The 115343-nt window shown below is 70.4% G+C and carries 103 protein-coding genes, 1 tRNA gene and 3 pseudogenes (2 of these 107 cut by a window edge); 49 read left to right on the forward strand and 58 right to left on the reverse strand.

The genetic code is table 11. The features are described 5' to 3' along the window. From ACWG52_RS17165 to bldG, 8 genes are all read right to left on the reverse strand, one after another. Window positions 1-1052, reverse strand: the 5' portion of a protein-coding gene (locus ACWG52_RS17165; RefSeq protein WP_389803609.1) for a DNA polymerase III subunit delta'. 160 nt of this gene lie to the left of the window's left edge; 1052 of the gene's 1212 nt are visible here — the first part of the coding sequence; its start codon is at window positions 1050-1052; the stop codon falls past the left edge of the window. A gap of 72 nt (window positions 1053-1124) precedes the next feature. Then, window positions 1125-4346: a dTMP kinase gene (gene tmk, locus ACWG52_RS17170; RefSeq protein WP_453128948.1), complete on the reverse strand. Its 3222-nt coding sequence runs from the start codon at window positions 4344-4346 to the stop codon at window positions 1125-1127. A gap of 172 nt (window positions 4347-4518) precedes the next feature. Then, complete coding sequence (gene topA / locus ACWG52_RS17175) at window positions 4519-7338, reverse strand: type I DNA topoisomerase (RefSeq protein WP_389803615.1); 2820 nt, start codon at window positions 7336-7338, stop codon at window positions 4519-4521. A 621-nt stretch (window positions 7339-7959) separates the two neighbouring features. Further along, window positions 7960-9474, reverse strand: coding sequence for a DUF7059 domain-containing protein (locus ACWG52_RS17180; RefSeq protein ID WP_390139476.1), 1515 nt, complete (start codon window positions 9472-9474; stop codon window positions 7960-7962). A 153-nt stretch (window positions 9475-9627) separates the two neighbouring features. After that, window positions 9628-10191: a small secreted protein gene (locus ACWG52_RS17185; protein ID WP_386023207.1), complete on the reverse strand. Its 564-nt coding sequence runs from the start codon at window positions 10189-10191 to the stop codon at window positions 9628-9630. Window positions 10192-10394: 203 nt separating this feature from the next. Further along, entirely contained in the window at window positions 10395-12797 is a 2403-nt protein-coding gene (locus ACWG52_RS17190; protein ID WP_453128949.1) for a sodium-translocating pyrophosphatase, read from the reverse strand. 277 nt (window positions 12798-13074) lie between these two features. Then, entirely contained in the window at window positions 13075-13515 is a 441-nt protein-coding gene (locus tag ACWG52_RS17195) for an ATP-binding protein (protein WP_389803624.1), read from the reverse strand. 121 nt (window positions 13516-13636) lie between these two features. Then, window positions 13637-13978, reverse strand: coding sequence for an anti-sigma factor antagonist BldG (bldG, locus tag ACWG52_RS17200; protein ID WP_008743037.1), 342 nt, complete (start codon window positions 13976-13978; stop codon window positions 13637-13639). Between the two features lie 70 nt (window positions 13979-14048). Here bldG and ACWG52_RS17205 point away from each other — a divergent pair, with 70 nt between their 5' ends. Beyond that, a complete protein-coding gene (locus tag ACWG52_RS17205) occupies window positions 14049-16520 on the forward strand; it encodes a DEAD/DEAH box helicase (RefSeq protein ID WP_389803627.1) in 2472 nt (823 codons plus the stop codon). Between the two features lie 152 nt (window positions 16521-16672). Here the strand turns inward: ACWG52_RS17205 and ACWG52_RS17210 are convergent. From ACWG52_RS17210 to ssd, 7 genes and pseudogenes are all read right to left on the reverse strand, one after another. Further along, window positions 16673-16933, reverse strand: a pseudogene (locus tag ACWG52_RS17210) (Rv3654c family TadE-like protein); the annotation flags it as partial. After that, on the reverse strand, window positions 16930-17316 hold the full coding sequence (locus tag ACWG52_RS17215) for a TadE family type IV pilus minor pilin (protein WP_389803630.1): 387 nt from the start codon (window positions 17314-17316) through the stop codon (window positions 16930-16932). The pseudogene ACWG52_RS17210 and the gene ACWG52_RS17215, both read right to left, overlap by 4 nt. Further along, window positions 17303-17500, reverse strand: a complete 198-nt coding sequence (locus tag ACWG52_RS17220; RefSeq protein ID WP_033219341.1) for a DUF4244 domain-containing protein — start codon at window positions 17498-17500, stop codon at window positions 17303-17305. The genes ACWG52_RS17215 and ACWG52_RS17220 overlap by 14 nt, the downstream gene beginning before the upstream one ends. Before the next feature lie 49 nt (window positions 17501-17549). Next, window positions 17550-18329 carry a type II secretion system F family protein gene (locus ACWG52_RS17225; RefSeq protein WP_389803635.1) on the reverse strand — a complete coding sequence of 260 codons (780 nt, stop codon included), beginning with the start codon at window positions 18327-18329 and terminating at the stop codon, window positions 17550-17552. Beyond that, window positions 18326-19168, reverse strand: coding sequence for a type II secretion system F family protein (locus ACWG52_RS17230; protein WP_390139544.1), 843 nt, complete (start codon window positions 19166-19168; stop codon window positions 18326-18328). Before ACWG52_RS17230 ends, ACWG52_RS17225 begins: the two co-directional genes overlap by 4 nt. Before the next feature lie 38 nt (window positions 19169-19206). Then, a complete protein-coding gene (locus ACWG52_RS17235; protein WP_078909226.1) occupies window positions 19207-20355 on the reverse strand; it encodes a TadA family conjugal transfer-associated ATPase in 1149 nt (382 codons plus the stop codon). After that, window positions 20352-21485 (reverse strand): septum site-determining protein Ssd, encoded by a 1134-nt coding sequence (gene ssd / locus ACWG52_RS17240; RefSeq protein ID WP_390139485.1) that lies wholly within the window; start codon window positions 21483-21485, stop codon window positions 20352-20354. The genes ACWG52_RS17235 and ssd overlap by 4 nt, the downstream gene beginning before the upstream one ends. A gap of 539 nt (window positions 21486-22024) precedes the next feature. Here ssd and ACWG52_RS17245 point away from each other — a divergent pair. Beyond that, window positions 22025-22900, forward strand: coding sequence for an HAD family hydrolase (locus ACWG52_RS17245; protein WP_051763154.1), 876 nt, complete (start codon window positions 22025-22027; stop codon window positions 22898-22900). A 399-nt stretch (window positions 22901-23299) separates the two neighbouring features. On the opposite strand, the gene ACWG52_RS17250 is transcribed toward ACWG52_RS17245, so the two are convergent. Next, entirely contained in the window at window positions 23300-24121 is an 822-nt protein-coding gene (locus ACWG52_RS17250) for a Fic family protein (RefSeq protein WP_161296571.1), read from the reverse strand. Between the two features lie 109 nt (window positions 24122-24230). On the opposite strand from ACWG52_RS17250, the gene ACWG52_RS17255 reads away from it, so the two are divergent. Next, window positions 24231-25253 (forward strand): ATP-binding protein, encoded by a 1023-nt coding sequence (locus tag ACWG52_RS17255; protein ID WP_453128950.1) that lies wholly within the window; start codon window positions 24231-24233, stop codon window positions 25251-25253. On the opposite strand, the gene ACWG52_RS17260 is transcribed toward ACWG52_RS17255, so the two are convergent. After that, a complete protein-coding gene (locus ACWG52_RS17260; RefSeq protein ID WP_389803646.1) occupies window positions 25207-26514 on the reverse strand; it encodes a polysaccharide deacetylase family protein in 1308 nt (435 codons plus the stop codon). The genes ACWG52_RS17255 and ACWG52_RS17260 overlap by 47 nt on opposite strands. 235 nt (window positions 26515-26749) lie before the next feature. Here ACWG52_RS17260 and ACWG52_RS17265 point away from each other — a divergent pair, with 235 nt between their 5' ends. From ACWG52_RS17265 to ACWG52_RS17290, 6 genes are all read left to right on the forward strand, one after another. Then, on the forward strand, window positions 26750-29200 hold the full coding sequence (locus tag ACWG52_RS17265; protein WP_389803649.1) for a SulP family inorganic anion transporter: 2451 nt from the start codon (window positions 26750-26752) through the stop codon (window positions 29198-29200). Window positions 29201-29360: 160 nt separating this feature from the next. Beyond that, entirely contained in the window at window positions 29361-31358 is a 1998-nt protein-coding gene (gene acs, locus ACWG52_RS17270) for an acetate--CoA ligase (RefSeq protein WP_389803651.1), read from the forward strand. Window positions 31359-31563: 205 nt separating this feature from the next. Next, the gene (gene nhaA, locus ACWG52_RS17275; RefSeq protein WP_389803654.1) at window positions 31564-32997 is read left to right on the forward strand and encodes a Na+/H+ antiporter NhaA; all 1434 of its coding nucleotides are present in this window, start codon (window positions 31564-31566) and stop codon (window positions 32995-32997) included. A 60-nt stretch (window positions 32998-33057) separates the two neighbouring features. Continuing rightward, window positions 33058-33516, forward strand: coding sequence for a phage holin family protein (locus tag ACWG52_RS17280; RefSeq protein WP_030755886.1), 459 nt, complete (start codon window positions 33058-33060; stop codon window positions 33514-33516). Beyond that, window positions 33513-34472: an alpha/beta fold hydrolase gene (locus ACWG52_RS17285; RefSeq protein ID WP_389803657.1), complete on the forward strand. Its 960-nt coding sequence runs from the start codon at window positions 33513-33515 to the stop codon at window positions 34470-34472. The genes ACWG52_RS17280 and ACWG52_RS17285 overlap by 4 nt, the downstream gene beginning before the upstream one ends. A 209-nt stretch (window positions 34473-34681) precedes the next feature. Further along, entirely contained in the window at window positions 34682-34855 is a 174-nt protein-coding gene (locus tag ACWG52_RS17290; RefSeq protein ID WP_167745540.1) for a hypothetical protein, read from the forward strand. A gap of 21 nt (window positions 34856-34876) precedes the next feature. On the opposite strand, the gene ACWG52_RS17295 is transcribed toward ACWG52_RS17290, so the two are convergent. The 3 genes from ACWG52_RS17295 to nth all read right to left on the reverse strand — a co-directional run bounded on the left by ACWG52_RS17295 (window position 34877) and on the right by nth (window position 37845). Next, a complete protein-coding gene (locus ACWG52_RS17295) occupies window positions 34877-36079 on the reverse strand; it encodes a MarP family serine protease (protein ID WP_161296560.1) in 1203 nt (400 codons plus the stop codon). A gap of 13 nt (window positions 36080-36092) precedes the next feature. Further along, on the reverse strand, window positions 36093-36815 hold the full coding sequence (locus tag ACWG52_RS17300; RefSeq protein WP_033219362.1) for an NUDIX hydrolase: 723 nt from the start codon (window positions 36813-36815) through the stop codon (window positions 36093-36095). Between the two features lie 181 nt (window positions 36816-36996). Next, window positions 36997-37845, reverse strand: a complete 849-nt coding sequence (nth, locus tag ACWG52_RS17305) for an endonuclease III (RefSeq protein WP_266352768.1) — start codon at window positions 37843-37845, stop codon at window positions 36997-36999. A gap of 269 nt (window positions 37846-38114) precedes the next feature. Here nth and ACWG52_RS17310 point away from each other — a divergent pair, with 269 nt between their 5' ends. Continuing rightward, window positions 38115-38789, forward strand: a complete 675-nt coding sequence (locus ACWG52_RS17310) for a Crp/Fnr family transcriptional regulator (protein ID WP_003981529.1) — start codon at window positions 38115-38117, stop codon at window positions 38787-38789. A gap of 147 nt (window positions 38790-38936) precedes the next feature. Then, window positions 38937-39743 carry a nucleotidyltransferase domain-containing protein gene (locus ACWG52_RS17315; RefSeq protein WP_389803667.1) on the forward strand — a complete coding sequence of 269 codons (807 nt, stop codon included), beginning with the start codon at window positions 38937-38939 and terminating at the stop codon, window positions 39741-39743. A gap of 28 nt (window positions 39744-39771) precedes the next feature. On the opposite strand, the gene ACWG52_RS17320 is transcribed toward ACWG52_RS17315, so the two are convergent. The 5 genes from ACWG52_RS17320 to ACWG52_RS17340 form a co-directional block, all read right to left on the reverse strand. Then, window positions 39772-40071 carry a hypothetical protein gene (locus ACWG52_RS17320; protein ID WP_030726713.1) on the reverse strand — a complete coding sequence of 100 codons (300 nt, stop codon included), beginning with the start codon at window positions 40069-40071 and terminating at the stop codon, window positions 39772-39774. Beyond that, window positions 40068-40913 carry an MBL fold metallo-hydrolase gene (locus tag ACWG52_RS17325; protein WP_030726710.1) on the reverse strand — a complete coding sequence of 282 codons (846 nt, stop codon included), beginning with the start codon at window positions 40911-40913 and terminating at the stop codon, window positions 40068-40070. Before ACWG52_RS17325 ends, ACWG52_RS17320 begins: the two co-directional genes overlap by 4 nt. Beyond that, the gene (locus tag ACWG52_RS17330; protein WP_453128951.1) at window positions 40910-41836 is read right to left on the reverse strand and encodes an NUDIX hydrolase; all 927 of its coding nucleotides are present in this window, start codon (window positions 41834-41836) and stop codon (window positions 40910-40912) included. Before ACWG52_RS17330 ends, ACWG52_RS17325 begins: the two co-directional genes overlap by 4 nt. 192 nt (window positions 41837-42028) lie before the next feature. Then, window positions 42029-42499 carry a RidA family protein gene (locus ACWG52_RS17335; RefSeq protein ID WP_030755866.1) on the reverse strand — a complete coding sequence of 157 codons (471 nt, stop codon included), beginning with the start codon at window positions 42497-42499 and terminating at the stop codon, window positions 42029-42031. After that, window positions 42496-42657: a DUF4177 domain-containing protein gene (locus ACWG52_RS17340; RefSeq protein ID WP_007264966.1), complete on the reverse strand. Its 162-nt coding sequence runs from the start codon at window positions 42655-42657 to the stop codon at window positions 42496-42498. Before ACWG52_RS17340 ends, ACWG52_RS17335 begins: the two co-directional genes overlap by 4 nt. Window positions 42658-42876: 219 nt before the next feature. Between ACWG52_RS17340 and ACWG52_RS17345 the strand changes: the two genes are divergently transcribed. Together ACWG52_RS17345 and ACWG52_RS17350 are read left to right on the forward strand one after the other, a co-directional pair. Then, complete coding sequence (locus ACWG52_RS17345; protein ID WP_375931087.1) at window positions 42877-43860, forward strand: ArsA family ATPase; 984 nt, start codon at window positions 42877-42879, stop codon at window positions 43858-43860. Further along, window positions 43857-45170 (forward strand): ArsA family ATPase, encoded by a 1314-nt coding sequence (locus ACWG52_RS17350; protein ID WP_453128952.1) that lies wholly within the window; start codon window positions 43857-43859, stop codon window positions 45168-45170. The genes ACWG52_RS17345 and ACWG52_RS17350 overlap by 4 nt, the downstream gene beginning before the upstream one ends. Before the next feature lie 29 nt (window positions 45171-45199). Here ACWG52_RS17350 and ACWG52_RS17355 read toward each other — a convergent pair whose 3' ends face one another. Then, window positions 45200-45550: a WhiB family transcriptional regulator gene (locus ACWG52_RS17355; RefSeq protein WP_030009547.1), complete on the reverse strand. Its 351-nt coding sequence runs from the start codon at window positions 45548-45550 to the stop codon at window positions 45200-45202. A gap of 385 nt (window positions 45551-45935) precedes the next feature. Here ACWG52_RS17355 and ACWG52_RS17360 point away from each other — a divergent pair, with 385 nt between their 5' ends. After that, window positions 45936-48251 carry a transglycosylase domain-containing protein gene (locus ACWG52_RS17360; RefSeq protein ID WP_389803680.1) on the forward strand — a complete coding sequence of 772 codons (2316 nt, stop codon included), beginning with the start codon at window positions 45936-45938 and terminating at the stop codon, window positions 48249-48251. Between the two features lie 93 nt (window positions 48252-48344). On the opposite strand, the gene ACWG52_RS17365 is transcribed toward ACWG52_RS17360, so the two are convergent. Next, complete coding sequence (locus ACWG52_RS17365; protein ID WP_030726692.1) at window positions 48345-48806, reverse strand: GatB/YqeY domain-containing protein; 462 nt, start codon at window positions 48804-48806, stop codon at window positions 48345-48347. A gap of 68 nt (window positions 48807-48874) precedes the next feature. Here ACWG52_RS17365 and ACWG52_RS17370 point away from each other — a divergent pair, with 68 nt between their 5' ends. The 4 genes from ACWG52_RS17370 (at window position 48875) to ACWG52_RS17385 (ending at window position 52480) form a co-directional block, all read left to right on the forward strand. After that, complete coding sequence (locus tag ACWG52_RS17370; RefSeq protein WP_033219380.1) at window positions 48875-49813, forward strand: metallophosphoesterase; 939 nt, start codon at window positions 48875-48877, stop codon at window positions 49811-49813. Between the two features lie 12 nt (window positions 49814-49825). Next, a complete protein-coding gene (locus ACWG52_RS17375) occupies window positions 49826-50533 on the forward strand; it encodes a Pr6Pr family membrane protein (protein WP_453128953.1) in 708 nt (235 codons plus the stop codon). A gap of 39 nt (window positions 50534-50572) precedes the next feature. Then, a tRNA-Pro gene (locus tag ACWG52_RS17380) sits at window positions 50573-50646 on the forward strand. A 196-nt stretch (window positions 50647-50842) separates the two neighbouring features. Continuing rightward, window positions 50843-52480, forward strand: a complete 1638-nt coding sequence (locus tag ACWG52_RS17385) for a PE-PGRS family protein (RefSeq protein WP_453128954.1) — start codon at window positions 50843-50845, stop codon at window positions 52478-52480. Here the strand turns inward: ACWG52_RS17385 and ACWG52_RS17390 are convergent. Next, on the reverse strand, window positions 52410-53249 hold the full coding sequence (locus ACWG52_RS17390) for a PE-PGRS family protein (RefSeq protein ID WP_453128955.1): 840 nt from the start codon (window positions 53247-53249) through the stop codon (window positions 52410-52412). The genes ACWG52_RS17385 and ACWG52_RS17390 overlap by 71 nt on opposite strands. 194 nt (window positions 53250-53443) lie before the next feature. Here ACWG52_RS17390 and ACWG52_RS17395 point away from each other — a divergent pair, with 194 nt between their 5' ends. After that, window positions 53444-54844: a DNA-binding protein gene (locus tag ACWG52_RS17395; protein ID WP_453128956.1), complete on the forward strand. Its 1401-nt coding sequence runs from the start codon at window positions 53444-53446 to the stop codon at window positions 54842-54844. A gap of 33 nt (window positions 54845-54877) precedes the next feature. On the opposite strand, the gene ACWG52_RS17400 is transcribed toward ACWG52_RS17395, so the two are convergent. The 3 genes from ACWG52_RS17400 to ACWG52_RS17410 form a co-directional block, all read right to left on the reverse strand. Beyond that, window positions 54878-56392 carry a LacI family DNA-binding transcriptional regulator gene (locus tag ACWG52_RS17400; RefSeq protein WP_453128957.1) on the reverse strand — a complete coding sequence of 505 codons (1515 nt, stop codon included), beginning with the start codon at window positions 56390-56392 and terminating at the stop codon, window positions 54878-54880. A gap of 29 nt (window positions 56393-56421) precedes the next feature. Then, window positions 56422-56751 (reverse strand): helix-turn-helix domain-containing protein, encoded by a 330-nt coding sequence (locus tag ACWG52_RS17405; RefSeq protein WP_453128958.1) that lies wholly within the window; start codon window positions 56749-56751, stop codon window positions 56422-56424. 138 nt (window positions 56752-56889) lie between these two features. Further along, window positions 56890-57141: a helix-turn-helix domain-containing protein gene (locus ACWG52_RS17410; protein ID WP_030845685.1), complete on the reverse strand. Its 252-nt coding sequence runs from the start codon at window positions 57139-57141 to the stop codon at window positions 56890-56892. 587 nt (window positions 57142-57728) lie between these two features. On the opposite strand from ACWG52_RS17410, the gene ACWG52_RS17415 reads away from it, so the two are divergent. The 7 genes and pseudogenes from ACWG52_RS17415 to ACWG52_RS17445 all read left to right on the forward strand — a co-directional run bounded on the left by ACWG52_RS17415 (window position 57729) and on the right by ACWG52_RS17445 (window position 64900). Beyond that, window positions 57729-58568 carry a winged helix-turn-helix domain-containing protein gene (locus tag ACWG52_RS17415; RefSeq protein WP_453128959.1) on the forward strand — a complete coding sequence of 280 codons (840 nt, stop codon included), beginning with the start codon at window positions 57729-57731 and terminating at the stop codon, window positions 58566-58568. 5 nt (window positions 58569-58573) lie between these two features. Further along, a pseudogene (locus tag ACWG52_RS17420) lies at window positions 58574-59074 on the forward strand (zinc finger domain-containing protein); the annotation flags it as partial. Window positions 59075-59345: 271 nt separating this feature from the next. Then, on the forward strand, window positions 59346-60638 hold the full coding sequence (locus ACWG52_RS17425; RefSeq protein ID WP_453128960.1) for a hypothetical protein: 1293 nt from the start codon (window positions 59346-59348) through the stop codon (window positions 60636-60638). 332 nt (window positions 60639-60970) lie between these two features. Next, a complete protein-coding gene (locus ACWG52_RS17430; protein WP_453128961.1) occupies window positions 60971-61531 on the forward strand; it encodes a MobC family plasmid mobilization relaxosome protein in 561 nt (186 codons plus the stop codon). Beyond that, on the forward strand, window positions 61528-63219 hold the full coding sequence (locus tag ACWG52_RS17435; RefSeq protein ID WP_453128962.1) for a relaxase/mobilization nuclease domain-containing protein: 1692 nt from the start codon (window positions 61528-61530) through the stop codon (window positions 63217-63219). The genes ACWG52_RS17430 and ACWG52_RS17435 overlap by 4 nt, the downstream gene beginning before the upstream one ends. 268 nt (window positions 63220-63487) lie before the next feature. After that, window positions 63488-63820, forward strand: coding sequence for a hypothetical protein (locus tag ACWG52_RS17440; protein ID WP_453128963.1), 333 nt, complete (start codon window positions 63488-63490; stop codon window positions 63818-63820). A 567-nt stretch (window positions 63821-64387) separates the two neighbouring features. Continuing rightward, complete coding sequence (locus tag ACWG52_RS17445) at window positions 64388-64900, forward strand: hypothetical protein (RefSeq protein WP_453128964.1); 513 nt, start codon at window positions 64388-64390, stop codon at window positions 64898-64900. 11 nt (window positions 64901-64911) lie between these two features. Here the strand turns inward: ACWG52_RS17445 and ACWG52_RS17450 are convergent, their stop codons facing one another. From ACWG52_RS17450 to ACWG52_RS17460, 3 genes are read right to left on the reverse strand one after another with little or no spacing between them, the layout of a single operon-like run. Beyond that, window positions 64912-65340 carry an NUDIX hydrolase gene (locus ACWG52_RS17450; protein WP_453128965.1) on the reverse strand — a complete coding sequence of 143 codons (429 nt, stop codon included), beginning with the start codon at window positions 65338-65340 and terminating at the stop codon, window positions 64912-64914. Next, a complete protein-coding gene (locus ACWG52_RS17455) occupies window positions 65333-66172 on the reverse strand; it encodes a DUF1932 domain-containing protein (RefSeq protein WP_453128966.1) in 840 nt (279 codons plus the stop codon). The genes ACWG52_RS17450 and ACWG52_RS17455 overlap by 8 nt, the downstream gene beginning before the upstream one ends. Then, a complete protein-coding gene (locus tag ACWG52_RS17460; protein WP_453128967.1) occupies window positions 66169-67536 on the reverse strand; it encodes a hypothetical protein in 1368 nt (455 codons plus the stop codon). Before ACWG52_RS17460 ends, ACWG52_RS17455 begins: the two co-directional genes overlap by 4 nt. Window positions 67537-67801: 265 nt before the next feature. Between ACWG52_RS17460 and ACWG52_RS17465 the strand changes: the two genes are divergently transcribed. The 10 genes from ACWG52_RS17465 (at window position 67802) to ACWG52_RS17510 (ending at window position 76357) form a co-directional block, all read left to right on the forward strand. Next, window positions 67802-68398, forward strand: coding sequence for an ATP-binding protein (locus ACWG52_RS17465; protein WP_453128968.1), 597 nt, complete (start codon window positions 67802-67804; stop codon window positions 68396-68398). A gap of 151 nt (window positions 68399-68549) precedes the next feature. After that, a complete protein-coding gene (locus tag ACWG52_RS17470; protein ID WP_266594496.1) occupies window positions 68550-68984 on the forward strand; it encodes an NUDIX hydrolase in 435 nt (144 codons plus the stop codon). 39 nt (window positions 68985-69023) lie between these two features. After that, window positions 69024-70910, forward strand: a complete 1887-nt coding sequence (locus tag ACWG52_RS17475; protein ID WP_453128969.1) for a radical SAM protein — start codon at window positions 69024-69026, stop codon at window positions 70908-70910. Further along, window positions 70907-71539, forward strand: a complete 633-nt coding sequence (locus ACWG52_RS17480; RefSeq protein ID WP_453128970.1) for a hypothetical protein — start codon at window positions 70907-70909, stop codon at window positions 71537-71539. The genes ACWG52_RS17475 and ACWG52_RS17480 overlap by 4 nt, the downstream gene beginning before the upstream one ends. Then, entirely contained in the window at window positions 71536-72270 is a 735-nt protein-coding gene (locus ACWG52_RS17485) for a hypothetical protein (protein WP_387986848.1), read from the forward strand. Before ACWG52_RS17480 ends, ACWG52_RS17485 begins: the two co-directional genes overlap by 4 nt. Before the next feature lie 4 nt (window positions 72271-72274). Then, a complete protein-coding gene (locus tag ACWG52_RS17490) occupies window positions 72275-72922 on the forward strand; it encodes an AAA family ATPase (RefSeq protein ID WP_453128971.1) in 648 nt (215 codons plus the stop codon). Further along, window positions 72919-73785, forward strand: a complete 867-nt coding sequence (locus ACWG52_RS17495; protein ID WP_453128972.1) for a protein kinase domain-containing protein — start codon at window positions 72919-72921, stop codon at window positions 73783-73785. Before ACWG52_RS17490 ends, ACWG52_RS17495 begins: the two co-directional genes overlap by 4 nt. A 113-nt stretch (window positions 73786-73898) precedes the next feature. Continuing rightward, the gene (locus ACWG52_RS17500) at window positions 73899-74042 is read left to right on the forward strand and encodes a hypothetical protein (protein WP_167347301.1); all 144 of its coding nucleotides are present in this window, start codon (window positions 73899-73901) and stop codon (window positions 74040-74042) included. Window positions 74043-74153: 111 nt separating this feature from the next. Further along, window positions 74154-75065: an aKG-HExxH-type peptide beta-hydroxylase gene (locus ACWG52_RS17505; protein ID WP_453128973.1), complete on the forward strand. Its 912-nt coding sequence runs from the start codon at window positions 74154-74156 to the stop codon at window positions 75063-75065. Continuing rightward, window positions 75062-76357 carry a serine hydrolase domain-containing protein gene (locus ACWG52_RS17510; protein WP_453128974.1) on the forward strand — a complete coding sequence of 432 codons (1296 nt, stop codon included), beginning with the start codon at window positions 75062-75064 and terminating at the stop codon, window positions 76355-76357. Before ACWG52_RS17505 ends, ACWG52_RS17510 begins: the two co-directional genes overlap by 4 nt. 454 nt (window positions 76358-76811) lie before the next feature. On the opposite strand, the pseudogene ACWG52_RS17515 reads toward ACWG52_RS17510, so the two are convergent. From ACWG52_RS17515 to ACWG52_RS17555, 9 genes and pseudogenes are all read right to left on the reverse strand, one after another. Next, window positions 76812-77215, reverse strand: a pseudogene (locus ACWG52_RS17515) (HAD family phosphatase); the annotation flags it as partial. 114 nt (window positions 77216-77329) lie between these two features. Next, window positions 77330-78646: an aspartate--tRNA(Asn) ligase gene (gene aspS / locus ACWG52_RS17520; RefSeq protein ID WP_453128975.1), complete on the reverse strand. Its 1317-nt coding sequence runs from the start codon at window positions 78644-78646 to the stop codon at window positions 77330-77332. A gap of 372 nt (window positions 78647-79018) precedes the next feature. After that, window positions 79019-79726, reverse strand: coding sequence for a class I SAM-dependent methyltransferase (locus ACWG52_RS17525; RefSeq protein ID WP_453128976.1), 708 nt, complete (start codon window positions 79724-79726; stop codon window positions 79019-79021). A 379-nt stretch (window positions 79727-80105) separates the two neighbouring features. Continuing rightward, window positions 80106-81398, reverse strand: a complete 1293-nt coding sequence (locus ACWG52_RS17530; protein ID WP_453128977.1) for a DNA sulfur modification protein DndB — start codon at window positions 81396-81398, stop codon at window positions 80106-80108. 32 nt (window positions 81399-81430) lie between these two features. Next, window positions 81431-82033: a hypothetical protein gene (locus ACWG52_RS17535; protein WP_453128978.1), complete on the reverse strand. Its 603-nt coding sequence runs from the start codon at window positions 82031-82033 to the stop codon at window positions 81431-81433. Between the two features lie 141 nt (window positions 82034-82174). Next, window positions 82175-83008, reverse strand: a complete 834-nt coding sequence (locus ACWG52_RS17540) for a phosphoadenosine phosphosulfate reductase family protein (RefSeq protein WP_319192181.1) — start codon at window positions 83006-83008, stop codon at window positions 82175-82177. A 2-nt stretch (window positions 83009-83010) separates the two neighbouring features. Then, the gene (locus tag ACWG52_RS17545) at window positions 83011-86568 is read right to left on the reverse strand and encodes an ATP-binding protein (RefSeq protein WP_453128979.1); all 3558 of its coding nucleotides are present in this window, start codon (window positions 86566-86568) and stop codon (window positions 83011-83013) included. Then, complete coding sequence (locus tag ACWG52_RS17550; protein ID WP_319192185.1) at window positions 86565-87668, reverse strand: DUF4007 family protein; 1104 nt, start codon at window positions 87666-87668, stop codon at window positions 86565-86567. The genes ACWG52_RS17545 and ACWG52_RS17550 overlap by 4 nt, the downstream gene beginning before the upstream one ends. A 52-nt stretch (window positions 87669-87720) precedes the next feature. After that, window positions 87721-88890: a cysteine desulfurase family protein gene (locus ACWG52_RS17555; RefSeq protein WP_453128980.1), complete on the reverse strand. Its 1170-nt coding sequence runs from the start codon at window positions 88888-88890 to the stop codon at window positions 87721-87723. Window positions 88891-89325: 435 nt separating this feature from the next. Here ACWG52_RS17555 and ACWG52_RS17560 point away from each other — a divergent pair, with 435 nt between their 5' ends. The 5 genes from ACWG52_RS17560 (at window position 89326) to ACWG52_RS17580 (ending at window position 95529) form a co-directional block, all read left to right on the forward strand. Continuing rightward, entirely contained in the window at window positions 89326-90939 is a 1614-nt protein-coding gene (locus ACWG52_RS17560) for a DEAD/DEAH box helicase (protein WP_453128981.1), read from the forward strand. Further along, window positions 90936-92804 carry an ATP-binding protein gene (locus ACWG52_RS17565; RefSeq protein WP_453128982.1) on the forward strand — a complete coding sequence of 623 codons (1869 nt, stop codon included), beginning with the start codon at window positions 90936-90938 and terminating at the stop codon, window positions 92802-92804. Before ACWG52_RS17560 ends, ACWG52_RS17565 begins: the two co-directional genes overlap by 4 nt. Beyond that, entirely contained in the window at window positions 92801-93712 is a 912-nt protein-coding gene (locus ACWG52_RS17570) for a phospholipase D family protein (RefSeq protein WP_453128983.1), read from the forward strand. The genes ACWG52_RS17565 and ACWG52_RS17570 overlap by 4 nt, the downstream gene beginning before the upstream one ends. Before the next feature lie 112 nt (window positions 93713-93824). Continuing rightward, the gene (locus ACWG52_RS17575) at window positions 93825-94514 is read left to right on the forward strand and encodes a hypothetical protein (protein ID WP_453128984.1); all 690 of its coding nucleotides are present in this window, start codon (window positions 93825-93827) and stop codon (window positions 94512-94514) included. Between the two features lie 217 nt (window positions 94515-94731). Continuing rightward, entirely contained in the window at window positions 94732-95529 is a 798-nt protein-coding gene (locus ACWG52_RS17580) for a phosphoadenosine phosphosulfate reductase (protein ID WP_453128985.1), read from the forward strand. Between the two features lie 513 nt (window positions 95530-96042). Here ACWG52_RS17580 and ACWG52_RS17585 read toward each other — a convergent pair. The 5 genes from ACWG52_RS17585 to ACWG52_RS17605 all read right to left on the reverse strand — a co-directional run bounded on the left by ACWG52_RS17585 (window position 96043) and on the right by ACWG52_RS17605 (window position 99121). Further along, entirely contained in the window at window positions 96043-96321 is a 279-nt protein-coding gene (locus ACWG52_RS17585; protein ID WP_033219387.1) for a hypothetical protein, read from the reverse strand. 123 nt (window positions 96322-96444) lie between these two features. Beyond that, window positions 96445-96960 carry a DUF5956 family protein gene (locus ACWG52_RS17590; protein WP_390139501.1) on the reverse strand — a complete coding sequence of 172 codons (516 nt, stop codon included), beginning with the start codon at window positions 96958-96960 and terminating at the stop codon, window positions 96445-96447. Window positions 96961-97013: 53 nt separating this feature from the next. Then, a complete protein-coding gene (locus tag ACWG52_RS17595; protein ID WP_389803749.1) occupies window positions 97014-97610 on the reverse strand; it encodes an HD domain-containing protein in 597 nt (198 codons plus the stop codon). 6 nt (window positions 97611-97616) lie between these two features. Beyond that, window positions 97617-98918 (reverse strand): cytosine deaminase, encoded by a 1302-nt coding sequence (gene codA / locus ACWG52_RS17600; RefSeq protein ID WP_389803752.1) that lies wholly within the window; start codon window positions 98916-98918, stop codon window positions 97617-97619. 35 nt (window positions 98919-98953) lie between these two features. Next, on the reverse strand, window positions 98954-99121 hold the full coding sequence (locus ACWG52_RS17605; protein WP_161288250.1) for a hypothetical protein: 168 nt from the start codon (window positions 99119-99121) through the stop codon (window positions 98954-98956). 97 nt (window positions 99122-99218) lie between these two features. On the opposite strand from ACWG52_RS17605, the gene ACWG52_RS17610 reads away from it, so the two are divergent. Together ACWG52_RS17610 and ACWG52_RS17615 are read left to right on the forward strand one after the other, a co-directional pair. Beyond that, window positions 99219-101024, forward strand: a complete 1806-nt coding sequence (locus tag ACWG52_RS17610) for a S9 family peptidase (protein ID WP_390139505.1) — start codon at window positions 99219-99221, stop codon at window positions 101022-101024. Window positions 101025-101067: 43 nt separating this feature from the next. After that, window positions 101068-101832 carry an SURF1 family protein gene (locus tag ACWG52_RS17615; protein WP_389803760.1) on the forward strand — a complete coding sequence of 255 codons (765 nt, stop codon included), beginning with the start codon at window positions 101068-101070 and terminating at the stop codon, window positions 101830-101832. A 58-nt stretch (window positions 101833-101890) separates the two neighbouring features. On the opposite strand, the gene ACWG52_RS17620 is transcribed toward ACWG52_RS17615, so the two are convergent. The 7 genes from ACWG52_RS17620 to ACWG52_RS17650 form a co-directional block, all read right to left on the reverse strand. Beyond that, a complete protein-coding gene (locus ACWG52_RS17620) occupies window positions 101891-102976 on the reverse strand; it encodes a hypothetical protein (protein ID WP_453128986.1) in 1086 nt (361 codons plus the stop codon). Beyond that, window positions 102973-103716, reverse strand: a complete 744-nt coding sequence (locus ACWG52_RS17625; protein ID WP_389804900.1) for a SigE family RNA polymerase sigma factor — start codon at window positions 103714-103716, stop codon at window positions 102973-102975. The genes ACWG52_RS17620 and ACWG52_RS17625 overlap by 4 nt, the downstream gene beginning before the upstream one ends. A 222-nt stretch (window positions 103717-103938) precedes the next feature. Next, the gene (locus ACWG52_RS17630; RefSeq protein ID WP_389803766.1) at window positions 103939-105012 is read right to left on the reverse strand and encodes an aspartate-semialdehyde dehydrogenase; all 1074 of its coding nucleotides are present in this window, start codon (window positions 105010-105012) and stop codon (window positions 103939-103941) included. Beyond that, window positions 105009-106283, reverse strand: a complete 1275-nt coding sequence (locus ACWG52_RS17635; protein ID WP_030755832.1) for an aspartate kinase — start codon at window positions 106281-106283, stop codon at window positions 105009-105011. Before ACWG52_RS17635 ends, ACWG52_RS17630 begins: the two co-directional genes overlap by 4 nt. 146 nt (window positions 106284-106429) lie before the next feature. Continuing rightward, on the reverse strand, window positions 106430-107077 hold the full coding sequence (locus tag ACWG52_RS17640; protein ID WP_389803770.1) for a DUF5063 domain-containing protein: 648 nt from the start codon (window positions 107075-107077) through the stop codon (window positions 106430-106432). Continuing rightward, window positions 107070-107669 (reverse strand): recombination mediator RecR, encoded by a 600-nt coding sequence (gene recR, locus ACWG52_RS17645; protein WP_030010802.1) that lies wholly within the window; start codon window positions 107667-107669, stop codon window positions 107070-107072. The genes ACWG52_RS17640 and recR overlap by 8 nt, the downstream gene beginning before the upstream one ends. A 36-nt stretch (window positions 107670-107705) precedes the next feature. Beyond that, window positions 107706-108050 (reverse strand): YbaB/EbfC family nucleoid-associated protein, encoded by a 345-nt coding sequence (locus tag ACWG52_RS17650; RefSeq protein WP_389804902.1) that lies wholly within the window; start codon window positions 108048-108050, stop codon window positions 107706-107708. A gap of 269 nt (window positions 108051-108319) precedes the next feature. On the opposite strand from ACWG52_RS17650, the gene ACWG52_RS17655 reads away from it, so the two are divergent. After that, window positions 108320-109066 carry an SLATT domain-containing protein gene (locus ACWG52_RS17655; protein ID WP_390166524.1) on the forward strand — a complete coding sequence of 249 codons (747 nt, stop codon included), beginning with the start codon at window positions 108320-108322 and terminating at the stop codon, window positions 109064-109066. 112 nt (window positions 109067-109178) lie between these two features. On the opposite strand, the gene ACWG52_RS17660 is transcribed toward ACWG52_RS17655, so the two are convergent. The 3 genes from ACWG52_RS17660 to ACWG52_RS17670 form a co-directional block, all read right to left on the reverse strand. Further along, on the reverse strand, window positions 109179-109829 hold the full coding sequence (locus ACWG52_RS17660; RefSeq protein WP_109779058.1) for a hypothetical protein: 651 nt from the start codon (window positions 109827-109829) through the stop codon (window positions 109179-109181). Between the two features lie 86 nt (window positions 109830-109915). Continuing rightward, the gene (locus ACWG52_RS17665; RefSeq protein WP_375943222.1) at window positions 109916-110581 is read right to left on the reverse strand and encodes a GntR family transcriptional regulator; all 666 of its coding nucleotides are present in this window, start codon (window positions 110579-110581) and stop codon (window positions 109916-109918) included. A 169-nt stretch (window positions 110582-110750) separates the two neighbouring features. Continuing rightward, the gene (locus ACWG52_RS17670; RefSeq protein WP_389803777.1) at window positions 110751-112112 is read right to left on the reverse strand and encodes an aspartate aminotransferase family protein; all 1362 of its coding nucleotides are present in this window, start codon (window positions 112110-112112) and stop codon (window positions 110751-110753) included. A 179-nt stretch (window positions 112113-112291) separates the two neighbouring features. Between ACWG52_RS17670 and ACWG52_RS17675 the strand changes: the two genes are divergently transcribed. The 5 genes from ACWG52_RS17675 to ACWG52_RS17695 form a co-directional block, all read left to right on the forward strand. Further along, the gene (locus ACWG52_RS17675; RefSeq protein WP_453128987.1) at window positions 112292-112921 is read left to right on the forward strand and encodes a DJ-1/PfpI family protein; all 630 of its coding nucleotides are present in this window, start codon (window positions 112292-112294) and stop codon (window positions 112919-112921) included. Then, window positions 112914-113519 (forward strand): MarR family winged helix-turn-helix transcriptional regulator, encoded by a 606-nt coding sequence (locus ACWG52_RS17680; RefSeq protein ID WP_389803783.1) that lies wholly within the window; start codon window positions 112914-112916, stop codon window positions 113517-113519. The genes ACWG52_RS17675 and ACWG52_RS17680 overlap by 8 nt, the downstream gene beginning before the upstream one ends. Window positions 113520-113609: 90 nt before the next feature. Beyond that, the gene (locus ACWG52_RS17685) at window positions 113610-113999 is read left to right on the forward strand and encodes a nuclear transport factor 2 family protein (RefSeq protein ID WP_453128988.1); all 390 of its coding nucleotides are present in this window, start codon (window positions 113610-113612) and stop codon (window positions 113997-113999) included. Window positions 114000-114004: 5 nt separating this feature from the next. Beyond that, complete coding sequence (locus ACWG52_RS17690) at window positions 114005-114610, forward strand: LysE family translocator (RefSeq protein ID WP_389803789.1); 606 nt, start codon at window positions 114005-114007, stop codon at window positions 114608-114610. Between the two features lie 334 nt (window positions 114611-114944). Continuing rightward, window positions 114945-115343: the start of an alpha/beta hydrolase gene (locus tag ACWG52_RS17695; RefSeq protein ID WP_389803792.1), read on the forward strand. 549 nt of this gene lie beyond the right edge of the window; only the first 399 of its 948 coding nucleotides appear in the window; the start codon lies at window positions 114945-114947; the stop codon falls past the right edge of the window.

Consider the following 115343-nt stretch of genomic DNA (forward strand, 5'->3'; position numbering starts at 1 on the left):
TCGTTGGCGATGGCCACGGACGAGCCGAGCTGCAGGGCCAGGACGTCCCGGTAGAAACCGGTGAGGTCGGTCAGCGCCACTTCGAGGGTGTCGCGCTGGGTACGGGTGCGACGGCGCTTCTGCCGGTCCTCCAGCTCCTTCATCACACCCGCCGTACCACGCGGCATCCGGCTGCCTGCGCCCGCTCCGGCGCCGAGCGCGGCCCTCAGCTCCTCGGTCTCCTTGGTGTCGACCTCGTCCGCGACCTGCTTGGCGTCCTCCGCTGCGGCGTCGACCAGCTCCTGCGCGGCCTTGAGGCAGGCGCCGATGTCGTCCACCCGGAGCGGGAGCTTCAGGACCGTCGCCCTGCGCTCCCGGGCGCCCTCGTCCGTGGCCAGCCGGCGGGCGCGGTCGACGTGCCCCTGGGTGACCCTGGCGGCGGCCAGGGCGGCCGTCGGCTCGACGCCGTCCCGCCGCACCAGCAGGTCGGCGACGGCCGCGACCGAGGGGGTGCCGAGGCTGAGGAGGCGGCAGCGTGAGCGGATGGTGGGCAGCACGTCCTCCACGGAGGGCGAGCAGAGCAGCCAGACCGTCCGGGGCGCGGGCTCCTCCACGGCCTTGAGGACCGCGTTGGCGGACTTCTCGTTCAGCCGCTCGGCATCCTCGACCAGGATGATCTGCCAGCGGCCCGTCGCCGGGGACGTGTAGGACTTGCGGACGGTGTCCCGCATGTCGGCGACGAGGATCTGGCTGCCGACCGCGACCACCGTCGAGACGTCCGCGTGCGTACCGACCATCGTGGTGTGGCAGCCGTCGCAGAACCCGCAGCCGGGCTCACCGCCGAGGGCCCGGTCGGGGCTGGTGCACTGCAGCGCGGCGGCGAAGGCCCGGGCGGCCGTGGTCCGGCCGGATCCGGGCGGACCGGTGAACAGCCAGGCGTGCGTCATCTTGGAGGCCGCGGGCGGCGCGGTCCCGGCCGTGGCGGCCGTGACCAGCGCGTCCGCGTCACGGGCGGCGGCGGCCAGCTGCGCCCGGATCCGCTCCTGTCCCACCAGGTCGTCCCATACGGGCATCCCGCCCACCACCTTTCACTCTCCGTGCACCCATTGTGGCGGGCGCCACCGACAATCCCGTCCCCGCCGAGGTCAGCGGCGGCGGCGCGATCCGCGTTCGCCCTCGTCGCCGTCCTCGTCGTCCCGGTGGCGGCCCAGCAGTTCGTCCGCCAGCGTCGGCAGGTCGTCCAGCGGGGTCTCCTCGGCCCACTCCGGCCGCGGCCGGCGCGGCCGGCCCTCGTCGTCGACGACGGGAAGCTCGCGCGTCCGGTCGTTGCCGGAGTCCCGGAAGATGCCCGAGGGCACCCGGTCGGTCGGATTCTCCTCGGGTCGCTGGGCCGTCGGCCGCGTGGCGGACCGGGGGCCCCCGGTGCCGCTCCCCTGCGCGGACTGCGGGGACCGCGGCGCCTGCGGGGACTGCGGCGCGGTCGGCCGTACGGGCGGCAGCACCGCCGTCTCGTCCGTCGCGCGGACCGGCGGCAGCACCGAGGTCTCCGCGGCCGAGGCCGGGTCGACCTTCGGCACCGGGACGGTCTGGGTGACGTCGTCCGGCTGGACGACCCGCTTGACCGGCTTGGCCTCCGGAGCGGCCGGGGCCGCCGGGGCGACCTGCGCCACCGGGGTCTCCACCGTCACCGCGTCGTCCGGGTGCGGCTCCGGCTCCGGCTTCTTGGTCATGCCGACCTTGGGCGCGGCGGCGGGCGACGCGGGCGCAGCCGGTGCGGCCGCGGCCTTCGCCGCCGCCTCGGCCGCCACCAGTCGGCGGGCCTCCTCGGCCTTGAGCAGGGCCTCCTCGGCGCGCCGCTGCTTCTCCAGCCGCCGCTCCTCGGCCTCGGCCCGCAGCCGGGCCTCCTCCTCCGCCTGCCGACGCAGCCGCTCGGCCTCCGCCGCGCGCGCCTTCTCCTCGGCCTCCGCGCGCAGCCGCTCGGCCTCGGCCCGGGCGCGGGCCTCCTCCTCGGCGCGCAGCCGCTCCTCCTCCGCCTTGCGGGCGGCTTCCGCCTCGGCCTTGATCCGCGCGGCCTCTGCCTCGCGGGCCAGCCGCGCCTCCTCCTCGGCACGCAGCCGGGCTTCCTCCGCCTTGCGCGCCGCCTCTTCCTCGGCCTTGCGCCGGGCCTCTTCCTCGGCCTTGCGTCGCGCCTCCGCCTGGGCGGCCACCTCGGCCTCCGAGAGCGGCAGCATCCGGTCCAGGCGGTGCCGTACGACGGTGGTCACCGACCCCGGGTCCTGGCCCGCGTCGACCACGAGGTAGCGGCCGGGGTCGGACGCGGCGAGGGTCAGGAACCCGGACCGCACCCGCTGGTGGAACTCCGCCGGCTCCGACTCCAGCCGGTCCGGTGCCTCCGTGAACCGCTCGCGCGCCGCCTCCGGCGACACGTCGAGCAGCACGGTCAGGTTCGGGACGAGCCCGTCGGTGGCCCAGCGCGAGATCCTGGCGATCTCCGTCGGGGAGAGGTCACGGCCGGCGCCCTGGTAGGCCACCGAGGAGTCGATGTAGCGGTCCGAGATGACGACCGCGCCACGCTCCAGGGCCGGGCGCACCACCGTGTCCACGTGTTCCGCCCGGTCGGCGGCGTACAGCAGTGCCTCGGCGCGGTTCGACAGACCGGCCGAGGAGATGTCGAGCAGGATCGAGCGGAGCCGCTTGCCGACGGGGGTCGCCCCGGGCTCCCGGGTCACCACGACCTCGTGGCCCTTGCCCCGGATCCACTCGGCCAGCGCCTGGACCTGGGTGGACTTGCCGGCTCCGTCGCCGCCCTCCAGGGCGATGAAGAACCCGGTGGCGGACGCCGCCTGTACGGGCTCCCCGCCACGCAGCGCCTCGCGCAGGTCCCGCCGCAGGGGGACGCCCCGGCGGTCGTCGGCCTTGGTGAGCACCAGCACGGCGACCGGCAGCAGCAGGGCGCCGACGAGCATCAGGGTGAAGGCGGCACCGCCGTGCGCGAAGACGACCTCGGCACCGGTCAGCCGGTGCGGGCCGATCGCCGCGGCGAGCACGGGCGCGGCCACGGCGCCGAGCGCCACGGCCACCCGTACGACGGCCTGGAGGTGCTCGGTGATCCGGGCCCGCCGGAACTCCTCGGTCTCCTGGTCCAGCAGGGTGTGGCCGGTGTTGGCCGCGACGCCCGCGGCGATGCCGGCGATCAGCGAGAGGAACAGCACGGTCGCCATGTCCGGGACGAGCCCGGTCAGCAGCAGCGCGAGCCCGGTGACCGCGATGGCGAGGGCCAGCAGCCGGCGGCGGGACAGGGCGGGCAGCACCTTGCCGGCCTGGGTGGCGCGGATGCCCACGGCGGTGCCGCCGACCAGCGCGAGGACGAACAGCGCGAACGCCGCCGGGCCACCGCCCAGGTCGAAGGCGTGCAGGACGGACACGGACACGGCGCTGGAGACCGCTCCGGCGACGGCGGCGCAGCTGAGGACGAGCAGGGGGATGACGCCCGTACGGCCCTTGTCGGGCCGGTCGCCCGCCTTGGGGGTGCGCAGGCCCTCCAGCGGCGAACGCGGCCGCGGGGTCGCCCCGCCCGGCAGCACCAGCGGCAGGAGCAGCGACACCGAGGCGGCGAAGAGGCCGGAGGCCACGTACGAGCCGAGGGCGGCCTGGTTCGCGGCGAACCAGTCGACGCCGAGGCCGAGCGCCTTGCCGACCAGGGTCGCGGCGAGCAGCGCGGCCGCGGCGATCGGGAGCGCGGCGAAGGCCGTACGCAGGGTCAGCCGGCGCAGCGCGTCCAGGTGGTCAGGGAGCGGCCGTACGGTGGCCCCCTCCGGCGGCGGCGCGGGCAGCAGGGCGGGCGCCGCGCTCTCCTTCGCCAGGGTCCACAGCCGCTCGGCGGCACCGGAGACGAAGACGGTGGCCAGCAGCGCGGTCAGCGCGTGGGACGGGATCCAGTCGAGCCACAGCGGGGCGACGACGAAGAGCCCGAGGCGGACCCCGTCGGCCCCGATCATGGTCCAGCGGCGGTCCAGCTTGCCGCCGGCTCCCAACAGCCCGGCCAGCGGGCCCAGCAGGACCGCGCCGAAGAGCAGGGTGGCGAGGATGCGGACCCCGAAGACGGTGGCGACGGCGAGGGCCGCGCCGCGGGATCCGCCGCCGAAGGCCCCTTCCGAGGCGGCCGCCTGGACGGCCAGCAACACCAGCACCAACAGGGCCAGGGCATCGCCGATGCCGCTCACCAACTGGGCGCTCCACAGCCGGCGCAGCCTGGGAGTGCGCAGCAGTGCGCGCACCGCACGCTCGCGGGAATCCGCGGCTAGGGCTTCGTCGTAGGTGGGGTTCGCCGGGGCGGTCACGACCGCCGGCTGCTCGGCTCGCGTCATCCGCCCAGCCTATCCGCTGCGCCATGCGGGTGCGGAAGCCTGTGGACGAGGTCGGATGTGACCCCGGACCCACCTTTTCCGGGAGCGGCGCGGCGCTTCCCGGGCCTGTGCCCCGGACTCCGCGCCTCAAACGCCGGCGGGGCCTGGATCGGCCCCGCCGGCGCTTGATCGACTACTCGTCCCCGGCGGGAGCGGCGGCCGTCTTCTTGGCCGTCGCCTTCTTGGCGGTGGTCTTCTTGGCGGCCGCGGTGGTCTTCTTCGCGGCCGTCGTCTTCTTCGCGGCGGCCTTGGTGGCCGTCGCCTTCTTCGCCGGGGCCTTCTTGGCGGGGGCCTTCTTCGCCACCTTCTTGGCCGGGCCCTTCGCCCGCTTCTCCGCGAGCAGCTCGTAGCCGCGCTCCGGCGTGATCGTCTCGACGTCGTCGTCCCGCCGCAGCGTCGCGTTGGTTTCGCCGTCCGTCACGTACGGACCGAATCGGCCGTCCTTGACCACGACCGGCTTCTCGCTGACCGGGTCGGTGCCCAGCTCCTTCAGCGGCGGCTTGGCCGCGGCCCGCCCGCGCTGCTTGGGCTGCGCGTAGATGGCGAGGGCCTGGTCCAGGGTGATCGAGAAGAGCTGGTCCTCGGTCTCCAGCGACCGCGAGTCCGTGCCCTTCTTCAGGTACGGGCCGTAGCGGCCGTTCTGGGCCGTGATCTCCACGCCCTCCGCGTCCGCGCCGACCACGCGCGGCAGCGACATCAGTTTCAGCGCCTCGTCGAGGGTGACCGTGTCCAGGCTCATGGACTTGAAGAGCGAGGCGGTCCGCGGCTTGACCGCGTTCTTGCCCGTCTTCGGGGTGCCCTCGGGGAGGATCTCCGTCACGTACGGCCCGTAGCGGCCGTCCTTGGCGACGATCTCGTTGCCGCTGATCGGGTCCTTGCCGAGCTCGAACTCGCCGCTCGGCTTGGCGAACAGCTCCTCCGCGTACTCGACCGTCAGCTCGTCCGGAGCCATGTCGTCCGGGACGTCGGCGCGCTGGTGGCCCTCCGCGTCCTTCTCGCCGCGCTCGACGTACGGCCCGTAACGGCCGACGCGCAGCACGACGCCGTCGCCGACCGGGAAGGAGGAGATCTCCCGGGCGTCGATCGCGCCGAGGTCCGTGACGAGTTCCTTCAGGCCGCCGAGGTGGTCCCCGTCGGCCGGCACGACCTCGGTCGCGTCCTCCGAGCCGAAGTAGAACCGCTTCAGCCACGGCACGGACTGGGCCTCGCCCCGCGCGATGCGGTCGAGGTCGTCCTCCATCTTCGCGGTGAAGTCGTAGTCGACGAGGCGCCCGAAGTGCGTCTCCAGCAGGTTGACCACGGCGAACGACAGGAAGGACGGCACGAGCGCCGTGCCCTTCTTGAAGACGTAGCCGCGGTCGAGGATGGTGCCGATGATCGACGCGTACGTCGACGGACGGCCGATCTCGCGCTCTTCGAGCTCCTTGACCAGCGAGGCCTCGGTGTAGCGGGCCGGCGGCTTGGTCGAGTGCCCGTCCGCCGTGATCTCCTCGGCGGCGAGCGCATCGCCCTCCGCGACCTGCGGCAGGCGCTTCTCGCGGTCGTCGAGCTCGGCGTTCGGGTCGTCCGCGCCCTCGACGTAGGCCTTCATGAAGCCGTGGAAGGTGATCGTCTTGCCGGACGCGGTGAACTCGGCGTCGCGCCCGTCCGCGGCCCGGCCGCCGATCTTCACGGTGACGCTGTTGCCGACCGCGTCCTTCATCTGGGAGGCGACGGTCCGCTTCCAGATCAGCTCGTACAGGCGGAACTGGTCGCCGGTCAGACCCGTCTCGGCCGGGGTGCGGAAACGATCACCCGAAGGACGGATCGCCTCGTGCGCCTCCTGCGCGTTCTTGACCTTGCCGGCGTAGACGCGCGGCTTCTCCGGCAGGTAGTCGGCCCCGTAGAGCTGGGTGACCTGCGCCCGCGCCGCCGACACCGCGGTGTCGGACAGCGTGGTGGAGTCGGTACGCATATAGGTGATGAAGCCGTTCTCGTACAGCTTCTGCGCCACCTGCATCGTCGCCTTCGCACCGAAGCCCAGCTTGCGCGAGGCCTCCTGCTGGAGCGTCGTCGTACGGAACGGGGCGTACGGGGAGCGCCGGTACGGCTTGGACTCGACCGAGCGGACGGCGAACGAGGTGTCCGCCAGCGCGGCGGCCAGCGCCCGCGCGCCCGACTCGTCGAGGTGCAGCACCTCGCTCTTGAGCTGCCCGTTCGAGCCGAAGTCGCGGCCCTGCGCGATGCGCTTGCCGTCCACCGTGTTCAGACGGGCGACCAGCGTCGACGGGTCGGAGGCGTCACCGGCGCGTCCGGTGGAGAAGGTTCCGGTCAGGTCCCAGTACTCGGCGGTGCGGAAGGCGATGCGCTCGCGCTCCCGCTCGACGACGAGGCGGGTGGCCACCGACTGCACGCGGCCCGCCGACAGCTTCGGCATGACCTTCTTCCACAGGACCGGCGAGACCTCGTAGCCGTAGAGGCGGTCGAGGATGCGGCGGGTCTCCTGGGCGTCGACCATGCGCTGGTTCAGCTCGCGCGGGTTGGCGACGGCGTCGCGGATCGCGTCCTTGGTGATCTCGTGGAAGACCATCCGGTGGACGGGGACCTTGGGCTTGAGGACTTCCTGCAGGTGCCACGCGATGGCTTCGCCCTCGCGGTCCTCATCGGTGGCGAGGAAGAGTTCGTCGGACTCGGCCAGGAGCTCCTTGAGCTTCCTGACCTGGGCCTTCTTGTCCGCGTTGACCACGTAGATCGGCGCGAAGTCGTGCTCGACGTCCACACCGAGGCGGCGGACCTCGCCGGTGTACTTGTCGGGAACCTCGGCCGCGCCGCTGGGGAGGTCGCGGATGTGCCCGACGCTCGCCTCGACGACGTATCCGGGGCCGAGGTAGCCCTTGATCGTCTTCGCCTTGGCTGGGGACTCGACGATGACGAGTCGGCGGCCGCCCTTTGCGGTCTCGCTAGTCGGGGACAACTTGGCTCTTCTCTCCGGTCGGCACTCGGTCGCGGTACGGCGACGCTGCGGAGTGTGACGGTACAACCCGCCCCCGTGTCAAACGGCAGAAGCCCGCAACGGCCACTCGAACGGTAACCCGACAAGTGCCGTTTCTGCCGCCCGGATGCCGCGCCGGGGCGTTCCCGATCACCGGGCAGGGTGGCCGAAGGGCCGTCTGGCCGCGCCCCCGCACCCGGCTCCGCGCCTGCTCCGACCTCGGCTTTCGGGGCGGGATCCGGGGCCGGATCCCGGCCTTCCGCAGCGCCTCGATCTCGGTGTCGGAGCCGCGCGAGGCGCCGTGCTCGCAGGGCCGTAGACGCACCGCCCGCGCCCCACCGACGAGCGTGGCCGACGCCACGGCCGCGACGGGGCGCGTGACCTCCGCCACCGGCACAGGGTGGCGGGCACGCGCCCCCGTCAGGGCTGCGGAGCGGCCCCGAACAGCGGGAACACGGCCGTCACGAAGATCGCCGGACCGTTTTCCGCGCCGCTTCCCCTTACCCCCGGGCCGCTCTCGGGATCCCCCCGGATCCCTCTGCCCAGGAGACTGGCAGCCGTACGGATACAGCGGGCGAACCCCGGGTTACATCCAGGGGCGGACTACCGCGCGGAGCCCGTCACGGGGTCCAGGAAACCCTGCTCGACCAGCAGCCGGATGGCCTCCGGAGTGCGGTCCCGCAGCACGATCGGGTCCTCCTGCATCAGCTGCGCGATCGCGTCGAGGATCCGGCCCGCGCTCAGTGAGCCGTCACACACTCCGGCGAAGCCGGCGCCGACCGTGTCGACCTTGGTGGCACGCCGCATTCCGCGGTTCTGCCGGAGCACGACGTGTTCCGGATCCTCCGCGCCGGGCGCGCCGACCTGCTCCTGGACCACTTCCTCGGCCAGTGCGAAATGGGCCTCCAGCAGGGCCGCGTCGTCGTGCTGCCGCAGGTAGTCCTGGCGCGCGAAGTGCGCGCGGACGGCCTCGCCGAGCGGCTGCTCCACCGTGTGGGGCCACTCCTCGACCACGATCGAGGGCTCGGCCGCGTCCGTCCGGCGCAAGGTGATCCACCCGAAGCCGACGGACTTGGTCCCGCGGGCCTCGAACTCGTCCAGCCAGTCCTCGTACCGCCGCGCGTACTCGGCGGGGTCGGTCCGGTGGTCGCCCGCGTCGCGCAGCCAGAGCTCCGCGTACTGCGTCACGTCCTGCACGTCACGCTGCACGATCCAGGCGTCGCAGCCGCGCGGCACCCAGGAGCGCAGCCGGTCGCGCCAGTCCTCGCCCTCCACGTGCTGCCAGTTGCCGAGGAACTGCGCGTACCCGCCCTGGTTGAGCCGCGCCCCGGCCTCCTGGACCAGGGTCCGGCACAGGTCGTCGCCGCCCATGCCGCCGTCCCGGTACGTCAGCCGGGCGCCGGGGGAGATCACGAAGGGCGGGTTGGACACGATGAGGTCGTACGTCGCGTCGCCGACGGGCTCGAAGAGCGACCCGGCGAGCAGCTCGGCCTCGGGCGCCCCGGAGAGCGCCAGCGTCAAACGGGTGAATTCCAGGGCCCTGGGGTTGACGTCGGTGGCGGTGACCCGGGTGGCGTGCCGGGACGCGTGCAGCGCCTGGATGCCGGATCCGGTGCCGACGTCGAGGGCGGAGCCGACCGGGGTGCGGACGGTGATCCCCGCCAAGGTGGTGGAGGCACCGCCGACACCGAGGACCACGCCCTCCTCGCGGCTGCCGATCCCACCGGCCCCGCCGACGGAGCAGCCGAGGTCGGAGACGATGAACCAGTCCTCGCCGTCCGGACCGCCGTACGGGCGTACGTCGACGGTGGCGTGCACCTCGTCGCCCTCCAGCCGCAGCCAGCCGTCGGCCAGGGCCGTCTCGACGGGAAGTGCCGAGGCGGCGTGCACGTACGGCTCCGGCTGCTGGAGCAGGAACAGCCGGACCAGGCTCGCGAGCGCCCCGTCACCGGGGCCACGGGTGGCACGCAGGGCCGGGACGGTCTCGCTGCGGGCCAGCGCGGCGTAGGCGGGGGCGCCGAGCAGGTCGAGCAGCCCGTCGGCGGTGAAGCCGGCGTAGAGGAATGCTGCGCGGAGCTCGGCGGCGCGCTCGGGCGTGGGGAGGCTGGTGGTACTCACGCGTCCATTGTGTCCGCTGGGACCCGTCCTGCGGATCACACCGGGCCCGGAGCGCCGAAAGGGCGGCCGCAGCCCCTTCCGGGACCACGGCCGCCCTGAGCGACGTACCGCGCGAAACGCCGCGCGCGCGGGCCGTGCGGTGCTGCCGGGGTGCTACTGGGCCGCCGGTGCCGCCGCGACCTGGCAGCCCTTCTGGCCGTTGATGGCCTCGCCCAGGCCGCCCGCCTTGAGCTGGGCGAGCGCGTCCTGGCCGCCCTTGGTGACGTCCTTGAGCCCGCCCGCGACCTCCTTGAGGCCGTCGGCGAACTTCGCCTTGTCCTGTGGGTCGAGGGCGTCCGTCTTCGTCTTCAGGTCGGCGTAGCCCGTGGAGGTCGTCTCGAAGCCCTTGGCCGCCGCCTCCTGGGTCGCGGCGCCGTTCTTGACCGGCGGAACGCCCGCCGACCGCAGGGCGGCCGCCATCGCCTTGTACGACTCGGTCATGGTCCCGAACGCCGCCGAGTCGGTCTTCTGGACCTCGTCGGGCTTACTGCTCTCGGAGGCCACCCGCTTGATCTCGACGTTGGCGGCTTCGATCTTCGCGATCTGGGGCTGCCACTGGTCACAGACCTTCTTGGCCCAGGAGCCGGCCTTCTGGTCGGTCTCGTCCCCGCCGCATCCGGACAGGACGAGCATCAGTGCCGCACCGCCCGACAGCGCGGCCGCAAACTTCTTGTTCACCGGATTGGTCCCTTCGAAGGCTTCCGCCCGGAAGATACACGCCCACCCTCCGTGGACGCACAAAGGCGGACAGACGGCGCGTGAGTCCGCGCCGCCCGTCCGCCTTTCGGGCGTACCGGCCGGCCCTGCCCTGCCCGGCCCGGCCCGGCCCGGCCCGGCCCGGCCCGGCCCGGCCCGGCCCGTGCCTCTGACGGGACCTGGGATCAGGAGACCGTCGCGGGATCGGCCGACTGGGCCACCCGCTCGGCGGCTCCGCCCTCGGTCTCGTCGCCGACGGCGATGCCGCGGCGCTTGGAGATGTACACCGCGGCGATGATGATCCCGATCGACAGGACCGCGACGACGGCCCGGACGACCGGGCTGCTGTCCTCGCCGTAGCTGAACTGCACGACCGCGGGGGCGATCAGCAGCGCCACCAGGTTCATGACCTTGAGCAGCGGGTTGATCGCGGGGCCCGCGGTGTCCTTGAACGGGTCACCGACCGTGTCGCCGATGACGACCGCCGCGTGGGCCTCGCTGCCCTTGCCGCCGTGGTGACCGTCCTCGACGAGCTTCTTCGCGTTGTCCCACGCGCCGCCGGAGTTGGCGAGGAAGACCGCCATCAGGGTGCCCGTGCCGATGGCGCCCGCCAGGAAGGAGCCGAGGGCGCCCACACCGAGGGAGAAGCCCACGGCGATGGGGGTGAGCACGGCGAGCAGGCCGGGCGTGGCGAGCTCGCGCAGCGCGTCCTTGGTGCAGATGTCGACGACGCGCCCGTACTCGGGCTTCTCGCTGTAGTCCATGATCCCGGGGTGCTCGCGGAACTGGCGGCGCACCTCGTAGACGACGGCGCCCGCGGAGCGGGAGACGGCGTTGATGGCGAGGCCGGAGAACAGGAACACGACGGCCGCGCCCAGGATCAGCCCGACGAGGTTGTTGGGCTGCGCGATGTCCAGGCTGAGGTTCAGCTCCCCGGCCTTGGCGCCGACCTCCTTGACGGCGGCGGCGATCGCGTCGTTGTACGAACCGAAGAGCGCCGCGGCGGCGAGCACGGCCGTGGCGATGGCGATGCCCTTGGTGATGGCCTTCGTGGTGTTGCCCACGGCGTCCAGGTCGGTCAGGACCTGCGCACCGGCGCCCTCGACGTCGCCGGACATCTCGGCGATGCCCTGGGCGTTGTCGGAGACGGGCCCGAAGGTGTCCATGGCGACGATGACGCCGACGGTGGTGAGCAGGCCGGTGCCGGCCAGGGCCACCGCGAAGAGCGCGAGCAGGATGGACGTTCCGCCGAGCAGGAACGCGCCGTAGACGCCGAGACCGATGAGCAGGGCCGTGTAGACGGCGGACTCCAGACCGACCGAGATGCCGGCGAGGACGACGGTGGCCGCTCCCGTCAGGGAGGACTTGCCGATGTCCCGGACGGGGCGCCGGTTGGTCTCGGTGAAGTAGCCGGTCAGCTGCTGGATCAGGGCCGCGAGCACGATGCCGATGGCGACGGCGACGACGGCCAGGATCCGCGGGTCACCCGTGTGGTTGGAGATCGCCGGGTTCTCGACGCCGACGAGCTCCTTGTAGGTGGCCGGCAGGTAGGCGTAGACCGCGATCGCGACCAGCACCAGGGAGATCACGGCGGAGATGAAGAACCCGCGGTTGATGGCGGTCATGCCGCTGCGGTCGCTGCGGCGCGGGGAGACCGCGAAGATGCCGATCATCGCGGTGATGACGCCGATCGCGGGCACGATCAGCGGGAAGGCGAGGCCCAGGTCGCCGAAGGCGGCCTTGCCGAGGATGAGCGCGGCCACCAGGGTGACGGCGTAGGACTCGAAGAGGTCGGCCGCCATTCCGGCGCAGTCTCCGACGTTGTCGCCCACGTTGTCGGCGATGGTCGCGGCATTGCGCGGGTCGTCCTCCGGAATGCCCTGCTCGACCTTGCCGACCAGGTCGGCGCCGACGTCGGCGGCCTTGGTGAAGATTCCGCCGCCCACGCGCATGAACATCGCGATCAGGGCGGCGCCGAGACCGAAGCCCTCCAGGACCTTGGGGGCGTCGGCGGCGTAGACCAGGACGACGCAGGAGGCGCCGAGGAGGCCGAGGCCGACGGTGAACATGCCGACGACGCCGCCCGTGCGGAAGGCGATCTTCATCGCCTTGTGGGAGACCTCGGTCAGGTCCTTGGCGGGCTCCCCCTCGGCCGGTGTGGCCTCGCGTGCCGCGGCGGCGACACGGACGTTGGCGCGGACCGCCAGGCGCATGCCGAAGTAGCCGGTGGCCGCCGAGAAGATGGCGCCCACGAGGAAGAAGGCGGAACGCCCGCCCCGCTGCGTCCAGTCGTCGGCGGGGAGCAGGAAGAGCAGGAAGAAGACCACGACGGCGAAGATGCCGAGCGTGCGCAACTGCCGGCCGAGATAGGCGTTGGCGCCTTCCTGGACGGCTGCGGCGATCTTCTTCATGCTGTCGGTTCCCTCGTCGGCGGCGAGTACCTGGCGGACCAGGATCTGCGCGACGACGAGTGCGGCGAGTGCCACGGCCGCAATGACGATCACGATGAGCCGATTGTCATCGGTGAGTACTGCGGCTGCCAGATCTGTGGTGCGATCCGGCGCAATGGGGGTGAAGAGCCCCGTCATTCGTCCTCCTTGACGTGATGAGCTCAAGATGTGGACGGATTGTAGGGAGCGCGCCCCGATCAAAACAGTGCGCAGGAAACGTAATTGGCGTGCTCTCGCTCCTCAGCAATAGATCGCGTCACTCCATTACCCTCGAAAGTGGTAATGGGGCAAAGGCATTGACGCTTCATCATTGATCTAGGGAAATGAAAAAGGCCCTGCTCAGCAGGGCCTTGATAAAGATCTGAAGATACGAAGGTTTAAACGCGGGGCGGATCACGGTGGATCGCCGTGGATCTCAAGGGAGCTCGGAGACTCCGGCCACGGGCCAACTCATCCGGATGGTCCCGCCCGCTTCCCCACTGCTCACCTCGACGTCGTCGACGAGTCCGCTGATCACCGCGAGACCCATCTCGTCCTCGGTCTCGCCCTCGGACTCCAGGACGGCGGTGATGCCGGGAACCGCCTCGGACCCGCCGCCGGCGGGCGCGGGGACCTCGTCGCCGACCTCGATGGAGAACACCTTGTCCTCCTCGGTCAGCACCACCCGGACGGGCGCGGTCAGCCCGTTGCTCCGATGGAGTCCCACGGCACGCGAACAGGCTTCGCCCACGGCGAGGCGGACCTCGTCGAGGACGGCTTCCTCCACACCGACCCGGCGCGCCACGGCGGCCGCGACCAGGCGGGCCGTCCGGACGTGTTCGGGCTGGGCGCTGAAGCGCAGTTCAACGGTGGCCATGCGCATCCCCCTCGGACTACGGGCGTGCCTTGACAGGGGCCCGGGCCAACCATGGCCCGGTACCCCCGCTCTCCTCGTCGGCTCCCTGCCGCCCGGAGGCTGCAGGGGCCGCGCGGAGCCGTCAGTCGGTCGCGTTGACGGCGTCTTCCACAGTGGTGTGGATCGGAAACACCTTGGTCAGACCGGTGATGCGGAAGATCTTCAGGATGCGCTCCTGGTTGCACACCAGACGGAGCGAGCCCTCGTGCGCACGGACGCGCTTGAGACCTCCCACGAGCACACCAAGGCCGGTGGAGTCGAGGAAGTCCACCCGCTCCATGTCGACAACCAGGTGGTAGCTGCCGTCGTTCACCAACTCGACCAACTGCTCGCGCAGCTTGGGCGCGGTATACACATCAATCTCGCCACCGACCTCCACGACCGTACGGTCGCCGACAGTGCGAGTCGACAGGGACAGGTCCACGGATCCTCCAGCACCTTGCTATCGAGCGACGCCCCCTCACCCGAAGGTAGGCGAGGGATTGGCTGCCGCGATGGCATTCAATCACTTACCGGCAGGCGCGCACGACGCCTTCGGACCATTGTCCCGCACGCCGGTGACACACTCGGTTCCGATGGCCAACACATCTGGTCCCGGACGGCCCACGGCACCCGCGGACCCACGACCCACCCCCGACACGGTCCTGGACCGCCTGTCACGGGGGCCTTCCCGTGCTGCGCGCATCACCCATACGGAGCACTTGCCCCCTCGGGCGGGTCGTCATGCAGTCTGGCCCGACCGCATCCGAACAGACGTCGTAGCCGCGATCGGATCGGCCGGAATCGACCATCCGTGGGAACACCAGGCCGCCGCGGCCGAGCTCGCCCTCGACGGAACGTCCGTGGTCGTGGCCACGGGAACCGCCTCGGGCAAGTCCCTCGCCTACCTCGCACCCGTGCTCTCCGCCCTCGCGGACGGCGCCGAGGCGCCGAACGGCAGGGGCGCGACCGCCCTGTACCTGGCCCCCACCAAGGCCCTGGCGGCCGACCAGCGGCGCGCCGTGCGGGAACTGGCCGCCCCGTTGGGCAACGCCGTGCGCCCCGCGGTCTACGACGGGGACACGCCCGTCGAGGAACGCGAGTGGGTGCGCCAGTACGCGAACTACGTCCTCACCAACCCCGACATGCTGCACCGCGGGATCCTCCCGGCCCACCCGCGCTGGTCCTCCTTCCTGCGGGCCCTGCGCTACGTCGTGATCGATGAGTGCCACACCTACCGCGGGGTCTTCGGCTCCCACGTGGCACAGGTGCTGCGCCGGCTACGGCGGCTGTGCGCCCGCTACGGCGCGCAGCCCGTCTTCCTGCTGGCCTCCGCCACCGCGAGCGACCCGGCGACGGCCGCGTCCCGGCTGACCGGCGTACGGGTGATCGAGATCACCGACGACGCCTCGCCTCGGGGCGAGGTGGTCTTCGCCCTCTGGGAACCGCCGCTGCTCACCGAGCTGCGTGGCGAGAAGGGCGCGCCCGTACGCCGTACGGCCACCGCCGAGACCGCCGACCTGCTGACCGACCTGGTGGTCCAGGGGGTCCGTACGGTCGCTTTCGTCCGCTCCCGGCGCGGCGCCGAGCTGATCTCCGTGATCACCCAGGAACGGCTCGCGGCGGTCGACCGGTCGCTGCCCCGCCGGGTCGCCGCCTACCGCGGCGGCTACCTCCCCGAGGAGCGTCGGGCCCTGGAGCGGGCCCTGCACTCCGGAGAGCTGCTCGGACTGGCCGCCACGACGGCCCTGGAGCTGGGTGTGGACGTCTCCGGGCTGGACGCCGTCCTGATCACCGGCTACCCCGGCACGCGGGCCTCCCTGTGGCAGCAGGCGGGTCGCGCGGGCCGCTCCGGCCAGGGCGCCCTGGCCGTGCTGATCGCCCGGGACGACCCGCTGGACACCTACCTCGTCCATCACCCGGAGGCGCTGTTCCGGCAGCCGGTGGAGGCCACCGTCCTGGACCCCGACAACCCCTACGTCCTCGCCCCCCACCTGTGCGCGGCGGCGGCGGAGCTCCCGCTGACCGAGGCGGACCTGGAACTCTTCGGCCCGGCGACCGAGGACCTCCTTCCCCAGCTGGAGGCGGCGAAGCTGCTGCGCCGCCGGGCGACCGCCTGGCACTGGACCCGCCGGGAACGGGCCTCGGACCTGACCGACATCCGGGGCGGCGGCGGCCGCCCGGTGCAGATCGTCGAGGCGTCCACGGGCCGGCTGCTGGGCACGGTCGACGAGTCGGCGGCCCACACCGCCGTCCACGAGGGCGCCGTCCACCTCCACCAGGGCCGCACGTACCTGGTGAAACACCTGGACCTGGAGGATTCCGTGGCCCTCGTGGAGCAGGCGGACCCGCCCTTCTCCACCACGGCCCGTGACACCACCTCCATCTCCGTCCTGGAGACCGAGACCGAGATCCCGTGGGGCTCGGCCCGGCTCTGCTTCGGCTCCGTCGAGGTCACCAACCAGGTCGTCTCCTATCTGCGCCGCAAGCTGATCACCGGCGAGGTGCTGGGCGAGGCCAAGCTCGACCTGCCGCCCCGCACCCTGCGCACCCGGGCCGTGTGGTGGACGGTGACCGAGGACCAGCTCGACGAGGCCCGGATCAACCCGGAGATCCTCGGCGGCGCCCTGCACGCAGCCGAGCACGCCTCCATCGGCATGCTCCCGCTGTTCGCCACCTGCGACCGTTGGGACATCGGCGGCGTCTCGGTGCCGCTGCATCCGGACACCCTGCTCCCCACGGTCTTCGTCTACGACGGCCACCCCGGCGGCGCCGGCTTCGCGGAGCGGGCCTTCGACACCGCCCGCGCCTGGCTGACGGCGACCCGCGACGCGATCGCGGCCTGCGAGTGCGAGGCCGGCTGCCCCTCCTGCATCCAGTCCCCCAAGTGCGGCAACGGCAACGAGCCCCTGCACAAGCGCGGCGCCATCCGGCTCCTGACCCGCCTCCTCTCCGAATCCCCGGCCGCCGAGACCTCCGAGCCCTGACGGGCCCCGGCAGGGCCGGACGGGCGTCCGAGGGCCTGCCAGGCCCCGTGAACGGGCCCTCGGCCGGGCCGCGGCGCGGGCGGCTCCGCCGGCGGGCCTGCCCGGGCCCGGACCGTCGGGGTGAACGGGCCGGCCGCGACCTGGGCGGTGACCTCGGCGACCTCGCCCCGGAGCAGGCACCCGTCGAGCGCCGCGCCCTGCGCCCGGGCCACCCGCAGGGCCGTCACGCAGGCCGTCTCCGGCCCGTGGGCCCAGGTGGCCGCCGCCGCGAGCGCCGCCAGGTCGGCGGCCGCCGCCGCCCGGTGGCGGGCCACGACGGCCTGGCCGAGCAGCAGCACCCCGCCGAACACCGCCCCCAGCACCGTCGCGACCAGCGCCGCCCAGACCGTGGCCGAACCCCGGTCCCGGCTCACGGCGGCGGCCCCACGCTGTCCTCCGCCAGGGCCACCGCCTGCGCGCCGAGCCGCACCGGCAGCCCGCCCGGCCCGGGCGCCGGTGCCACCACCCGGACCCGCCAGAGGTCGCCCGCCCGTTCCAGTTCCACCCGCGCCCCAGGTGGGGCGGCCGCCCGGGCCGCCGCCCGCGCCACCTCCACCGGCTCCGACCTGGCCGCCGCCCGGGCACCGGCCCGGGCCGCGTCCACACACCGGATCTGCGCGGCCGCCGCCATCAGGGCCCACACCAGCAGCGCCGCGAACAGCACCAGGGCCGGGATCACCAAGGCGGCCTCCGCCGTCACATATCCCCGATCCGACTTTCCCCGGGCAGGCCGTGACACACCCTCAGAACGGCACATCGAGCGCCTTTCCGATGGTCGACTGAAGGGCTGTGGAGACGACTTCACTCGTCACCACCTTGTAGAGGACGGCCGCGAATGCGCAGGCGGCGATGGTGCCCATCGCGTATTCCGACGTGGACATCCCCTTGTCGCCCCCGCGCGCCCTCAGCGCCGTCCGTACACGAAACCAGATGATCCTCATGGCAACCTCCTGTGGATTTCAGCTGTTGATACCTGTGGTCAATGCGACTTCAGGTGTGGGAGAGAAGTCCCGAGGCCATACCGATCACCACCGGCGCGACCCCGATCGCGAGAAATGCGGGGAGAAAACACAGCCCGACCGGCGCGGTGACGAGGACCGCCGCCCGCTGGGCCCGTGCGCCCGCCGTGCGGGCCCGGTCCTCCCGCAGCCCGGACGCGAGCCGGGAGACCCCCTCCGCCGCGGGCGCCCCCGTCCGCGCGGCCCGCTCCAGACAGTCGGCGAGGGCCCGGGCACCCGGTATCTCCGCCAACCTCCCCCACCCGGCGCCCGGTTCACCACCGAGCCGTAGCTCCGCGCCGGCCCGCGCCAGCCCGTCACCGACCGGTCCGCCGAGCGACTCCCCCACCACCTCGGCGGCCTCCACCGGACCCGCCCCGGCCGCCAGGCAGGCGGCCAACAGATCCGCTGCGAACGGCAACTGACGCTCCGCCTCCCGCGGGTCCGTCCCGGCCGGCGGTCGCGCCCTGGCCCTCCACCGCCGCACACCGAACGCGGCCAGGCCGCCTACGACCACACCCGTCACCCCGCCCACGAGCACCCAGCCCGCCAGCAGCGCCCCCGCCGGACCGGCCCACGCGGTCACCGCGTCCTTGAGCGCGGAGCCGAGCACCGGCCCGCGAGGTCCGGGTCCGGCCCCCAGCAGCGCCGCAGTCCTGCGCGCGGCCGCCCGCGTCCGGACCCGCGCCGTCACCGCCGACACCAGCCACAGCGCGACCACGGCCAGGCAGACGGCGATCCCCAGCCTGTGGACGACGAAGCCGGCCGTCACCGCTCCGCCGCCTCGACGATCCGCCGGCACCACAGCAGCCCCAGCGCCTCCAGCACCCCGCCCGCCAGCAGGCAACCCCACCCCATCGGCGTGTGCAGCAGCACCCGCAGCGGATCCGCGCCCAGCCCGGTGCCGATCAGCAGGCCCACCAGCGGCAGCAGAGCGAGCACCAGCACCGTCGACCGCGCCCCCGCCAACTGGGCCCGCAGCGACTCCTGCCGGTCCCGCTCGGCCCGTAGGGCCCCCTCCAGCCGTTCCAGTCCGGCGGCCAGTCCCGCACCGCCGTCCACCGACACCCGCCAGCAGGCCGCCATCCCGGCCAGTCCTTCCGCCCCGGGCTCCCGCGCCGCCTGACGCAACGCTCCGGGCACGTCTCCGCCGAAGGCCGCCGCGGCCAGCACCCCCGCCTCCGCGGCGCCCGGCCCGCCGGGACCGACGGCCGTCCGGCGCATCGCCGCCGTCAGCGCCTGCCCGGGCTGGGCTCCCGCCCGCAGTTCCCCCACCACCGCCCCGCACAGGGCCACCACCTCGGCGGCCCGCGCCGTCCGGGCCCGCTCCCGCGCCCGTACCCGCAGCCACCGGCGGACCAGCGGCACCGCTGCCGCCCCCACCGCCGACGGGATCACCGACCCGCCGAGCACCGCGACCAGCAGCCCCGCCGCAAGGCAGGCCCACTCCCGCCATCGCGCAGCCCGCACCCGTACCGCGATCAGCAGCCGCTCCCGGTGGAGCGGACCGTCCGGGACCGCGGGGCCGCCCGTGGCGAGCACCATCCGGGCCCGGCGGGACACCCGGTCGCCGCCGGCGATCCCCCAGGCGGCCGCCCCGGCGCACAGCATCCCGGCGAACAGGGGCACCGGCAGCCCCGCCCCCGCGCTCACCGGACGCCCCTCAGCAGCGGGCGGAGCCGTTCCCAGCCGCGCTCCCGTACGAAGCCCCGCGCCGCCCAGCGCAACGCCGGCACGGTGACCACCAACCCGGCGGCGTCCCGCTCCAGCACGTGCACCTCGGCCAGCCGGCGCCGCCCCTCCCGGTCCCGGACCAGGTGGAGCACCAGGGTCAGCGCCGCGGCCAACTGGCTGTGCAGGGCCGCCCGGTCGAGCCCGGCGGCCGTCCCGAGCGCCTCCAGCCGCGCCGGGACATGCGCCGCGGCATTGGCGTGGACCGTCCCGCAGCCGCCCTCGTGACCGGTGTTCAGGGCGGCGAGCAGGTCCGCGACCTCGGCGCCGCGCACCTCGCCCACCACCAGCCGGTCGGGGCGCATCCGCAGTGCCTGGCGGACCAGGTCCGCCAGGGTGACCAGGCCGGCCCCCTCCTGGTTGGCCGGCCGGGTCTCCAGCCGCACCACGTGCGGATGGTCGGGGCGCAGCTCGGCCGAGTCCTCGGCCAGGACGATCCGCTCGCCTGGGCCTACCAGCCCCAACAGGGCACTGAGGAGGGTGGTCTTGCCCGTTCCGGTGCCGCCGGAGACGAGGAAGGACAGCCGGGCCTCGACCATGTCCCGGAGCAGTCGGTGCCCGCCCGGCGGCAAGGTCCCCGCGGCGACGAGCTCCTCCAGCGTGAACGCCCGCGGCCGCACCACCCGCAGCGAGAGGCAGGCCGTGCCCACCGAGACCGGGGGCAGCACGGCGTGCAGCCGGGTCCCGTCGGGCATCCGGGCATCCACCCAGGGCCGGGCGTCGTCCAGGCGCCGGCCCGCCACGGCGGCCAGCCGCTGGGCGAGCCTGCGCACCGCCTCGGCGTCGGCGAAGGTCACCCCGGTCAGCTCCAGGCCGCCGCCGCGGTCCACCCAGACCCGGTCGGGGGCCGCCACCAGGACGTCGGTGACCTCCGGATCGGCGAGCAGGGGCTCCAGCGGGCCCGCGCCGACCAGCTCGGACCGTAACTCGGCTGCCACACCGAGCACTTCGGCGTCCCCGAGCAGCCTGCCCTGGGCCCGTAGGGCCGCCGCCACCCGCGCCGGGGTCGGTTCCGCCCCGGTCTCCGCGAGCCGCCGGCGCACCGCGTCCAGGAGTACCGCGCTCATGCCGGCACCCCCTGGGCGGAGCCGAGGGCCCGCCGCCAGAAGCCGTCGCAGAAGCGGGCCAGAGCGCCCCGCCCCTGCGTCCCCGGCGGTTCACCCTCGGCCACCCGCCCCGGGAGCCCCACCTCGACCGGCACCTCACCGGCCAGCGGTGCCCCCAACAGCCCTGCCACGGACTCCGGATCGAGGCCGCCCGCGCAGCGTCCCCGTACGACGACCCGCACGTCCCGGGCCACCATCCGCACCCCGGCCGCGACCCGGCCCGCGGCGGCCACCGACCGCAACTCGCCCGGCACCACCATCAACACCAGGTCGAGCTGGGCCAACACCTCGGCCACGGCTTCGTCGACCCGCCGCGGGAGGTCGACCACCACCACGCCGCCACGACGGCGTGCGGCGGCCACCACGGAGCGGATCGCGGCGGGCGGCACCACCACCCGGTCCCCGCGGTCCCAGCTGAGCACGCGAAGGTCGTGCAGCTCGGGCAGGGATTCCTCCAGCGCTCCCGCGCCGACCCGGCCCCGCGAGGCCGCGAAGTCCGGCCAGCGCAGCCCTTCGACGCTCTCGCCCCCGAGCAGGACGTCCATGCCGCCGCCGAGCGGGTCGCCGTCGATGAGGATGGTCCGCTCTCCGGCGCGGGCGGCCCGCACGGCGAGCGCGCAGGCGAGGGTGGAGGCTCCGGCGCCGCCGCTGCCACCGATCACCCCCACGGCGAGGGCGGGCCGCCCGGCCCCCTCCACGACATCGGCGAGGCGGTCGACGAGCCGGCTCTCGGCGTCGGGGAGCCGCAGCACCTCCTCGGCACCGATCTCCACCGCCCGTTGCCACACATGGGGGTCGTCCAGGTCCCGGCCGACGAGGAACACCCCGGCCCTGCGCGGCGCCCCGCGCACCCGCCGGGCGGCGTCGTCGCCCACCAGCACGAGCGGCGCGGACTCCCATCCCGTGCTCCCGGCGCCCCCGCCCGGCTCGGCCGCCCCGCCCGCGTCGGCGGTCCCGCCCGGCTCGGGAAGCGCGTGGTGCACATGCGGATCGGCACCGGCCGCGGCACACAGCCGCAGCAGATCGTCGAGCAGCAGCGGGTCCTCGGTGATGATCAGCGGCCGTCCGCCGCCGGGTACGGATCCGGCCATGGATCCGGCTCCGAGGCCCGTCCCGACCCCTGTTCCCCTTCCGCCGACCACGGACTCCGGCGTTTCACACGACTTCGATCGCGCCACGATCTCCGCCCCCTTCTCACTGCAAATGCTTCCGCCACGGACTTCGCGGCTGGAATCACCGTGCAGCGATCAGGAAAAAGAAGTGGATCTTGTCGGATAACTGTGGACAAGCCATCGGTTGTGAATAACCCGCTCACCCTCTCAGGTGAGTTCCGGAGCGCGGCGGAACCACTACGCACCGTCACGAGTTCGAGAGGATGAGGGCCTTCGCCACGTCGGCCCCGCACAGGAGGAGGGGCCGGAGGATGGTCACTTGGGGCCGAAGGCAGGGACGCGAACCGCGTCCGGACATGCGACGACCCCCGCCGGGGGGGAGAGCGGGGGTCGTCCCCACGGTCCGACTCGGGGGGGGAGGAGCCAGACCGGGTTAGCACGGTCGCGAACGATCCGTGACTTCCATGGTGTACCCGAGAGCCTTCTCAGGCAAACCCACGCGCCACACCTTACGCCGAATGGTGGGCGCATATGCTCGGGGCGTGGAAAATCAGCCCTTGCCGCACTCCTCGCCTCGCACCGCAGCCTTCTTCGACCTGGACAAGACGGTCATTGCGAAGTCGAGCACCTTGACGTTCAGCAAGTCCTTCTACCAAGGCGGCCTGATCAACCGGCGAGCCGTGTTGCGCACCGCGTACACGCAGTTCATCTTCCTGGCCGGCGGCGCCGACCACGATCAGATGGAACGGATGCGGGAGTACCTGTCCGCCCTCTGCAAGGGGTGGAACGTGCAGCAGGTGCGCGAGATCGTCGCCGAGACCCTGCACGACCTCATCGACCCGATCATCTACGACGAGGCCGCGTCCCTCATCGAGGCCCACCACACCGCGGGCCGCGACGTGGTGATCGTCTCCACCTCCGGCGCGGAAGTCGTCGAGCCCATCGGGGAGATGCTCGGCGCGGACCGGGTCGTCGCCACCCGCATGGTCGTGGGTGAGGACGGCTGCTTCACCGGCGAGATCGAGTACTACGCCTACGGACCCACCAAGGCGGAGGCCGTACGCGAACTCGCGGAGTCCGAGGGGTACGACCTCTCCCGGTGCTACGCCTACAGCGACTCGGCCACCGACGTCCCGATGCTCGAAGCGGTCGGACATCCGCACGCCGTCAACCCCGACCGGGCGCTGCGGCGGGAAGCCGTGGCGCGTGAGTGGCCGGTCCTGGTCTTCAACCGGCCCGTGCGGCTGAAGCAGCGCCTTCCCGGGCTGTCCATGCCGACCCGGCCCGCCCTGGTCGCCGCGGCGGCCGTGGGCGCGGCAGCCGCCACGGCCGGGCTGGTCTGGTACGCGAGCCGCCGCCGCGCCCACGCCCTGGCCGCGACCCGCTCTGCCTGAATGTCCTGACCTGCGCGGATAAGATCCGTCCGGTTCGCCCTTGATCGCCCCGGAAAGTAAAAAGTGGAGCCAGGGGTTTCGCATGGCTCCGAAGCGGAGTACAAATAAAGCAACGGCCCGCGAGACCAAAGAACATCCGAGAGGATCATCTTTAAAACGCAGTAAGGCCCACGGACCGAAGCATGAGCGCCGAGCACCCACGCGACGTCGACCCGTCGATTACGGGCCAGCCGCACCAGGTGACGGGCAAAGACCCCGACCTGATGGGCACATATCGAGGACGCTTGGTAACTGGGCGTAAATGCCAGCGGCGACACCAAAGCAAGACGGTGTCGCCGCAACCCATGTCCGGAGCCCGAACACCCCGGACCCGGGGCCGAACGGATGAAAACGGGCGGCTCAGGCCGCGCCGCGCTGCAGGGCCTCGCAGACCGCCGTCGACTCACGGACACCCAGTTCGATCGCCCGACCACAGTGCGCGATCCAGGCGGACATGCCCTCCGCGGTCCCGGAGAGGTACCCCTCGAAGGCGGCCAGATAGGCCTCGCTCCCCTGCTCCGCGTGGCCGACCTCCGCCGGGCAGATGGCCTTGGGGTCCAGACCGCTGTTGATCAGGACGATCCGCTCGGCCGCCCGCGCGACCAGCCCGTTGTACGAGGCGAACGGACGCAGCGCCAGCAGCTCCCCGTGCACCACCGCGGCCGTGATCAGGGCCGGGGCGGAGCCGCCCGCGATGATCAGGCGGGACAGCCCGTCGAGACGACCCGCCACCTCCTGTGCGCTCGGCAGCGGAAGTTCGACCAGGGGCTCCGTCACCGGCTCGCCCGCCAGCCGGGGCCGGCCCACCACGTCGCCGTCCGCCGTCGACCCGCACGCCACCAGGTGCAGCCGCGCCAGGACCCGGAGCGGTGACTGCCGCCAGATGCTCAGCAGCTGGCCGGCCTCGGCCGTGAGTCGCAGCGCCGCACCCACCGTCAGCGCCTCCGGCTCCGACCCGAAGTCGGTCCGGCGGCGCACCTCCTCCAGCGCCCAGTCCGCACCGGAGAGCGCCGCGCTCCCGCGGGCGCCGCGCAGGGCGGCCTCCGAGGTGATCTCACCGCTGCGGCGGCGCATCACCCGGTGCCCGTAGACGCGGTCCACGGCCTTGCGTACGGAATCCACGGACTCGGCGACACCAGGCAGCCCGGCCAGGGGGGCCAGCGGGTCAGAAGCGCTACTCATAAGTAGGGAGCCTACGCACTGCGCACCCATAGCACCGACCCCTCCTTGGAGTGGTCTTCTTCACTCACCTTGACAACACAGCGCTATCGAACCACTACGCTTGGTGAACATGAAGATCGCTTTCGCAGGAAAGGGCGGCAGCGGCAAGACGACCCTGTCCTCCCTCTTCATCCGCCACCTCGCCGCCAACGAAGCCCCTGTCGTCGCGGTGGACGCCGACATCAACCAGCACCTGGGCGCCGCGCTGGGCCTCACCGAGGAGGAGGCGGCCGAACTGCCCGCCCTCGGCGCGCACCTGCCCCTGATCAAGGAGTACCTGCGGGGCTCCAACCCACGCATCGCGTCCGCCGACACGATGATCAAGACCACCCCGCCCGGTCGCGGCTCGCGCCTGCTGCGCGTCACCGAGGACAACCCGGTGTACGACGCCTGTGCGCGCACGCTCCTGCTCGACGGGGAGCCCGTACGGCTCATGGCCACCGGGCCGTTCACCGAGGCCGACCTGGGTGTGGCCTGCTACCACTCCAAGGTCGGAGCGGTCGAACTCTGCCTCAACCACCTGGTCGACGGCCCGGACGAGTACGTGGTCGTCGACATGACGGCCGGCTCGGACTCCTTCGCCTCGGGCATGTTCACCCGCTTCGACGTGACCTTCCTGGTCGCCGAACCGACCCGCAAGGGCGTGTCCGTCTACCGCCAGTACAAGGAGTACGCGCGGGACTTCGGGGTCGCGCTCAAGGTCATCGGCAACAAGGTGCAGGGGCCCGAGGACATCGAGTTCCTCCAGGACGAAGTGGGCGAGGACCTGCTGGTCACCGTCGGGCACTCCGACTGGGTGCGGGCGATGGAGAAGGGCCGCCCCGCCCCCTTCGAGCTGCTGGAGGCGTCCAACCGGTTCGCCCTCCAGGAGCTCCAGGACGCCGCCGACGACTCGTACGCGCACCGCGACTGGTCCCGGTACACGGAGCAGATGGTGAGCTTCCACCTCAAGAACGCGGAGAGCTGGGGCAACGCCAAGACCGGGGTCGACCTGGCGGACCAGGTCGACCCCGATTTCGTCCTGGGTGAGGGGGCCGAGGCGCTCGTCAGCCCTCGTCCGCACTCTCCGCGGCCGGCTCCGCAGCCGGCGTGACGCCCGCGGGGGCGGCCGGCGCCGCCGGCGGCCCCGCGGTCAGGAACTTCGCCCAGCCCTCCTTCGGCGCCTCGCCGACGTCGAGGGTGCGCATCCACTCCAGGGCCTTCGGGTCCTGCGCGTCCAGCCAGTCCGCCAGTTCGCGGAAGGGGACGCAGCGGACCTCCTTCTGGGTGCACATCGTCTTGATGGACTCCTCGACGGCGCGCATGTAGGTGCCGCCGTTCCAGGACTCGAAGTGATTGCCGATGATCAGCGGTGCGCGGTTGCCCTGGTAGACCCGGTCGAAGGCCTCGCGCAGGCCGTCGCGCATCTGGTCGCCCCAGTACGCGTGCTGGGAGGGGTCGCCCTGCGATGTCGTCCCCGACTGGTTGACCATGTAGTTGTAGTCCATGCTCAGGGTGTCGAAGGCACGCCCCGGCATGGGCACCAGCTGGAGCGGGATGTCCCAGAGCCCGTCCGTCTTCTTGGGCCAGATCTGCTTGCTGATGCCGCTGGAGTCGTAGCGGAAGCCCATGTCCTTCGCCGCCAGCATGAAGTTCTTCTGGCCTTCCAGACACGGGGTCCGGGCGCCGATGAGCTCCTTGTCGTAGTTGAAGGGGAGCGCTTCCTGATCCTTCAGGCCGGAGTTGGTCTTCCAGTTCTTGACGAACGACTTGGCCTGGTTGATCTCGCTCTTCCACTCCTCCACGGACCAGGTGCCGACGCCGCCGTCGGGGCCGCAGAAGTGCCCGTTGAAGTGCGTGCCGATCTCATTGCCCTCCAGCCAGGCCGCGCGGACCTGGGTGGCGGTGTCCTTGATGCCCTGGAGGTCGCCGAAGCCGATGTCGGAGCGGCCGGGCTCGTGCTGGGGCGCCGTGTAGAGGGAACGTTTCTCCTCCGGGAGCATGTAGACGCCGCTCAGGAAGTACGTCATGCGGGCGTTGTACTTCTTGCCGACTTCCCGGAAGTGCGAGAAGAGCTTCTGACTGTCCTCGCCGGCCCCGTCCCACGAGAACACCACGAACTGCGGCGGCTTCTCGCCGGGCTTGAGCTTCTGCGGCTTCCGCACGTTCGGCTGCATGCCGGTGTACGCGGTCGAGCCGTCGCCGATGGGCCGGTTGACGCTGCCGGGGGCCTCCGGGGCGGCGGCCCCCTTCAGCGCGTTCGGGGCCCCGGGAGCCGGGTACTTGGCGGGACCCGAAGCGCTGCACCCGGCGGCCCCCAGGACCAGCGCCGTGGCGACCAGGCCGCCGGCGATCTTCTTCGTGGCGGCGATCATCCGCCCCACCTCTCCCTCGCAGTTCCATCGCAGGACTTCCGCGCCGCAACGTCCCATGCGGTCCGCTCGGGAGAAGGTATGACAAGCCGGACAAGATGCTTAATCACCCTTGAGCGCTAATTCGTATGCCATTTGCCCGTATTATTCACCGCTCACCTTTACTCTCCATTACCATCCATTTACCGAGTGTTGAGACTCCCGCCGCTTCATCCCTCCCCCGAGGAGACGGGAACCCATGACAGTCACTTCCCCTACTCGCACGACCCGGGAGATCCGCAAAGACTTCCCGACAGACCTCTCCGCCTCCATCGCCGTCTTCCTGATCGCCCTGCCGCTCTCGCTCGGCATCGCCCTGGCCACCGGCGCCCCGCTCCAGGCGGGGCTGGTCGCCGCGGCGGTCGGCGGGATCGTCGGCGGGTGGCTCGGTGGCGCTCCGCTCCAGGTGAGCGGGCCCGCCGCCGGACTCACCGTGGTCACCGCCGAGTTGATCCAGCACTACGGATGGCGCACCACCTGCGCCATCACCGTGCTCGCCGGCGTGTTCCAGCTCGGCCTCGCCGCGCTGCGCACGGCCCGGTCCGCCCTCATGGTCAGCCCCGCCATCGTCCACGGCCTGCTCGCCGGGATCGGCGTGACGATCGCCCTCGCCCAGCTGCACATCGTGCTCGGCGGCAACCCCCAGAGCTCCGCCGTGGCCAACGTGGTCGGACTGCCCGCCCAGTTGGCGGATCTGCACCCCGCGGCGCTCGGCGTCAGCACCCTGACCCTCGCCGTGCTGCTCGCCTGGCCGTGGCTGCCGGGACGGGCCGGCCGAATCCTGCGCAAGGCACCCGCCGCGCTGGCCGCCGTGGCCGTGGCAACCGCCGCCGCCTCACTGTCCGGGCTCGCGCTGCCCCGGGTGGACCTGCCGTCCTGGCGCAGCCACGCCCTGCCCGAGCTGCCCGAAGGTCCGATCCTCGGCATCCTCGCCGCCGTCCTGACCATCGCCCTGGTCGGCAGCGTGCAGTCCCTGCTGTCCGCGGTCGCGACGGACAAGTTGATCGCCTCCGAGCGGGGTGCGGACAACCGTCCGCCGCGCGCCGACCTCAACCGTGAGCTGTGGGGACAGGGCGCGGCGAACATCGTCTCCGGCGCGCTCGGCGGACTGCCCGTCTCCGGTGTGGCCGTCCGCAGCGTGGCCAACGTCAAGTCCGGTGCGGTCAGCCGGAGATCGACCATGCTGCACGGCCTCTGGGTCGTGCTCGCGGCAGGCCTGCTCGTCCCGGTCCTCGACCTGATCCCGCTCGCCGCGCTGGCCGCCCTCGTGATGGCGGTCGGCGTGCAGATGGTGAGCATCACGCACCTGCGCAATGTCACCCGGCACCGGGAGATCGTGGTCTACGGCACGACCATCGTCGCCGTGGTCCTCGGCGGGGTCCTCGAAGGCGTCGCCATCGGTATCGCGGTGGCCGTCGCGCTGGCCCTGCACCGGCTCGCCCGGACCCGGATCACCGTGGAGCGACTGGACAACGGGGTCCACCGGGTAAGGGCGCGCGGGCAGTTGACCTTCCTCGCGGTGCCCCGGCTGAGCCGGGTGCTGAACCAGATTCCGCACGACGGGCACGCGGTGGTCGAGCTGGACGGCTCGTTCATGGACCACGCCGCCTACGAGACGCTGCACGACTGGCAGGCATCCCACCTGGCACACGGCGGCTCGCTGGAGGTGACCGGCCGCGCCGGATCGTCGGCACGACTGCCCGAGGCCACGGCTGTTGCCGCGCCCGCCGACGGGCCCGACGGTCGGCCCGCCGACACGAGCCACCACGGGGATCGGTCCCGCCGCACACCGCACCGCGGGGCGCACCAGTGCTGCCGGCCCTGGACACCGTGGCAGAACCACTGCGACCACCGTCCCGCGGGCACCCGTACGATCACTGCCGCCGCCGCGGCCGAGGCAGCGGCGACAGCCACCGGGACGGAGGCAGGGGCAGGGACGGAAGCAACCGAGAAGGTCGCTCCGAGCGCGCCCCGGCGGCGCGGCGCGGGCCAACTGGCCAGTGGGATCAACGCCTTCCAGCGGGACACCGCACCCCATGTGCGCGACGAGCTGGCCCGCCTGGCCCGTGAGGGGCAACGACCCTCCCAGCTCTTCCTCACCTGCGCGGACTCCCGACTGGTGACCAGCATGATCACGGCCAGTGGCCCGGGTGACCTGTTCACCGTCCGCAACGTCGGCAATCTGGTCCCGCTGCCCGGCGCGGAGTCCACCGACGATTCCGTGGCCGCGGCCATCGAGTACGCCGTGGACGTACTGAAGGTCGACAGCATCACGGTGTGCGGGCACTCGGGCTGCGGCGCCATGCAGGCCCTGCTCTCCTCCACGCCCGGCGCCCCGATGACCCCGCTGCGGCGCTGGCTGCGGCACGGGCTGCCCAGCCTGGAGCGGATGGCCAGCCGCCACCACGCCTGGGCCCGGATCTCGGGACGGCTCCCGGCGGACGCGGTGGAGCAGCTGTGCCTGACCAATGTGGTCCAGCAGCTGGAGCATCTGCGGGCTCACGAATCGGTGGCCAGGCGACTCGCCGAGGGCACCCTGGAGCTGCACGGGATGTACTTCCACGTGGGCGAGGCGCAGGCGTATCTGCTGTCCGAGGGCGAGGACTTCTTCGACTGCCGGGTCTTCGACAGCGTGGGCCAGCACGCCTGAACCGATACTCTCCCGTAATCGTGCAATCGTTTGGCCCCTTCCCGCCCCTTGCGGCGGGGAGGGGCCATTCGCACTCCGTTCTCGCGCGGCCCGGATCGTGATATAGGTCTAAACCAATTCTCGGCTACCCCTTGTCACCTGGGCCGCTGACTGATGAGCTATGCCCGGGGACACAACGGACACCCTGGGAAAGGGAGATGTCGTGAGCAATGAGAGCCTGGCCAATCTGCTCAAGGAGGAGCGGCGGTTCGCACCGCCCGCCGATCTGGCCGCCGCCGCCAACGTGACCGAGGCTGCGTACGCACAGGCCGACGCGGACCGGCTGGGCTTCTGGGCCGAGCAGGCCCGGCGGCTGACCTGGGCCACCGAGCCGACCGAGACGCTCGACTGGACGAACCCGCCCTTCGCGAAGTGGTTCGCGGACGGCAAGCTCAACGTCGCGTACAACTGCGTGGACCGCCACGTCGAGGCTGGCAACGGCGACCGCGTCGCCATCCACTTCGAGGGCGAGCCCGGCGACAGCCGCGCGATCACCTACGCCGAGCTCAAGGACGAGGTCTCCAAGACCGCCAACGCCCTGACCGAGCTGGGTGTCGAGGCCGGCGACCGGGTCGCCGTCTACCTCCCGATGATCCCCGAGGCGGTCGTCGCGATGCTCGCGTGCGCCCGCGTCGGCGCCGCGCACTCCGTGGTCTTCGGCGGCTTCTCCGCCGACGCGGTCGCCTCCCGCATCCAGGACGCCGACGCCAAGCTGGTCATCACCGCCGACGGCGGCTACCGCCGCGGCAAGCCCAGCGCCCTGAAGCCCGCCATCGACGAGGCCGTCGCCAAGTGTCCGCAGGTCGAGCACGTGCTCGTGGTGCGCCGCACCGGCCAGGACACCGCCTTCACCGAGGGCCGCGACGTCTGGTGGCACGAGGTGGTCGAGCGGCAGTCCGCCGAGCACACCCCGCAGCCCTTCGACGCCGAGCACCCGCTCTTCATCCTCTACACCTCGGGGACCACGGGTAAGCCCAAGGGCATCCTGCACACCTCCGGCGGCTACCTCACGCAGGCGGCGTACACCCACCACGCGGTCTTCGACCTCAAGCCGGAGACCGACGTCTACTGGTGCACCGCCGACATCGGCTGGGTGACCGGGCACTCCTACATCGTCTACGGGCCGCTCGCGAACGGCGCCACCCAGGTCATGTACGAGGGCACGCCGGACACCCCGCACCAGGGCCGGTTCTGGGAGGTCGTCCAGAAGTACGGCGTCACCATCCTGTACACCGCGCCCACGGCGATCCGTACGTTCATGAAGTGGGGCGACGACATCCCCGCGAAGTTCGACCTGTCGAGCCTGCGCGTGCTGGGCTCGGTCGGCGAGCCGATCAACCCCGAGGCCTGGATCTGGTACCGCAAGCACATCGGCGGCGACCGCTGCCCGATCGTGGACACCTGGTGGCAGACCGAGACCGGCGCGATGATGATCTCCCCGCTGCCGGGCGTCACCGCCACCAAGCCGGGCTCCGCCCAGCGCGCCCTGCCCGGAATCTCCGCCACCGTCGTGGACGACGAGGCGCACGAGGTCCCGAACGGCGGGGGCGGCTACCTGGTCCTCACCGAGCCGTGGCCGTCGATGCTCCGCACCATCTGGGGCGACGACCAGCGGTTCATCGACACCTACTGGTCGCGCTTCGAGGGCAAGTACTTCGCCGGTGACGGCGCCAAGAAGGACGACGACGGCGACATCTGGCTGCTCGGCCGGGTGGACGACGTGATGCTGGTGTCCGGCCACAACATCTCGACCACCGAGGTCGAGTCGGCGCTCGTCTCGCATCCGTCGGTCGCCGAGGCGGCCGTGGTCGGCGCCGCCGACGAGACCACCGGTCAGGCCATCGTGGCCTTCGTCATCCTGCGCGGCAGCGCCTCCGAGACCGAGAACCTGGTCGCGGACCTGCGCAACCACGTGGGCGCCACGCTGGGCCCGATCGCCAAGCCGAAGCGGATCCTGCCGGTCCAGGAGCTGCCGAAGACCCGCTCGGGCAAGATCATGCGCCGTCTGCTGCGCGACGTGGCGGAGAACCGCGCGGTCGGTGACGTCACCACGCTCGCCGACTCCTCGGTCATGGACCTGATCCAGAGCAAGCTCCCGGCCGCCGGCAGCGAAGACTGAGGCACACCGAGACACACCGAAAGGGGCACCCGGCGCACCGCGCCGGGCGCCCCTTTCGCACTTAAAGTGATGATCACCGGATACGTCCCCGCGCGTGCCCTGTAAAATATTCAAAGCGTAAAGAAACATCACAGGGTGCGCCGGGAAGTCTGGTCGGCAATGAGCTTCGCCATGCCGTCCAACCGCTCCCCGGAGGTGCCCTCTCGTGGCCGCGCCCAGCCCCACCGACCACAAGAGCCCCAAAGTGCTCGGCCGCCTCTCACTGCCCGAGCTCCGCTTCGTCGGTGACGCCCTGCGCGCCGAGACCGTCGGCGGCGTGCTGCTCCTCGTGGCCACGATCGCCGCCCTCCTGTGGGCGAACATCCCCGCCGTCTCGGAGAGCTACTCCAACGTCGGGTCCTTCCACATCGGCCCCGCCGCCCTGGGCCTGGACCTCTCGCTCCAGCACTGGGCGGCGGACGGCCTCCTCGCCATCTTCTTCTTCGTCGCCGGCATCGAACTCAAACGCGAACTCGTCGCGGGCGATCTGCGCGATGCCCGGGCGGCCGCCCTCCCGGTGATCGCCGCCCTGTGCGGCATGATCGCCCCCGCGGTGGTCTACGTCGTCGTCAACATCCTGGGCAACGGCTCCACGGACGGTTGGGCCGTCCCGACCGCCACCGACATCGCCTTCGCGCTCGCCGTCCTCGCCGTCATCGGCACCTCGCTGCCGTCGGCCCTGCGCGCCTTCCTGCTGACCCTCGCCGTCGTCGACGACCTCTTCGCCATCCTGATCATCGCCGTGTTCTTCACCAGCGACATCGACTTCCTGGCGCTCGGCGGCGCGTTCGTCGGCCTCGGCCTCTTCTGGTTCCTGCTCCGCCGCGAGGTGCACGGCTGGTACGTCTACGTTCCGCTCGCCCTGGTCATCTGGGGCCTGATGTACAACAGCGGCGTCCACGCCACCATCGCCGGCGTCGCCATGGGCCTGATGCTCCGCTGCACCCGCCGCGAAGGCGAGCGGCAGTCCCCCGGTGAGCACATCGAGCACCTGGTACGACCGCTGTCGGCCGGTCTCGCCGTACCGCTCTTCGCCCTCTTCTCCGCCGGTGTCTCGCTCTCCGACAAGGCCATCGCCCAGGTGTTCACCCGGCCCGAGGCCCTCGGCGTGGTGCTCGGCCTCGTCATCGGCAAGGCGGTGGGCATCTTCGGCGGCACCTGGCTGGCGGCCCGCTTCACCAAGGCCGAACTGAACGAGGACCTCGCCTGGCCGGACGTGCTCGCCGTGGCCTCACTCGCCGGCATCGGCTTCACCGTCTCCCTCCTGATCGGCGAACTCGCCTTCGCCGACGACGCCGTCCTCACCTCCGAGGTCAAGGCCGCCGTACTGATCGGCTCCCTGATCGCGGCCGCGATCGCGTGCGTCATGCTCAAGCTCCGCAACCGCAGGTACCGGGCGCTCACCGAGGCCGAGGAGCGCGACGAGGACCACGACGGCATCCCGGACATCTACGAGGAGCACAACCCCGAGTACCACCTGCGGATGGCCCGGATCTACGAGGACCGGGCCGCCGAACACCGCCGCAGGGCCGCGGAGGCGGCCGCCGCCGCGCTGCAAACGGCAGCCGGGTCCACCGCCGAGGGCGACCGTCCGGCATGATCTGACTGACGACGCAGGACAGCCGCGCCGCCCGGCAGCAGACGACAGAGGGAGAGAGCGATGAGCGCAGTGGACCAAGAGGCGCAGGGAGCCGAGCGCACACTCGGCCAACTGGTCGCCTCGGCCACCGCCGAGATGTCCGCGCTGGTGCACGACGAGATCGCCCTCGCCAAGGCGGAGATCCGCGAGGACGTCAAGCGCGTGGGCAGCGGCTCCGCCTCGATGGTGGCCGCGGGAGTGCTCGCGCTCTTCTCCGTCCCGGTGCTGACCTTCGCCGCGGCGTACGGGATCCACAACCTCGGGCTCGGACTCGCGTGGTCCTTCCTCATCGTCGGCGGCGCGTTCCTGCTGATCGCGGGCCTGCTCGTGCTGATCGGCGTGCGCAAGTTCAAGAAGGTCAAGCCGCCGGAGAAGTCCATCGCCTCCGTCAAGCAGACCGCCGCACTGGTCCAGACCGTCAAGCCGCACCCGCGGCCGGTGAGTGACAAGGCTGTGGGTGTGGCACGCTCGTCCTCATGACAGCGCCCACGCCGGACCCCAGCGTTCCTCCCACAGCTGCCACGGCGGTACGGCTCGATCTTCCGGGCGCACGGCCGGTGATGCACCGGGACGTCGCCGCCAACGGCGCCCGCTTCCACGTCGCCGAACTCGGTGACGGGCCGCTGGTGCTGCTGCTGCACGGCTTCCCGCAGTTCTGGTGGACCTGGCGGCACCAGATGGTGGCGCTCGCCGACGCCGGGTACCGGGCGGTCGCGATGGACCTGCGGGGGGTGGGCGGCAGCGACCGCACCCCGCGCGGCTACGACCCCGCCAACCTGGCGCTCGACATCACCGGAGTCGTACGGTCCCTCGGCGAGCCGGACGCCGCGCTCGTCGGGCACGACCTGGGCGGGTACCTCGCCTGGACGGCGGCCGTGATGCGGCCCAAGCTGGTGCGCCGGCTCGTGGTCTCCTCCATGCCGCATCCGCGCCGCTGGCGCTCGGCGATGCTGTCGGACTTCGGTCAGACCCGGGCGAGTTCCCACATCTGGGGCTTCCAGCGGCCGTTCGTTCCCGAGCGGCAGCTCGTCGCCGACGATGGAGCGCTCGTAGGGGAGTTGATCCGGGACTGGTCGGGGCCGCGACCGCCCGAGGACGAGGATCTGGCCGTGTACCGGCGGGCCATGTGCATCCCGTCCACCGCGCACTGCTCGATCGAGCCGTACCGCTGGATGATGCGGTCGATGGCACGGCCCGACGGGATCCAGTTCAACCGGCGGATGAAGCGTCCGGTGCGGGTGCCGACGCTCCATCTGCACGGCTCGCTGGACCCGGTGATGCGTACGCGCAGCGCCGCAGGTTCCGGGGAGTACGTCGAAGCACCTTACCGGTGGCGGCTGTTCGACGGGCTGGGACACTTCCCGCACGAGGAGGACCCGGTCGCCTTCTCGTCCGAGCTGGTCAACTGGCTCAAGGACCCCGAGCCGGACCGCTGACGGGACCTCGGACCGCTCCGTCGTCCGAGCGGGCCGCGCGACGGCACCGCGACGGCGGAGGAACGGGCCCTCGAAACCGGCGACCGCCCCTGAACGGACGGGAGTTCGGTCGTGTGCTTGTCCTACGAGCATTCAATTGCCTGGCGCATAGGCCAATTGGCCGCCCCGGACGGGATTACGGACCTTGGGGCACGGGCACAGCTCGGAGTATGAGCTGGACGCACGACTACGGTGACACCGCGCACGAACGCCGCTCGGCAGCTACGCCGGGCACCTACGAGAGGGCCGGCCGGCACGGCCACGACCCCCGCCTCGGGATTCCGCTCATCCTGCGCCGACGGGCCCGCTGGGTCTCCGCGCGCCTGCGCCATCCACGGACGTAGGGACCCGGCGGGAGCGTCGGCTCAGAGCGCGCAGCCCTGGCTGTCGACCCGACGTACGGCGTTCTGGCCGACCCGGATGTCGTCGCGGATCTCGTCGACCGTCAGCACGTAACCGGTGTTGGGGTCGTCGAGGGACTTCGCGAAGACGACTCCGTACACCTTGCCGTCGGGCGTCAGCAGCGGTCCGCCGGAGTTGCCCTGGCGGACCGTCGCGTACAGCGAGTAGACGTCCCGTCGCACGGTGCCCCGGTGGTAGATGTCCGGGCCGTTGGCGTTGATCCGCCCGCGGACCCGGGCCGACCGGACGTCGTACCCGCCGTTCTCCGGGAAGCCCGCGACGATCGCGTCGTTGCCGCTCGCCGCGTCCTTCTCGGAGAACTCCAGCACCGGGGCCTTCAGCTTCGGCACGTCCAGGACGGCGATGTCGCGCGCCCAGTCGTAGAGCACGACCTTGGCGTCGTACAGCTTGCCCTCGCCGCCGATCTGCACGGTCGGCTCGCTGACCCCGCCGACCACGTGCGCGTTGGTCATCACCTTGCCGGGCGCGAAGACGAAGCCCGTGCCCTCCAGCACCTTGCTGCAGCTGGGCGCGGTACCGACGACCTTCACGATCGAACGCTTCGCGACCTCGGCGACGGGACTGCCGGCGAGCGTCGGGTCGGGCGCCTTCACCTCGGTGATGGGCTCGTTGGAGAACGGGCTGAACACCTGGGGGAAGCCGTTGCGCGCGAGGGTGGAGCTGAAGTCCGAGAACCAGGTGTCCGCCTGGTCGGGCAGTACCCGCGACACGCCGAGGAGGACCTTGGAGTTACGGACCTCCTTGCCCACGCTGGGCAGCGCGGTCTGGGCCACCAGCAGCCCGATCAGCCACGCCACGAGCAACATCGCGACCACGTTGACCAGGGCGCCGCCGGTCGCGTCGAGCGCGCGCGCCGGTGACCAGGTGATCTTGCGGCGGAGTCTGCTCCCGAGATGGGTGGTCAGGGCCTGGCCGATCGAGGCGAAGATGATGATCACGACGACGGAGATCACGACGACCGTGGTGGACACCTGGGTTCCGTTGTCCGTCACCCGGTCCCAGACCAGCGGGAGCAGGGACACGGCGATGAGACCACCGCCGAGGAAGCCGATCACCGACAGGATGCCGACGACGAACCCCTGGCGGTAGCCGACGATCGCGAACCATACGGCGGCGAGCAGCAACAGGATGTCCAGCACGTTCACGTGGGCCACCGTCTCACGCGCGCCAGTCGAGCGGGACCTGCCGTGAGCGGTCCCACGGACGCTCCCAACCCGCGAAGTGCAGGATCCGGTCGATCACTCCGGCGGTGAATCCCCAGACCAGAGCCGATTCGACGGTGAATCCCGGCCCCAGGTGGCCGCTCGGATGAACGGTCGTGACCCGGTGTTCGGGATCCGTGAGATCGGCCACGGGAACCGTGAAGACCCGCGCCGTCTCGGCGAGGTCCACGGCTCCGACCGGGCTGGGGTCACGCCACCAGCCGAGGACCGGGGTGACGACGAACTCGCTGACCGGGATGTAGAGCCGGGGCAGCACGCCGAAGAGTTGAACGCCGGAAGGATCCAGCCCCGTTTCCTCCTCGGCCTCGCGCAGCGCGGCCCGCAGTGGGCCCGTGGTATGCGGATCACCGTCCTGCGGATCCAGCGCGCCGCCGGGGAAGGACGGCTGACCCGCGTGCGAGCGCAGGGTGCCGGCGCGCTCCATCAGGAGCAGCTCGGGGCCGCGGGAGCCCTCCCCGAAGAGGACGAGCACGGCGGACTGCCGGCCGCGGCCGTCCTCGGGCGGCAGGAAACGGCTCAGCTGCCCCGGCTGGACGGACCGGGCCGCCTCGACGACGGGGTCGAGCCATCCGGGCAGGCCGTCGGTGGTGACGGCCGGGCCGCCGCCCTCGCGGGCTCCCACCGTGGTTCCGGTCTCGTCCCGTGTACCGCGCGTCATAGGCACCTCTGTCCGCGTCGTCCTGTCAAGCGCCGTCTCCCACACCGCAAACGCGGTCCGGGTACCGATTCGTTCCTGAGTCCCCGTGCCCCCGAGTCCACGAGGCCGGGCACCAGCGCCCCCCCCCCTGCGTCCCACGCCCCTCCACCGCCCCTTGGTTCCCACCGGCCCCGTACGCCCGCTACGGCGCCGCCACAGCCCCGCCCAGCGGCGCGGCCGGGAGGCCCGGGTAGTCCGGGGGCGGGGTGAGCCGCTGGCCGGGCTGACCGCCCTTCTCGTACTTGAGCAGCTTCTTCGCCTTCTCCGGGTCGGTCTCGCCCTCCCCGTACGCCGGGCAGAGCGGGGCGATCGGACAGGCCCCGCAGGCCGGCTTGCGCGCATGGCAGATCCGGCGGCCGTGGAAGACGACCCGGTGCGAGAGCATCGTCCACTCGCTCTTCGGGAAGATCGCGCAGATCTCCGCCTCGACCTTCTCCGGGTCCTCCTGCTCGGTCAGCTTCCAGCGACGCACCAGCCGGCCGAAGTGCGTGTCCACCGTGATCCCCGGGACACCGAACGCATTGCCGAGAACCACGTTCGCGGTCTTGCGGCCCACTCCGGGCAGCGTCACCAGGTCCTCGATCCGGCCCGGCACCTCCCCGCCGAAGTTGTCCCGCAGGGCCTGCGAGAGGCCGAGCAGGGACCTCGACTTGGCCCGGAAGAACCCGGTCGGCCGGATCAGCTCCTCCAGATCCTCCGGGGCGGCCGCGGCCATGTCCTCGGGGGTCGGGTAGGCCGCGAAGAGGGCCGGGGTCGTCTGGTTCACCCGTAGGTCGGTGGTCTGGGCGGACAGCACCGTCGCGACGAGCAGCTCGAAGGGATTGCGGAAGTCGAGCTCCGGATGGGCGTACGGATAGATCTCGGCCAGTTCGCGGTTGATGCGCCGCGCCCTGCGCACCATGGCCAGGTGCGATTCCGGCTTGGCCGACTTCGGTTTCTTGGCCGAAACTTTGCCCTGAGGGGTGGCCGCAGCCCTCGCGGACGTCTTCACTGGGACATGTTCGCCCACGGCAGAATTTTGGGGCTCCGTCACTCCGGCGGACCCCTTGGCCTGTGCTCTCACCGGCTTATTGGACACCCGGCCAGCCTAAGGCCGGCCGCTGACACCCGCCCGGACCTCAGGTAACACCACTCCGATTGGCCTCACGCCGCACAGCACGCCCGTCCGTCCGGCATCCTTGTGATTGATCGCACTGTTTGAGCCGTCCGGCAAAATGGGGAGCACGGTCCCCTGAGCTGGTCGACATAGGAGAGAGACTCGTGGACGACGTTCTGCGGCGCGCCCCGCTCTTCGCGGCGCTCGATGACGAGCAGGCCGCGGAGCTCCGCGCCTCCATGGGCGAGGTGACCCTCGCACGCGGTGACGCCCTGTTCCACGAGGGCGACCCCGGCGACCGGCTGTATGTCGTGACCGAGGGCAAGGTGAAGCTCCACCGCACCTCCCCCGACGGCCGCGAGAACATGCTGGCCGTCCTCGGCCCCGGCGAGCTGATCGGCGAGCTGTCGCTCTTCGACCCGGGCCCGCGTACCGCCACCGCCACCGCGCTGACCGAGGTCAAGCTCCTCGGCCTCGGCCACGGTGACCTCCAGCCCTGGCTCAACGCCCGGCCCGAGGTCGCGACCGCGCTGCTGCGCGCCGTCGCCCGCCGCCTGCGCAAGACCAACGACCAGATGTCCGACCTGGTCTTCTCCGACGTTCCCGGCCGTGTGGCGCGGGCGCTCCTCGACCTGTCGCGCCGCTTCGGCGTGCAGTCGGAGGAGGGCATCCACGTGGTGCACGACCTGACGCAGGAGGAGCTCGCCCAGCTCGTCGGCGCCTCGCGCGAGACCGTGAACAAGGCCCTGGCCGACTTCGCGGGCCGCGGCTGGCTGCGCCTGGAAGCCCGTGCGGTCATCCTGCTGGACGTGGAGCGCCTCGCGAAGCGCTCCCGCTGACGCCGGCAACAGCCGTTCGTAGGGGTCCTGTCCACCCGGACAGGACCCCTACGCGTCTTCCGGGCCCGACACGCCGCCGTGGCTCGGCCTCCCGACGCGCGGCGTCGGCCGGCCCGCCGCGGACCGGCGGCCAGGCACAGTGGAGTCATGGAGCACAGAGGGCTGGACGCGTCCGGGTACTTCGAGCGTGAGGGCTCCCTCGGGTGGGTGCCGGGCGAGTTCAAGGCCGTCGTGGCGGCCGCGCGGACCCGGACCGCCGAGGCGTACGGCCGACGGCTGCACAGCGCGTACCTCTACGGGTCCGTGCCCCGCGGGACGGCCCGGCCCGGGCGGTCCGACCTCGACCTGCTGCTCGTCCTGCACCACGCGCCCTGCGACGAGGACCGGGACACCGCCGAGGTGCTCGCCCGCGGACTCGACGAGGACTTCCCCGAGGTCGACGGCGTCGGCATCCTGCTCCAGGACAAGGTCGCCGTACTGAGCGAGGCGGAACGATTCGACCTGGGCTGGTTCCTCGCCTGCCTGTGCACCCCGCTGCTCGGGGCGGACCTGGCCGAGCACCTGCCGCGCTACCGGCCGGACAGCCTGCTCGCCCGCGAGACCAACGGCGACCTGGCCGAGCTGCTGCCCCGGTGGCGTACACGGGTGCGGGAGGCCTCGACCCCCGAGGAGTACCGGGCGCTGAGCCGGATCCTCTCCCGGCACCTGGTACGCACCGCCTTCACCCTGGTCATGCCGCGGTGGGGCGGCTGGACCAGCGACCTCGGCGAATCCGCGGAGATCTTCGGCATGTACTACCCGCAGCGCGCGGCCCAGGTGGCGGCCGCGGCCGCCGTCGCGGTGGATCCCGTCGCGGACCCCGAGGTGCTGCGCGGTTACGTCGAGGACCTCGGGCCGTGGCTGGCGGACGAGTACACGGCCCGGCACGGCACGAAGGCACCGCGCCGGGGCTGAGCCTCGTGCGCCTCGGCCCGGGGCCGGCTCAGGCCTTCTCGGCCTCGGCGAGGCGGTCGACGGCCAGCTTGGCCTCCGCCAGGCCCGCGCCGGTGATCCGGCGGTACTCCTTGATCGCCGAGATGTGCCGGTCGGCCCTGAGGTGGGCGCGTACCTCGTCCATCCCGGCCGGCTCCGGCTCCTCGATGCCGAAGTGGTCCAGCACCAGGGCCAGGCGGCGTTCCATGCGGTCCGCCTTGTTCTGGAGGCTCTGCACCCGCAGGGTCACCGTCGAGGTGATCCATCCGGCCGTCGCGACCAACACCACCAACAGGAACACGGTGTTCATTCAGGCCCTCCCGGGATCAGTCCGTGATCTTGAAGGTACTCCAGCTGCGCCCGGACGGACCATTCCGCGGCCGGCCACAGGGACCGGTCCACGTCCGCGTAGACCTGGGCGACGACGGCCTCCGGGGTCAGGCAGCCGTTCTCGACGGCGGTCTCGACCTGGGCGAGCCGGTGGGCCCGGTGGGCCAGGTAGTACTCGACGGCGCCCTGCGCGTCCTCCAGGACCGGCCCGTGGCCCGGCAGGACGGTGTGCACCCCGTCGTCCACCGTGAGCGAGCGCAGGCGGCGCAGGGAGTCCAGATAGTCCCCGAGGCGGCCGTCGGGGTGGGCGACGACGGTGGTGCCGCGGCCCAGGATCGTGTCGCCGGTCAGTACGGCCCGGTCGGCGGGCAGGTGGAAGCAGAGCGAGTCGCTGGTGTGGCCGGGGGTCGGCACCACCCGCAGCTCCAGCCCGCCGGTCCGGATCACGTCCCCGGCGGCCAGGCCCTCGTCACCGAGGCGCAGGGCCGGGTCCAGGGCGCGGACCTTCGTACGGGTGAGCTCGGCGAAGCGACCCGCGCCCTCGGCGTGGTCGGGGTGGCCGTGGGTGAGCAGGGTGAGGGCGATCCGCTTGCCGGCCTGCTCGGCGGTGGCGATGACCGCCCGCAGGTGTATGTCGTCCAGCGGGCCGGGATCGATCACGACGGCCAGGTCGGAGCCCGGCTCGGACACCAGCCAGGTGTTGGTGCCGTCGAGGGTCATCGCCGAGGCGTTGGGAGCCAGGACGTTCACCGCCCGGGCGGTCGCCGGGCCGGAGGTGACGACTCCGCGGGGCTGTCCGGGCAGTGCGGCGGCGTCGGTCATACGGAGCCTCCGGGGCCTGCGGGGTCTGCGGGACGCTCGGGGCGGACGCGCTTGGTGAACTCGTCGTGCCCCGGCCAGCTGAGCACCAGCTCGCCGTCCTCCAGCGTGGCCTGGGCCAGCACCGGGGCGAGGTCCTGCGCGACCGCGGCCGCGAGCGCGCCCGCGGCGCTCCCGTACGGCTCCAGCGACCGCAACGTGGAGATGGTGGGCGGCATCATCAGCAGCTCGCCCTTGTCGTACCCGGCGGCCGCGTCGGCGGGGCGGATCCACACGGTCCGGTCGGCCTCGGTGGAGGCGTTGCGGGTGCGCTGGCCCTCGGGGAGGGCGGCGACGAAGAACCAGGTGTCGTAGCGGCGCGGCTCGAACTCCGGGGTGATCCAGCGCGCCCACGCCCCGAGCAGGTCCGAGCGCAGCCGCAGGCCGCGGCGGTCGAGGAACTCCGCGAAGGACAGCTCCCGCGCCACGAGGGCCTGCCGGTCGGCCTCCCAGTCGTCCCCGGTGGTGTCACCGACGATCTCGTCCGGGGTCCGACCGGCGAGCAGGACGCCCGCCTCCTCGAAGGTCTCCCGTACGGCGCCGCAGACGATGGCCTGGGCGATGAGGGGATCGGTTCCGAGCCGGGCCGCCCACTCCTCCCGGGAGGGACCCGCCCAGCCGACCTGGTGCTCCTCGTCGCGCGGATCGACCCCGCCACCCGGATAGGCGTACGCGCCCCCGGCGAAGGCCATGGAGGCCCGCCTGCGCAGCATGTGCACGGCGGGACCGTCGGGGGTGTCGCGCAGGAGCATCACGGTGGCGGCGCGCCGCGGCTCCACCGGGACGAGCGAGCCGTCCGCGAGCGCGCGGATGCGGTCGGGCCACTCCGGCGGGTACCACTGGCCTCCGGCGGGGGGCTGCTGCTGACCATGCTGACCATTCGGCATGGCCGGATGCTACGGCCATCCGGCCCGATGTTCGAGGGTCACCCGTCGTGGGTGGCCGTCACGGTCGGCCGACACGGTCGCCGGCGCGGGTGGCCGGCACGGGCGATCCGGCCCCGGGGCGGCACGCGGGACGGGCCGGGAACCGCGCGGTGCGCGACCCGGCCCGTCCTCGCGAACCCCTCCCCGAAGGGCTCAGGCTCCGGCGACCAGCTCCACCTGGATCTCGACCTCGACCGGGGCGTCCAGCGGCAGGACCGCCACGCCGACGGCGCTGCGGGCGTGGACGCCCTTCTCGCCGAGGACCTCGCCGAGCAGCTCGCTCGCGCCGTTCAGCACGCCGGGCTGGGCCGTGAAGTCGGGGGCGGAGGCGACGAAGCCGACGACCTTCACGACACGCGCGATCTTGTCGAGGTCACCGACGACCGACTTGACGGCGGCCAGGGCGTTCAGCGCGCAGATCGCCGCCAGCTCCTTGGCCTGCTCCGCCGAGACCTCGGCGCCGACCTTGCCGGTGATCGGCATGCTGCCCTTGACCATCGGGAGCTGGCCCGCGGTGAAGACGTACGAGCCCGACCGCACGGCGGGCTGGTACGCGGCCAGCGGCGGGACGACGCCCGGGAGCGTCAGGCCGAGCTCGGCCAGCTTCGCCTCTACAGCGCTCATGCCTTCTCCCGCTTGAGGTAGGCCACGAGCTGCTCGGGGTTGTTCGGGCCGGGCACGACCTGGACGAGCTCCCAGCCGTCCTCGCCCCAGGTGTCCAGGATCTGCTTGGTGGCGTGAACCAGCAGCGGGACCGTCGCATATTCGAACTTCTTGGTCATGGGAGCGAGGGTAGTGCCTGTCGTGCGGGCCGCATGCCGCCCCCGGAACCGACGGCCGGACACCTCACCCGGGCAGGCGCCGAACGGCCCCGACACGGCGCCCGACCGGTCCCGGACGTCACGGATCCGGGCCGGACGTAACGGAGCTCACCCCCGAACACTCCGGCAGAACCACCCGGCACCACCGGAGTCGAACCCGAGGAATTAGGCTCGGACGCTGTGAGCAGGCTCCAGGTGGTCAGCGGCAAGGGCGGCACCGGCAAGACCACGGTCGCCGCAGCACTCGCGCTTGCCCTCGCACGCGAGGGCGGCCGGACTCTTGTGGTGGAGGTCGAGGGCAGGCAGGGGCTCGCGCAGCTCTTCGGCGCCGAGGCACTCCCCTACGAGGAGCGGAAGATCGCCGTGGCGCCCGGCGGGGGCGGTGAGGTCTACGCGCTCGCCATCGACGCCGAACGGGCCCTGCTGGACTACCTCCAGATGTTCTACAAGCTCGGCTCGGCCGGCCGCGCGCTCAAGAAGCTCGGCGCCATCGACTTCGCGACGACCATCGCCCCCGGACTGCGCGACGTGCTGCTGACCGGCAAGGCGTGCGAGGCGGTGCGGCGCAAGGACAAGGCCGGTCGGTACGTCTACGACCACGTGATCATGGACGCGCCGCCGACCGGGCGGATCACCCGGTTCCTGAACGTCAACGACGAGGTGGCGGGCCTGGCCCGGTTCGGGCCGATCCACAACCAGGCCCAGGCCGTCATGAAGGTCCTCAAGTCCCCCGAGACGGCCGTGCACCTGGTCACCCTCCTGGAGGAGATGCCCGTCCAGGAGACCGCGGACGGCATCGAGGAACTGCGCGGGGCCGGCCTGCCGGTCGGGCGGGTCATCGTGAACATGGTCCGGCCGCACCATCTGGACGAGGACACCCTGCGCACCGCGGCCGGTGACCACCGCGCCGAGGTGGCGAAGTCGCTGTCCCGGGCGGGACTCGGCGGGGCACGCCGCGGCGGGCTGGCCGAGCGGCTGGTGGACCCGCTGCTCACGCAGGCCGCCGAGCACGCGAGCCGGGTGGAGCTGGAGCGGGCGCAGCGCTCCGTACTGGCGGGGCTGGACCTGCCGACGTACGAACTGCCGCTGCTCGGCGCGGGGATGGACCTGGCCGGGCTCTACGCGCTGGCCAAGGAATTGCGGAAGCAGTCGGTGGCCGAATGAGCGAGGGGGTGGACACCGTGGGCATGGACACTCCGCCGCGGCTGGCGGTCGACCGGCTGTTGGACGACCCGGAGACCCGGATCATCGTGTGCTGCGGGGCGGGCGGGGTCGGCAAGACCACCACGGCCGCCGCGCTCGGCGTACGGGCGGCCGGGCGCGGGCGCAAGGCCGTCGTGCTCACCATCGACCCGGCGCGGCGGCTCGCGCAGTCGATGGGGATCGACTCGCTGGACAACACCCCGCGCAAGGTGGCGACCGTAGGGGCGGGCGACGGCGAACTGCACGCCATGATGCTGGACATGAAGCGGACGTTCGACGAGATCGTCGAGGCGCACGCGGACGGCGAGCGGGCCCGGGCCATCCTCGCCAACCCCTTCTACCAGTCCCTGTCGGCCGGCTTCGCGGGCACGCAGGAGTACATGGCGATGGAGAAGCTGGGGCAGCTGCGGGCCCGGGACGACTGGGACCTGATCATCGTCGACACTCCGCCGAGCCGGTCCGCGCTGGACTTCCTCGACGCGCCGAAGCGGCTCGGGTCCTTCCTGGACGGGAAGTTCATCCGGGTGCTGATGGCTCCGGCGAAGGTGGGCGGCCGGGCCGGGATGAAGTTCCTGAATGTCGGTATGTCGATGATGACCGGCACCCTCAGCAAGTTGATGGGGGCCTCGCTGCTGAAGGACGTCCAGACCTTCGTGGCCGCGATGGACACGATGTTCGGTGGCTTCCGCACGCGCGCGGACGCCACCTTCCGGCTGCTTCAGGCTCCCGGCACGGCCTTCCTCGTGGTCGCCGCGCCCGAGCCGGACGCCCTGCGCGAGGCCGCGTACTTCGTGGAGCGGCTGGCCGCGGAACACATGCCGCTGGCCGGTCTGGTACTGAACCGGGTGCACGGCAGCGGCGCCGACCAGCTGTCCGCCGAGCGGGCGTTGGCCGCGGCAGAGAATCTTGAAGAAGGCGGCATTGTCGATCAGGAGCCCGGGAAAGCTGGACTTCGTGACTCGGGCGCGGAACCGACCGAGCCCGCCGAGCCCACCGAAACAGCCCGGACCGCGAACCCTCCCGAGACAGGCTCCCCCGGCACCGAAGGCGATACCGCGGTCGTCGACCGGATCACGGCAGGACTGCTACGCCTGCACGCCGAGCGCATGCAGGTGATCGCGCGTGAACAGCGCACACGCGATCGCTTCACCTCGCTGCACCCCGAAGTGGCGGTGGCGGAAGTGGCCGCCCTGCCCGGCGATGTGCACGACCTCGCCGGGCTACGGGCCATCGGAGAACGACTCGCGGCCGGGGTACCGGCCGGAGCGTAGGCGTTCGTACGTCGTGGCGGCCGTGTGATCTACCCGGCTGCCGCGTATGTCTCGTACGACACGTCGATCTCCGCGTCTGCATCCATGGTGAGGATGCCCGTGCTGCGCTCGTACTCCGTACGTGCGGTTTCGAGCAACCGTCGCCACGAAGTGACGGTGGGACGCCGGCGCAGCAGCGCACGTCGTTCCCGCTCGGTCATTCCACCCCACACGCCGAACTCGACACGGTTGTCGAGCGCGTCGGCCAGGCACTCGGTCCGCACCGGACATCCGGTGCACACCGCCTTGGCCCTGTTCTGTGCCGCTCCTTGAACGAATAGTTCATCCGGATCGGTAGTGCGGCAGGCTGCCTGCGCACTCCAGTCGGTAACCCAGCCCATCCCGGCGCCGTCCTCTCCCGAATCGAGGCTCCCCCACGGCGGTAGCGGCATATTCACCGCTGCCAGTTGAGGACGTTACGGAAGGCGAGCACAGTGCAACACCCCCGACGGGCCCAATCTTGAATGGTCCGAACGGACTATGGGTAAGCGGCAGATCACCCGACGGAGTGATCCGGCGACATGCCCGACCATTGCGGCAATTCGGGTGTAATCACCTGTTCGACTTCAGCAGAGGGGCCAGATTCGGACATGTGTCCACCCCATTCGGGAAGGGTGAAAATCAAGCCGAGGGGTTGATGTCGCACCACACTGCTGTGACAGTTGGGAACAGCTTAGGCCAAGGCATTCGCGCGTGTCCGGCGAATGAGAACGTAGGCTGCCCCCTATGGGAAAGAAGCGCTCGGGCGGCGGGCTCACGGGGAGCCAGCAGGCCGTCAAGTTCCTCGGAGTGTCCGTCCTCTCCGGGGTGGTACTGGCCGGCATGGCGATTCCGGCCGCAGGCGCCCTGGGCCTGGCGGCCAAGGGGACGGTCGAGGGATTCGATGAGATCCCGGCCAATCTCAAGACTCCGCCGCTGAGCCAGCGGACCACGATTCTGGACGCCGAGGGTGGCACGATCGCCACCGTCTATTCGCGTGACCGTCAGGTGGTCCCGCTCACGGCGATCTCCCCGTACATGCAGAAGGCCATCGTCGCCATCGAGGACTCGCGTTTCTACGAGCACGGCGCGGTCGACCTCAAGGGCATCCTGCGCGCGGTCAACCGCAACGCGCAGGAAGGCGGAGCCGCGCAGGGTGCCTCCACCCTCACCCAGCAGTACGTGAAGAACGTGTTCGTCGAAGAGGCCGGCGACGACGAGACCAAGGTGCGCGAGGCCCAGGAGAAGAGCCTCGGGCGCAAGATCCGCGAGCTGAAGTACTCGATCCAGGTCGAGGAGGAGCTCGGGAAGAAGAAGATCCTCGAGAACTACCTCAACATCACCTACTTCGGCCAGCAGGCGTACGGAATCGAATCCGCCGCCCAGCGCTACTTCAGCAAGCCGGCCAAGGACCTCACCCTGGAGGAGTCCGCGCTGCTCGCCGGCGTCGTGCAGTCGCCGAGCCGGTACGACCCCGTGAACGACGCGCAGGAAGCGACCAAGCGCCGCAACATCGTCCTGCAGCGGATGGCCGACACCAAGGACGTCTCCCAGGCGGAGGTGGACGCGGCGAAGGCGAAGCCGGTCACCCTCAAGGTCACCAAGCCCAAGAACGGCTGCATCACCGCCGTCAAGGGCGCGGGCTTCTTCTGCGACTACGTGCGCAACTCCTTCCTGACCGACCCGGCCTTCGGCAAGACCCGCGAGGACCGGGCGAAGGTCTGGAACCAGGGCGGCCTGACGGTACGCACCACCCTGGACCCGCAGTCGCAGGACGCGGCCAACGAGTCGATCAAGGATCACGTCTACCAGGAGGACTCGATCGCGACGGCTGTGACCATGGTCCAGCCGGGCACCGGACGGGTGCTGGCGATGGGTCAGTCCAAGCCGTACGGCTTCGGGAAGAACGAGACCCAGATCAACTACTCCGTGGACAAGCGGATGGGCGGCTCGAACTTCGGCTTCCAGGTCGGCTCGACCTTCAAGCCGTTCATCGCCGCGGCCGCCATAGAGCGGGGCATGCCGGCGACCAAGGTGTACCAGGCGCCGAACAAGATGGAGTACCCGACGCCGATCCCGCGCTGTGACGGCAGCCAGTGGCTGAACCTGCCGGTCAACGGCAAGATCCAGACGGCGAAGAACGAGACCGAGGACGAGGTCGGTCCGTACGCGCTGCGGACGGCGATGGAGAAGTCCATCAACACGTACTTCGTCGAGATGATCGGTGAGATCGGCCTCTGCCCGGTGACGGAGATGACGCAGAAGCTCGGCGTGGTCCCGGCCGACGGCTCCAAGATCCCCGAGTCCCCGTCGATCGCGCTCGGCTCCGCCGAACTCTCCCCGCTGACGATGGCCAATGCGTACGCGACCTTCGCCAACCGCGGCGTCCACTGCACCCCGGTCGCCATCGAGTCGATCACGGACGCGCACGGCAAGGCGCTCGCGGTGCCGAAGTCCAAGTGCGAGCGGGCGATGGCCACCGAGACGGCCGACACCATCAACACCCTGCTGCGTGGAGTGGTCGACTCCGGTACCGGTGAGCGAGCCGGCCTGAGCGACCGCGACAGCGCCGGCAAGACCGGTACCACGGACGAGCGCTACAACGCCTGGTTCGTCGGCTACACGCCGAACCTCTCCGGCGCGGTGTGGGTCGGCTCCGGCGGCGCGAAGAAGATCACGATGGAGAACATCGTCATCGGCGGCAAGCCCTTCGACAAGGTCTTCGGCGGCGGTCTGCCCGGCCCGATCTGGAAGGACGCGGTCAGCGGCGCGCTCTCCGGCCGGGAGTCGGGCAACTTCGTCACGGTCGGCATCCCGGAGCCGACCGTCCCCTCCGGCGGCCCGCGCGGGAACAAGCCGCCCACGACGAACCCGAGCCGACCCGGCAAGCCCGGCGGCGACGGCAAGCCCGGTGGACGGCCCGGCGGCCAGAACGGTGGGGCCAACGGAGGCGCCAACGGCGGCGCCACGGGTGGAGCCACCGGCGGCGCGGGTGGCGGCGTCGAGCCGCAGCCCCCGTTCCCCGGACTCACCGAGGGAATGATCGGCGGCCGCGACGGGTAGCCGTCGACGCACGGCACGACACGCGAAAGGGGAGGGCCCCGGCCGACACGGCCGGGGCCCTCCCCTTTCTTTCAGTTCTTCCCCTGCGCGGTCCTACGAGAGCTGCTGCTTGACGACGGCGGCGACGCGCCCGCCCTCCGCCAGCCCGGCGACCTTCGGGTTCACGAGCTTCATGACGGCACCCATCGCGCGCGGCCCCTCGGCACCCGCGGCCTTGGCCTCCTCGACGGCCTGCGCCACGATCGCCACGAGCTCGTCGTCGCTGAGCTGCTTGGGCAGGTACGTGTCGAGGAACTCGCCCTCCGCGGTCTCGCGCGCGGCCTGCTCGGGACGGCCTCCCTGGGCGAAGGCATCCGCGGCCTCGCGGCGCTTCTTCGCCTCCTTGGCGATCACCTTGAGGACCTCCTCGTCGGAGAGCACACGTGCCTCCTTGCCCGCGACCTCCTCCTTGGTGATGGCGGAGAGGGTCAGGCGCAGCGTGGACGAGTGCAGTTCGTCGCGCGCCCTGATGGCGGTCGTGAGGTCTTCCTGGAGCTTGGCCTTGAGCGTGGTCATGGATGTGAGTCTGCCAGGTGCCGGGGCGGTGGCGCTCACCTGTTTTCCGGGTCTGAGACGATGGGTCCATGCGTGCGCGTTACGGAGTACCCCTGAAGGCGGCTGCCGGAATCGCTGCGGTGGGGGCCGCGGGTGTGGCCTATGCCGCCGGTTTCGAGGCACGGTCCTTCCGCCTGCGCCGGGTCACGGTGCCTGTCCTTCCCCAGGGGATGCGCCCGTTGCGCGTGCTCCAGGTCTCCGACATCCACATGGTCGGCGGACAGCGCAAGAAACGTGCCTGGCTGCAGTCCCTGGCCGGCCTGCGCCCCGACTTCGTCGTGAACACCGGCGACAACCTCTCCGACACCGAGGGCATCCCCGAGCTGCTCGACGCCCTCGGCCCCCTGATGTCCTTCCCCGGCGTGTACGTCTTCGGGTCGAACGACTACTACGGACCGCGGCTGCGCAACCCCGGGCGCTACCTCCTCGAGAAGGCCCAGGGCCGGCACGGGCTGAACGGCAACAAGCCGGTCGTCGGCGCCGTCCACAACCCGTGGGAGGAGATGCGGGACGCCTTCGACGCGGCCGGCTGGCTGAACCTCACCAACACCCGGGGACGCCTGAAGCTGGACGGGCTGGACCTGGCCTTCACCGGGCTCGACGACCCGCACATCAAGCGGGACCGCTACGCGCAGGTCGCCGGCGGCCCGGAGGCGGACGCGGACTTCTCCATGGCGGTGGTGCACGCCCCGTACCTGCGCGTCCTGGAATCCTTCACCGCCGACCGGTACCCGCTGATCCTCGCGGGTCACACCCACGGCGGGCAGCTGTGCATCCCCTTCTACGGGGCGCTCGTCACCAACTGCGACCTGGACACGGAGCGGGTGAAGGGGCTCTCCACGCACGAGGCCGAGGGCCATCGCGCGTACCTGCACGTCTCGGCGGGCTGCGGCACCAACCGGTTCACCCCGGTCCGCTTCGCCTGCCCGCCGGAGGCGACGCTCCTGACCCTGACCCCGAAGGGGTAATACGCTGCGGGGATGACCGCCCCGTCGCGCCTCGTCCCGGCGGTGTTCCGCGCCCTGGTCTGCGCCGCGGCCGTGGTGGGCGTGGTCATCGACTGCGTGTACGGGAGCATGCCCGTCGTCCTGAGCTACTTCACGATCTGGACGAACATCCTGGTCGCGGTCGTGTTCGGGTGGTCGGCGGCCCGCGCCTGGCGGCGCCGGCCCGATGTGGCCCCGCTCCACCGGGGCGGGGTCCTCCTCTTCATCCTGATCACCGGACTCGTCTTCCACCTGGTCCTCGCCAACCCCTCCAGCCCGTTCGACGTGTCCGCGGAGCTCGACCGGCTGACCGGCGCCAGGGCCGTCGCCAACCAGCTCCTCCACACGGTCACCACGATCGGCGCACTCCTGGACTTCCTGCTCCTGACGGCCCCGCGCACCCTGCGCCCGCGCCACGCCGCCCAGTGGTTGGCCTACCCGCTGACGTACGTGACCTTCGCGCTGCTGCGCGGCGCCCTGCTCGCCCCCGACAGCGCGCGCCGGTACACCTACCCCTTCATCGACGCGGCCCGCTACGGCTACGCCCACGTGGCCCTGAACGCCCTGGTCCTGGGCGTCGCCTTCTACGCCCTCGGCCTCGCCCTGGTCGCGGCGGACCGCTTCCGCCCGACGCCTCCGCTGGCCCCGCGACCGCTCCGCGAAAACCGGATTTCGTCTCCGGCGAGAGGTCCGCTAAAGTAATCGATGTCGCCAGGGCAGCAAGCGCTGCAAGGCGGCGATCGGGGTGTAGCGCAGCTTGGCAGCGCGCTTCGTTCGGGACGAAGAGGTCGTGGGTTCAAATCCCGCCACCCCGACTTCGTAAGACCAGGTCAAGGGCTTGATCCGCATCGCGGGTCAGGCCCTTCCTGCGTTTACGGGCCTGTCTTGGGAGCCATCTGGGAGCCGACCTCGGAATCCGGCTCCCACGGGGAGCCGGGCCGCGCGCCCGCCCGCTTGGAAAGCTCACCGCATGGCTTGTGCCGGCCCGAGCCCCGACGGTACGACGATCACATGCACCGTTGGTCACCCCTCAACGATCGCCAGCTCGCCCTCCTGACCCGGATCGGGGAGGGCATCGAACCTGTCACGTCGGAGACCCCCGAACTCGCCCTCACAGCCCGAGCCCTGAAGGAACGGGGCCACATCGCCATGCCCAAGGAGGGCGGGAGATGGCAGGCAGAGATCACCGAGGTCGGGCGCTTCTACCTCCAGCACGGCCATCACCCCGACCGGCCTGACCCGGCACAACGGAAGACCCGCCCGGCGACGACGCCCAGACCCAAGAAGCTGGAATCCGACCCCGCCACCGAGCAGAAGGCCGCTGCCGAGCAGAAGCCCCCGGCACAACGCGTCGCTAGGACTCCACGGCCCTCTCCGGCCGACATCGGGCGGGCCCTGATCACCGAGGTACAACAGGCCGGCCGCTTCCTCCGAGTCCCCAACCCGGACGAGGCCACGCGGGCCCGCTACCGCAGGGCATTCGACGCGGCTCGCCAGTGTGCGCCGGCCGGGTACCACCTGAAGTACAGCGGGCGGACCAAGGGGGACTTCTTCCTGGGGCTGCTCCGGGTGACCGGCGAGGACGACACGGAGTGGAACCGGATCCGCCTGGCTCGCAGTCGTGTGATCACCGACGTGGACGACGTCCTCGCTGCCGTGACCGCGGACCACAGCGCCTTCGAGATCTCCGAGGGAGTCCTTCCTCGCGTGTTGTCCCTGCTCCGCCTCATCGCCGAGCAGGCCCTCCCCCTGCACGGGGAGATCGCGGTGTCCAAGAAGCGCAGGCAGGCGAGGCCACTGCTCACGATCCATGGCCGTATGTACGAGATCACCTTCAAGGAACGGCAGAAGCAGGTCCGGTACGTGCCGAAGCCGGCGGGCCGGCGCACGTACGACTGGCAGCGGGTCGTCCCGGCGCAACGGTTCGAGCCATCCGGCGAGCTGGAGATGGCCCTCGCCCAGCAACAGGGCTACCAGTACGGCTGGAAGAAGGAGTGGGCCGACACCGAGAAGAAGCCGCTTGAGGACCAGATCGGTTCGGTACTCCGGGCGCTGAGAACCCGGGCCGATGAGCAGGAACGGGCCCGGCTGGAGCAGGAGGCCGAACAGCGTCGGCTCCGGGACGAGCGGGAACGGCAGCAAGCCGAGAACCGCCGACTGGAAGCCGAGAGGCAAGAGCGCGCCCAACGGGAGTGGGAGGCCGCGGTCGGCGCGGCTTCAATCAAGGCGGTGGACGCGGCTCGGGCCGAACACTTCGGCACCGCGATGGAACAGTGGCGAGCCGCAGGAGATATCCGGACCTTCTGCACGGCGCTGGATGAGGCCGCCGCCCAGACGGAGGACCCCGTCGAGGCCGAGCGGCTCCGGGAGTGGTCGGCGTGGGGGAGGGCGGAGGCCGACCGCCTGGACCCCACCCTGAACGGGAAGGGGCTCGGCGTCCGGAACTTCCACGCCGAGCCCACGGGGGACGAGCTGCGGCCGTTCCTCGACGGCTGGCACCCGCACCGCCCGGAGAAGGTGAAGCCACCGGTGGAGCCCACACCGCCCAAGCCGGAACCTGAGCGGTGGCGCGACGGCTTCAACGACGTACGTCGGGACCAAGGCTGGAGATATGGACCCCAAGGCCGCGCTCAATGGTGGAGGCGATGACGCCGTGTCCACGGTCACGGAGCGCCTTCACCGCCTGCTCGACCAGTTCGCCGAGTCGCAGCACCTCGGCGCGTAGGGCGACGAGCTCGTCGTAGCGCTCGGCCTTCTCCTCCCCGCACCACTCCCGGACCGTGCGCAGGGCGGCCGCCTCCGCGTCCAGCTTGCGGTCGTCCCGGCGGTGGTACGACTGCCAGGAGGGCCGGGCGCGCTCCTCATCCACGGCCTGCTGACGGCGGTCCACCTCCGGCAGGACCTCCTCGGCCAGCTGCTTGGCCACCTGCCGTGCGATCCGCTCGGCGACTGGCCAGCCGACCAGACAAAGGCCGTTGCGGTCCTCATGGATCATGGTGTCACCGCGAAGCTCGGCGGGGTCCATGCCGACCAGCGGCGCCGTCTCGTCGATGTGGCCGAGCTCCAGCACACCCGCGTCCGCTACCGCCTTGCGTAGACGCAGCCGCCCCTTGGGGCGGACGAAGCCCAGGATCATCCGCGCCGCCTCGAACTCGGCGCTCCCCCGCACCTCCCGCGACGCCTCGGTCAGGGCGAGCTCCGCTGTGTCGTCCGCACGGAAGGCGTCGACATCAGCCCAGAGCGCGACCAGACAGCCGGCGCTGACCCACTCCTGCAGTCCGGCCTCATCGCCGTCCAGAAACCGCACGTGGATGCCTGACCTACCGGAGGCGCCCACCCGGACGATCTCCAACTGGCGCAGAGCGCCGCCCAACTCCTTCGGCTTGGACCGATAGGCCCAGCGCTCCCCGATCTCCATGCCTCCATTGAGCCAGGCCGACGGCACCGCCGGGTGCCCATCAACGAGATCTCGCCGGGGAACCGACGTCGGAATCGCCTCCGAGGCCGTCCGTGATCTACCGCAAAGCAAGTGCCCCGTGTCACCACCCGCACGTAGGCTCGGGACGGTCGGCGTGGGAGCGCCTGGCTGACGGACTGGGGCAGGGGGACAGCGTGGATCATCTCTTCACCGTCGAAGGGGCCTCGGCCGCGCCCGTCGCACCGACCGCCCTCGCAGCGGAGGGGCTCCTCGAACGACAGCACCTCCAGGAGTGGGTGATCGCGCATCCTCAGGTCCTCGGAGAGTCGGTGCTGGTCATCACCGCCGAGTTCGACCGGTGGGCCGACACGGACGGGGTGCCGGCGCGGGACCGACTGGACGTCCTGGGCCTGGATGCCACGGGTCGCCTCGTGGTGGTCGAGCTGAAGCGAGGAACGGCCGACCGGGACGTACACCTCCAGGCGATCACCTACGCCGCCCTGGTGTCCCGCTTCGACCTCGACACCCTGGCCCAGGCGCACCGCGACTTCCTGAAGGGCAGGGGCGAGAGCGTCGAACTCGACGAGTGCCGACAGCGCCTCTTGAACCACGTGGACGGAGACTGGAGTCCGGAACTGCTCCAGCGCCCCCGACAGGTGATCATCGCGGCCGGCTTCCCCAAGCAGGTCACCCACACCGTCGTGTGGCTGTCGGAGATGAACCTCGACATCGACCTCATCGAGGTCGGCCTCTGGAAGGTCAAGGGACAGCTCGTCGCCGGATTCACCAAGGTCTATCCGACCCCGGAGGTCGAGGAGTTCACGCTCGCTCCGGCTCGGATAGAGGCCAAGGCCGCAGCCCAGAAGCTGGAGGAACGCTCACGCGCCCGCAACGCGGTGCATGTCCTCGTCGACGCCGGTCTGCTGCCGGACGGAGCTCGGCTGCGGCTGGTACCGAGGCATGGCGCGCCGGAATCCATCCGCGAGGACATCCGGGCCTGGGTGGGTGAGGACGGCAGACGCGCGAGCGTCACATGGAGCAACAACACCACCGAGCCACTGACCTGGGAAGCCGACGGCAAGCCCTACACGCCGACCGGGCTGGCCAACCACATCTTCACCACCGTGACCGGTCGCAAGGCCGACGGGATACAGGGAACCACCTGGTGGGACGTCGATGCCAACCCCGTTCCAAACACCGTCGACCCCGACGAGTGGGCAGCGCTGGCAGGCAGCCACCTCGCGGACCTGGCCAAGCAGCTCAGCGGTACCCGCAAGGACTGGTCGAGCCTGCACGCCCTTCTGGAAGCCATCCCGTCCGGGCGATGGACGACCTACGGAGACGTGGCGACTGTGATCAACAGCCATGCCGTCCCGGTCGGCACTCACCTGGCGACCTGCGGCAAGTGCCCCAACGCCTGGCGGGTGCTCACGACGTCGGGGGCCGTCAGCTCCGGCTTCCAGTGGCCCAACCCGGCGCGCGCAGAGACTCCCGCAGATGTCCTCGGCACCGAGGGCATCCACTTCGAGGCGGGCGCCGCCTCTCGGGAAGCACGCCTGCCGCTGGACGACCTCCGGCGTCTCCTTCGCAACTGACGTGCTGCCGGGCGCAGCACGCGCCCCGTCCGGCTACCGTACGGCCGATCGAGCTCGCAGAAGCGTGTCGAGTGCACGCACCGGGGACCTCGGGGTCATCGACAGGCGGGTATCGAGCGCTGTCTCCCACTGCTGGGTGAGGCCCGTGAGCAGGCGCTGGCGCATGCCCGAGGTCACGTGGGCGTAGCGCGCGGAGACCGAGCCGTCGATGTGGCCCATGCGCTCGTCCATGAGGACCTTCTCCGTGCCGAGGTCCTCCATGAGCGTGCGGTGGGAATGGCGTAGGCCGTGCGGTGTGAGGCCCCTGGCGATGGCCGTCCAGCAGGCGTCGGCGCGACCCTGGGCGTTGCGACCCCGGACCGGTATGCCCGGGAACGGGTCACCAAGGAGCGGAACGGGACGGGGCTCCTGCGGCGCCTTCTTCGGGTACCAGCCCGTCGTCGCCGGGTGGAAGAGCCAGGTGGCGAAGCCGTTGCGGCGCCAGTGGGCGGCGTGTTCCGAGGGCGCACCGCCGCGTACGAAGCCCAGCTCGGCGATGGCGAGTTCGACGCGGGTACGGGTGGCCTCGCGCACGCGGTCGGGGTGGTTCAGGACGTTGGACACCGTGCCCGTGGAGACGCCGGCGCGACGGGCTACGTCGACCAGCTTCGCGCCCTGGTGGCCTCCGATGCGGGCGGTGCCCTGGCCTTGGAATACGTACGTCCTGCCATGGCACGGGCACGGCTTGGGCTTGGTACGGGCGACGTGGTCGGCCACGAGGGCCGAGAGCCAGTCGGGGGCGTCGATGGTGCGGTAGCTGTCGTCCTTGGGCGGGCAGCGGACCATCACCCCCGAGTCGAGCTCGTACAGCTGCCACTCGACACGGACCGAGCCCCTACGGGCGAACTCGGTCTCCAGGCCGACGATTTCGCCCCAGCGCATGCCGGTGTACGCCTTGAGGATCACCGCGACGAACTCGTCGTCCCGGCCGGAGAGCAGGGCGGCCCGCTCGGCGATCAGGAGGGCGCCGAGCGCGTCCGTGACGACCTTCTCCGGGCCGCGGTCGGCGGAGCGGCCAGCCCGCTTGCCCCTCCCTCGGCGCTTGGCGGCGGGGTTCGCGTCGATGAGTCCCTCGTCCACGGCGTCGGCGAGGATGAGGTGGAGCGTGGCCCGCCAGGTCTTGACGCTGGAGGCGGCGTAGGAGGCGCGTTCTTTCTTCTCCCACAGCGCGACGTCGGTGCGGAGGATGCCGGCGAGGGCCTTGTCCTCGAAGTCGGGGAGCAGGTGCTCCTCGATGTGGCGCCGGTAGTTCTGCATCGTGGACGCGGCCAGGTCCTGGGCCTCGTACCAGCGGCTCGCGTATTCGCCGAACGTCTCCTGGCCCAGTGACGGGTCGCGTATGTCGCCACGGCGGAAGCCAATCTCGGCCTCGTCGGCAGCCCGCTTGGCCTCTCGCTTGGTGGCGAACTTGATGATCACTCCGGTCGAGTCGACGACCGTGTTGTGCTTTCCGGGCGCCGTCTTGTAACGGCCGCGCCAGTAGTTGCTGCGCTTCTCCGCGAAGCCCACTGTTCCCTCCCCTCTTGGTTCGTTGTCAGCTACGCGGTGGCGTCGAAGTCGTCCTGGCGTGCGCGGCGGGGTCGACGGGCACGGAGGCGGGCGGATGGGGCAGCCGTGCGCGACGGCACCGTACGGACGGAGGGTGCGACTGGTTCGGGTGCGATCGCCGGCCGCACTTCGTACAGGCGGATGATCTCCGCAAGGTGTTCAGCGGTGAAGCGGTACGAACGTCCGACCCGGGTGCACGGGATGCGTCCCCGGCTGGCCCGGTCCTTGACCCACCAGGCGGAACAGCCGAGGGCATCGGCTATCTCCTCGGGGCGGAACAGACGGGGGAGGGCGGAAGAGTCGGAACAGGCTGCAGCCATGGGCGATTGACGCAAGAAGGATCCTCATCAGGTACGGCGGAGTAGGTCGAGGGTTCGACCACGGTTCTGGGGTGGGCAGATGGCCTGTGCGGAGTGGTCGGCGGCGACACTGGCACGCCGCAGGCCGGGCTCGTGCGGCTACACGGCGGGCTGGAGCAGCACGAGCGGGGAGACGCCGAGGGCGGCGGCGATCGCGACGAGGTCATCGACGTCGCAGCGGCGGCGTCGGCGTTCGATGCGGGAAATCGTCGTGACGGTCATGGGGTGGCCCAGCGCGGTGGCACGGGCTGCCAGCTGACGCTGGGCGACACCACGCGCGGTGCGGGCTCGCTCGATGGCACGGGCGACTCGATTCCCGGCCGGACCGATTTCCAGAGGTGTTGGGGGCATGCATATTTTGTAACTTGGGATCCCCGGTTTGGGTAACCGGGGATCTGCTGCTACATTCCGCCGCTTTGTTGTCAGGTTCCCTACCCTGCCGCCGAAAAATTGCGAAACATAGCAGCGGATCCCCGGTTGACCAAATAATGGCCCGTCAGGTCCGTCGACCGGAGGACCGGCCGCAGTTCGCACCCTTCCAACCTGCGCAGATAGAGCACCTGGAGGTAGCGGCGGGGAGCAGCACGGTCATTGCCGAAGCGTTGCGACTTGCCCTATTCGTCCCGCCAATTCTTCGAGCTATTTGGTCAACCGGGGATTCGGGTTTACCGTTTTTACACACCCACAGGGACATGTTCGCCGTGAGCTGTTTGCTTTCTCGGTGGAATGCTGGACTTGCGCGAACCAATGTGGCTGTCTTGTCCATGCGCCCCGAACGCTGACCCCGGGGGACACGGCAAGCCCCGGCTCTCCAAGGCCGGGCAGCGAAGCTGCCAGCACCGCACGCCGGCAGGCCGCAACCGTCACACCCCGCCCTCCCCCTCCCCCACCAGAAACGGGCTGCCCCCTGCCCGCCCTTACCAAGGAGCCGCCACCCGATGAGTCACGACGCCCGCGCATGGGTGTGGGACCACAGCCGCAGCAAGGGCACCGCCCGCATGATCCTCGTGCTGATCGCCGACCGATGCGTCGATGGCCGCTGCATCGCGTACGCCTCGGTCTCCGCCCTCATGAAGCGGGCCAACGCGTCCCGCAGCGCCGTGCGGGACGCCCTCGACAAGCTGATCGCCAGCGGCGAGCTGGCGTGGATCGAGGATCGCAAGGGCCCTCGCGGCGAGAGGTACTACCACCTCCCCGACGCGGCTCGGTTCCTCGCCGAGCAGGCCACAGCGAGGGACCGGGATCCGGCCCCCACCGGGCCGGGATCCAACCCGTCGAAGCCACTTGCAGAGGGGCCGGAAACCGGCCCCGGGGACCAGAATCCAACCCCTGGGGGGACCGGATTCCAGCCCGGCCGGGGGCCGGAATCCGACCCCCAGAACAGTAGAGAACTAAAGATGAACGGTAGTAAGAGCAGCAGCTCCCCGCTCATCCCCGCCGCCCAGTGGCACATCGACGACGCCACCGAGACGTGGCTGCGGCAACAAGGCCACCTCGACCGGCTCGGCGAGCAAGCCCTGCGAGCGGCTGACGAGAAGTGGCGCAACTACCGGGCGGCCTGGGGACCGCGCAACGCCGCTGCCTGGTCCGCCGACTGGCGTGAGTGGATCACCCGCGAACACACTCCCGCTCCTGGCCGCCCGCACCTGCGCTCCCTGCCAGGCGGCGCCTCGTCCGGTCCTGCGACCGGAAGGACCCGCGCCGAACAGCACACCAGCGCCCTGCTCGACGCCCTCACCGAGCTCGAAGCCCACGACACCCCTACCGGAACGGAATAACTACCCTGGACCTCCGAGAGATCGCCCTCCTGCTCGCCTACGTCGGACGCCTCGACACCCGCACCGCCCACACGGATAGCGGCACTGCCCGTGACGAGATCGCCCAGTGGCACGAGATCCTGGCCGACGTTCCCTTCACCGCCCAAGGCTGGGACGTCCGCGAAGCGGTAACGGCACACACCCGCACCTCCGGATTTCGGATCCTGCCGGTGGACATCGCCCGCCAGTGGGACGCCTACCGCCGCGACCGCCTGGCACGGCACACCGATCCCCTCCCGGTCGCCGACCCGGACGACGTGACCGCCTACCTATCTGAGCTGCGCGGAAACCGGCGCGCCGTCGCGGTCGGCGAGACAGCACCGTCCACCCTCCACGAACTCACCGCCGGCCCGCACCCCGACGTCGAGGCCCGCCTGCGCTCCGTCGGATCCGTAATCCCTCCAGCGGTACGCGCCCAGCTCGCGCCCTACCGGTCCGGTCGTGCGGGCCGCGAAGCCGTCACCGCCACGCCTCCCACCCGGCAGTCGGCCCCGCCACGCCCGACCACCGGCGTGGCGGGCGGCATCGGCACTCCCCCTTCGGGTCCCGCTCGCTCCACCAGACGCTGAGCCGCCCCCACTCGTGCCGGTCCGGCCTCTGGGTCGGCCACCCACCGTGCTCCTGGTCTCGTCGCGACGGCCTCGCCCGCCTCCGGCGCAGCCTCCCCGCCTCATCGCCATCACCACACCGCCCGCCCGCGCCCCTGCATGGCGCGGGCGGGTCTCCGGAGACCCCTGCATGACACCACTCGCCCTGCCCGCACTCGGGCACTGGAACGCCACGTCCCTCACTCTCATCGCCCTCGCACTGACCTGCTCCGCGCTGCTGATCAAGCGGCTGGCGCAGCAGCGCACACGTCGAAACGGCGGCATCCGCAAGCCTGCGTCGCCCGCCGTCACCATCGCCGCGCTGGCCGCGGTCGGCTGCACCGCGTACAGCGCCGACACCAGCTGGCGGTTCGCCGCCGACTACCTGGACATGAGCGGCACGGCCGAACGCGCCGCCATGTTCGCCGCCGCGGAGTTCGCCCTGTTCGCCACGGCGCTGCTGGCACGGCAGAACCTCCACGGCCCCAAGCAGGCACCCGGCTTGCCGGGCACCCTGACCTGGGTGATCACCACCGTGCAGGTGATCCCCGCGTACGCCGAGTCCGGCCTGGTCGGCGGCACCGTGCGAGCCTTCGTGGGCCCGGTCCTCGCCGCACTGCTCTGGCACCAGGCCATGGGCATCGAGCTACGCCTCCACAAGCCGGAAGCCTCCTCCCACAGCATCCTCGCCCGGACCGGCCGCGAGATACGTGAACGCCTGCTCTCCCGCCTGGGCATCGCCGAACGCGATCGCGACGCGGCACAGATCACCCGCGACCGCGCCACCCGAAAGGCCGTCGCCCTGGCCGCACGCCTCGCCGAGCGCACCCCCAAGCAGCGCAGCGGGTGGCGCAGCCGGCGCATCGCACGGCGGTTGTCACGGGCCGTCGCCCAAGCCGCGGTAGGCATCGACGATCGCCAGCTCCGCGACCTGCTCCAGCAGCTCGCGGCCCGGCGCCACGCAGTAGCGCTGGCGACCATCGAGCTGCCTTCGCCCTGGACCGAGTCCAGCCCTGACCGGAACGTCGCACCCTCCTGCGAGCCGAGGAGTTCACCCAGCCGATCGGGCATCGACAACAGCACGGAAGAAGAGGAAGCCAGGGAACACCCCGATCCCGACGCTCACCCCGAAGGCTCGCCGCCTACATCCGTGCAGCCCCACCTGCCCCTGCACGAAACGAGCCCTGCCCCCGACGGCGTGGAGCCGCCCACTGAGAAGGTCGGTCCTACGACGCAACGCTACGGTCGCCCTCCCGGCGCCGAAATGGACGAACTGCTCGTCATCGGCCGCCAGGCTATAGCAGTGCACGGAAAGCCCACCCGAGCCGTCTTGCGGGACGCCGTGCACGCTGCCGAGCTCCCCATCGCCGAGCACCGGCTCACCGAGCTCAGGGCACTGCTGCTCACGGAACAGGACAGCGGTACCAGCACTCCCAGCGACTGACCGGATCTCCGGTCAGCCACGAAACACCGGAACGGGGACTACGGATCAGCGGCTCCAGCTGGTCCGTAGTCGTTCTACTTGCCCGACCGCGCGAGCAGTGGCCCGGCCCGCCTTCCCTCCTCCCGAACGCCGCGAGGCAAGGCCGCCACCAAACTGCTCGCCCACCTCACCTAATCCACCTCCACACAAGGAGCCCTTCCATCCACGATCAGCCCGCCATAGCCACCCACCACGCACAGCAGCAATCAGCCCCCACCCCAGCCACCGACCGGGGAGCCAGTAGTACCCCGAGTCCGACTCAAGGCCGGTCTTCGGGGATCTCCGCCCCGGGGGTGGCGGAGACGGCCCGGCGCCAGGGGGCGCCGGACCGTGAGGTCGGGTCCGAGGGCGGCCCCGACCAGGACACGCTCCACGCCGTCCAGCGCGAGATCCTCCACGCCGAACGCAACGCCGAGCCCGCCGCCGGCGAGCCGACGGTCAAGAGCGTCCAGCCCACGATCCGCCGCTTCACAGGCAACAAGCGCGGCGACCGCGTCGGCCCGCTGCGCTTCACCGACGACGAACGCCCCCGCCTCCAGGAGGCCGCCGCCGAGCACGGCTACAAGGGCGAATCCGGCTTCGCCGCCGACATCGTCCTGGCCTTCATCAATGGGCGGTTCACCGCCAACCTGCCCCTGTCCGAGGACCGGCGCCGCACGCACGTCTTCCGCGCCCAGGTCTTGCGCCAGTGCAACCGCATCGGCGTCAACATCAACCAGATCGCCCGCGCCCTCAACAGCGACCTCACCCCGCCCGACATACGCCAGCGCCTCGACGAACTCCACGACCTGCTCACCCTGATCGCCGAGACCCTGCGCGAACCCGCCAACCCGCAGGAGGTCCGACAGCCGTGATCGCAGCCATCAAGCCCTCCGGCGCCAACACCCGCGGACTGCTCGCCTACCTCTACGGCCCCGGCCGACATGACGAGCACACCGACCCCCACATCGTGGCCGGCTTCGCCATGCCCGACCCCGGCCGCGACGAGAACGCCACCCTCACCCAGCTCGCCCGCTACCTCGACGAACCCGTCCGGCTCCGCAACAGCGAGTTCGGCAAGAAGATCACCGACCACGTCTGGCACTGCCCCGTCCGCGCAGCCCCCGAAGACCGCCACCTCTCCGACGCCGAGTGGGGCGAGATCGCCCAGCGCATCGTCGCCGCGTCCGGCATCGCCCCCGAAGGCGACGACCTGGCCTGCCGCTGGATCGCCGTACGCCACGCCGACGACCACATCCACATCCTCGCCACCACCGTCCGCGAGGATGGCCGCCGACCCAAGCTCCACGACAGCGGCATACGCGTCGGCGACGCATGCCGGCAGATCGAGAAGGACTACGGCCTGCGCCGCCTGAAGAAGGGCGACCGCACCGGCACCCGCGCCCCCACCCAGGCCGAGATGCACAAGGCCCAGCGTCTCGGCTGGGAGCAGACGAGCCGCGAATGGCTCCAGGACCGCATCCGCGCCGCCATCCCCCACGCCCGCACGGCCGAGGAGCTCCTCGCCTACCTCGAAGCCGACGGCATCGCGGTCAAGGCCCGGCGCGGCCCCTCCGGAGACCTCCTCGGCTACTCCGCGGGCCGCCCCGGCGACCTCAACAAGGACGGCGAACAGATCTTCCACCCCGGCGGGAAGATCGCCCCCGACCTCACCCTCCCCAAACTCCGCGACCGCCTCGAAGCCGGCCAGCCCGAGGAACACCCCACCGCCCGCCGCAACCAGCCCGCCACCGCCTGGCACCAGGCCACCGAAGCCCTCGACACCTTCCGCACAGACCTCACCGACGACACCCACGCCCAGGCACACATCACCGCCCTCGGCGAACTCCTCGAAGCCGCCGCACAGAAAGCCCCCACCCACCTCCGCGCCGAACTCCAGTCCGCATCGCAGGCATTCGCACGCGCCCAGCGCTCCCAGATCCGGGCAGAAGACCGCGCCGCCCACGCCATCCGCAACGCGGCCCGCGACATCGTCCACACCGCCACCGGCCCCGACGGCAGCGCCCTCGCCGCCCTCATCGCAGCCCTCCTGTGGGCCGGGATCATCGCCGGCCGCTGGCATGAGGCCAAGGGTCACGCCCACCAGGCCGACGCCGCCCGCCAAGCCCTCCACCACCTACAGGCAGCCGCTGGTCAAGCCCTCACACCCACGCTCGTCGTACTCGAACAGCGTCAGCCGAGGGAGGAAACCCGGCGCGCCCTCGCCCACGACGTACGCGCCGCTGTCCCCGACCAGGCCGACCGGATCCTCACCGACCCCAGCTGGCCCGCCCTCGCCGCCCTCCTGTCCGACGCCGAAGCCGGTGGCCACCAGCCACACCAGCTCCTAAAGGAGGCCGCAGCCCAGCGCGAACTAGGCACAGCCCGCCAACCGGCCCGCGTCCTGATCACCCGCCTCCAGCACACCAGCCGCAACCCCAGCCCCAACCCCCGCGCCGAAGCCGCCCGCCGACGCACAACGGCATCGTGGACCGGCCAGCCGGGACACGGCACGCAGCCGCCCACCGCGCCCGCGACCCCGCCGAACCGCCCACGACGCTGACCTTCAAGGCGCCGCACTCGGCGCCCCACGCTGTGCCAGATGGGCCCTCCCAAGGGGCAGCTCGACCGGCCAACTTGTGCACCGTTACCCGGGCGAAAGCGGAGAGGACGTACCCGCGCGAACCTCTCGTGCTCGCAGATGGGGCCGACACATATAGCCGACGAACCCCGGTCAGCCAAACCGGGGATTCTCCAGACCATGGATACACCTACCCACCCCTTCCTTAGGGAGCGCCTTCATGCCCGCAGTCACCCCTCGCCCTCACGTCATGGCCCTGCTGTTCGACGCAGACTTCAAGCGCCCAGCGGATTCCCTCGTCTTCCGTCGCCTCGACGGACGCCTCTTCACCGAGGAGGAACAGGCCATCGTCCGTAACGCCACCGTCGAAGAACTCCAGGCCGCAGGTGTCCACGTCCACAACCCCGAAGCCCAAGTCGAGGCAGAGGAAGCCGCGACCACACTGGCAGAGCTCCTACTCAAGTACGCCGTCAAGCACCACGGAACCCTCGCCGCCCTCATGACCGACGAAGACCTCGTCGAGTACGACCGATTGGGCGTCATCGTCGCTGCGGGAGCCGACAGGTTCCTCCCGCACGACTGAGCACAAGGGCAGGACGCCCATATAGGGCCTCGACCGGCGGCTGGGAGAGCCTCCCAGCCGCCGTCCGCACTGCTCGGTGCAACCCGAGCATGTTGCGATATCGGCGCCTGCGCCCCGGGCATCTCCTCGCGACCGCACCTGTCCGACAAGCGCACTGTGCCTCCGGTGTTCCACCCGCCGAGATCCAGCGGTAGCCGCGGTGCGAAAGAGAGATTCGGGAAGGACGACGGAGGAGTCGTCCTGCTGCTGGCACTGTTCGAGGAGTGCGGCCGATGGGCAGGCTAGAGCCGTTGAGGGTGGCGACGAGCTAGCCGTCAACCCTCGGTACCTACGGTCTCCCGCGAGCCAGCAACACCAACACCGCCGATAGCCAAGGTCGCAGCCGTAGGGGCGGCTTCACAGTGCGCCCCGGCGGTTCGCGGAGGCACAGCCAATCAGAGCGAGGAACGGATCGGCTTTGACCGAACCCCACTAGTTGGCCGACCAACGTGCGCAAGTGTTGTCATTAGGCGAAAGGGAACAGGCTCTTCCCCTGCTGCCCCATCCTCCGCGGTTACGGTGCCGCCCATGCGCGAGGTCGAATACAAGAGCCACGGCGTCCCACTCGAGGACTACCAGCTCACGCGACGTGACCACCAATGGCAGAAGGATCTGGAGGGGATCTGCGACCTTGCCAGTCGACGCGTCGATGAACACATGGCCGAGGTGCGAGCGAACCCCGAAATGGCGGAGCGCCAGCGAGAGCACCTGGAGGAGGTCTGCAGGCTGATGACGTCCTTCAAGACACCGAAATACATGATCATGCGGTGGCGGGTTCGGCTCTACTGCGGGCACATCGCCGAGACCTCGCGTCACAGCGAGAAGGCCGAACCCAGCCGCAAGATTCGCTGCCCGGAATGCGGGAAGAATCCCTCGACGATCGTGGCCTTCGAGCCTCTAGGACTCGCCGGCGAACCACCCACCCCATCGAAGGCAGAGCTACCTGGGCCGACAAGACGCACTCGGGCTGATCTAGAACACCGCGTGGCTGCGCTGGAGAAGGAGAATCAACTCCTGCGGACGGAACGAGGTAAGGGCTGAGAGGCCTCCGGTCACCCGATCACAGCGTCGAGGTGCTGCTGCACCGGTTCGAAGAGTCCGTACGGGACGTAGCGCGGGATCTCCTCGAGGGTTGCCCAGGCGACCTCGGCTATCTCGTCAGCGTCCGCAACGTGCGCCGTTCCTCCCACCACCGCGCACGCCGTGTATGACATCAGCCGACCGGTGACGGGGTGGACGCGCTCACCGAGCAGCGTCACCGCGGTTACATCCAGGCCGGTCTCCTCCTTCGTCTCCCGCACAGCGGCAGCTTGCCCCGTCTCACCAACCTCGACCTTGCCTGCCGGGAACTGCCAGGAGAGTCGTCCCTCCGCCACACGGCGTCGCACCAGCAGCACCTGCCCCTCGTGGACGACCACGGCAGCGGCGACGGGTTGCTGCTGGACTTCGTCCGGAGAGAGGACTGGTCGCTGCTCACTCACCCTGGCTCCGTAGGTGGGACAAGACGTCGCTGACCTCTAGGTCATATCGGTCCTTGTCTCCTTCCCAGCGCGACATCACCGCCACCGCGGCCTCGGCCATGTCTGCTGGTAGGCCCGCCGCACGGAGGGTCTCAGCGATGTCCTCCATCTCCGGTGCCCAGCGCCAGGCTCGTGCGGCCACGCTGGGCAGGTATCCGGGGTCAGCGAGGATGTTGGACGCCATCACCTGCGCCTCGGCTGTGAGCTCGTCGCCGACGCCATGAACATCCGCCAGCGCGTGGGCCACACCAGCGAGGGTTCGGGCGGCCTTCTGGTAGCTGGCGAATGCCATCTTCAGTGCTGAGGCGGAGCCGACGCCGCCGCTCGCGCGGCGGACGTGCAACGCAGTGTCCTTGAACACGGGCTCCACCGTGTCCACGGCCTGGGCTTCGCCGGCGAGGTAGAGGCGAGCAGCCCGCTGGCCACCAGGCGGCGGGCCGAAGATCGCACCGTCGAGGACTACGGCACCTGGCCCGATCTCCTCTGCGATTCGCTGCATGCGCTGGGGGTTGATCGCGTTGGCGTCCACGTACACCCCGGCGAAGGCGTAGTCGGCGACCGTGGTCGCCACGTCTTCGGCGGCCTGCGGAGGACAGATCGACAGGACGATCTCGCTGCGTTCCAGCGCCTCGCCGAGCGAGTCACATGCGGTGGCGCCGGCTTCCTTCGCGCGCCGGAGCGTTGCATCACTGCGGCCTTCCGGCACCCACAGCACCTCATGGCCAGCCGCAACGGCCTGGGCGGCGACGGCCGCGCCCATGGCGCCTGGATGCAAGAGAGTCACGGTCGTCACGGGCTGCCTCCTGGCGGGAGCTGAGCGGGCATGCGTTCCTGATGAGCAATGATCACCTCACGGAGGCCGATCGCGGCAGGTGATCCGGCCCCAGGGTGCAGCGCGAGCTGCCGGCTGAAGTGGCCGATGCGGCGGTCGACGCTCTCGGTGCGGCGCCGGGCACTGACCCCGAGGACAGCGTGGATCTGCGTCGCGGCCCCGTCGATATCCCCTCGGCCCAGCCGAGCCATCGCGAGGTCCATGCGGGCCAGGGACATCTCGCCGAGGCGCTGCTGCTCCGGCGGCGCGGACTGGAACATCTCCACCGCTTCGTCGGCGCGGGCCTCGGCGTCGCTGAGGTTCTGGGTGCCGGCGAGCCAGAGGTGCGTGCTGCTGGAGTAGAACAGTTGCTTCTCGGCGGGGAAGGCCATCATTCCGCCGGGCAGTTCGTCGCCTTCGAGGAGACGCTCGCGCAGGCGGTCGGCGGCGCTCAGAGAGGCCAGAGCATCGCTGCCCCGGTTGAGCTGGCCGTAGGCGCGTGCCTTGATGCTCTCCAGCCGGATCTGCGCCGTGCCGGATTCGGGAATGAACGCGCTTCCGGAGTCGGCGAGGCGTACGGCATCTACCAGACGTCCGTCCCAGTACGCGATGAGTGCCTGGAGGCCGCGTACCCAGGAGCGCAGTCCGTTGTGGCCGGCGAGCTCGCCGAACAGGAAGGCGGTGCGTGCCTGTGTCTCGGCCGCGTCGTAACGGCCCAGGTCAAAGCTGGCGTTCGCCAGTACGCCGCACAGGACACCGGCGCCCACGTAGAGGTCGGAGGTGTACCGCGGTGGCTGACGACCTTCGAGGAGTTCGAAGGCGCGGTCGCGCAGGGCGCGAACCTCGCGGAACAGGGGACCGACGGGCCGGTTGGGGTACGTAATGACGAGGCGGCGAATGTCAGCTTCCAGCTGCTCCAGCGTGTGCGGTCCCACGTTGCTGCTCTCTGCCCTGGCCGCGAACTGCGCCGACTCATTCGCCGCCGCCATGACCACGTCTTCAAGGCCGTACTCGGATGGATCCACTGCTTCGCGGTCGTCAGCCGCTGTGTGGTGGGGCGAGGCCCCCGGCTTGGACTCCGTGGGCCCGAGGAGTCGGGCGGCCGGGATGCCCGGGAACATGAACTCCAGGACGCGGCGGGAAACGGTCTGCGGGGTCCGGACCTCGCCGTGCGCGTACCGGAAGAACTGGCGCTTCTCGATCGTCGCGGTCGCGATCGAGGGTGGCCCCTCCAGCTCGGCTAACTGCTTGGCCGCCTGCTCGTAGCGCCGCTTGAAGACCTGGTAGTCCTGCCAGCCCCGCTGGTTGATCAGGGTCTGGAAGAGGGTCGGTCCTGATGGCTCCACAGCCGCTCCCTCATGCCGGGGTCCTTGTCCGGTCTCCACGCTAGACATCAACAGCCGTCGATCGCAGATCTGTTGTCCAGAAATTCCAGGCGGACAGCGAATAGACATCGGTTAGGCACGAAAGGGCGGCGTTCGGCGTTGCTCAGGGCCTCGTTCAGGCGGGAGCCGCCGGGAACACTTCGTCTTCGCCCCGGCAAGACAGCGGCCCTGCGAGGCCGAGTATCCGCCGTGGTTACGCAAGTCAGGCAGCCCAGGAGGCCCGCTCATGGCAGCGCACCACCAACTCGCGTTCACCGTCACTCACTCGCCAGCCGCCGCCCAGGAGGCACGGCACCGCGTCGTCGCCGGCATCCGTTCCTGGGGCATACGGCTCGACGAGGAGGCACTGGACGGAATCGAGCTGGCGGCCGGCGAGCTGATCACCAACGCCGTGCGCCACACCGGGTCGGGGCCTGTCACCGTCAGCGTCTACCAGGAGGGGCCGGTGCTCGTGGTCGAGGTGCACGACGTCGCAAAGGTCCTGCCGCGGCCCGAGCCCTTGAGCGAGTGTGCCGAGTCCGGGCGCGGTCTGCACCTTGTATCAGTGATCGCCGACCGCCACGGTGCCAATCTGACGGCGACGGGCAAGCGCTGCTGGGCGGAGTTCAATCTGCCCAGCAGCGTGGGTGATCAAAGGGCGGATCAGGGCAGCCGCCGTGATCGGCGTCTCCCATCTGGCCATGCCCGCGAAATGGCTGATCGGGCGGCAACGAGGGTTCGCGTACCGGCAGCGGGCTCGCCATCGCACACCCGAACGAGGGCCGGGCGTCGGACCGGATCTCGAGCCGCGAGCAGGCCCGTTGCGGGCCGACGCATCGACTGAATAACGCTGATCCGAAGGCAAGTTGGGGGCCTAGACTCTTGGGCTTCCCTGCGGCACCGACCGGTCACAGTCGGCCCGGGGATAAGTAGTCCCCGAGCCTCTCCCCGGCCGGGCCCACGAATCAGCATCTGTACCAAGTGGAGGTTTCGCTATGCCCGAGAAGGTCACGAAGGAAAAGGTCCTCGTCTACATCGTGCGCGACGGGCGCCTGCTGGTGTTCCGCCACACCGACTACTCCTACGAGGAGGTCGGCATCCAGGTCCCCGCGGGCAGCATCCGCCCCGGTGAGACCCCGGACGCCGCCGCTCTGCGCGAGGCCCGCGAGGAGACCGGCCTGTCGGACTTCAAGATCGTCCGCAAGCTCGGCGAGACCGAGTACGACATCAGCCCGTACCGGTTCGAGATCCAGCACCGGCACGTCTTCCACCTGGAGCTCACCGAGCCGACCCCGGAGCGGTGGATGAGCCAGGAGGACCACGACGGCGAGCAGGAGCCGACTCACTTCGAGTGCTTCTGGATCCCGCTGGAGGCCGCGCACATTCTCCAGTCCGGCCAGGGCGCCCTGCTGGGGCGTTTGTCCGACTAGCCAGTCATCCGGTCACGGCAGCATAGGAGGGGGCAGCCGATGAACCTCAGCACAGAACAGCGCCACACGATCGACGGGCTCTACCGGAGCCTGGACGCCGATGACACCGGCACCGCGGTGTCAGTCATCGTCAAGACGCGAGGCGAGACGTGCGACATCGACTGCCTCTACTGCTACGAGAAGCGCAAGGAGGCCCCTGGGGGCGCCAGGGTCAGCGCCGACCAGATTAGGCGCCTGGCCAGCATCTTCAAGGGCCGCAAGCTCGCCGTCGAACTCCACGGCGGCGAGCCCCTGACAGCGGGGCGGGAGCACATCGGCGAGATCATCGCGGAGCTGGCCGGCATGCCGCAGGTCGTCCGCGTCAGTCTGCAGACCAACGGTGTCCTGCTCGACGCCGACTGGCTCGACATGTTCGACGCGCTCTGCCCGGACCTCCGGATCGGCATCTCCCTCGACGGTGACGCCCAGGGCAATGCCTGGCGTGTCGGCTACGACGGCAAGCCTGTGTACCCGCGCGTCGCCGCCGCCCTGAACCTACTCGCGGAGCGGGGCCGGAGCGTCGGTGTGATCGCTGCGGTGACCCCGGCGGTGCTGGACCGCGCCGAAGAGGTGCTGGACCACCTCGCCGGCTTCGGTTCGGTCAACGCGATCAGCTTCGTACCCTGCTTCGACTCCACGATCCGCCGTTCCACGGCCCTGCCGAGCAGGCGCAAGTCGGCCAGCCGACTGCTTCAGCAGGCTGCCGTGAACGCAGCCGATGGCCCGGACTGGGCGATCCATCCCGACGAGTACGCCCAGTTCGTCCTTGCCGCCACCGCTCACTGGATCACCGCTGGACACTTCGCCCGCATCAAACTGGAACCGGCCGTCTCTACGATCCGGCGATTACGGGGGCTGACGACAGGCTTCTGCCACTTCTCCGACCTCAAGTGCGACCACGTCTTCACCCTCTACCCAGATGGCCGCCTCGGGAGCTGCGACGAACTGCCCTGGCCCCAGGCCCGCCTCACCCAGCTGGAGTCCACGGCCGACGAGCACGAGGTGGTCCGCGCCCAGCAGGACTCCCTCCTCCTGGACCAGGGCAAAGCCCTGATGGACAAGTGCACGACCTGCAACTACCGCACCACCTGCGGCGGAGGGTGCATCGCCACCCGCTGGCGCCAGGACCCGGCCAACGATCACGACGCGTACTGCGACTACCGCATGCGGATGATCGACGGCGTCGCCGCGCTGCTGGCCCAGCCCGCACAACCCGCCGGCGCCTGGTGCCAGAGCCTGCGCTGGCGCCCGCGCACCCCGAACAGCATGCGCGACGTGAACGCCTTCCTGACCAGCTGGGACACTCCCGACCCTGTCGGCAACGAAGTCAGGCTGCACACCAGTGAGCACGGCAACATCAACACCGTGGGCCTCGCCGGTATCCACGAGGCCGACGATCTGACTCCAGCCCACCCGATGTGGCGGGCGGCCATCGAACCCGGTGTCTGGTCGTTGGTCGACACGGTCACCCGAGCCTGGGGGCTCGTCACGTACGACAGCTGCCAGGGCCACCAGTACACCGGCGTGGACCTGGCCCCGACGGGTCTACGCATCGGGCTCCTCCCCCGCGACCGCCAGGAGTACGCCCGTATTGCTGCGGCACTGTGCCGTGCCGCCACCTTCGCAAGCGCCCTCCTGCCCGCGGGCATCGAGGTCAACGTCGGCCGCTCGGAGCTCACCTGCGAGAACACGGGCACCACCACCCCGGTCCTCGACCTGAGCCTGGACCCCGGCTCCGGTCAGGGGTGGGACGGCTACTTCGCCCGCCTGAACGAGGCCACCGCTGTGTTGGCCGCAGCCCTCGACGCCGAGCGCCCCAAGGCCGAATCCGTGTGCGCCTGCCCGCTGCCGGTGTTGCCGCAAGCCCCTGAGGGGGTGCTGCGATGAAGCCCGGCGACGCGGTTACCGTCCACCAGCTCCTGGGACGCATCGCCTACTTCCATACCCTGTTCATCGAACCCGCCCTCACCTCCAGCGAGCTGCCCCGAGCGGGCGAGGCCTGCTGCAACCACAGGGACGCCTCGGGATTCGGACAGCCGGACATCGGTACCGTGCTGGCAAGTACCGCTTGGGCAGTCCTAGACGAGATCGCGACCACCCTCGGCAAGCACCTTCGCCTTTGCCCGGACTCCGACCACCGGTGCTGCTCGGCCTGCCGCATCGCAGCCTCCGGCGCCGGGATCGCCCAGGCATGGGCAGTCACCGAACACCGCTCGTACGGCCTGCTGCTACCCGCGGACCCTCTCCTGCGGGCCTGCCGTATCGCGGCCGCATCACGTCTCGCCCTCGTCTTCGCCCAGCAGCACAAGACCTCGTGCCGCGCCCTGGCCCAGGCCGAGACACCTGATGCTGGCCTGCTGCCCGACAGCGCCACCTTGCCGTTGACCGGAGAGCTCCTCGCCCTGTGGCAGGACCCGCTGGCCGCCACCCGCAGCCCGGTCGTCAGCTGGCTCAACCACTGCACGGACCTGAACGACATCCACCGCGTGCTCCTGCAAGGGGGAACCACGAAGTGATCCACATAGCCGAGACCGTCGGCGTCGGAAGCATCGAGAACTTCCTCAGTGACGCCGAGCGGACCCACCTCGTCGACCTGATGAACGACGTCCTGACCAGCGGCGGCACCAGCCGCTTCGGTGACGAGCGCCGCACCTCCATCCACGAAATCCCCGGCCACAGCCCCGAAGAGGCCATGGCCGTCTACGAGCCGGCCGGACGCGTCGAGATCCCCACGATCCCCGAGGCAGCCGAGAAGCTCCTGGGCGACGCCTTCGAACGCGCCCGGCCGGCGCTCTCCCGCGTCATGCCCTCGATCACCGTGTGCCGTCCGTGGACGTACGTCGAGTACGGCGTGGGCCAGCACATCACTAGCCACCTCGACGGCATCGCTCCCGACCCGCTCGCCTGGCCCCGCCAGATCGCCGGCATCAGCGTCGTGATCACCCAGGCCGACGCCGGAGGGGACTTCTACGTCGAGACCGCCGCCAGCGACCGGCTGTGGAACGGCAAGGCCCCCGACGACACCTCGAACGGCTACGCGGAAGGCATGTGGCTGGCCCACGACGGAGCCGACAACTCCGCGACCTGGTTCCAGCAGATGCCCCGCACCCGCTGGAGCGTCGCCCCGGCCCCCGGTACCGCCCTGCTGTACGGATCCCAGCTCGCGCACGGAACCCTCCCGGTCACCGCGGGCCGGGTTGCGAAGTTCATCAGTTGGCTCATCGCCGAACCCACCGTGGCCGGGTAAACGCGTGCTCCTGGCCCTGGAAGGCAACGCTGGCGCCGGAAAGAGCACCCTTCGCGACCGGCTCCTGGCCACCGCCCACGCCGAGGGCATCCCCCTCAGCCACATCGGCCAGTTCTCCTGGCTCTCCCACCCGGCCACTCGCACGCTGATCCGTCTGCGGGCCGGGCACGGCGGAGACGAGCAGGAGGCCATCGAGGCCGCCGCCCAGGACCTGGCCCTGCACTCCCGCTTCAACATCGCCGTCGCCCTCACCGAGGGCCCGGTCCTCGCCGACCGGCTCACCCTCTCCACCGCCTGCCTGCTTGCCCTGCTCCACGGGCAGCCCGTCGACTCGTACGTCGAGCGCCTCGCCGAGCAGACCCAGGCCCGTCCGCAGCTGACCGTTCTGCTGAACACCGAGCCCGACATCTGCCACGACCGCATCACGCGACGTGCGACAGAGCGCCGCTTCACTGAACAGCCCGAGGCCGCCGCACGGCTGGCCGACCTCTACAACGAGGCCGCCGACACCTGGACCAAGGCCACCGGCCTGCCAGTGCTGAAGCACCCCTGCACGACTCATGCCGACCTCGAAGCCCTGGTCAAGGCCTGCATGGAGGATCTCCGCCCGGCCGGCAGCCCAACGGCCACGAACAAGGAAACGAGCCGATGAACCTGCACCCGATGCATCCCGCAGCCTGGGTCCTCGATCAGCTCCGCACGGACGGCTGGCACATCAACGACCTCCTCGCGTTCACGCGGGCCAGCACCTTGGTCAGAGCGAGCCGCCCCGGCCAGGAGGACGTCGTACTGAAGGCGGGCTTCGGCAGCAACCACGTTCTGGCCGAGCTCGACCCCAGCGAGAAGCCCGCCGCGTACGGCTTCTACTGGTACGCGCAGATGACCGAGACCGAACGCGCCCTCACCCGCGAAGACTTTCGCCACGAGGCGGAGCTGACCGCCGCCGCCGGAGGGACCGATCACATCGTCCCGTTGCTCGGACAGGGCAGCTCGGAGCGGTTCGACTGGTACACCATGCCGCACTGCGACGGCGGGAACTTCCGCGTCTTCATGGCCTCGTCGAAGGACACCAACAAGGGCCTCGGCATCCTCGCCGACGTCGCCGACGGCCTGGGCAACCTGCACCAGCGCGGAATCGTCCACCGCGACGTCTACCAGGAGAACATCCTCATCGACCAGGGCCGGGGCCTGATCACCGACCTCGGAGCCGCCCGCCGCCTGTCCACCCCGCGCGGGCCTGAACACCGCGGCCCCGAGGTCCACTGGCCGCCGGAGTACCTCACCGGCTATCACGAGGCCACCCCGGCAGCCGACGTGTTCAGCCTCGCTGTCCTCATCTACCGGTACCTGTGCGGGGACATCCCCCGCCTGGTCAGCGACACGAACCTGCCCGTCATTCCGGAGCCTCTGCGCAGCGTCGTGATCGCCGCGCTCTCCGCCGACGCGGGCGACCGGCCCACCATGAACGACCTACGCACCGCGCTCTGCACCACGGCCGACCTGCACAAGCGCTGACCAACGCGAAGGAGCCGCTCATGCCCAGGGCGAGATCTCCGCCCCGTAGCCAGCACCACAGCACAGCGAGCGGAACAAGCCGAAGCCAACGAGACCGAAAGGCGGAACACCCCATGAACCAGGACCGCATCGCCGACTTCCTCGCCAACGTCGAGGACCTGCGCGGCGAGGACGAGACCGTCCGTACCACCGCCCACACCTCCAGCGTCTCGGCCGAGGGCTGGCCGGCGGCCGAGGCGGAGACCACCACCGCCTGAACACCCACAGCCGCCCGGCGCTCTGAGCGCCGCCGGTGAACACACCTGGGGCCGGGCTACCAGCACCTGCGGCCCGGCCCCAGGCCCACCACCGAACAGGAGAGCCGCCTCGTGGACACCCTCGCCTACCTCTTCGGCCTCCCGCCGATCGACCGCCTGCACCACGAGCGGACGCAGCGCATCCACGCGCTCATCCGCCCCGAAGCTCAGCCGCCGCAGCCCAACACCAGCACGGCGGCTGACTACTGCCTGGCCCACCACGCCCTCGAAGGAGCCGAAACAGCAGCCCGCTCCGGCGATGCCGCTACCTTCGACTGGTACGTCGCCCACCCCGACGCGGGGGGCGCCACCAACTCCGTCCCCACAGCGGTCGGCGCCCGCGTGGTCGTCGAGCCCACACTCGCCGACCTGCCCCGATCCGCGATCTCCGAGACCCCCTACTACGTCCTGGGCCCCGGCACCGAACCCGCCCAGGCCCACCTACGCGGCCTCACGGCGGATGCGTACGCCAGCGCCGCACGAGCGGGGTTCGGCGATCTGCTCGCCGCGCACGCCGTCGTCCTGTGCCTTCTGCGGACGAAGAACCTCGGCGAGACCCTCGACAGCTGGACCATCAGCCGCCTGCCGGGCACGGTCTTCATGGACCACGTCGACGACCCGGTCGTCCTGGCCCGCGACCTCATCCACGAGGCCGGGCACAACTGGCTGAACGACGCACTCGCGGCAACGGGATGCAAGATCAGCGACACCGCGCACTTCCACTCTCCGTGGAAGCAGACGATGCGGCCGGCGTTCGGCTTCCTCCACGCCTGCTGGGCGTTCCCGATCACCATGCTGTTCACCGCGCACGCGCTGAACAGCGCCACGGGAGATCTACACCGGTTCCTGACCGCCTACCTCGACCAGCAGCGAAGCCTCCTCGCTGGCACCGCGCCCGATCATGCCCTCGCTCTGGAGCTGATCAGCGACGACGGTCTCCGCGACCGCCTCGCTGCCGCCCACCGCCAGGCACTAGCCCTGTGAACGCGGCCCGCGACAAGGCGCCCGGCCTGTCCCTGCTGGTCCACCGGCCAGGCGAAGAGCCCGCTCTTCTGCACACCGGTCTGGCCAGCCTCGAACACGGACTGCCCATCGGACCGGACAGCAGCTTCAACGTCGGCTCGGTCGCGAAGCAGGTCACCGCCCACCTGATCATGATCGCCGCGCATGACAACCTCCTGCACCTGGATCAGCAGGCCGCGGACCTGCTGCCCCGACTCAAGATCAGCGACGTCACCATCGCGGACCTGGTCACCCACCGGTCGGGCATACGCGACGCCGAGTCCCTGCTCTCCCTCGCCGGCTTCCGGGACCTCGACCACTACACGGCCGACGACCTGCGAACCCTCGCCTACCGCCAGGACCAGCGCGCCGTCCCCGAAGGCCACTTCCTCTACAGCAACACCAACTACCTCCTCCTGACCGAGATCCTCGAAACGGTCCACCGCACCACACTGCCCGACCTCGCCCAGCACCGCATTTTCGGCCCGCTCGGCATGCACTCCACCCACTTCAAGACGGACCCGCGCCAGGTCATCCCCAGAGCCGCATCCGCGTACCAGGCCATCCACCACGGCTGGCGGCACACAGAAGTGCCGGTCACCCTGCCCGGCCCCGGAACCCTATGGACCACCGCCGGAGACCTCGACCGCTGGCTCACGCACCTCCACCAGCAATGGCAGAACCCCCACCGGCTCCCCTGGCAAGGACCTGTCGACTACGAGCCCAGCGACCACGAGCCCTATCTCTACGGCCCCGGGCTCTACGCCGACGCCCGCCCCGGCCGCACTGCCGTCTTCCACTACGGCCACGAACAGGGCTTCTCCGCCGCCACCCACCTAGAGGCATCGGGGCTGCGCGTGATCGCCCTGTCCAACAACGCCAGGCTCTCGGCCGACCGCGTCACCGCCGCCATCCTCCGGGACCTCCACCAGCAGCCGACGCTGGCCCAGAAGGAGGCCCTCGTCCGCGCAGCAGCCCGGGAGCGAGCCCCAAGCACTGGCATACAAGATCAGCCCACACCCGACCACGTCGGCCAGCACACAGAGCTCGGCACCTTCGCCTGCGACCAGGCCCCCGGCAGCCTTCGCCTCACCCGCAGAGCCGACGCTCTCCACCTGTGGCGCCGAGGGACATGCGACCAGCTCATCCCCACGGGCTCGGGCATCTACGCCGGTAACGGCTACACCCTCACCGTGCCCAGCAGCACAGACCAGGTCGACCGCTTCACCCTCGACCTCGACCGCGCCCCCGGACTCACGTACATCCGTCAGTAGTCACCGCCGCAAGGCACCATCTGACTTCCACACCCACAACCGGTGCAGACGCGAACCGAACTGGAGACTCCTGATGCTCAACCACCTGGTGATTCCCGGGATCGCGGCGTACGCCCACGAAGGTCTGCCCACGCCCGCCCAAACCGATGACTCGAACGCGTGGGTCGACGGTGTCTGCTGGCTGTACTGCGGCCAACGCCGGACACGCGTCTTATGGATAGGGCCAGCGAGCGTCGCGGGCATGCAGGCGCCGATGTTCGCCTGTGACCCCTGCATCTCCGAACTCCACAAGCGGGTATGGCAGTCCATCCGCGTCAGAGACGAGCCGCACCGAAGCAGCACCCACACGCGAATCGAGGTGGACGACCATCCCCGAACACGCGGAGGCCGCCACCGAGCCCGCAGCAGCTCCCTGCGTGCATGAACCACAAGACCTGCCTGAATAGCAATGGGAGAGTCCGGCGTGCTCGTACGCGTTGAACGGGTCCAATCCGAAGCCGTTGGACAACAGGGCGACCCGATCACCAGCAGCCCGCGCCGCACTGGCAAGGGCCGCCATCCGACGAGCCGCCGGCACCCCCGCCCCTTCAGGTTCACCGGGTCCACGTGCGCACCCAGCAGAACGGCAGCACCCTCGTGCCATTCCACCTGCCTTATCTCCCCGACCTCCAGCGCCGCGTACAGACGCCGACGCTCCGGGTGGTCGTTGAGGGTGCTGCGCCACGCCTCCGGGGCCATCCCTTCGGATACGCACCACGCACGGTGGACAGCGAGCGGGCCGGCTGTGAGCACCCCGGCGAAGTCAAGGATCAGGCCGAGCCACTCCTGCCCATAGGTGGTCTCACTGCTGTGCGGCATCCAGTGACAAGAACCCCGCCGAGGCGGGGCCGCTCGACCTCGACCACACCCCGGTGAGCCCCTGCTGCCCCACCGCCAGGCTGGCGGTGGGGCAGCGGTGCGTGTACCCCTGGCTCAGGGGGTGAGGCGGTTCGGTCCCCGGAACAGGAACGCGGCCTCGCGGATCGAGTCCAGGCCGAGCATGACCATCAGGATCCGGCCCAGGCCGGCGCCGAGGCCGCCGTGGGGCGGGCAGCCGAAGCGGAAGATGTTCATGTAGTCCTGCATCGGCTCGGTGTCCATGCTCTTCTCCTCCGCCTGCTTGAGTAGCACGTCGGAGCGGTGCTCGCGCTGGGCCCCGGTGGTGATCTCCAGGCCCTTCCAGAGCAGGTCGAAGCTGAGCGTGAGGTCCGGCCGGTCGGCCGGGCGCATGTGGTAGAAGGGCCGGATGCTGGCCGGGTAGTGCGTGATGAACACGAACTCGTGGCCCGTGAGCTCCTTCATGTGGGCGGCGATGGTCCGCTCACCTTCCGGGTCCAGGTCCTCCTTGACGCCTTCGGGGTCCCAGCCACCGGCCCGCAGGATCTCCTGGGCCTCGGCCATCGTGATCCTGGGGAACGGAGCCTCCGGCACCACGACCTCGATACCGAATACTCTCCGGATCGCCTCACCGTGGACCTCGGCGACCTTCGCGATGGCGTGAGCGAGCATCCGCTCCTCGAACGCCATCACGTCCTCGACGTCGTCGATCCACGACAGCTCGACGTCCACACTGGTGAACTCGGTCGCGTGCCGCGAGGTGTACGACGGCTCGGCCCGGAAGACGGGGCCGATCTCGAAGACCCGGTCGATGCCCGCGGCCACGGCCATCTGCTTGTAGAACTGCGGCGACTGCGCGAGGTAGGCCGACCGGTCGAAGTACCCGAGCTTGAACACCTCCGCCCCGGATTCCGAGGCGGTACCCATCAGCTTCGGCGTGTGCATCTCCGTACAGCCGTTCTGCATGGCGTACTCGCGCAGCCCCTGCTCCAGGGTCGTCTGCGCGGCGAACACCATCTGTGCGGTGGCCCGCTTGCGTACGTCGAGGAAGCGCCAGTCGAGCCGGTGCTCGAGGCCGGTGTGCTCGTCGATGGGCAGCGGCGCTTCCGCCCTGTTCAGCACCTCGATCGTCTCGGGGACGATCTCCAGGCCACCCAGGTTGACCTGAGCCGCTGCTACGACGCGTCCGGTGATCCGGACGGCGGACTCGGGGGTAAGCGATTCGATGATGGCTTCGAGCGGGCCGCCGTCGCGCTTGTGGGTCACCTGGGCCATGCCGGAGTGGTCCCGCAGGATGACGAACTGCATCTTGCGCTGCAGCCGGAGTGCGTTCACCCAGCCGGAGACGGTGACGGTCTGGTCGACGTGTGCGCGTAGGTCGGAAACCAGTACGCGGCTAGTGGTGTGGATCATCGCAGCCCTCCAGGGGCGTCGTCATGATCCCTTGGAAGCGTGGGCGAGAAGGGTACTCGCGGTGCCACCACGCCTTTGCCACCGCCAGACAGCGGCGGCCTCATTCAGCCCAATGACGGGGGCAAGCCGGCGGGGCATTGGGCCCAAAGGCCTTTCCTCCCCGCGCTCGGGAGGGTCTTCACCATGGGTGCGAGTCCGCCTTCACAGCTGCTGGCGGCTCTCTCTGCTCGCGTGATCCGTGGCTACTCGTCTCCGTCGACGCGTTGGTCACGAGGATAGGGATGCCACAAGACCCTCGCAACGGATTCACGGGGGTGGCCCGCCAGGTGACCGGATGGCGCCGTATGACGGCCAGCACGAAACGACCCACTCCTAATGGGTCAGGTTCTGATCGAGCTGCGGGATCTCTAGCAAGGCGGACGAATTCCTTGTCGGCACCAGTTCTCGGCTGGAGTCGTCTGTCTGCAAAACGAGACAACTCCAGTGGACGCTGTCGCGGCCATGAAGATCGGGGCGCTCGCTGCGGTGGATGGGCCATAGGCCATGCCTACGACCGAGCTCAGCCGTCTCAGCAGCGGACACATCAAACATGTGGCGCTGATCCGGCACGGGGCCGTGGCGGAGATGGATGAAGAACAGGCCGCCAGGCACCAGCAGTGCGGCGACCCTCGCCATTGCGACCTCACGCTCCTCACTGGCCAGATGCATCCAGACCGCCGTGGCGAAAACGGCGTTGAACCGCCCAGTGTGTTGGCCCAGGACGAGGCCTGGAAGGCTGTCATCGACCCAATCAATCCCACAGCCTGCGTGAATGCGTTGTCCGTGCGCACGTAGCTCTCGAGTCGGCTCAACTGCCACGACGCTGTGGCCACGTCCAGCCAGCGCGGCGGCATCGCGCCCAGTACCCGCGCCCACATCCAGAATGCGACCGGGCAGTGTAGGAACTAGGTGCAGTACATCCGAGTGCACCTCCTCGAATGTGACCCCCTCGTACTGCACGACCAGCTCGTCCGCCTCCTCGCCGTACCCGACGGTCCCCTTCGGCGAACCAACCTCGTTGGGGGCATTCCGATCACTCATGGCTGGAGGCTAACCGTCCAGTTGGATCGAGGCACCGCCTTGCCAGCGTGACCGAGCACGCAGAATGTCGCGGTTGGTAACGGAGGGACGAGAAGAAACGGAGCAGGCGCGCACGAGCGAAACGCTGCGAACAGACTCTCCCGAGGGTAATCGTGTCCTGATGCCTAAGAACGGGCCTCGCTCGTAAGCGCCAAGGACGCGGCAAGAACACGAAGGCGAGCCGACGATCCATGACGACCGAGTGCGGCACGACGTCACCGCAGACGGGCCGAACCGGGTGCGGGTTCAAGAACGTGAGACGCCCTTGAACCCGCACAGGGGCCGCGATGTCCGAGGATACGGATACCACGGCCCCTGACGTGCCCCTCAGGAGCCGGACTCAGTCGGCGTCGACAGGGAGAAGAGCGAACAGCTCCTCGGCCGCGATAGGGTACTTGGTCTTCATGACGTCGGAGTAAGCGCGCAGCGCCCTGCTGATCTGGGCCTTGGAGCGTGGCGCGAGGTGCACCTGCAGGAGGTCGTACAGAAGCGGCGTGTTGCCACTGGCCATCTTGCCCTTTGCCTTCGTCCCCTCGGGGGTCTCGATCCACATAGAGGAAAACGGTGCGGCGGTCATCTTCCACTCGAGCGCAGAGAGTCGCTTCATGATCTCCGGCCACTCCAGGGTTCCCTGCTCAAGGATGTGTCGTACGACCTTGCCGACCTGGTTCTGAACGGCGGGGCGCATGAACGGGTGGCCAGCGCCGTCCCGCCCCTTGGGAGCCCGAAGATCCTTCCCCGACAGGGCAGCGAGGTACCGCTCACGCAGGTTTCCGCATGCGTCGAGAAGCTCGTGCAGGCGGACGGTCAGGAGCTCGAAGCTCTGGTCGAGGAGCTCATCAGTCGCTCGCTGCTTGGCCTCGCCGGTGGTGCAGGGCAAGTCGTAGCCGATCTCCTTGACGATGTCGTAGAGGACAGCGATAGTGCTCCACGCGGGGCTGGCCTGGCTGATAGAGCGCTGAGCAAGGACAAGTTCGCCGTCCTGGCCGACCTTGCTGAAAACGAGAACGACCTTGTCACGCTTGAGGAAGTCGTCCTCGTCCAGCAGGCGGCGGGTGAGGATGGCGAAGCTGTCATCCTCGTCGAGGGCGATGTTCTCCTGCAGATTGGTGCTCTTGGCGTTCCGGTTGATGTTGGTGAACAGACGGCGGGTCCTTCGACGGCCGTCCGCGGTGTCGAAGTGCGGCACCACGATGACGTTGATGTCCTCGTTGCCCAACTCCGGTTGCTGCTTGATCGCGTCCTTGATGGCCTTGAGCCTGTGCTGACCGTCGAGCGCGAAGAACTGCTGCGTACCATCGAAGGTCAGGACGCCGAAGTTGCGGTCCAGCCCCTGAAGGACGGCCTGGTTCTCAGCATCCATCGTTACGGCCAAGTAGTTCGGATCGCCGCCCCACACCGCGATGATGAGGGCGCCGAGGAACCGGTTCTCGTTTTTGAGCAGGTACTCCGTGATCTCCTGCGTCCGAGTACCGACCCCACGTTGGATCATCGTGCCGAGGTCGCGATTGCCTCCGAGCTCGTGCGCGAAGTTGATCTCGCGTGCTACCTGGGCGTAGCTCATCAGGCAGGAGTAGTAGGTCCAGTTGCCCACCTTGGCCTCGAAGGCGGGAACGAACGTCTTGGACGGCATCAAGTACCTCGTTGTCAGGGAGCGAGTGCGAGCTAGGAGCGGAGTGCCGGCTTGGGGACGGTGCTGAGCCGACCTCGAAGAGTGGGGCCGCCCTGGATGTTGAGCGGCGGGTTGTACAGGTGCAGGAGGCGGTCCTCCAGATTCTTGATCGCCAACCGGTCCTCGACGGTCGCGAACCAGTACTCCAGAGGGCGCAGCGCGAGGAAGTGAGTGAGCAGGTCGTCCCGGTTGGTAGGTGGCTCGCGGGTCCAAAGGCTTTCGGGGTTACCGCGCAGGTGCTTGCGGTAGTCCCGGTACCTGTTCCTGAGCGTGTTGCCTAGCTGGCCAGCGCCGCCGGCATGCCCGATGTAGAGGACCTGATGGAATCGGCCCTCGGTCCGGTCAGCCATGGCGAGCTTGATGGAGGGGCGCCAGACAAACATGTAAAGGCCCGGCTCGTCGGGTATCGCGTTGACGATGCTCTCGGTCGCGGAAAGCCGCTCCCAGGGGGAGGCGAGTCGACTGAGATCGTCTTGCAGGACCTGATGCGCCGGCACGTCCATCATCGGCGTGATGCCGAGCTGGAACTCGAGAGCGGGGCTGGCGTCCAGCCGATGGCGGATGACTGCACGCGCAGCGGTGTCTGGTGTCGCCATTCCCCCTGTGCTCCGATTGGGTGACCGTGTGTGATGAGCTGACACATCCTTACATGCAGCACCGACAACGGGAGCTCTGAACGGAAAATGGGCCTACTTGATGACGACTTGTCATCAAGTAGGCCCAAATTCGCGGTTTTACTAGAGGTGACAGACAGAGCAGCCGGCCTCGTCGTCGTCGGCGTCGAGAGCGTCTGAGAGGACTTCAAGCAGCGGCCGGTTGGGCTTGATCCGCTTCGCGGCTCGGGCGACGTTGGCCTCGTGCTTGGCCTGGATCTCCTCGCGGCGCTCTATGAGCTGGTGCAGGGACTCACCCTGGGACCAGGTGTAGTCGCGGCCCTGCATAGCGGTGCTCTGGTGGCGAACCTTCTCCTCGTAGGCGACGGCCTTGTCGAAGAGTTCGGGGTGTCGCTCCTTGAGGCCGAGCCACTCGTGCTTGCGTTGGAAGAAGCAGAAGTAGCAGCCGGACCGGGTGCGCCACTCGTAGTAGGCAGGCAGGCCGGTGCCAGCTTCGTCAAGGATGCGGCTGACGCCGTCGCGGTCGATGCCGTCCTCGCGGAAAGGGAACACCGCAGTGATGTTGGGCTTGGTGCTGACGTAGCCAAGGCGGTTCTCATCGGCGCGGATGGCAACGTAGGAGATCACCTCGTCCTCGCCCACCCACTCCTCCAGAGGCTTGATCTTGAGGTTCTTGGTGCACCAACGCATCTGGGGGCTAGGCAGGGTGCCCTGGTAGACCTCGAGCCAGTGATCGAAGTCTCGGTCGGTGTTCAGGCGCACGATGGGCTTGCCGACGGCGGCTTCGAGCTTGTTGAGGTACTCGTACGTTTCAGGCAGCTCGGCGCCGGTGTCGCAGAAGAAGTACTCCATCTCAGGCACGCGGTCGCGCATGTAGATCGCCAGGGCGGAGGAATCCTTGCCGCCAGACAGGCCCAGGACGTGCCGGACCTTCTTCCCGGAAGCAGTGTCGGTCATGATCACTCCGTCCTTTCGGCTGTGGTGGTGGGCTCGGTGACGCGCTGGGCCAGGGCGGCGAGCAGGATTCGGGCGCCGTCGGGGCCGAGCGTCTTCTCAGCTTGCATCAGGACACTGACAGCGAGGTTCTCGGCTTCTCGCTGGGCCTGCTTGGGCAGGTAGATCAGAGTCCGCTGCTCGGCGCCGTCCTTGTCAGTCAGGGTGAGCAGGCGGGCTTCGAGTTCCTCCTCGGCATCACCCCTCGGCGCGTCGTTCTTGTACAGATGGCTGACTCTGTCGAGCGCGCTGGCCATCTCGTGCACCCGGCGGGCGAAAACAGCGACGTCGTTGTCCGACCAGTCCCCGAGGGCGGCGTGGGACAGACGAACGATCATCGGGTCCAGCCAGTCCTCGTCTGACAGGTACTCGTTGAGCGCTATGGCGACGAAGCCGCGCAGCTCCAGACTGAGGGAGACTCCGGCAAACCCCTTCAACCGAGCGGCCAGGGCCTGGCGCAGCTCGGGCAGTGAGGACGGCAGGCGGAATTCGCGGCTGATCGTCTCGACAACCTCGGCGCGTAGCGTGCGGTCGGCGCCAGAGATCTCATCGGCCGCGAAGGTGAGCCGATCGACGTAGCCCTTGTTGCCGGCTGTGCTCTTGCGCTGCTCGGGCGTAATCGGATCCAGGCCGAGGGCCTTGGGAAGGGCGTGGAAGAGCAGGTCGTCCGGGTCCTGCGCTGTGAGCAGGGCGGAGCGGACGGCAATGGCGTCCTTGCCGATTCGCTTGGTGCGCCGGGCGTAGGGGGTGAGGACCATGACCCGCTCCATCAGAGCGCGGGTCACTGCCAGCAGGGCCGGGTTGCGCAGCGCGTGGGACCGGGGCGGCTCCACCTTGAGGGCTACGGACAGGTTCTTAACCACAGCATGGCGCAGACCGTCACCGACCGGAGTGGCCTTCACGGAGAAGCGGCTGGGAGCCTTCACCATGCGCTCGACCACGTCAGGCGTCAGCCGAGGCAGGTAGGAGCCGTCCTCGAACAGGGCGACGTCCTGGCTGCGGACGATGAGTGCGGTCACCACGAGCAGCGGTACGACACCGGCCTTGACGCCGTACGGGGGCACCATGAGGGCTCGGAAGATCTGTTCGAGGCTGGTGCGCGCATGGGCCTCGGTCAGCGCCTCCTCGAGCGCACTCCAGACCTCTTGGGTGTGCGGGTGGGCCGGGCCGGGCCGGGAGAAGCCGTAGGGGAGGAAGGAGGCCGAGGACTCGTCGGCAGCCTCGGCGTTCTCTCGGTGCAGCCCCATGTATGCCAATGCGCCGCTGTACATGGCGCGTTCAGCGGGATACTTGACGATGCCGAGGTACTGGTCGCCGGACTTCTGCAGCATCGCTGTCAGCAGCTCGCGGCGCGCCTTAGCACCCTGGCTGGTCAGTTCGTGCCGGCCGAGCATTTCGTTGCGGATATGCGGAGTCGCCGGGAAGACCCGGTCGCAGGCGATGGACGCAAGACCGCTCAGGCTGCGGCTCCCGATCACCTCCCCGATTTCAGCGTCGGCCGCGATGCCGGAGCGCCACAGCCGCCATGTCGCCCGCTGGGTGGGAGGGAAGAACGCGGCACTAAGGAGCTCCAGCAGCTCACGCTTCGCAGCGGACGTCCGCTCGCTGATCTCACGCCGTGCGACGGGGTCGAGGGTCTTGTCGCGCTGCAGCTCCTCCAGCGCGACGAGGTTGTGCGCAGCTCGAAGGACGAGATCGGGCTCCTCGGTGACGCCGAGGACAACCGGCAGGGAAGACTCGATGACTGGCCGGTTCTCGATGCCGCCGAGGTGGAAGACCAAGAGCCCGTCAGCATGGTCGGCGAGTTCGTCAGGCCCCTTGAAGAGCTTCGTCTGCGCAGTGGTGACCTGGACGAACAGGGCACGGAGCATGCCCGTGACCTGGCTGTGCCGGCCGGCGGCCACCGCCAAAGGCAGGTAGTCGCCGAGGCGCTCAGCGACGGCAGTGTCGTCGAGGTGGCTTCGTGCCTCCTTCAGACGTCCGTCGATGTCGATGTCGGTTCCGCGCCATGCCCGGTACTCGCCGTTGAAGTGCCGATGCACCAAGAAACCACGGGCCACCAGGCTCTTGAGCCGGTCCTCAAGAGTGGCGAATGCCTTCGCGTCAGCAGCCTCGCCAGGCTCGTGGAGCGCGTAGTAGACCATCGCGGCGGTCGCCCGCAGGGCACCGTCCTCGTCGATCAGGTTAAGCATGCCGACGGTGCGTAGCAGGCTCTGGTCTTCGGTAGACAGGCCGTTGGCCTGGGTCACCCGCGACTCGATTTCGATCCACTTACTCGCGTTGCTTGAAGCCAGAAGCGACGTTCGACCGGAGTCGAGGAAGAAGTCGTACAGCTGCGGGAGTTTGACCGTGCTGGCGCGGCTCGGCTTGCCGCTGGAGAACGTTGCCAGCGAGCGGCGGACGGTATTGGGCTCGTCGTTGTTAAGGAACCCGGACAGGCTGCGGTCGTTCTGGCCGATCTGCGCGGCGAGGAACGGCGCCGCGACTGCAGTCAGGGGGTGGAGCGGATAAAGGTCTGCGAAGTCCTGTGCCTTGAGGACGACGACATCGTTGAGGCCGTGGTCGCGCCATGTCTCCTGGGCAGCCTCGGCGTAGGCGTAGATCAGCTCCCTACTGGCCGCGGAGACCCTGGACTGGTCGAGGCGCCGGCGCATCAGCTGCACGGCATCGCCGAGGTGAGGAGCGAAGGTGATGTTCTCGAATCGACCCTGGATCTTCGCCCACTCGCGGGTCTGCAGCTCGCTCGACTGCGCCGCGTAGTCGAGGAAGGACGAGTGCTGAAGCGTCATCATGAACAGCGGTAGGCCCTTGGGGCCGGCGCTTTTCTCTGCGAGCTCCTGCAGCAGGAACAGGTCTGCCTTGGAGGTGGCGAACTGACTGTGCCCGGCGAGGTGTTCGAGGGTCTTGCCGAATTCGTCGATCACCAGCAGTAGCGGTTGCTGCGCGCACAGGGCGGTGACCGCTGCAATGACGTCTTCGGGCTCGGCGGCGGGGTCGGAGCACCGTGTCAAAGCCGTGGAGATCGCCTTTGGCATGCGGGTCGGCCATCGGCGCTCGGCCGCGAGCTGCAGGGACCGGGCCAGGGTGATGATGAGCGGTTCGCGACGGGCGGTCATCACGGCGCCGAGGAAGCCTGCCGGGGACAGCTGTGCGCGGGCTGCCTCTAGCCGGTGGGCCAGCCCCGTACTGGTGCTGGCCAGGACCTCCTGTGCCTCGGTCCGGCGTCCCTCATCGTGCCCAAGGAGCGCATCGATGAGGTTGACGAGCGTGGACTTGCCCGAGCCATAGGCGCCGGTGAGCGACCAAGAGCGGGGGCGGCGCAGATCATCGAGGGAGTTGGCCAGGCGATCGAGTACGTCGAGGGCTCGGGCGCCCACGTAGGGCGAGTGCAGTTCATCCAGCACGTCTCGCTCCACGTTGGTGGAACGCATCCGGGAGCCGACGAGCTCGATGCCAGCAGGGAACTCGGTGCCACCGGAAGTCTTGCGGGCGGCCTTGGGCCGCGATGGGGTCTCGGTGGTCACTGGGAGATCTCCTCGATCAGGGGGAGTTGCTGCTCAACGGTGCTGCGGAGCTCTCGGGCCTCGGCGACGGCGAGCTTGGGGTAGGTGCGCGCCCAGTCCTGCCGGGTCGGGAACCCCGGCCGCTTTCGGACATGGTCGTACTGGGCGTCCAGGACTTCCCAGGCGAGCTCGAAGGGATCGGAGTTGAAGACGAGGCTGCGCTGCCCAACGGCTTCGATGAGCTGCAAGTCGGGTGTGGTGGCTGCGACGCGCTCGATCGCCGCCGCGATGTCGGGCTCGCGGATGCGGAAGGCTCGTCCGGGAGCGCCGTGTTCGTTGGCGAGCCGGGCGAGAGAGATCGACCCGGCGTTGCGCGTCATCGTGGCGGCGTAGTCCAGGCATGCGTAGGCGACGATCCGGTCCGGGAGGGTGATGCGCGTGCCCGTGGTGAACTCCCACTCCTGCCGGCCGGAAACCGAGTGCTCCACGGTCTCGATCAGACCCAGCTCTCGGAAGGGGCAGGCCAGCAAGTCTTCGAGCGCGCCGGGTGCACCACCCTTGGCCCGCTTCGCGGGGACGTACATCTTTGTGATGCAGTCGACGTCCTTCGTGATCGATCCCTTGACCGGCGCCTCTTCGTAGGAGAGGTTCACGTGACGCACAATCAGCTCTGTGAGATCAGGTGCTGAGAAGCGGGCGAACGGGGCGAGCTGGAAGGCGACGTACCAGGAGGGCGCCCAGCTCCTGGCGCCCGGCCGGGAGCAGAGGAGCCACCAGTGCAGCAGCCACAGGCTGCCCTGCTCCTCGAGGTACGGGTCGGCACCGTCCTCGTCAAGGAGCCAGCGCGCCTCCCACGTGGGGTACGACAAGTTAGCGCGAGAGTTCGCTTCGTCGCTGTTCCTGACCTCCCGCGTCAGCTTGAAGGCACGAGACCAGTACCGCATGGCGTTGGCCATGTTCTTGCCGACGCCGAGGAGGAGCGGGGCATCGTCCCCGAGGAAGACCTCCGGGTTCTCCTTTACCTGCATGTATGCCTTATGAAGCCACCCGAAGCGCGGCGCGAAGGTCTCGTGCCGTGCGAAGGAGGGATGGGCGGCTTCTGCGAGCCGGCTATCTGACATGCGAGGCGTTCTCCGTGTCCGTTCGGGCTTGAATGATCTTTGGGCAGGCTGGTTACATTGCGGCGGTCAGGGTTGCCCGTACGCGCCGGACAGCTCGGACTGTCGAGGACACGGCTCGCTCGATGTCATGCGAGGTCGTTGCGTACCCGAGGGAGAACCGGATAGTGCTGTCCGCCTCTTCCCGGCTGCGCCCCATGGCCAAGAGCACGTGGCTCGGGCTAGGCGCCCCGGAGGAGCACGCACTCCCTTCCGAAGCCGCCACATCCGGCATCGAGGCAAGTACCGCATCCGCCGGAGCGCCGCGGAATGTGATGCTGGTCACACCGGGCAGCCGTCGGTCCATCGCACCGTTGATCTGGCAATCGCCGATCTGTTCAACGAGTCCGGCCTCCAGGGCGTCACGCATTCGCGCGATCCGAGGCGCTTCGTCGGCCAGGGAAAGTCGAGCGGCTTCGGAGGCCGCCCCAGCACCGGCAATGCCTGCCACATTCAGTGTGCCGGCCCGCCAACCGCGCTCCTGGCCGCCACCGAAGATCAGCGGGCGGTAGGGCAGGTGGACGCCCCGGCGAACGAACAGGGCCCCGACCCCCTGCGGGCCGCCGAACTTGTGCGCGGACAGTGACAGCAGGTCGATATCCGTTTCGGCGAGGTCGATCGGCAGACGGCCGACCAGCTGCGTCGCGTCGGAGTGGACGAGGACTCCAGCCTCGTGGGCGGCCTGCACAATCGGCGCAAGGTGCGTCAGCACGCCCGTTTCATTGTTGGCCGCCATGAGTGACACGACGGCGACTTCCCCCGCAGCGAGTGCCGCGTAGAGGGCGGACAGGTCCACCAGGCCGTCGGCGGCGACGGGCAGCACCAGGAGCGAGCCGGGCGCTTCGGAGGTCAGCGCCTTCGCCGTCTCAAGCACCGCCGGATGTTCCACCGCGCTCGTCACCAGTCGCCCCCCGACCGCGAACGCCGCCCGCAGAGCGAGATTATTCGCCTCCGTGGCACCGGAGGTGAAGATGATTTCTCCGGGTGAGCAGTTCAGGAGGCCAGCTACCTGACGGCGCGCCAGATCAACGCGATCGGCGGCCTCGCGTCCCGACCGGTGAGTACTCGATGCGTTACCGACAGTGCGCATCGCGGCGAGGGCGGCTTCCAGCGCTTCGGGGCGGGCGGGTGCCGTCGCGTTGTAGTCGAGGTAGGCCGGACCCGCAGCAGGTGACTCGAATGTCACGCTCTACCCCGTTTCGTTTTGCTCTGGCCGATCAACTGGTGGAGCTTCTCGTGCGGCGCGAGCCACTCCACCAGCAGTACCCCACGATCCTAGCCGGAGCGAGGGACGGGTGGGGTGAAGCCCTCGATTTCCGCGCCTCCAAAGCCGCGCACCACCACCCAAGCGAACAAATGTTCCCACAGGTCGACTCTGGCGTTCAGCAAGGTGAAACCCTTTACCTGCCAGCGAAGTTCGGCTGTGCCCGATGCCTGCGCCGCTGTCGGCAGCCGGATTCCCGGGACCGACCGCGGCGTGTCAGTGCCCAGGGCTAGGGTTTGATCATCGGCCGGGTAGCGGGGAAGGTCACACCGCACCCCGGCGACGTGACCGGATCGGGCAAAGGAGAGACACCGCGGTGTACGGGGACAGCGGAATGCGAACAGACCTGGCCGCGGCATGATTGGATCCCCCGGCATTTCGTTCGAGTCGGTCCTTGGTGGCGCACCCCTCCCCTACATACGCTCTCTCCTGGGCGAGCAGGCCTGTGACCTCCTGGGCCTCCTGTACCAGGGGCAGGACGTCGAAGCCGCGCTCCGCAAGGTCGCGGCATCAGCCGTCTCCCCAGAACGGATCATCGGCGACCCGGCTGGGCGCGCCGACTTCCTGCAGCTGCTTCCGGAGGACAAGCGGACCGAGCTCGCTGGCCGCCTCGGCCGGACCGCTGGCGATGACGACTTCTTTGCGACCCTGCCCTGGTCTCTGGAGCAGCGCCGCACACTCTTGGGCTTTCTCGGACTGGTCGTCGAGCGGGCGCCCGAGCCGCCGCCGACGTTCAGGGGCTCCAGCACGCCGCAGTACGGGCTCTTCCCGCACCAGCGGCTCGCGGCCCGCCGGGTGCAACGATTGCTGTACTCCGGGGAGCGGCGGGTCGTGCTGCACCTGCCCACCGGTGTCGGCAAGACCCGCACCGGCATGAACATCATCTGTGATCACCTGCGCCGTCACGAACCGACCGTTGCCGTATGGCTGGCCCGAGGACGTGAGCTCCTGGAACAGGCGGCCGTGGAGTTCGAGAACGCCTGGGCCGCCCTCGGTAACCGCGAGGTCTCCGTGGTGCGGATGTGGGGGGACGCACCGATCGACCTCAACGGCATCGAGGACGGCATCGTGATCCTCGGCCTCGACAAGGCCACCGCCGCCGCGGGCACGGACCCGACCTTCCTAGACCGCCTCGGCGTGCGCACTACGCTCACCACCTTCGACGAAGCCCACCAAGCCATCGCCCCGACCTACCGCCGAACTGTCGACGCACTCACCCTGCGCAGCGACTCGAGCCTTCTCGGCCTCACAGCGACCCCTGGCCGGACCTGGGCCGACATCGCCGAGGACGAAAGGCTGTCGGACTTCTTCGCGCGCCAGAAGGTGATGCTGGAGATCGACGGCTACGACAACCCCGTCACGGCGCTCATCGAGCAGGGCTACCTCGCCCGCCCCCATTTCCGCACCGTGGCCGCCGAGTCCGGCACCACGCTCAGTAGCAGGGACAAGCAGGCCCTCGCCGCCTCGTTCGACATCCCAGACACGCTCATGGCCCGGCTCGCTGGCAACGTGCAGTGGAATCTGCAGGTTCTCCGCACTGTGCTCGACCTCAGCCAACACCACCGGCGAATCCTTCTCTTCGCGGCCTCCGTCGAGCACAGCCGCCTGCTGGTGGCAACTTTGTCTGTGCTCGGCCTCGACGCGGACCAGGTCACGGCCGAATCCTCGCCACGCCACCGCGATCGGGCCATCGCCCGGTTCAAGGGACCGAGCACCAGACCGATGGTCCTCTCCAACTACGGAGTCTTGACCACCGGCTTCGACGCGCCAGCCGCGAGCGCAGCCGTGATCGCCCGCCCGACCGGGTCCCTCGTCCTCTACAGCCAGATGGTCGGACGGGTCATCCGCGGCCCGAAAGCCGGCGGTACCCCAACCTGCGACATCGTCACCGTGATCGATCCCGCTGTCCCGGGCTTCGGAGACGTAGCGGAAGCATTCACCAACTGGGAGGACGTGTGGAAGGCCCGATGACATCGAAATACTCGATTGTCACCCCCGACCTGACGGTTAAGGCGCTTCAGGACAGCGGTTACAAGTCCACCGCCCACGCCATCGCCGAGCTCATCGACAACGGCCTCGAAGCCGAGGCCGATCTCGTCGAGCTGTTCGTCGTCGAGGGCAATGAACACACCGGGAAGCGCGCACGGTACCGCGTCGAGAAGATCGCCGTCCTCGATAACGGCACCGGCATGTACCCCGAGACCCTCCGGCAATCCCTTCGCTTCGGCGCCGGCAGCCGGCAGCAGCGCAAGGGTATCGGCCGCTTCGGAGTCGGCCTGCCCAACTCGAGCATCTCGCAGTGCAACCGCGTGGACGTCTGGTCCTGGACCAACGGGCCCGAGAACGCTCTACACACCTATCTCGACCTCACCGAGATCGCCCAGGGCCTCCAGGAGGTACCGGAACCCAAGCTCGACGCCGTGCCGGATGAGTGGCAAGCCTTGTCCGAGGGACTCGGCCGTTCCGGCACTCTGGTGCAGTGGACAGAGCTCGAGCGCGTCCAGTGGCGGGGTGCCCAGACCACCATCACGAACACCGAGAACCTGATCGGCCGGATCTACCGGCGCCTGCTCGCGAAGGGCAAGCGGATCAAGCTCGTCCCCGTGCGCGGATGGGCGGAGCTGCCCGGGGCCGGCGACACCCGCCCGAACGATCCGCTGTACCTGATGACGCCCAGCTCCACGCCCACGCCGTTCGACAAGAAGCCAATGTTCCGCGCTTACGGCGCGAGCAACACCGGCGAGATCGGCGTTGAGAGGTTCATGGTCCGTGCGGCAGATGGGCATGAGCACCCCGTCCTAGTGCGTTCCTCCATCGCAGTTGACGCGGCACGCCGCACCGACATCGAGGGAGAGCCCTGGCCTGCGAACGTTCCGCCGAGCCTCAAGCCCGGTGAAACGCCCTGGGGCAAGCATGCCGCGAGGAACCTCGGAATCTCCCTCATCCGGGCGGACCGCGAACTCGATCTCGACACCGGATGGGTCAACTCCTACGACCCGGTTGAGCGGTGGTGGGGCGTGGAGATCGACTTCCCTCCGGCCCTCGACGAGATCTTCGGCGTCACCAACAACAAACAGTCCGCGACGATCTTCTCCAGCCTCGCTCACTTCAACTGGCGCGAGGAGGCCGCAGGGCTGTCCTGGGAGGAGTACCGAGAGGAGCTGCGCGACGAGGGAGATACTCGTCTTCCGCTCATCGAGATCGTCTACCACATCCGCGAGAAGCTCCTCGGTCGACTGCGCACCGAGCTCGCCCACCAGACCGAGGGGACGCGGTCCAGCCGCAAGCGGCACGAGACGGCCGAGGTTCAGGCCGAGGTGGCGGTGCAGCGTCGGCGCACCGAGACCCGGCCGAGCCTGACCGATCAGCTCGCCGAAGAGACCACCGAAGAGGTCAGCAAGCAGCTGCAGTACGAGAGCCTGGTCGAGACACACCGCTACAGCCCGGCCGACGCCCAGCGCATCATCGAAGAGACGATGTCGCAGGGCAAGCACGTGCGGCTTCTGACCAGCCGCAACCCAGATTCGCCCGCCTTCTTCAACGTCGAGTACATCCCCGGCATGCTCCAGGTCGCCCTCAACATAGACCACCCGGTCTACAGCGATCTGATCGCCGTCCTTGACGGGGACATCGACGGGGCGAGCCGTGAGGAACTCGCCGGACGTCTCACCTCCGCAGCCAACGCCTTCAAGCTCCTCCTGATCTCCTGGGCGAGGTTCGAAGACGAGCAGCCCGAGAAGCCGCGCGAGCGTGCGAAGCGGATGCGCCAGGACTGGGGCCGCCTCGCCAGCGAGTTCCTTGGTGCCAGCGACGCCGACGACGAGGACGACGAGTGACGGTCGACCACGTCTGGCGCCAGATCGAGCAGCTCCTCGCTGCCGCAACCAACCGCGTCGTCCTGGTGGCGCCCTTCATTAAGAAGGAGGTTTTCCAGGCGGTGCTCGACGCTGTGCCCGCGGACGTCGAGGAGATCACCTGCGTCACCCGGTGGTCTGTGCCCGAGGTGGCCGCAGGGGTCTCCGATCCGGAGATCGCCGAGCTGGCACAACGGGACGGACGTGCCACCATCCGGCTGTGCCACAGCCTGCACGCGAAGCTGTACGTAGCCGATGAACGCTGTCTCGTCGGGTCTGCCAACCTCACGGGCAAGGCCACCGGCCGCGTGCCCGCGGCGAACATCGAACTCCTCATCGAAGCCGGCGTGACCCACCCGGAGATCCAGCGGGTACTGGCGGCTCTTCAGGCCAGCACGGTCCCGGGGACGGTGGAACTGGCCCAGCAGATGCGCGAGCAGGCGTCCCTCATGCGCGATGACGAAGACAGCCCCCGCGTCGTCGTACCCGGTCAGGACGAGCAACCGGCACGCTGGCTGCCGGAGACGCGCAACCCTGACCGGCTCTACCGGGTCTACAACGGGCGACACCACCACATCGGGAGCGACGTGCTCGCCGGTGTGCTTCGGGACCTTGCCCACCTGGACATCGGCCCCGGCCTCGACGAGCAAACCTTCGGCTCCGAGGTCCTGGCCCGTCTTCACGCCATGCCCGAACTGCGTGCATTGACGGCAGCCGGTCGTGTGAGCCTTGCCGACGCACAGGCGGAGCTGCTGGCCGCAGGAGATCTTTCGGCTGAGCAGGCCCAGCGCACGGTGGAGACGATCGCCGCCTGGCTTCACTACTTCGACGACGTCCACTTCGTGCCCACTGGCCCGTGGGAGATCCGGCAAGGTAAGGAACTCGCGTAGCGGCGCCGCCGGGGGCCGGGCGGCGTGGCCGATGCTGCGCTGCCCGCCCTCAGCGACCCACCCCGGCCTCGATGGCAACGTCCAGCACGGACCGGAGCAGCACGGTATTTTGATGGTGCCCACAACGGGCTCGATCGTGGTGCGTACGGCGGAGAAGGCACGGGACATGGCAGCAGCACGGCTCCCGTATCTGCTGGGGCATGCCGAAATCGCCGACCTCTTCGGCGTCGAACGCCAGACCTCAGCAAAGTGGCGCGTCGATCGCACGCTGCCCGAGCCGGATCTCGTCGCCTCGGGCAACCCATACTGGCTGCTGGCCACAGTCCTCGCGCTCACTGGCCGGCGCGTCACCGAAGATCGCTTGCGCGAGTACGAAGCGAAGATTCCCGACGGATACCGCGCCGAGAGCCGAGAACCTCTGCCCGTCATCGTGGGGATCCAGGAAGTTGCCCTCATCCTCGGGACCGACCAGCAGACGGTTTCCCGGTGGCGCCACCGCAAGCGGATCGCCATCGCCGACCTAGTGCTGTCGCGTTCCCCGCTCTGGCTGCTCGACACCATCACCGCGGACGCGACCGAGCGCGGGCGCAGCCTCGTGGCGGAGGAGGTCGAGCGGCTGCAGGCTGGCGTGCGCGTCCCCCAGAAGCCACGGGGCCGCAGAGTAATGACCGAGTCCCGGCCGCCCAGGAAGCCGCTACCAGAACCGCAGAGCTTCACCAGCTCCGAGCAGGAGGAAGCGGTCGCGTTCGTCACCGAAATGCTGACCGAGGGACACACCGCGGTAATCCGGCCAAAGCGATAGGCGCTCCCTGCCCCGTAGACCCTGTGCAGGTTCCCGTGCGGTTGCACTCACACACCCCCAGGTGAGAGAAACAGTTGATGAGAGAGATTCTATCCATAGAATCTCCCATGGGGTCCAATCTCATAGGGGGATTCATGCCATGCGACACCTGTGCCATCACGGCACCAACCTGCACGAGCGACGCGCTATCCACATCATGTGGATGGGAGGTCAGCCCATGAGGGTGATCTCCTACGGCGGCGGAGTCCAGTCAACGGCGCTCCTCGTCCTCGCGGCTAGGCACGAAATCAGCTACGCAACCTTCTTGTTCGCCAACGTCGGCGACGACAGTGAACACCCGGCGACCCTCGCCTACATCCGCGACATCGCCGCGCCCTACGCAGCCAACGCGGGTCTCGAGCTACACCAGCTTCGGCGGACGCGGCGGGACGGCACGACCGAGACCCTCATGGAGCGGCTGAACCGGCCGGGTATCCGCTCGATCCCCATCCCCGTTCGGATGGCGAACGGAGCACCCGGGCGTCGGTCCTGCACCGCGGACTTCAAGATCAAGGTTGTCGGGCGGTGGCTCCGGCAGCACGGAGCCACCGCCGACGCTCCAGCAACCGTTGGGATAGGCATCTCTGTCGACGAAATTCACCGGGCCAACCGCCGCCGAAGCGAACCCCACGAGCACATCGAGTACCCGTTGCTCGACCTGCGGCTACGGCGCGACGACTGCGAGCAGATCATCAGGGACGCCGGCCTCCCCGTACCTCCGAAGAGCTCCTGCTTCTTCTGCCCCTTCCGCACGGTCGACGCCTGGCGCCAGCAGCGGCAGTCAGATCCGGCACTATTCGCACAGGCGGTAGCGCTCGAGAAGACCGTGAACGGCCGACGCGCCGCCCTCGGCCGCGACCCGGTCTACCTCACCCGCTTCGGCAGGCCTCTCGCAGAAGCCATCCCCGCCCAGCGCGAAACCCAGCCCGAAGAGACGGAGGACGGTGGCTGTGATTCCGGCTGGTGCATGACCTGACCCGAACACTCGCCATCCCGCTGCTTCGCCCGGCCGGGCAGTCAGCGCGCTAGAGCAGGTGGGCGCATGTCAGCGGCGGGGTCTGCCACGTTCAGGTCCTCTCGCCGTGCGAACCGCTGCGGCCGACGGTAGGGACCCTGAGATCGGCCTGGGAGGAAGATGACGCTCGCTTCGCCCGAACGGAGGAAGAAGTCGCCGACGCCCCTCGCGGTCCGAATGGATCGCAAGTGATCACCGGCGGGATGGCGTCGGTGGCTGGGAGCCGACTGGGAGCCGATCTGCTCCCCGAGCCCCTTTGAGACTCCCCCAGACCGTCCGAGGCCAAGGCTCTGACCAGGGGAAACGCCGTTTGCGCAGGCGGGGGTCTTGGGTGGACCTCATTCGGGACGAAGAGGTCGTGGGTTCAAATCCCGCCACCCCGACAGCTGAAACACCAGGTGAGAGCCGGTGCAGGGAAACCTGCACCGGCTCTTTCCGTGTTCTGAGGGACCCGGGGACCGGTAGCCGCCGCCGTCAGTAGGGGCGGGGGGACATGATGTGCGGTTCGATGGCCGGGGCCTCGAAGATGCAGCGTGGTACGCCCGGACCCGGTGTCGCGCGGACGGACACCTGCGTCGGTGGATCCGTCGGCAGTTCGACGTGCACGGTCACGGGGTGGTCGTCGTGCGTCGTGGCGTGTCCGGTCTCCTTGCCGTCGACCAGTACCTCCACGACGGCGGTGTGCCCGGTCTGGACCGTGGCGCTGACCGAGTGCCCGTGGTGGTCGATGTGGAAGTGATGGCGCCGACCCATGAGATCGCCTCCCGGCAGTACCCCCTCACGACCAGGGTAGCCACGGGAGCGCGAACGGGCGGCTCGAACCTTTCTGACAGGTGTGCGCCCGGTCCTACGACACGCCTGAAGGGCTGACCCGGCTCATCGCTCCTCGGGAGCGGCGAGTGCGGCGAGTTCGGCCCTGGCCAGGGCGAGGAAGGCCGCGGAGGGACGGGCCGGCACGGCACGTGCCTCGGCGAGGTCGTCGAGGTGGTCGAGGACCGCGCCGAGGGTGGTGAAAGGGCCGACCGGACGCAGCAGCCACAGGCGCCCGCGCGGCCGGGGCGGGAGCCCGAGCTCGGCGAGGGCCTCGTCGGCCTCGCGGTCGAGGTCCCGGAGGTCGGGCTCGGGCAGCGGGGCGCACTCCACGCCGGTGATGTGGCCGTGGCCGTCCAGGGCGGTGTCCACCGCCCAGTGGGTGGAGCGGTCGGGGATCCAGGTGCGGTCCGCCGGAGGCCAGACGTACGGGAGGAACACCCAGCGCAGGTCCTCGGGCGCCGGCTCCCAGCCGAGCACCTCCAGCTCCCGCATCTCGGGCAGCCGGTCCGGCTCCAGTTCGCTGCGGCCGGTACGGCGCAGTGCGAGCGGGTGCGGTGTTCCGTCCTCGTCCCACGACATGCGGGCACGCTATCCGACCTGGTGACCGATATGCGTGACCCGCGCGTACGGTGCTACGCCCGCGGCCGGTCCAGCGGATTGGCCGCGATCCGGGTGGCCGCGCCGCCGGCCACGTACGCGGCCGCCGCGCACGTCGGCTTGCGGGCGGCCTGGTCCTCGACGAGCGCGAGGAACGCGGCGCCGAAGTCGCCCCGCGGGTAGGCGGCCAGGAGGTCTGCGGTGAAGGCGGGATCGAACTCGGCGACGCGCAGGCCCGAGACGTCCGCGCTGGTACCGACCTGCAGCAGGTGGCTCTCCACGTCCTCGGCGGCGCTCACGTCGTCCCGCATGTGCAGCACGATGATCTCCTCGGCGCGCGCCCGACGGGCCGCGGGCCAGCCCAGGCCCGCCGTCAGGACCCGTGCGACATGGCCGCCCGCCTCCTCGAAGGGCAGGGTGTGGCTGTCGAAGGGCGGGGTCAGGCCCAGATCGTGCACCAGCGCGCTGACGTAGAGGAGTTCCTCGTCGTACGCCAGCCCGTGCCGGCGCGCGTACCGGGCTCCGAAGGCGAAGGAGCGGACCGAGTGGTTCAGGAGGTCCGTGTCCGCGTACTCCGCGGCGATCTCGTGCGCGGCGCGGGCGGATGCGGTGTCAAGTGTCCACGTCTTCATGGGGCGTCAGCGTAGGCGTCGACTGAAGTCGATCTCGGACGGGGGCTCCCCCGGCCAGTTCAGCCGGGTCGGGGCGGGCGGCGTCTCGGCGAGGACGGTGCCGCGCGAGACCACGTACCGGGGGCGGACCTGGCGGCGGATCGCCTCCTCGGGCGACGGGGCAGGGAGCAGCACGAACGAGGCGGGGTTGCCGGCGGTGACGCCGTACTCCGTCTCCGCGAGGCCGAGCACCCGCGCCGCACGCTCCGTCACCATCGAGAAGGCCAGCGGGATCTCGTCGGCGCCCGTGAGCTGGGCGGCGTACAGCCCGACGAGGGCGGTCTGCAGCGGGTCGGCGGTGCCCAGCGCGTTCCAGGGGTCCATCACGTCGTCGTGGCCGAAGGCGACGTTGACCCCGGCGGCCAGCATCTCCTTGACCTGGGTGAGGCCGCGCCGCTTGGGATAGGCGTCGAAGCGGCCCTGGAGGCCGAGGTTGGCGAAGGGGTTGGAGACCAGGTTGATGCCGGAGCGGGCGAGCAGGCGCTGGAGTTTGAAGCTGTACGCGCCGTTGTAGGAGCCCATGGCGGTGGTGTGCGAGGCCGTGGCGCGTCCGCGCAGCCCCGAGCGCAGGGCGAGGGTGGCCAGCAGTTCCACGAAACGGGACTGCTCGTCGTCGATCTCGTCGCAGTGCGCGTCCACCCGCAGGCCGTGCTCCTCGGCGAGCGCGAAGGCCGTGTGCAGGGAGGCCAGGCCGTCCTCGCGGGTGTCCTCGAAGTGCGGGATCGCGCCGACGACGTCCGCCCCGCGGGCCACGGCCTCGCGCAGCAGCCCCTCGCCGCCCGGGAAGGAGACGATGCCTTCCTGCGGGAAGGCCACGATCTGCAGGGTCATGAAGTCCCGGACCCGGTCGCGTACCTCCAGCAGCGCCTCGAGTGCGGTGAGGTCCGGGTCGGTGATGTCGCAGTGGGTCCGCACGTGCAGCACCCCGTGGGCGGCCTGCCAGCGCAGCACTTCGGTGGCGCGCGCGATGACGTCCTCGCGGGTCAGGGTCCGCTTGCGCTCGCTCCAACAGGCGATGCCCTCCCAGAGGGTGCCGGAGGCGTTGGGGCGGGGTTCGCCGACGGTCAGCGCCGTGTCGAGGTGGATGTGCGGCTCGACGAAGGGAGGCGTGAGCAGGCCGCCGTGGGCCTCGACGAGGATGCCGGTGGCCGGTGGTTCCTTCTGGTCGTCGTACGGGATCACCCGCGCGATGCGGCCGTCCTCCGCGACCTCGACGTCGGACAGGCCGTGGGTGTGCAGCAGCCGGGCGCCCCGGACGATCATCCGCATGACGCCAGCCTAGACAGACCTCCGGCGGTGCGGGCCTAGCCGCGCTTGGCCTGGGCCTTCTGCTGCATGCCGCGCGTCTTCGCGGCGGTGCTGTGCATGTCCTGGACCGCCGCTTTGGCGCGGGCCTCGGCTGCCGTGTTCTTCGCCAGCGCACGCTCGGAGTCCTGGTGGCTGTGGTGGCCGGTGCGGGCCTTCTTGGCCATGATCGTTCCTCCTCGGACGGGACGGCCGACGCGTTCCACTCTCCGCCCGTTCCCGGCGGTCGGCATCCCGGGGAGCGCTGCGGCCACAATGGAGCGCATGACCAGCGACAGTGAGATGACCCCCGACCTGCCCGACTGGGAGAAGCGGTTCCGGGCACCGCGCGTCGGGCTCCCCGACTGGGCCGAGGACGCCCCGGACCGTTCGCTCTTCGTCTCCAACGCGACCGGGACCTTCGAGCTCTACGCGTGGGACCGCGCCACCGGCGAGCAGCGGCAGGCCACCGACCGCCCCAACGGCACCACCGACGGCACCCTCTCCCCCGACGGGGAGTGGATCTGGTGGTTCTCCGACACCGACGGCGACGAGTTCGGCACCTGGGTGCGCCAGCCCTTCGCGGGCGGCCCCGACGAACCGGCCACCCCGGGCCTGGAGCCCTCGTACCCCGCCGGGCTGGCCATCGGACGGGACGGGACGGCGGTCGTGGGCCGCTCCACCGACGAGGACGGCTCGACCGTGCACGTGGTCCGGCCGGACGGTTCCGCGCCCACCGTGATCTACCGGCACCGGGAGTCCGCCGGCGTCGGCGACCTGTCCCGCGACGGCTCCCTGGTGGCCGTCGAGCACACCGAGCACGGCGACGCGATGCACTCGGCCCTGCGCGTCCTGGCCCTGGACGGGAGCACCGTCGCCGAGCTGGACGACACCCGGGGCGGGTCCGAGGAGCTGGGCCTGGAGGTCCTCGGTTTCGCGCCGGTCGTGGGCGACACCCGGCTGCTCGTCGGTCACCAGCGGCGCGGCCGCTGGGAGCCGATGGTCTGGGACGTGGCCACCGGCGCCGAGCAGGAGCTGGCGATCGACCTGCCGGGCGACGTCAGCGCCGAGTGGTATCCGGACGGGTCCGCCCTGCTGGTCGCGCACAGTTTCGAGGCGCGCAGCGAGCTGTGGCGCTACGACCTGGCGGCGCGGGAGCTCGTCCGCGTGGACACGCCCCCGGGGTCGGTGTCGGGAGCCACCGCGCGGCCCGACGGGACGGTGGAGTACCTGTGGTCCTCGGCCGCCGAGCCCTCGACGGTACGGTCCACCGCGGGCGGGATCGTGCTGGACCCGCCCGGTTTCCGGGCGCCCGGTTCGGTGCCGGTCCAGGACGTGTGGGTGGAGGGCCCGGGCGGGCGGATCCACGCGCTGGCGCAGCGGCCGGTGGGGCACGGCGAGGGCCCCTTCCCCACGATCTTCGAGATCCACGGCGGGCCGACCTGGCACGACAGCGACTCCTTCGCGTCGACCCCGGCGGCCTGGCTGGACCACGGCTTCGCCGTGGTGCGGGTCAACTACCGCGGCTCGACGGGGTACGGCCGCGAGTGGACCGACGCCCTCAAGCACCGGGTCGGGCTGATCGAGCTGGAGGACATCGCGGCGGTCCGGGAATGGGCGGTCTCCTCGGGCCTCGCGGACCCTGCGCGCATGGTGCTCTCGGGCGGTTCCTGGGGCGGGTACCTGACGCTGCTGGGGCTGGGCACGCAGCCCGACGCCTGGGCCGTGGGCCTGGCCGCCGTACCGGTCGCGGACTACGTGACGGCCTACCACGACGAGATGGAGGCGCTGAAGGCGCTGGACCGCACCCTCTTCGGCGGTACCCCGGAGGAGGTCCCGGACCGGTTCGAGGCGTCCTCGCCGCTGACGTACGTGGACGCCGTGAAGGCGCCGGTCCACATCGCGGCCGGGGTGAACGACCCGCGCTGCCCGATCCGCCAGATCGACAACTACGTGGACCGCCTCGCCGCGCGCGGGGCGGTGCACGAGGTGTACCGGTACGACGCCGGGCACGGTTCGCTGGTGGTGGAGGAGCGGATCAAGCAGGTCCGGATGGAGTTGGAGTTCGCGCTGAAGCACCTGCCGCACTGACCCTGCGGGAGGGCGACCGGTGCACCCCCCGTACGGTGGTGGGGTGCACCGGTTTCTCCTGACCCCGCGCTGGTGGGGGATCAACGTCTTCGTCGCGCTCGCCGTTCCCTTCTGCCTGTACATGGGGTCCTGGCAGCTCGGCCGGTTCGAGGACCGCGTCGACAGCCACCGGGAGGCGAACGCGCAGCAGCCCGCGGAGCAGGTGGCCGCGCCTTTGGAGTCGCTGCTTCCGGTCGACAGGACGACGTCCGGACGGATGGCTTCGGCGGCCGGGGAGTACGCGGACCAGCTGCTGGTGCCCGAGCGGCGGCTGGACGGCGAGTCCGGGTTCTACGTGCTGACCCTGCTGAAGACCGACTCCGGCAAGGCCGTCCCGGTGGTCCGGGGCTGGCTGCCGGGGGTGGCGGATCCCGCGAGGGCGCCCGCTCCGCCGACCGGTCGGGTCGAGGTCTCCGGAGCCCTGCAGTCCGCGGAGAACTCCGGGACGAAGGGGGTCCACTCCCAGGGCGGGCTGCCGGCCGGGCAGCTCGGGGTGATCGGGGCGGCCTCGCTGGTCAACATCGTCCCGTACGACCTGTACGACGCCTGGCTGACCGTGCAGACCCCGTCGGACGGGATGATTCCGGTGCCGGCGCAGGCACCGACCAACACCGGGCTCGACCTGAAGGCCTTCCAGAACCTCGGCTACACCGGCGAGTGGTTCGTCTTCGCCGCCTTCGTGCTCTTCATGTGGTTCCGGCTCTACCGTCGCGAGGTGGAGACCATCCGCGACGCCGAGGCAGGCCTGCTGGAGCCCGCCGCGCGGTAGCCCCGCCGTCCGGGAGCACGCCCCGGCTCCCTCCCGGACCGGCTCCGGAGCACGCCCCCTAGGACAGCGGGATCGCGCCTGTCCGGTACACCGTTCCGCCGCACGCCTCGGGGATCGTCGTCCGCGTGGTCGCGGCCCCCGACTGCGGGGTGTGCGAGACGGCCACACCGGCCGGGGCCGGGGACGCGCCCGCCTGCGGTTCGGTGCTCGTTCCGCTTCCCGTACCGCCCGTGGCCCCCGCCGTGTCGCTCTGCGGGGCCTTCCCGCCCGCGTCCGGGTTCGCCGGCGTACAGCTCTCCCCCGACGGCACCCACGCGAAGCGGACCTCGTACGCCGTGTTCGGCGGGAGCACCAGCGCCGGAGCGGCCGCCGCCGGGTCGGGCAGCAGCCCGCTCGCCGGGTCTCCGGCCGTGTGACCGACCACGGAGACCCCGGAGGCCGCGCCGGTCCCCGTTCCGGGCGCCGGGGCGGCCGTCACGGTGTCCTGGCCGCTGACGGTGCAGCCCTGCGCCGAGACGTTGGTGACCCGGAAGCTGCCGTAGACCCTTCCGTCGGTCTCCGGGGCCCGGGCCGAGCCCACCACGCCGAGCTGGTCGGCCGCGCATCCGGGCACTCCCGGGGCCGCCACCGGCGGCAGCGGGCCCGAGCCGACCACCGAGCCTCCGGTACCGGCCGGTCCGGCGGAGGTCCCGGCGCCCGACCGGCCTGCCGTCAGGCCCTCCACCGAGGGGCCCGCCGTGGCGCTCGGCTGCCCGGTGCCCCCGCCCACGGACGGCAACTCGCCGAAGGACCGGGTCGACCTCGGCACGGATCCGAAGCCGTTCTGGTGCGGGTCGGAGGGAAGTGCGGCGCGCTGGTCGCCGGTGGCCGAGCCGTGCCCGGCCATCGCCGGGTGATCGGTGGACGCCTCTTCGGCGGCGGACAGGTGCAGCGCGGTCGGGATCGTCGTCCCGGCGAGCAGCACGGCCGCGGCGGCGCCGACGAGGGCCGCCCGGCGGTTGCGGGTCCGGCGCGCGGGGACGGCGTCCCGTAGTCGCTCCAGCGCGTTCGCGGAGGGCTGCAGGCCCTCGACGGCCCCGCGCAGGAGGATGCGCAGCTCTTCCTCACCGCTCGTCCCGCTTGGCTGGGTGTGGTCGTCCATCATGACTGCGCAGCCTCCATCGCCACCCGCAGCGCGGCAATGCCCCGCGATCCGTACGCCTTGACCGATCCGAGCGATATGCCGAGCGTTTCGGCGACCTGGGACTCCGTCATGTCCGCGAAGTAGCGCAGCACCAGTACCTCGCGCTGCCTGCGCTGCAGTCCACGCATCGCCTTGATCAGATCGTCCCGCTCCAGCTGGTCGTACGCGCCCTCTTCGGCGCTGGCCATGTCCGGCATCGGCTTCGAGAGCAGCTTGAGGCCGAGGATGCGGCGACGCAGGGCGGACCGCGAGAGGTTCACGACGGTCTGGCGCAGGTACGCCAGCGTCTTCTCCCGGTCGCGGACCCGGTTCCGGGCGGAGTGCACCCGGATGAAGGCCTCTTGGACCACGTCCTCGCAGGAGGCGGTGTCGTCGAGGAGCAGCGCGGCCAGGCCGAGGAGCGAGCGGTAGTGCGCCTGGTAGGTCGCGGTGAGGTGGTCGACGGTGGTGCCGGCCACCACCTCGGCGGGAACGGCCGCCTCAGCCGACTCGGCCGTCTCCGGCTTCTCGGCCGTCTCGGCCTTCTCCGCCTCGCTCTTGCCGCTCCCGTCCGTCTCAGCGCTGTCGCGCGGCGCGGGCACGAGGCCGCCCCGGATCGTCACGGCCGTGCGTACGGGCGCCTCTGTCGGCCCCACCGGCGGAACGGGCACGATCACGGGGAAACCGCCGCCGGACGCACGAAGACCGCGGCGGGACGGGATGATCCCGATCTGCGCCGGACGGACGGCCGGTTCGAGCAGTGTGTCTGCCACGCCGGTTGGACACGCGTCCCCCCATCAGGGTTGTACGCGCGAGGCATCCTCACCAGCAAAATCCCTCTTGCCCTCATGCGTACCCGCTCTTCCCGATTGCCCCGTCTTTATCGAGACGGCAGTCGGGCCATCACCTTGATCAAGGGATCAGCACCGATCCTACAAAGCGAATTACGCAAATTCACCTGCGATCAGTTCCGCGATCTGTGTGGCATTCAGCGCTGCGCCCTTGCGGAGATTGTCCGCGCACACGAAGAACTCCAAGGCGTAAGGATCGTCGAGCGAGACCCGCACCCGGCCCACCCAGGCGGGATCCGTCCCGGCGGCGTCCACAGGCGTGGGGAACTCCCCGGCCGCGGGGTCGTCCACGAGGACCACGCCGGGCGCGGCCTCCAGGATCTCCCGGGCGTGCACGGCCTCCACCTCGCGCTCGAAGCGGGCCCGCACGGTCAGCGAATGCCCCGTCAGCACCGGCACCTGGACACAGGTCACCGACACCGGGAGCTGCTCCAGCTGCAGGATCCGGCGCGTCTCGCCGCGTACCGCCAGTTCGTGCGAGGACCAGCCGTCCGCGCGCAGCTCACCGGACCAGGGCACGACGTTGAGGGCGAGCGGGGCCGCGAAGGGACCGGTGTCCTCGCCGACGGCGCGTCGTACGTCCCCGGGCTGCTCGCCGAGGGAGGTCCCGGCGACCAGCGACTGCTGGCGGCGCAGCGTCTCGGAGCCGGCCCGCCCGACGGCGCTCGCGGCCTGGTACGAGGACACGACCAGGTCGCGCAGCGCGTACTCGGAATGCAGCGCGCCCAGGGCCGCGACCATGGTGGCGGTCACGCAGTCCGGGCCGGCGACGATCCCGCGCGGCCGGATCCGTACGGCGTGCCCGTTGACCTCGGGCACCACCAGCGGGACCTCGGGGTCCTCCCGGAAGGCGGCGGACAGGTCGATGACGACCGCGCCGCGCGTGGTGACCACGGGGGCCCACCGGGCCGACACCTCGGCCGGGGTGAGGAAGAGGGCGACGTCGCCCGGTCCGAGGCCGTCGAAGGCGTCCTCGGTGAGGGCGATCACCTCGGTCTCCTCCGCGCGGACGACCAGCATGCGGCCGGCCGAGCGCGCGGAGGCGATCAGGCGGATCTCGCCCCAGACGTCCGCCCGCTGGGACAGCATCTGGAGCAGGACCGACCCGACTGCTCCGGTCGCCCCGACCACGGCGAGTGCCGGGCCGGAGGACCGGGTGCGGGTCATCGTCCGGTGCCGCCGTAGACGACGGCTTCGGCGCTGTCGGAGTCGAGGCCGAAGGCCGTGTGCACGGCGCGGACGGCCTCGTTGACGTCGTCCTGGCGGGTGACGACCGAGATGCGGATCTCGGAGGTCGAGATCAGCTCGATGTTCACGCCCGCGTCGGACAGCGCCTGGAAGAAGGAGGCGGTGACGCCCGGGTTCGTCTTCATGCCCGCGCCGACCAGGGAGATCTTGCCGATCTGGTCGTCGTAGCGCAGGGAGTCGAAGCCGATGGCGCCCTTCGCCTTCTCCAGCGCCTCGATGGCCTTGTGGCCCTCGGCCTTGGGGAGGGTGAAGGAGATGTCCGTGAGGCCCGTGGAGGCCGCGGACACGTTCTGCACGATCATGTCGATGTTGATCTCGGCGTCCGCGATGGCACGGAAGATCGCCGCGGCCTCGCCCGGCTTGTCCGGGACACCGACGACCGTGATCTTGGCTTCGGAGACGTCGTGCGCGACTCCGGAGATGATGGCGTGCTCCACCTGCGCGTCCCCTTGCGGATTCTCGTTGCTGACCCAGGTGCCCGGCAGTCCGGAGAAGGACGAGCGGACGTGGATCGGGATGTTGTAGCGGCGCGCGTACTCGACGCAGCGGTGCAGCAGCACCTTGGAACCGGAGGCCGCGAGCTCCAGCATGTCCTCGGAGGAGATCCAGTCGATCTTCTTGGCCTTCTTCACGACGCGGGGGTCCGCGGTGAAGACGCCGTCGACGTCGGTGTAGATCTCGCAGACCTCGGCGTCCAGGGCCGCGGCGAGCGCGACGGCCGTGGTGTCCGAGCCGCCCCGGCCGAGGGTGGTGATGTCCTTGGAGTCCGCGGACACGCCCTGGAAGCCGGCGACGATGGCGATGTTGCCCTCGTCCAGCGCGGTGCGGATACGGCCCGGCGTGACATCGATGATGCGCGCTTTGTTGTGGACCGAGTCGGTGATCACGCCTGCCTGGCTACCGGTGAACGACTGGGCCTCGTGGCCCAGGTTTTTGATCGCCATGGCCAGCAGGGCCATGGAGATCCGCTCTCCGGCGGTCAGCAGCATGTCGAACTCACGCCCCGCAGGCATCGGAGATACCTGCTCGGCGAGATCGATCAGCTCGTCCGTCGTGTCGCCCATCGCGGAAACCACGACGACCACCTGGTGGCCGTTCTTCTTGGCATCCACGATCCGCTTGGCAACACGCTTGATGCCCTCGGCATCGGCTACGGAGGAGCCTCCGTACTTCTGCACGACAAGGCCCACGTGCGCTCCTCGCTCAGTCCGTCTCATTGCTGGTGCAGTGTAACGAGCGACCGGGATCCGACCGCCTCGTACCACATCATGAGACGAGAAGATCAGAGAATGAGTTCCCTGTCCGGCCGCCGCGTTTCGCCCACGCGCTCACGCGCTCAGGTACGGCCGAGTCCGCCGAGTTCCTCGGCCATCACCTGTCCGGCCTGTTCCGCGAGGTCCTCCTCGGTCAGGTCCTCGTCCGTGTCCAGGCCGTCCAGGGCGGCGAGTGGCTGGTCGAGGCGGACGTGGGCGATCAGCGACTGCAGTGCGCGCAGGGTCGCCGAGGCCGTCGGACCCCAGTTGGTGAAGTACGAGAACTGCCACCACCACAGCGCCTCGGTGACCCGACCGGCCTGGTGGTGGATGAGTCCGTGCCGCAGGTCGGCGACCACGTCGGCGAGGTCGTCCGAGATCCGGTGGGCGACCGGGGCCTTGCGCGGCTCGTACGGGTCGAAGACCTCGGAGTAGACGTCGACCGGCTCCAGCATGACCGCGAAGCGCTCGCGCAGGTCGTCCACGTCCGGCTCCGGGCCCAGGTCGGGCTCGTAGCGCTCGTCGGGCAGTACGTCCTGGTACGCGCCCAGCCGGCCGCCCGCCAGCAGCAGCTGGGACACCTCCAGGAGGAGGAAGGGCACCGCGCTGTCCGGGTCCTCGCCCTTGGCCACCTCGGTGACCGCGACGATGAAGGACTCGATCTGGTCCGAGATCGAGGCGGCGAAGTCGTCCGGATCCTGTCCCAGGGCGTGCAGCGTTGCGTCAGACATCGAGAAGTCGCCTTCCTTCAAAGGCCCGCCCGAGCGTGACCTCGTCCGCGTACTCCAGATCTCCCCCGACGGGGAGCCCGCTGGCCAGGCGGGTGACCTTCAGGCCCATGGGCTTGATCATGCGGGCGAGGTAGGTGGCGGTGGCCTCGCCCTCCAGGTTCGGGTCGGTGGCCAGGATCAGCTCGGTCACCTCACCGTCCGCCAGGCGAGCCAGCAGCTCGCGGATGCGCAGGTCGTCCGGGCCGACGCCCTCGATCGGACTGATCGCGCCACCGAGGACGTGGTACTTCCCCCGGAACTCGCGCGTCCGCTCGATGGCGACGACGTCCTTCGGCTCCTCGACGACACAGATGACCGTGGTGTCCCGGCGCGGGTCGCGGCAGATGCCGCACCGCTCCTCCTGCGCCACGTTCCCGCACACCGCGCAGAACCGGACCTTGTCCTTGACCTCCAGCAGCGCGTGCGCGAGGCGGCGGACGTCGGTGGGCTCGGCCTGCAGGATGTGGAAGGCGATCCGCTGCGCGCTCTTGGGCCCGACGCCGGGCAGCCTGCCCAGTTCGTCGATCAGGTCCTGAACCACGCCTTCGTACAACGGACTGCCTTCTTTCGTCGGGTAGGGATGGAGGGGCTAGAACGGGAGGCCGGGGATACCGCTGCCGCCGCCCATGCTCTGGGCCAGCGGGCCCAGCTTCTGCTGCTGGAGCGTCTGCGCATTCTCGTTGGCCGCCTGCACCGCGGCGACCACCAGGTCGGCGAGCGTCTCCGTGTCCTCGGGATCGACGGCCTTCGGGTCGATCACCAGGGCGCGCAGCTCGCCGGATCCGGTGACGGTCGCCTTCACCAGACCGCCTCCGGCCTGGCCCTCGACCTCGGTCCGGGCGAGCTCCTCCTGCGCGGCCGCGAGATCCTGCTGCATCTTCTGGGCCTGCTGGAGCAGCTGCTGCATGTTGGGCTGGCCACCACCGGGAATCACAGGGCACTCACTCCATACGTCGTACGTCGAGACCTTCGGAACGCTGGTCAATCCGAGCCTACGTGCTCCCCGGGCGCCGCGCCCTACGCCGTGAGGACCAACTCTTTCGAGTGAGAGACGGGGCGTACGCGTACCTGCTGGAGACCTCCTTGCGGGCGGAATTCCCGGGAATCGTCGCCCATCGCCCGTCATTCGAAGGTAGGAAGAGCATGCGCATCATTGCGCACACGCGCACCACCACACGTCAGCGCAGGCAGAGGGAGTGCCGGGTGAGCCAGCCGGAGATGCAGCCCGAGGGGCCACCCCGGGATCCCCGGGAGGAAGGCGGCGGACCGATGGCGGCGGGCGATCTGACCGGCCGGCCGTTCCCCCTCGGGGACTGGGGCGAGCCCGCCGAGCGGCTCGACGAGCTCTACCGGCGGGTCGAGGCCGACGCGCTGCGCACCGCCGAGTGGTACCTGTCCGACCGCGCGTGGAAGCGGCGCGGTGCGCGCGTGCTGCGCGCCGGGGCGGCCGTGGGCGCCGTCACGGGCGCCTCGATGCCGTTGCTGGAACTGACGGGCTCGATCCCGGGCGCCTCCACGTACGGGTACCTCGCGCTGCTGCTGGGCGCTGCCGCGCTGGCGTGCGACCGGTTCTTCGGGCTGACGTCCGGGTGGATGCGGGACGTGGCCACGGCCCAGGCGGTGCAGCGCCGGCTGCAGACCCTCCAGTTCGACTGGGCCTCGGAGAACGTTCGCGAGGTGCTCGGCCCCACCGAGGGCACCGCCGGCGAGGCCGCGGAGCGGTGCCTGACCGTGCTGCGCCGTTTCTCCGAGGACATCACCGAGCTGGTGCGCTCGGAGACGGCGGACTGGATGGTGGAGTTCCGGGCCGGGCCCGCGCCGCTGGTGATGCAGTCGCTGGGGGCCTCCGGGGGGCGCCCGGACGCGAACGTCCCGCCCGCCCGCTTCCCGCTGCCACCGGGCACCAGACCGAACATGCCCCGGCAGCGGCCGCCGGAGCAGCCGCGCTGAGACGGACGGGGAGCGGTCGGGCCGGGACGGGGCGGGGAGCCTCGCCGGGACGACGGCGGGGCCGGATCCGCGCGGCGGACCCGTACCCCGCCCACCGGAGACGGTCGCCACCTCAGCTGAAGATGATCATCGAACCTTGGCCGAGGCTCCGCGTCGCGGCCGCGTGCAGTCCCAGCCACACGTGCCGTTCCCGGGCGAAGGGGCTGTCGTCGTACGGGATCGGCCCCGCCGGCTCCTCCAGCAGCGTCGGCCGCCCCGGCGGCGCCGGTGCGGCGGGCGGGTTCCCCGGGTCTATCCCGATGGCGGGGGCCACGAACAGCAGCTCCCGCAGCAGCCCCTGTGCGGACCCCAGCGGCCCGCCCCCGGCCAGCAGCTCCTCGTTCGCCAGCGGAGCCGCGAAGTCCACCGGGACATAGGCTCCCGCGTGGTCGTAGTGCCAGACCAGGTGCGACTGCTGGGCCGTGGGCTCGAACATCTCCAGCAGCTGCTCGTAGTCCCCGCCCAGCTCGTCCACCGGGGTCACGGGCAGCCCGCAGAGCTGGAGCATGTACGCACGCCTCAGGAAATGCAGGGCGTCGTAGTCGAAGCCGGCGACCGGGGCGACATCTCCGCTCAGGCCCGGCATGTAGGCGAAGACGGGCACGGACGGCAGTCCGGCCGCACCCAGCGCCCTGTCGTACGAGGCGATCTCTTCCGCGAAGGGGTTGTCGGGGCTGTGGCACAGCACGTCGACAAGGGGGACCAGCCACAGGTCACAGGCCACTCGGCCTCCGATCAGTCGATGCCGCCGATCCGGCCAGCGTAGTGGGCCGGACACCCTCCGCGAAGGGGTGCGCAGAACCTCGGGCCTCAGAGGCGGGCGGCCCAGGCCAGCGCGTGCTCGTTGTAGCCGCGCACGATGCCGCGCACCGCGTCGGCGTCGGCGAGCGTCACGGCGTCCACCAGCTCGCTGTGGCCGTCCCACAGCGCCGCCCGCAGTTGCGGCTCGCGCTGGAGGTGGGGGACGGCGAAGACCCAGCACTGCACGCGGATGCGGTGCAGGAACTCGGAGATGTAGGTGTTGGCGACCAGCCCGCTCAGCTCCCGCCAGAAGCGCAGGTCGTAGCCGATCAGCACTTCGAGCGAGCCGCTCTGCGCGGCCCGGCGGGCCTCCTCGCCCCGGCGGCGCACCGACACCAGCAGCTCGCCGGAGCCGGGGGCGGTGCCGCGCTCGGCGAGGCGGCGGAAGATCCCGTCCACGACGAGCGCACGGGCCTCGATCATGCCCCGGAAGTCGTCCACGGAGAAGATCCGCACGCGGAAGCCGCGGTGCTGGACCAGTTCGAGCAGCCCTTGGGCGGAGAGGTCCACGAGCGCCTCGCGCACCGGGGTGGCGGAGACCTCGTACTGCTCGGCGATCTGCTTGACGGTGAACTCGGTCCCCGGAGGCAGGCGTCCCGCGAGCACCTCGTCACGCAGCGCGTCCGCGATCTGCTGGCGAAGTGTGTTGCGGGTGACAGCTCCGCTGCCTGGCATAGGGGTCCGTCTCCTGTCGTAGAGCTTCGGACACCATAGGCCAGACGACGCGGCTGAAAACCGATCGGTAGCCAACCGATATCCGACATCCGCACCCGCCGTGCGGGGCGGGTGTCGGATGCCGGACATGGGGGGCGGGTGCGGGGCCCGTGCGGGGGCCGGTGCGGGCCTAGCCGGCCGTGGTGTGGCGGTCGGCGACCGTCAGCGCCTCGTCCAGCAGGGCCAGGCCCTCCTTGGCCTCCGCCTCCGTGACGTTGCAGGGCGGGACCACGTGGGTCCGGTTCATGTTCACGAAGGGCCACAGGCCCGACGCCTTGCAGGCGGCCGCGAACTCGGCCATCGGCGCGTTGTCCGCGCCCGCCGCGTTGTACGGCACGAGCGGCTCGCGCGTCTCCTTGTCCCGGACGAGTTCCAGGGCCCAGAAGGCGCCCAGTCCGCGGACCTCGCCGACCGAGGGGTGACGCTCGGCGATCTCGGCGAGCGCCGGGCCGATCACGTTCTCGCCGAGGTGGGCGGCGTGCTCGACGATGCCCTCCTCCTCCATCGTGTTGATGGTCGCGACGGCGGCGGCGCAGGCCAGGGGGTGGCCGGAGTACGTCAGGCCGCCCGGGTAGGGGCGGGTGGCGAAGGTCTCGGCGATGGCGGCCGAGATGGCCACGCCGCCGAGCGGGACGTAGCCGCTGTTGACGCCCTTGGCGAAGGTGATCAGGTCGGGGGTGACGTCCCAGTGGTCGGCGGCGAACCACTTGCCGGTACGGCCGAAGCCCGACATGACCTCGTCCAGGATGAAGACGATGCCGTGGCGGTCGCAGAGCTCGCGCACGCCCGCGAGGTAGCCGGGGGGCGGGGTCATGATGCCGGCGGTGCCGGGCACGCTCTCCAGGATGATCGCCGCGATGGTCTGCGGCCCCTCGAAGGCGATGGTGTCGGCGAGGTGGGCGAGCGCGCGGGCGCACTCCTCGGCCTCGGTGGTGGCGTGGAAGGCGGAGCGGTAGAGGTACGGGCCCCAGAAGTGCACGACGCCGGCGGCGGCCGTGTCGGAGGGCCAGCGGCGCGGGTCGCCGGTCAGGTTGATCGCGGCGGCGGTGGCCCCGTGGTAGGAGCGGTAGGTGGAGAGCACCTTGGCGCGGCCGGTGTGCAGCCGGGCCATGCGGACGGCGTTCTCGACGGCCTCGGCGCCGCCGTTGGTGAAGAAGATCTTGTCCAGGTCGCCCGGGGTCCGCTCGGCGATGAGGCGTGCGGCCTCGGAGCGGACGTCGACGGCGAAGCCGGGCGCGAGGGTGCAGAGCCGGGCGGCCTGCTCCTGGATCGCGGCGACGACCTTGGGGTGCTGGTGGCCGATGTTGGTGTTGACCAGCTGGGAGGAGAAGTCGAGGAACCGGTTGCCTTCGTAGTCCCAGAAGTACGACCCCTCGGCCCCGGCGACGGCGAGGGGGTCGATCAGGGCCTGGGCGGACCAGGAGTGGAAGACGTGCTTCCGATCTGCGTCCTTCACGGCGGCAAGGGTGTGCGAGGCGACATGAGGGGTCATGTCGTCACGCTAGAAGTGCGCAGGTGGGGCGGGATATCGGCGGACTGTATGGGGGTGGGGGGCCACTCTCGGCAGTCTGTCTGCGCGGGGCGCGGAGCCCCCTCGCGGGATTGACAGCATCCTGTCGTTATGACAGTCTATTGTCATAGAGCACGAACCCACGCCGGAGGCGAAGCACCATGAGCGAGACCCCGCGCAAGCCCGTCCACCTCGCGGTCTACGACACGTACGCGGACTGGGAGACCGGCCACACCACCGCGCACCTCACCCAGCGCGACCACACCGTGCGCACGGTCGGCCTGAGCGCCGCGGAGCCGGTCACCACCATGGGCGGCGTCCGCATCCAGCCTGACCTGGCCCTGGCCGACCTGCGACCGGAGGACTCATCGCTGCTGATCCTCACGGGCGCGTCGCTGTGGGACACGGGCGACGAGCTGACGCCGTTCGCGGCCAAGGCGAAGGAGTTCCTGGCCGCCGGGGTGCCGGTCGCGGCGATCTGCGGGGCCACCGCCGGCCTCGCCCGCGAGGGGCTGCTGGACGGTAGGACCCACACCAGCGGCGCGTCCTTCTACCTGGCGGAGCAGCCCGGCTACGGGGGCGCCGAGAGCTACGTCGAGGCCGACGCGGTGACCGACGGCGACCTGATCACGGCGGGCCCGACGGAGCCGGTGGCCTTCGCCCGCGAGGTCTTCGCCCGGCTGGACGTCTACAAGCCGGACGTCCTGGACGCCTGGTACGGGCTCTTCCACGACTCGGACCCGGCCGCGTACCCGGTCCTGATGGCGGCGTCGGCGGCCGGCGATGCGTGAGGCGACGCACGAGCCGCTGCCGGTCGGGGGCGGTGCGGACCTCGACGACGGCGACGACGGCGACCATGGCGACCACCTCGACGGCCTCGGTGGCATCGGGGCCGGGGAGTTCGGGGCCGCCCGTACCCAGCAGGACCTGCTGAGCCGTACCGCGCTCGGGGTGTTCCGGCTGAACGGCCAGTTCCTCGCCATCTCGGAGGAGCTGGCCAAGCCGGCCGGGCTGACGGCCGCCTGGTGGCAGGTACTGGGCGCGGTCCTGCGGGAGCCGCTGCCCGTCGCGGGAATCGCCCGGAGCATGGGCATCACCCGGCAGAGCGTGCAGCGCATCGCGGACCTGCTGGTCGCCAAGGGCCTGGCCGAATACGCCCCGAACCCGGCCCACCGGCGGGCGAAGCTGCTGCGGCCCACGGAGGAGGGGCGGAGCGCGGTGGACCGGATCGGCCCGGGCCACGCGGCGCTGGCGGCCCGCCTCACCGCGGAGCTGGGCGATGCCGCCTTGGCGGAGACGGTCCGCACCCTGGAACGGCTGGCCACGGCACTGGACGCACTGGAATCCGCGGCGCCGGCCGCCACCGTTCCGGGGCCCGCGCCGGAGTGATCACCGGACGCCGCGAACGATTGTGTCGAAGTCAATAAGCCTGCAAGCACAGCTTGTTACGCATAACGGGGCTGCCCGACACTGCGGCACATGGAGCCGTTGAAGGTAGTGGCACGACTGTGGGAGCGATTCGAGGCACGCGACTGGGACGGCGTGGCCGAGCTCATCGCCGAGGACGCGATCATCGAATGGCCCGTGAGCGGTGAGCGCATCGTGGGGCGCGCCAACTTCATAACCGTGAACAGCGACGACGGCGAGGCGGACGAGAGATCCGTGGAACTGCTGCGGATCCTGGCCGACGGGAACCTCGTGGTCACCGAGGTGGAGATACCTCAGGACCACGTCGTCTACCGGGCCGTCTCCCTCTGGACCGTGCGGAACGGGGAGATCGTGGGGGCGAGGGAGTACTGGACCAGCCCCGGCCAGGACCCGGCACCCCGCTGGCGGGCGGGTTACGTCGAACCCCTGGTGGCAGACTGAGCCGCGTGCTCACCGCTCTTCTCGGCGCGACCGGGGTCCTGGCGCTCCTCACCCTCGTCCCCGGCCCGGACATGGCGATCGTCACGAAACGGGCCGTCACCCGGGGGCGCGGTGACGGGCTCGCCACCGTCGCCGGGATCGCCGTCGGGCTGCTGATCTGGGGAGCCCTGACCGTGGCGGGGCTCGCCGCGCTGCTCGCCGCCTCGGCCGAGGTGTACCTGGTGGTGAAGCTGGCGGGGGCCGCCTACCTGTGCCTGCTCGGCCTCCGAGCGCTGCTGCGGCCGGGCGCGGAGCCCGCGGACGAGCGACCCGGGGTGGGCGCCGGCGGGGCCTGGCGGACCGGCCTGGTCGCCAACGTCCTCAATCCCAAGATCGCCGTCTTCTACACGGGGTTGCTGCCCGCCCTCGCCCCGCCCGGCCTGCGACCGGCGGTCGGCATGGCGCTGCTGGTCCTGGTCCATGTGCTGCTCACGGTGCTCTGGCTGGGCACGTACGTGTACGTGCTCTCGCGCGCCGGGCGGTTCTTCGCACGGCCGCGGGTCCGGCGCGTGCTGGACCGGACGACGGGGGTCGTCCTGATCGGCTTCGGCGTGCGGGTGGCGACGACGTGACGGCGCGCCGGGCGTGACGGTCGGGCCGGTTGCGGCCGATCGGGCCGGTTGCGGCCGTCCTGGCCTCCTGGCCTCCTGGCCCTGCCTCGCAGGTATCCCCCGTCATACCTGAGAGCTACGCGCGAACACGGCTCCATGGCGTGACGCCGACCACGGGCCCGGATTTCTAACTTCGTTAGCAGAGAAGAGCGTTCACGGCTCTTCCGGCGACCGGAGGAAGAGGGCCATGGCGACGGGGACGGGGACAGGGACAAAGCCGGGGACGGGGACGGGGACGCGTACCTGGAGCACGGGAGAGACCCGCCCGGCGGGCACGGCGTTCCCCACCGGGAGGGTGGGATCGAGCGGCGGCCGGCTGCGCCGCGGCCTGCTGGCCGCTCTGGTCGCCGCGGCCGTCGTGGTCCCCGTCTGCGCCGCGGCCTCCCCGAACGTCCCGGCCCCCGCGCCCGCCACGTTCTCCGAGGACGCCACGCCCCGGAGCCGGTACGCCGCCAACAGCGCCAATCTCGCCGAGGCGGCGCGCACGGCCGAGAACGCCGACCGCCCCGGCCGGGCGGCCAGGCTGCGTGCCATGAGTGCGGCCGGATCGGCCCAGTTCCTCACCTTCGACGGCCGCGGCACAGGCCGCGCCGTCGAGGTCTTCGGCGAGTTGGAGAGCGCCGACCGGGTCGCCGTCCTGGTGCCCGGGTCCGACACCACGCTGGACACCTACGAGCGGTTCCGTGCCGGAGCC

Source organism: Streptomyces sp. CLCI03 (assembly GCF_053615355.1).

Coding starts and splice junctions, on each gene's coding strand:
- ACWG52_RS17280 (WP_030755886.1), top strand. CDS start 33,058: ATGAGCGCAGTGGACCAAGAGGCGCAGGGAGCCGAGCGCACACTCGGC.
- ACWG52_RS17470 (WP_266594496.1), top strand. CDS start 68,550: ATGCCCGAGAAGGTCACGAAGGAAAAGGTCCTCGTCTACATCGTGCGC.
- ACWG52_RS17605 (WP_161288250.1), bottom strand. CDS start 99,121: ATGGCCAAGAAGGCCCGCACCGGCCACCACAGCCACCAGGACTCCGAG.
- ACWG52_RS17330 (WP_453128951.1), bottom strand. CDS start 41,836: ATGCCGAATGGTCAGCATGGTCAGCAGCAGCCCCCCGCCGGAGGCCAG.
- ACWG52_RS17300 (WP_033219362.1), bottom strand. CDS start 36,815: ATGACGCGCGGTACACGGGACGAGACCGGAACCACGGTGGGAGCCCGC.
- ACWG52_RS17590 (WP_390139501.1), bottom strand. CDS start 96,960: ATGTCGTGGGACGAGGACGGAACACCGCACCCGCTCGCACTGCGCCGT.
- ACWG52_RS17525 (WP_453128976.1), bottom strand. CDS start 79,726: ATGAGTGATCGGAATGCCCCCAACGAGGTTGGTTCGCCGAAGGGGACC.
- ACWG52_RS17550 (WP_319192185.1), bottom strand. CDS start 87,668: ATGTCAGATAGCCGGCTCGCAGAAGCCGCCCATCCCTCCTTCGCACGG.
- ACWG52_RS17220 (WP_033219341.1), bottom strand. CDS start 17,500: ATGAGGATCATCTGGTTTCGTGTACGGACGGCGCTGAGGGCGCGCGGG.
- ACWG52_RS17230 (WP_390139544.1), bottom strand. CDS start 19,168: ATGCTGTGCGCCGGGGCGGCCGCCTGGGGGATCGCCGGCGGCGACCGG.
- ACWG52_RS17235 (WP_078909226.1), bottom strand. CDS start 20,355: ATGAGCGCGGTACTCCTGGACGCGGTGCGCCGGCGGCTCGCGGAGACC.
- ACWG52_RS17365 (WP_030726692.1), bottom strand. CDS start 48,806: ATGACCACGCTCAAGGCCAAGCTCCAGGAAGACCTCACGACCGCCATC.
- ACWG52_RS17480 (WP_453128970.1), top strand. CDS start 70,907: ATGAAGCCCGGCGACGCGGTTACCGTCCACCAGCTCCTGGGACGCATC.
- ACWG52_RS17355 (WP_030009547.1), bottom strand. CDS start 45,550: ATGGGCTGGGTTACCGACTGGAGTGCGCAGGCAGCCTGCCGCACTACC.
- ACWG52_RS17610 (WP_390139505.1), top strand. CDS start 99,219: ATGACCAGCGACAGTGAGATGACCCCCGACCTGCCCGACTGGGAGAAG.
- ACWG52_RS17250 (WP_161296571.1), bottom strand. CDS start 24,121: ATGAGTAGCGCTTCTGACCCGCTGGCCCCCCTGGCCGGGCTGCCTGGT.
- ACWG52_RS17500 (WP_167347301.1), top strand. CDS start 73,899: ATGAACCAGGACCGCATCGCCGACTTCCTCGCCAACGTCGAGGACCTG.
- ACWG52_RS17640 (WP_389803770.1), bottom strand. CDS start 107,077: ATGTCTGACGCAACGCTGCACGCCCTGGGACAGGATCCGGACGACTTC.
- ACWG52_RS17340 (WP_007264966.1), bottom strand. CDS start 42,657: ATGACCAAGAAGTTCGAATATGCGACGGTCCCGCTGCTGGTTCACGCC.
- ACWG52_RS17285 (WP_389803657.1), top strand. CDS start 33,513: ATGACAGCGCCCACGCCGGACCCCAGCGTTCCTCCCACAGCTGCCACG.
- tmk (WP_453128948.1), bottom strand. CDS start 4,346: ATGACGCGAGCCGAGCAGCCGGCGGTCGTGACCGCCCCGGCGAACCCC.
- ACWG52_RS17190 (WP_453128949.1), bottom strand. CDS start 12,797: ATGACGGGGCTCTTCACCCCCATTGCGCCGGATCGCACCACAGATCTG.
- ACWG52_RS17350 (WP_453128952.1), top strand. CDS start 43,857: ATGAGCGAGGGGGTGGACACCGTGGGCATGGACACTCCGCCGCGGCTG.
- ACWG52_RS17205 (WP_389803627.1), top strand. CDS start 14,049: ATGGCATTCAATCACTTACCGGCAGGCGCGCACGACGCCTTCGGACCA.
- ACWG52_RS17415 (WP_453128959.1), top strand. CDS start 57,729: ATGAGTCACGACGCCCGCGCATGGGTGTGGGACCACAGCCGCAGCAAG.
- ACWG52_RS17560 (WP_453128981.1), top strand. CDS start 89,326: ATGATTGGATCCCCCGGCATTTCGTTCGAGTCGGTCCTTGGTGGCGCA.
- ACWG52_RS17320 (WP_030726713.1), bottom strand. CDS start 40,071: ATGAACACCGTGTTCCTGTTGGTGGTGTTGGTCGCGACGGCCGGATGG.
- ACWG52_RS17685 (WP_453128988.1), top strand. CDS start 113,610: ATGGAGCCGTTGAAGGTAGTGGCACGACTGTGGGAGCGATTCGAGGCA.
- ACWG52_RS17375 (WP_453128953.1), top strand. CDS start 49,826: ATGACCGCCCCGTCGCGCCTCGTCCCGGCGGTGTTCCGCGCCCTGGTC.
- ACWG52_RS17580 (WP_453128985.1), top strand. CDS start 94,732: ATGAGGGTGATCTCCTACGGCGGCGGAGTCCAGTCAACGGCGCTCCTC.
- ACWG52_RS17670 (WP_389803777.1), bottom strand. CDS start 112,112: ATGACCCCTCATGTCGCCTCGCACACCCTTGCCGCCGTGAAGGACGCA.
- ACWG52_RS17385 (WP_453128954.1), top strand. CDS start 50,843: ATGCACCGTTGGTCACCCCTCAACGATCGCCAGCTCGCCCTCCTGACC.
- ACWG52_RS17465 (WP_453128968.1), top strand. CDS start 67,802: ATGGCAGCGCACCACCAACTCGCGTTCACCGTCACTCACTCGCCAGCC.
- ACWG52_RS17370 (WP_033219380.1), top strand. CDS start 48,875: ATGCGTGCGCGTTACGGAGTACCCCTGAAGGCGGCTGCCGGAATCGCT.
- ACWG52_RS17565 (WP_453128982.1), top strand. CDS start 90,936: ATGACATCGAAATACTCGATTGTCACCCCCGACCTGACGGTTAAGGCG.
- ACWG52_RS17585 (WP_033219387.1), bottom strand. CDS start 96,321: ATGGGTCGGCGCCATCACTTCCACATCGACCACCACGGGCACTCGGTC.
- ACWG52_RS17675 (WP_453128987.1), top strand. CDS start 112,292: ATGAGCGAGACCCCGCGCAAGCCCGTCCACCTCGCGGTCTACGACACG.
- ACWG52_RS17680 (WP_389803783.1), top strand. CDS start 112,914: ATGCGTGAGGCGACGCACGAGCCGCTGCCGGTCGGGGGCGGTGCGGAC.
- ACWG52_RS17595 (WP_389803749.1), bottom strand. CDS start 97,610: ATGAAGACGTGGACACTTGACACCGCATCCGCCCGCGCCGCGCACGAG.
- ACWG52_RS17405 (WP_453128958.1), bottom strand. CDS start 56,751: ATGGCTGCAGCCTGTTCCGACTCTTCCGCCCTCCCCCGTCTGTTCCGC.
- ACWG52_RS17540 (WP_319192181.1), bottom strand. CDS start 83,008: ATGACCGACACTGCTTCCGGGAAGAAGGTCCGGCACGTCCTGGGCCTG.
- aspS (WP_453128975.1), bottom strand. CDS start 78,646: ATGATCCACACCACTAGCCGCGTACTGGTTTCCGACCTACGCGCACAC.
- ACWG52_RS17410 (WP_030845685.1), bottom strand. CDS start 57,141: ATGCCCCCAACACCTCTGGAAATCGGTCCGGCCGGGAATCGAGTCGCC.
- ACWG52_RS17445 (WP_453128964.1), top strand. CDS start 64,388: ATGCGCGAGGTCGAATACAAGAGCCACGGCGTCCCACTCGAGGACTAC.
- ACWG52_RS17335 (WP_030755866.1), bottom strand. CDS start 42,499: ATGAGCGCTGTAGAGGCGAAGCTGGCCGAGCTCGGCCTGACGCTCCCG.
- ACWG52_RS17575 (WP_453128984.1), top strand. CDS start 93,825: ATGGTGCCCACAACGGGCTCGATCGTGGTGCGTACGGCGGAGAAGGCA.
- ACWG52_RS17495 (WP_453128972.1), top strand. CDS start 72,919: ATGAACCTGCACCCGATGCATCCCGCAGCCTGGGTCCTCGATCAGCTC.
- ACWG52_RS17425 (WP_453128960.1), top strand. CDS start 59,346: ATGACACCACTCGCCCTGCCCGCACTCGGGCACTGGAACGCCACGTCC.
- ACWG52_RS17360 (WP_389803680.1), top strand. CDS start 45,936: ATGGGAAAGAAGCGCTCGGGCGGCGGGCTCACGGGGAGCCAGCAGGCC.
- ACWG52_RS17665 (WP_375943222.1), bottom strand. CDS start 110,581: ATGCCAGGCAGCGGAGCTGTCACCCGCAACACACTTCGCCAGCAGATC.
- ACWG52_RS17390 (WP_453128955.1), bottom strand. CDS start 53,249: ATGGAGATCGGGGAGCGCTGGGCCTATCGGTCCAAGCCGAAGGAGTTG.
- ACWG52_RS17260 (WP_389803646.1), bottom strand. CDS start 26,514: ATGATCGCCGCCACGAAGAAGATCGCCGGCGGCCTGGTCGCCACGGCG.
- ACWG52_RS17265 (WP_389803649.1), top strand. CDS start 26,750: ATGACAGTCACTTCCCCTACTCGCACGACCCGGGAGATCCGCAAAGAC.
- ACWG52_RS17475 (WP_453128969.1), top strand. CDS start 69,024: ATGAACCTCAGCACAGAACAGCGCCACACGATCGACGGGCTCTACCGG.
- ACWG52_RS17620 (WP_453128986.1), bottom strand. CDS start 102,976: ATGATGGACGACCACACCCAGCCAAGCGGGACGAGCGGTGAGGAAGAG.
- ACWG52_RS17215 (WP_389803630.1), bottom strand. CDS start 17,316: ATGTGCCGTTCTGAGGGTGTGTCACGGCCTGCCCGGGGAAAGTCGGAT.
- ACWG52_RS17535 (WP_453128978.1), bottom strand. CDS start 82,033: ATGGCGACACCAGACACCGCTGCGCGTGCAGTCATCCGCCATCGGCTG.
- ACWG52_RS17440 (WP_453128963.1), top strand. CDS start 63,488: ATGGCCCTGCTGTTCGACGCAGACTTCAAGCGCCCAGCGGATTCCCTC.
- ACWG52_RS17195 (WP_389803624.1), bottom strand. CDS start 13,515: ATGGCCACCGTTGAACTGCGCTTCAGCGCCCAGCCCGAACACGTCCGG.
- ACWG52_RS17530 (WP_453128977.1), bottom strand. CDS start 81,398: ATGCCGTCCAAGACGTTCGTTCCCGCCTTCGAGGCCAAGGTGGGCAAC.
- ACWG52_RS17290 (WP_167745540.1), top strand. CDS start 34,682: ATGAGCTGGACGCACGACTACGGTGACACCGCGCACGAACGCCGCTCG.
- ACWG52_RS17245 (WP_051763154.1), top strand. CDS start 22,025: ATGGTGGGCGCATATGCTCGGGGCGTGGAAAATCAGCCCTTGCCGCAC.
- ssd (WP_390139485.1), bottom strand. CDS start 21,485: ATGGCCGGATCCGTACCCGGCGGCGGACGGCCGCTGATCATCACCGAG.
- ACWG52_RS17325 (WP_030726710.1), bottom strand. CDS start 40,913: ATGACCGACGCCGCCGCACTGCCCGGACAGCCCCGCGGAGTCGTCACC.
- acs (WP_389803651.1), top strand. CDS start 29,361: ATGCCCGGGGACACAACGGACACCCTGGGAAAGGGAGATGTCGTGAGC.
- ACWG52_RS17630 (WP_389803766.1), bottom strand. CDS start 105,012: ATGACCCGCACCCGGTCCTCCGGCCCGGCACTCGCCGTGGTCGGGGCG.
- ACWG52_RS17315 (WP_389803667.1), top strand. CDS start 38,937: ATGGAGCACAGAGGGCTGGACGCGTCCGGGTACTTCGAGCGTGAGGGC.
- ACWG52_RS17255 (WP_453128950.1), top strand. CDS start 24,231: ATGAAGATCGCTTTCGCAGGAAAGGGCGGCAGCGGCAAGACGACCCTG.
- codA (WP_389803752.1), bottom strand. CDS start 98,918: ATGCGGATGATCGTCCGGGGCGCCCGGCTGCTGCACACCCACGGCCTG.